The organism is Streptomyces sp. NPDC093801 (assembly GCF_040701585.1).
In the GTDB taxonomy this organism is placed as follows: Bacteria; Actinomycetota; Actinomycetes; order Streptomycetales; family Streptomycetaceae; genus Streptomyces.
This window is the reverse complement of sequence record NZ_JBFBDP010000030.1, coordinates 1-104,403: the sequence shown is the minus strand read 5'-3', so window position 1 is coordinate 104,403 and position 104,403 is coordinate 1. Positions and strand designations below refer to the sequence as shown.

Sequence of the window (104,403 nt, the reverse complement as noted above, 5' to 3'; positions counted from 1 at the left end):
CCGTTTCGACCAGCGCGTCGCGGACGTGTTCGGCGCTGCGGCCGTCGGGCAGGTGCAGGAGCATGACGTAGCGGGTGGCGCGTTCGACGAGAGTGCCGATCGCCGAGCCGCCGTCCTTGCCGATGATCAGATCGCCTTCCCAGTGACCGGGCACGGCCCGGTCTTCCGCTTCCGCGGGCCGCTCGCTGATCATGATCATCGGGTCGGTGAAGCGGGGCTGGCGGGAGTTTGCCTGGCGGTGGGGTCTGCGGCGCGCGCGGCCACTGCGCAGGGCGCCGGCCAGCTCTCGCCGTAGCTCTCCGCGTCCTTGGACGTAAAGAGCCTGGTAGACGGTCTCGTGGACCACGTGCATCTCCGGCCGGTCGGGAAAGGTTCTGCGCAGAGCCTGGCAGATCTGTTCCGGGCTCCACCGCTGGTCCAGGCCCGCTTGGACGGCCGCCCGCAACTCGGGGTTCTGGCTGATCTTGCGCGGCTTGGGGCGTGGACGGCGGGCATCGGCGCGGGCCTGGGCCGCGTGCGGCCGGTACTGCCCGTTGCCGGTGTGCCGGTTGCGGCGGACCTCACGGCTGATGGTGGAGGGGCTGCGGCCCAATTCGGCTGCGATCGCGCGGACCGTGGCTTTCTCCCGCAGCCGGTCGGCGATGTGTATGCGGTCGGCCTCAGACAGGTACCGCGAGGACACGGGAGGCGGCACCACCGTGTGTATCGGTGGTGCCGCCTTGTTCCTGCCGGACGGATTACGTCCGTTGCGCCAGCGTCTGCCGGTCTTCGGGTTGATCCCGACGATCCGGCACGCTTCCTTGTTGTTCAAGCCTTGCCGCATGAGCTGGGAGTATGCCGCCCGCTCCTGGGCCAGCTTCCTGGGTCCCTGCGGCTTCCGGTCTCCCCGGATCTCGAAGTCCATCGCACCCCTTGAAGTGGGGTGTTGCGACGACTCCTAGAACCCAAGATTCCGGGAGGGCCCTCGGCCGTCCGGGGTCAGGGCAGGACGCGGACGGGCGCGCCGTCGAGGAAGGCGAGGACGTCCTCGACCGCTTCCCCGTAGTACGTGGCGTAGTTGGCCCGGGTGACGTAGCCGAGGTGGGGCGTGGCCAGCAGGTTCGGGGCGGTGCGCAGCGGATGGCCGGCGGGCAGCGGCTCGGTGTCGAACACGTCCAGGCCGGCCCCGGCGATGCGGCCCGTGCGCAGGGCCTCCAGGAGCGCCTCCTGGTCCACGATCGCGGAGCGGGAGGTGTTGACCAGGCGGGCCGTCGGCCGCATCAGGGCCAGCTCGGCGGCGCCGATCAGGCCCCGGGTGCGCTCGCCGAGGGCGAGGTGGACGGAGACGAAGTCGCTGCCCGCGAGGAGCGCCTCCTTGGAGGGGGCCAGGGCGACCCCTTCCGCCGCGGCGCGCTCCTCGGTCAGGTTCGGGCTCCAGGCCGCCACGTCCATGCCGAAGGCGAGCCCGATCCGGGCCACCCGGGCGCCGATCCTGCCGAGGCCCAGCAGGCCGAGGCGGCTGCCGGCCAGGTCGGTGCCCACGGTCTGCTGCCAGGGCCCGCCCTCGCGCAGGGCGGTGTTCTCCGTGACGAGTCCGCGCGCGAGGCCGAGGAGCAGGGCCCAGGTGAGCTCGACGGGCGGGGTGGAGGAACTGGCCGTGCCGCACACCGTCACGCCGGCGTGGCCGGCGGCGGCGTAGTCGATGACCGAGTTGCGCATGCCGCTGGCCACCAGCAGCCGCAGGCGCGGAAGCCGCTCCAGCAGGCTCGCGGGGAAGGGGACGCGCTCGCGCAGGGTGACGAGGATGTCGTAGCCGGCCAGGCGGGCGGCCAGTTCGTCCTCGTCCGCCAGGTGGTCGGGGTAGGAGACCACCTCGACGCCCCGCGCGGTGACCGGCGACCAGTCGGCCAGGCTGGTGGCCGCCCCCTGGAAGTCGTCGAGTACCGCGCAGCGCAGGGCCGTCGTCATACGGCGTGGGCCCGGGCCACGGCGTCGATCTCGGCCAGCAGCCCGGCCTCCAGCGGGTTCGCGCCGGCGGCCGCGTTGGCGCGGACCTGCTCGGGTGAGGTGGCGCCGGCGATGACGGAGGCGCAGCCGGGCTGGGCGGAGAGCCAGCCGATGGCGAGTTCCAGGACGGTGCGTCCGTGCTTCTCCGCGAGCGCGGCCAGTGCCTCGACGGTGTCGAGGCGCTCCTCGGTGAGGTAGGCGTCGCGGCCTTCGAGGCGGGAGCCGGCCGGGACGGGGGCGCCCCGGCGGATCTTGCCGGTGAGCAGGCCGTTGGCGAGGGGGAAGTACGGGAGGACGCCGAGGCCGTAGTGGCGGGCGGCCGGGACCAGTTCGCGCTCGGCCGACCGCTCCAGCAGCGACCATTCGTTCTGCGCCGACACGAAGGGCACCGCGCCGGTCTCGCGGGCGGTGTGGGCGGCCTCGGCGAGCTGCCAGCCGCTCAGGTTGGAGTGGCCGATGTAGCGGACCTTGCCCTCGGCGACGAGCTCGGTGAGCGCGGCGAGGGTCTCCGCGATCGGGGTGGAGGGGTCGGGGCTGTGCAGCTGGAGCAGGTCGATGCGGTCGGTCTCCAGGCGGCGCAGGGACTCCTCGACGGCGCGCCGGATGTAGCCGCGGCCGCCTCGGGAGCCGGCGGCGGGCCCGTACCCCATGTCGACGCCGTCGTAGCCGAACTTGGTGGCGAGGACCACCTGGTCGCGTCGGCCCTTGAGGGCCTGGCCGAGGTGGTTCTCGGAGCCGCCCCGCCCGCCGTAGATGTCGGCGGTGTCGAGGAGGGTGATCCCGGAGTCGAGGGCGGCGTCGACGACGGCCCGGGTGGCCCGGAGGTCGAGGCGGGTACCGAAGTTGTTGCAGCCGAGGCCCACGGCGGAGACCAGGAGACCTGAACGGCCCAGGGGGAGATGGCGCATGCGGGATCTTCCTCCACACTCGTCGGGTGCATGATCGACAAGTGGCCAGTCTAGACAGGCGGGTCGGTCGGGGACACGGTCTTCGGCCCCGGCGGCGTGAACTCCGTGTGACGACGCGGGAGGGCGCCGCCGGCCCTGTGCCGGCGACGCCCTCCCGACCCGTCCGGGATCAGCCGTTGGCGGCGGCCAGCAGCACGTCCACGAGCCGCTCGGCGGCGTCGGGCCGCCCGTACGCCCGGGCCCGCTCGGCCATCTGCGCCCGCCGGCCGGCATCGGTGAGGAGCGGGCCGACCGCTTCCGCGAGGCCCTGCGCGGTGACCTCGCCGAGGAGGGCGACGGCGGCGCCCGCGTCGGCCAGGTACTGGGCGTTGTGCGCCTGCTCGTTGCCGGCCGAGGTCGCCAGCGGCACGAACACCGCGGGCTTGCCCAGCGCGGTGAGCTCGGCCAGCGTCCCCGCCCCGGACCGGGAGATCACGATGTCGGCGAGCGCGAGCACGTCCGGCAGCTCCGGCCCGACGAAGCCGGTCACGTGGTAGCGGCCGGCCAGCACCGGGTCCAGCCCGGCCGCCGCGAAGCGGAGCTCGTCGACGTTGGCGGGCCCGCACTGGTGGATCACGTTCGCGTGGCTCAGCAGCCACGGGAGCACCTCGCGCACCACGCCGTTGATCTGCTGGGCGCCCTGCGCGCCGCCGGTGACGTAGACGGTCGGCAGGCGGCGGTCGAACCCGACGAGGTTCAGCGCGTGCACGGCCTTGTCGGGGTGCCCGGAGAGCACCTCGGGGCGGACCGGGTTGCCGGTGACGACGGCGCGCTCGCGCACCTCGGCGGGGAGCAGCGGCAGGGAGGACTCGGAGGACACCGCGATGCGCGTCGCCGAGCCGGCGAGCTTGCGGTTGGCGAGCCCGAGGCGCACGGTCTGCTCGTGCAGCACGAGGGGCCGCTTGCACAGCCGCGCCGCGAGCCCGGCGGGCACGGCGACGTAGCCGCCGGTGGCCAGGACGACGTCGGGCTCGAACTCGGAGACGATCGTGCGCGCCTGCGCCACGCCGAGCGGCACCCGCGCCATGTCCTTCATGTTCGCCGCCGACAGCATCTTCAGCGGGTTCGCCGAACGGCGGATCTTGCCCGTGGCGACGGTCTTGAACGCGATCCCCTCGGCCGGCGCGACCCGCGCCTCGAGCCCGTCGGCGGTCCCGATCCACAGCACGTCGAGCGTGCCGCCGGCCGCCGCGAGTCGGCCCTGCAGGGTACGGATCGCGGTCAGGGCGGGGTAGGTGTGTCCACCGGTCCCCCCACCCGTGACGAGCAGCCGGAAGGAACGCGGAAGCGCGGAAGAAAGGTTCACCCGGCCCACCCTACTGTCCTGCCGGGAACATCTCCCTCCGGGGCCGACCCGCCCGCCCCGGCCACCGCACCGGCGCCTGCCGCCGGTACGCGTCGGGGCCGGGCCGGCCCGGGCCGCTCCAGGCGGGCCACGCCGGCGTCGAGGTCGATCCCGGTCCTGCGCGGGGCGCCGTCCTGCTCGTCGTCCCGGAGCACCAACTCGATCCGCCGCTGTTCCAGTTGGGCCCGCTTGCCGGGGTAGATCAGGGCGTGCAGCTCCTCGGTGGCGGTCGCGCCCGCGCCCCGGCCGCCCCGGTCCCGTCCCGGGGCACGGCCGGGCAGCCACCCCCGTCTCCGGGCCCGGCCGACCGTGTACTGGACGGCCGCCAGCACGAAGAGCGGTATCACCACGATCAGCACGAGGAGCGGACTCGTCAGCAGGCGCAGCACGTCCCGACAACGTCCACCGTCCCGCCCGGGTTCCCGCGTTCCCGGGCGGCCGGTGCGCGGGGCCCTCCGGTGCGGGGTCCGAGATCAGCCGGTCCGCAGGCGGCGGGCCTCGGCGACGAGCCCGGGCGGCAGGCCGGGGCCGGCACACGCGCGGTCGATCAGCAGGGTCCGGTACGAGACGTCCGGGAGGTCCGGCGCGAGCCCGATGAGGTCGCGCAGGTCATCGGGGGAGCCCGTGAGCCGGGCCCGGTAGGCGGCCGCGGCCGCGCGCAGCGTGACCTCGGCCGGCTCGTGCTCCAGCCCCTGGCCGGCGAGCCGGACGGCGCTGGTGAAGTCGCCCTGCTCGGCGCGTACGTCGGCCAGGTCGAGGTACAGCGACCAGTTCGCGGGGTCCAGGACGCGGGCGCGCTCGAACGCCGCCGCCGTCCGTTCGGGGTCGCCCAGGACGCGCCACGTCCCCGCCCGCACGACCTCGGTCATCATGACCGGCCCGGCGGCGTCCGCCCGGTCGCAGAGGGCGAGCGACGCGTCGGTCAGACCGCACGCCCTCAGGAAGATCGCCATCCTGGCCATCGCCTCGGGCCGCGGCTCGCGTGCGCAGACCGTCTCGACGGCCCGGATCCAGGGGCCGAGCGCCTCCCGCGTGCCGTCGCCGTCCAGGGCGCGGCCGTAGTCCGTGGTCCGCATGACGGCCTCGGCGAACGCCTCCGCGCCCACCGTCCCCAGGAACCGCGCGTCGCCGAACCAGGGGGCCGCGGCCCAGGCGACGTCGGGACGCGCGCCCGTGGCCGAGCCGAGCGCCGTCACCGCCCCGTCCATGTCGTCCTCGAGGAAGCGGACGTACGCGTACGCCGGCACCGTCCGCAGGGAGTCGGCGCCCCGGAGGATCCCGGCCAGGTCGGCGCGCCGTTCCTCCCACAGTTCGGCGAGGGCCGCGTACGGTTCGGGGTCCTGCGGCGCGGAGGCGATCGCGGCGCCCAGGTGGTGCACCGCCGCCCGCAGGTCGCCCCCGCAGTGCGCCAGCACGCGCGCGAGGCCGACCGCGGTGGCTGACGCCCGGTTCGATGTCATCCGGGGATCGTACGGGGTCCCCCTCCAGGCGGCCCGCAAGGGCGTCCCGCCCCGGCCCGGCCAGCGCGCTCCCGCCCCCGTCGGTGATGATTGCGGCATGCAGCCGACGCATCTCCCGACGACCGAGTCGGCCGTCCGCGCGATCCGCGCGATCGCCGAGGAGTACCGCCTGCCGTTGACCGTCACCGACGACATCGGCGCCGACCGGACCTCGCGCCGCACCGCCGCGGACCCCTTCAGCTCCCTCGACCCCGACGGGTCCCTCCCGCACGAGGCCTTCGTCGCACTCGACGGCACGCCCGCGGTCACCGTCCGCCTCTTCCCCGAGGAGGACGCGGAGATCACGGTGGACCGGGTCGAGTTCCACGACGTCCCCCGCGACGCGGTGCCCGCCTTCCTCCGCTCCGTCTACGGGGGCCTCGCCCACACCAGGGGCCGCTTCTTCCCGCCGGGCCTGTGGCTGGTCGTCCCCGTGCCCGGGGACACGACGTACAAGGAACTCGTCACCTCTCTCCATCCCACCTCCTGGCTCCTGCGCAGCGCGCGCAACGCGTAGGCGGGGGAAGGAAGGGGGTCGCCGCGTCGGACGCCCTGCCCGGTGCGCACGACCGCGGCCCGGCACGCGACCGGGACCCCGGCCTGCCCGGATGCCGTTCGGCGGCGGGGAGTTGACCCGGGGGTGCCCGTCCGGCACCCGTGACAGAATCGGCGCGTGCAGATCGGGGTGCTGGGTCCACTGGAGGTGCGCGCGCGGGACGGACGTCCGGTCGACGTGCCGGGTGCGCGGCTGCGCGGGCTGCTGGCCGCCCTCGCGCTCAGGCCGGGGCGCGTGGTCCCCAAGGCGGTGCTCGTCGACTGGATCTGGGGGCCGTACCCGCCCGCCGACGCGACCAACGCCCTCCAGCGGCTGGTGTCCCGGCTGCGGAAGGTGCTTCCCGACGGGGTGGTCGAGGGCCTGACGGACGGGTACCGGCTGGCGGTGGAACCCGACGCCGTCGACGCCGTGCGGTTCGAGCGGCTCGTCACCGCGGGGCAGGCCCGCAACGATGACCTCTCCGGGCGGGTGCGGCTGCTGCGCGAGGCCCTCGGCCTGTGGCGCGGCGCGGCCCTGCAGGACGTCGGCCTGCAGGACAGCGCCGCCTGCGACGCGGCGGTCGTACGGCTCGAGGGGCTGAGGCTGACCGCCGCGGAGGCGCGGGCCGAGGCGGACGTCGCCCTGGGGCGCGGTGCGGAGGTGGTCACGGAGCTGGCCGACCTGGTGGCCGCGCACCCGGTGCGGGAGCGGCTCGTCGCCGCCCTGATGCGCGCCCTCGTCGCGGCCGGCCGCGACAGCGAGGCGCTGCAGGCGTACCAGCGGGCGCGGGAGGCCCTGGCCGACACCCTGGGCGCCGACCCCTCCCCCGAGCTGTCCGCCGTGCACCTCGCGCTGCTGCGGGGCGAGCTGGGGCGGCGCGAGGAGGGCCCGAGGACCAATCTGCGCGCCGAGCTGACCAGTTTCGTCGGCAGGGGCGCCGACGTCGCCGCCGTCCGGGGGCTGATCGCCGAGCACCGGCTCACCACCGTGATCGGGCCGGGCGGCGCGGGGAAGACCAGGCTGGCCGCGGAGACGGCGCGCACGCTGCTCGACGACCTGCCGGACGGGGCCTGGCTGGTGGAGCTCGCCGCCGTCGGCGCGGACGGCGGCGACGTGGCGCAGGCTGCGCTCGACGGACTGGGCCTGCGGGACGCCCTGCTCGGCGGGGCCCCGAACGCGGAGCCGACGGACCGGCTCGTCGCCGCGGTCCGCGACCGCGAGGCGCTGCTCATCCTCGACAACTGCGAGCACGTCATCGAGGCGGCCGCCGTCTTCGCCCACCGGGTGCTCGGCGAGTGCCGGCGGCTGAGGATCCTGGCGACGAGCCGGGAACCGCTCGGCATCACCGGTGAGGCGCTGTGGCCGGTCGAGCCGCTGGCCCTGCCCCGGGGCGACGCCGGCCCGGCCGAGATCGAGTCCTCGCCGGCCGTCCGGCTGCTGCGGGACCGCGCCGGGGCGGTGCGCCGGGACCTCGCGGCGGGCTCCGGCACCGACGCCCGCACGCTGGCGACGATGGTGCGCGTCTGCCGGGCGCTGGACGGGATGCCGCTGGCGATCGAACTGGCCGCGGCCCGGCTGCGCACGATGTCCGTCGACCAGCTCGCCCACCGGCTGGACGACCGGTTCCGCCTGCTGACCAGCGGCAGCCGGACCGCACTGCCGCGGCACAAAACGCTGCGCGCGGTGGTCGACTGGAGCTGGGAGCTCCTCAGCGGCGCCGAGCGGACGGTGCTGGGCAGGCTCTCGGTGTTCTCCGGCGGGGCGGGCCTGGAGGCGGCCGAGCGGGTCTGCGCGGACGGCGCGGTCGCGGAGCACGAGGTGCTCGAACTGCTCACCGCCCTGACCGAGAAGTCGCTGCTGCGCGCCGAGGGCGGTGCGGCCCCGCGCTACCGCATGCTGGGCACGATCAAGGAGTACGCCGCCCACCGCCTCGCCGAGGCCGGGGAGGCCGAGCGGGCGCGGCAGGCCCACCTGGCGTACTTCACCGGGCTCACCGAGACCGCGGAGCCGCACCTTCGGCGCGCCGAGCAGTTGGAGTGGCTGGCCCTGCTCGGGGCCGAGCACGACAACATCGGCTCCGCGATGCGCGGCGCGCTCGCGGCGGGCGAGGCGGAGGCGGCGATGCGGCTCGCGGCGGCCGCCGGCTGGTACTGGTGGCTCAGCGGGCACCGGACCGAGGGGATGGAGCTGGTCACCGCGGCCGTCGGTACGCCCGGCGAGGTCGCCGACGACGTACGGGCCACGGCGTACGCGCTGGTCGTCCTGTTCGTCAGCGCCGGTCGCGGCGACGAGCACCAGGCGGCGGAGTGGATCCACGAGGCGTACCGGTCCAGCCTGCGCAGCCGGCGCCGCAACCCGCTGCTGGGCCTGGTCACCGCGCTGGAACGCATGCTGGAGGCTCCCGACGCCTTCCTGCCCGCCTTCGAACCACTGCTCGACAGCGAGGACCCCTGGGTGCGGGCGCTGGGCCGGCTGCACCTGGGCAAGATGCGGATCATGCTGGGCCAGGAGGGGCGCGACGCGGACGCGTACCTGGAGACGGCGCTGGCCGAGTTCCGGTCGCTGGGCGAGCGGTTCGGGATCTCGTTCGCGCAGACGGAGCTGGCGGAGCGGATCGCCGTGCGCGGCGGGTTCGCCGCCGCCTGCGAGCACCTGGAGCAGGCGATCGCGGTCGTCACCGAGCTCGGCGCCGTCGAGGACGTCATCCGGATGCGGTCGCGGCAGGCCCAGCTGTACTGGCTGCAGGGTGACGGGGACGCCTGCGCCGCCGCCCTCGCCGAGGCGCAGCGGTACGCGGAGGGGGTCACCTGGCCGGACGCCCTGGCCGAACTGGCCCTCGCGCGGGCGGAGCTGGCACGGTGGGGCGGGGAGGGCCGGGAGGCGCGCCGGCAGCTGGGCCTGGCGGCGTCCCTGCTGGGCGACGAGGCGCGGCAGGGGAACGTCCTCGCGGTGACGCATGACCTGCTGGGCTACCTCGCCGACGACCTCGACGAGGCCCGCGCGCACCATGCGGCGGCCTGCGCGGCGGCGGCCGGGGCGGGACACGCGCCGCTGATCGCCCAGGTGCTGGTCGGGGTCGCGGACCTGGCCCTGCGCCGGGGTGCGTACGAGCAGGCGGTACGCCTCCTGGCGGCGAGCGCGGCCGTACGGGGGCTCCAGGACCGCTCGCAGCCGGATGTGGCCCGCATCGAGCGGGCCGCGCGCCGCCACCTGGGCGACGCACGGTTCGCCGAGGCGGCCCACGAGGGCACCGGGACCGCCTGGCCCGACCTGACCGCGGCCGCGCTCGCTCCCTGAACGGTCCCGGGCGACAGCCACGACCGCGAACGCGGCCATGCCGCGGCAGCCACCCGGCCGACCACCACCGGCCGACGACAGGATGCCCCCGGGGCCGCCACAACGGACCCGGCGAACGGCCGGACCGCCGTCCCCCGCAGCGCCGCAGGAGTCCCGTGCAGCAATGTGATCAACGCCCGTCCACCCGGCAAACCACCACCGGCCGACGACAGGACGCCGCCGGGGCCGCCACAACGGACCCGGCGAACGGCCGGACCACCGTCCCCCGCAGCGCCGCAGGAGTCCGGTGCGGCGGTGTGATGGACGCCGCTCGCCGTCGTCCCGACCGGGTCGGCCTGCGGGAACCGCGGCGCTCCGTACCTCCGGGCCGAAGGCGGCCCGACGCGGCAGGCTCCGGGGGCCGTGCCGTCGTGCTCTCAGCGGCCCGAGCCGGTGCCGTCCGGGCGCGGTGATCGGGCCGGCGGGTGAACCACGGAGCCCGCCCACGTGTCGCCGCTCCCGCCCGGGGCGGGCTCTGTGAGCATCGTCCTGCCCCGCCCTTCACGGCCCTCGGCCGCTGCGGCTCCGGCGCCCGGGGCCCAGCACAGGCCGCCCGGGGCCCACCGCAGGAGGCGCCCGCGTGACCAGCCCGGCAAGCCCTCCCCGGCCCGCCACCGTGCTCGCGATGAGCCCGGGCACGCGGGCAGCCGTGCTCGGCGGCCGGGTGCTGGCCGAGCTCGTCCGGGTCGCCGATGTGGACCCCGGGCTGCTGCTCACCGACTTCGCACGGCGGGACCCGGCGCTGAGCCGGCGCCTCGCCCACGTCGAGGTGCTGTTCACCGGCTGGGGCTGTCCCGCCCTGGACGCGGACGCGCTGCGCCGGATGCCGCGGCTGCGGGCCGTCGTGCACGCCGCCGGAAGCGTCAAGCGGCACGTGACCGAGGCGTGCTGGGAACGCGGTCTGCTGGTCTCCAGCGCGGCCGCCGCGAACGCCCTGCCCGTCGCCGAGTACACGCTCGCCGCGATCCTGTTCGCCAACAAGCGGGTCCTGGAGGCCGCTCGCGCCTACCGGACCGCGCGCGGACCGATCGACCCGCTGAGCCGCTACCCCACGGCCGGCAACTACGGGCGCACCGTCGGCCTCGTCGGCGCCTCCCGGGTCGGCCGGCGGGTGCTGGAGCTGCTGCGCCCGTTCGACCTTCGGGTCCTCGTGCACGACCCTTACGCCGACCCGGCCGAACTCGCCTCCCTCGGCGGCGAGGCCAGCGGACTGGACGAACTGCTCGGCCGCAGCCACGTGGTGAGCCTGCACGCCCCCGAACTTCCCGGGACCCGCCGCCTGCTGGACGCCTCCCGGCTGGCCCTGATGCCGGACGGCGCCACCCTGATCAACACGGCCCGGGGTTCGCTCGTCGACACGGAGGCGCTGACGCGGGAGCTGGTCACCGGGCGGCTGCACGCCGTCCTCGACCACACCGAGCCCGAGGTACTGCCCGCCGGCTCCCCCCTGTACGACCTTCCGAACGTCCTGCTCACCCCCCACGTGGCGGGATCCCTGGGCGGAGAGCTGGACCGGCTGGCGGTGACGGCGGTGGAGGAGCTGGAGCGCTACGCGCGCGGTGTCGGCTTCCGCTACCCGGTGGACCGGGACCGCCTGGCCTACTCGGCCTGATCGCCATGGACCACCAGCCCTTCCAGGTGTGCGCGGCCGCGGCTGAGCCGGGCGCCGGACAGCTCGGCCGCCCCGGGGTACCAGCGTCTCTCGTACTCCCAGCACAGCCACCCGTCGGCCGGGCCCCCGGCCACCGCCCCGGCCAGCGGCAGCACGCCCGCACCCAGCGGGACCGGAGTGAGGTCGTCGGCCGAGGCCACGTCCTTGACCTGGAGGTAGCCCAGATGCGCGCCCAGCCGCCGTCTCGACTCGGCTGGCCCTTCGCCGCCGAGCCAGGTGTGCAGGACGTCCCACAGCGCGCCCACCGCCGGATGCCCGACCCCGTCGAGGACGCGGGCGGCGGCCGCTCCCGTGCGGTGCGAGTCGTGGGTCTCCAGCAGGATCCGCACCCCGTTCCGCTCCGCGCAGGGCGCTGCTTCCCCCAGGCGGCGTACGGCATTGGCGTCGGCCTGCGGCTGCGGCAGTCCGTCCCCGCCGGGGAACACCCGTACGTACGGGGCCTCGAGGTCGGAGGCGAGCCGGACCAGGGACCTCAGCTCGGCGAGGACCGGCCCGTCGGGGCCCGCCGCCGCGACCCTGGTGTAGCCCGCGACCCCGAGGACGCCGACCCCGGCCCGGGTGACGGCCCGCAGTCCGGCGACCCGGTCCCCCGGCGGGCTCTGGGGGTGCAGCGGCTCCTCCGGGTGGGCGCGCACCTCGAGGCCGTCGTAGCCGTGGCCGGCGGCCAGCTCGGCGCTCCGGGCGAGCGGGGTGCCCGGCAGGCCGAGGGTGGACAGGGCGTACCTCACGGCATCCTCCCGGCGGTCGGCGGCGGTGCGGTCGAGGCGCGCACCATGAGGGCGGTGGGCAGTGTGGTGATGCCCCCCGGGGGCAGGTCCCGGCGGCCGGTGACCAGCTCGGCGGCGAGCGCTCCCGCCTCGCGCAGCGGCACCCGGACGGTGGTGAGGGCGGGGGCGGTGTCCTGGCTGAACGGCAGGTCGTCGAAACCGGCGACCGAGACGTCCTCGGGTATGCGCAGGCCCGCCTCGCGCAGGGCGGCCGCGGCCCCTGCGGCGGCCGTGTCACTGGCTGCGGCGACCGCGGTGAAGGGCATTCCCCTGCGCAGCAGTTCGCGGGTGGCGTCATAGCCGGCGGAGCGGTCGAACCCGGCGTGGACGGTGAGTTCCGCACAGGCCCCGGGAAGCGCCGGATCGTGGCGCTGGAGGGCTTCCCGGTGTCCGGCGAGGCGCTCGCGGGTGGTGCTGCGGCCTGGCGGGCCGGCGACGTAGGCGATGCGGCGGTGGCCGAGTGTCAGGAGGTGTTCGGCGAGCCGGAACGCACCTCCCCGGTCGTCGAACACGACCGTGGCGACGGGCAGGGCGGACGGTACCGGCAGGGGCGGGCGTCCGCAGAGGACCACCCGGGCTCCGGCGGCGGCCATGCGCGCCACCCGGGCGGCGAGTGCGGCCGTGTGCTCCGGGTCCTCGGCGGCCGCACCGGTGAGGACGACGCCCCCGGCGCGCTGGCCTTCGAGCAGGGTGAGGCAGGCGGTCTCGGCGGCCGAGGCGCCCTGGGTGTTGCAGACGACGGCCAGGCGGCGCGCCCCGCCCTCCCCGGCGGGGTCGAGGGCGTGCTGCAGGGAGCCCGCGAGGATGCCGAAGTAGCCGTCGGCGATGTCGTGCACGAGGATCCCGACGAGGTCGGAGCTGGCGGCCGCGAGGGCCCGGGCGGGGGCGTTGGCGATGTAGCCGAGCTCTTCGACGGCCCGCTCCACCCGGGTCCTGGTGCCGCCGGCCACCGGATAGCCGCCGTTCAGTACGCGCGAGACCGTCGCGGGCGACACGCCCGCCCGAGCCGCGACCTCTGCAAGAGTCACCGCCATCGGGATCCCCTCCCCCTGCGGCCCGCCGCTGCCGCGGGCCCTCGTCCGATCTGGTGTGTGAACCTCATGGTGCCTGATGGAGAAAGCGCTTTCTATCACCCGAACGGGTAATTGATGGGCGCCAGTTCCGAGACCTAGCCTGATCGACAGAAAGCGCTTTCCTTCGCTTTCCGCAGACGATGCCGAGCGAACGGGAGGTGGGTCGCCATGGAACGCAGGACGATCAGGATCGCGATGAACGGCGTGACCGGGCGGATGGGGTACCGCCAGCATCTGGTCCGGTCCCTGCTCGCGCTGCGCGAGCAGGGCGGGCTGGACCTCGGCGACGGCACCGTGCTGTGGCCGGAGCCGGTGCTGGTCGGGCGCCGCGAGGCCGCCCTGCGGGCCATCGCCGAACGGCACGGGCTGGAGCACGTCGGCACCGACCTCGATGCCGTCCTGGCCGATCCGGAGGTGGAGGTCTACTTCGACGCCCAGGTGACCGGCGCCAGGGAGGCCGCCCTGCGCCGGGCGGTGGCGGCGGGGAAGCACGTGTACTGCGAGAAGCCGACCGCCCTGGGTTTCGCGTCCGCCCTGGAGCTGGCCCGGCTGGCGGCGGCGGCCGGCGTCAAGCACGGCGTGGTGCAGGACAAGCTGTTCCTGCCGGGCCTGATGAAGCTGAGACGGCTGGTCGAGGCCGGCTTCTTCGGCGAGGTCCTCTCCGTCCGGGGGGAGTTCGGCTACTGGGTCTTCGAAGGGGACCGGGATCCGGCCCAGCGCCCCTCCTGGAACTACCGGGCACAGGACGGCGGCGGCATCGTCGCCGACATGTTCCCGCACTGGGAGTACCTGCTGCACGAGCTGTTCGGCCGGGTCCGCACCGTGCAGGCCCTGACCCGGACGCACATCGGCCGCCGGTGGGACGAGGAGGGCAAACCCTACGAGGCCACGGCGGACGACGCCGCCTACGGGATCTTCGAGCTGGAGGGCGGTGCCGTGGCCCAGATCAACTCCTCCTGGGCGGTGCGGGTGCACCGCGACGAGCTGGTCGAGTTCCAGGTGGACGGGACGCACGGTTCGGCCGTGGCCGGGCTCCACCACTGCCGGATCCAGCACCGCGCGGCCACGCCGAGACCGGTGTGGGACCCGGACCTGCCGGCGGCCGGCTCCTTCCGCGCCCAGTGGCAGGAGGTACCGGACCACGGGCCGGTGGACAACGGGTTCAAGGCCCAGTGGGAGCTGTTCCTGCGCCACGTCGTACGCGACGAACCCTGGCGCTGGGACCTGCTCGCAGGGGCCCGCGGGGTGCAGCTCGCCGCACTCGGGCTGCGCTCCTGCGCGGAGGGGCGCCGGCTGCCGGTGCCGGAGGTGACGCTGTGAACGCCATCCGACTCCCGTCGGCGGACGGCGGGTTCCGCCTCCACCGGCCCTCCGCCGCGCCCCTCGGGCCGTACGCCTGTGGTCCGGCCCGCAGCCGGACCCTCTACGCCGCCGTCCATGTGGCCGCGTCCCCGCCCTCCGCGCCGGGCGGCGGGCCGGCGGTCGACTGGGAGGCCACGCTGGCCTTCCGGCACCGTCTGTGGGCGCTGGGGCTCGGTGTCGCGGAGGCCATGGACACCGCACAGCGCGGCATGGGACTGGGCTGGCCGGGCGCGGCGGAGCTGATCCGCCGTTCGGCGGCCGAGGCCCGGGCCGTGGGCGGCAGGATCGTCTGCGGCGCCGGAACCGACCAGCTGCCGCCCGGCCGGGTGCACTCGCTCGCGGCGGTCACCGCCGCGTACGAGGAACAGCTCGCGCACGTGGAGGGCTGCGGGGCGGGGGCCGTCCTGATGGCCTCCCGCGCCCTGGCCGCGGCGGCCCGGGGCCCCGAGGACTACCTGGAGGTCTACGGAACGCTGTTGCGCCGGAGTTCGCGGCCCGTGCTCCTGCACTGGCTGGGACCGGTGTTCGACCCCGAGCTCGCGGGGTACTGGGGCCACGACGGCCTCGACGGGGCCGCGGACGTCCTGGTGGCACTGGTCGGCGCACACCCGCGGAAGGTGGACGGTGTCAAGGTCTCGCTGCTGGACGCGGAACGGGAGAAGGACCTCAGACGCCGGCTCCCGGCGGGCGTTCGGTGCTACACCGGCGACGACCACCACTATCCGGAACTGATCGCCGGGGACGGGGAGCGGGCCAGCGACGCCCTGCTGGGGATCTTCGACCCGATCGCCCCGATCGCGGCGCGGGCGGCGCTCGCCCTCGACCGGGAGGACCCCGACGGGTTCCGGGCGCTGCTGGATCCGACGGTCGCGCTGTCACGGCACCTGTTCGCCCCGCCGACCCCGCTCTACAAGACGGGAGTGGTCCTGCTGGCCTGGCTGGCGGGATACCAGGAGCACTTCACGATGCTGGCCGGGCTGGAGTCGGCCCGTTCGCTCCCCCATCTGGCGCGGGCCTACGAACTGGCGGACCTGCTGGGCCTGTTCCCGGACCCGGAACTCGCCGGGGCCCGGATGCGCCGGCTCCTGTCGGACCGGGGGGTGGGGACGTGAACGGGGTGGCGGCCCCGGCCCGGTTCAGCCTGAACCAGGAGACGGTGCGGCAGTGGTCGGTGCCCGAGCTGGTGGCCGGGTGCGGGGCGGCCGGGGTGGCCTCGGTGGGGCTGTGGCGGGACCCGGTGCGCGGGTTCGGGGTGCGGGAGACGGCGCGGCTGATCGCGGCCGCCGGGCTGCGGGTCAGTTCCCTGTGCCGGGGCGGGTTCTTCACCGCCGCGGATCCGGGGGGCCGCGCGGCCGCGCTGGAGGACAACCGCCGGGCGGTGGAGGAGGCGGCCGAACTGGGTGCGGACGCCCTGGTCCTGGTCTCGGGCGGGCTGCCGCGGGGCGAGCGGGACCTGGTCGAGGCGCGGCGCCGGATCGTCGGGTTCCTGGGCGACCTGGTCCCCTGGGCCGCCGGGCACGGGGTGCGGCTGGGCATCGAGCCGCTGCATCCGATGTTCGCGGCGGACCGGTGCGTGGTCTCCACCCTGGGGCAGGCCCTGGACATCGCCGAGCAGTTCCCGGCGGAGCGGGTCGGGGTGGTGGCCGACTCCTACCACCTGTGGTGGGACGAGCGGCTGGCCGCCGATCTGGGCCGGGCCGGTGCCGGCGGGCGGATCGTGTCCGTGCAGGTGGCGGACTGGGTGACCCCGCTCCCCGAGGGCGTCCTGCTGGGCCGGGGCCAGCTCGGTGACGGGTGCGTCGATCTTCGGCGCTTCCGGGAGCTGGCCGACCGGGCCGGCTACCGGGGGGCGGTGGAGGTCGAGATCTTCCATCCGGGCCTGTGGGCGCGGGAGGGCCGCGAGGTGCTGCGGGAGGTGATCGACCGCTACCGCGAACACGTGGAATGAGCCGGCCGCAGCGGCGGCACGGCCCGCTGCGGAGGAGCTGTGGGGATCGGACCGAGGAGATGTGATGACAGGAGTGTGGAGTCGGCGCGCCTTCCTGTCCGCCGCGGGCGCGGGGGCGCTGCGGGCGGGCGCGCCGGCCGACCGGGCGGACGCCCGGGGCGTGGGCGATGTCCACGGGGCGATGCGCGAGGCCTGGCGATCACTGGTGCTGGGCACCGGGTTCTCCGAGGCGGCCGAGCCGTTCCGCTCGCGGCTCGCCGAGCTCGGGCAGGAGGCCGGCCGATGGGCCGCCGCGATGGCTCCGGCGCCGGGTGCGCTCTGGCCGGACCTGGGGTTCGCCTCGGATCCCGAGCCGATGGTGCGGAGCTTCCAGCGGCTGCGGACCATGGCGGAGGCCCATGTGCGGCCGGGCACCGGGCTCACCGGGGACGGGGCGCTGCTGGCCTCCGTGCTGGCCGGGCTGGAGGAGCTGCAGGCGCAGGTGTACCACGCGGGCCGGGAGCCGTACGGGAACTGGTGGTGCTGGCGGATCGGAGCGCCGCAGGCACTGCTGGACGTGTGCGTGCTGCTGGACGGGGAGCTGTCGCAGGCCCGCCGAGACGGCGTCTGCGCGGCGGTGGACCACTTCGTCCCGGACTCGTCGGTGGCCGTGTACGGCGGGACGAGCACGGGCGCCAACCGGGTGGACCTGTGCCGGGTGCTGGCGGTGCGCGGGGCCGTCGGCTCCGACGCGGCGAAGGTCGCCCTGGCCCGGGACGCGCTCGGGCCGGTCTTCCCGTACGTCACCGCGGGCGACGGTCTCCACCGGGACGGGTCCTTCGTCCAGCACGGCGCGGTGGCGTACACGGGGACCTACGGCGCGGTGTTCCTGGAGGGGCTGGGGCTGCTGTTCGCGCTGTTGAAGGGCACACCGTGGCAGGTCGTGGATCCCGCGCGGCAGAACGTCTTCGACGCCGTGGAGCGGGGCTGGGCGCCCTTCCTGTTCAACGGGCTGGTCATGGACGCGGTGTCCGGGCGGGCGGTCAGCCGGGGGCTGGCGGCGTCGGACGCCCGGCAGGTCCAGCAGGACGACCACTCCCGCGGCCACGCGGTGCTGGCCGCGGTCCTGCTGCTCGCCGAGGGGGCGGGCGCCGCCGAGCGGGCCCGGTGGCGCGCCCTGGTGAAGGGGTGGGCTGCGCGGTCGCGCCACAGCCCGCCCCTCGCCGACCGGACGCTGGGGCTGTCCGCGCTGGCCCGGCTGGCGGAGCTGGAGGCGGACCCGTCGGCGGCGCCGCTGCCCGAGCCGGTGGGGCACCGGCTGTTCCCCTCGATGGACCGGGCCACCCACCGCAGACCGGGCTGGGCGGCCTCGCTGTCCATGGCCTCCCGGCGCATCGCCCACTACGAGACGGGCAACGGGGAGAACCTGCGCGGCTGGCACACCGGCAGCGGGATGCTCTGCTGGTGGGGTTCCTCGTACGGCAACGACCAGTACGCGGACGCGTTCTGGCCCACCGTCGACCCGTACCGCCTGCCGGGCGTCACCGTGGCGCGGAAGGCGCTGGCGGACGGGGCGGGCGGCGCGTGGGGGGCCGCGCGGCCGGACACGGCGTGGGTAGGCGGTTCGTGCGACGGGGAGTTCGCGTCGGTGGGCCAGCACCTGCGCGGTCTGGGGAGCACTCTGGAGGCCCGCAAGTCCTGGTTCTTCCTCGACGACGCGATCGTCTGCCTGGGGGCGGGGATCCGTGCCTCGGACGGGGTCCCGGTGGAGTCGGTGGTCGACTGCCGCAACCTCGGTGCGGACGGGGCGCACGCCCTGACGGTCGGCGGGCGCGTGCAACCGTCGGACCCGGGCTGGTCGGCGGAGTTCCGGTCCCCCGGCTGGGCGCACCTGGCGGGCTCCGGCGGGTACGTCCTCCAGGGTCCGGGGCCCTTCAGGGCCTTGAGGGAGGGGCGTACCGGCCGGTGGAGCGAGGTGAACCGGGGCGGATCCACGGCCGCGCTGACCCGGCGCTACCTCACCCTCTGGTACGACCACGGCGAGGACCCGGTGGACGCGGGGTACGCGTACCAGCTGCTGCCGGGGGCGACGGCCGCGCGGACGGCGGCGCGGGCGGCGACGCCCGGGTGGCCCGCCGTCCTGGCCAACAGCGCGGCGGCCCAGGGGGTGGCCGTCGGCCCGCTCGGTTTCACCGGGGTGAACTTCTGGCGGGCCGGAGCGGCGGGCCCGCTGGCGGCGAGCGCCCCGTGCTCGGTGACGGTGCGGCGGCGGCGCGACGGCACGGCCGGGGTGTACGTCGCCGACCCGGCCCGGGCGGTCGGGGAGCTGGTCCTGGTGTGGGACCGGCCCGTCGCGGCGGTGCTGTCCGGGCCGCAGGCCCTGGTGTCGGCGCGCACGGGGGCGCGGCTGCGGCTCGTCTTCGGGGACCTCTCGGCCACGGCGGGGGTGAGCCATGAGGTGGTGGTGCGCTTGCGGTGAGCGGGGGGCTCCACGGCCGACTCCGGTACCGCCCCCGGTACCGCCCGGGCGCAGCGGGGACCCGGCCGGACCGGGGGCGGTGCGCCTTCGGCGGGGTGGTGGAGGGTGGGCGGGCAGGGGTGTCATAACGTGCCCCGCATGGATCAGGAGCACACACCCGGGGGCGCCGAGGGCGCGGGCAGGCGGCGGTTCCTCGCCATCGCGACGGGCGCGGCCACCGCCGCCGGGCTCGGCTCGGCCGCCGGCTGCGCGGGCGGCGCGAGCGGGGCCGCGCTGAAGGCGAAGGGCGCGGGCAAGGAGTCGCCGTCGGCGCCCGGGCAGGCCGGTTTCGACGTGAAGGCGGAGAACGCCCGGCCCGGCAACGCCGACTGGCACGTGGTCAAGGCCGGACCCGCCCGCGCCATCGAGGGCTTCACGGACAAGGTGAGCGTGCTGCCCGGGGAGTCGTTCGGGCTGCACGTGTCCACCACCGCCCCGCGGTTCACCGTCTCCGCGTACCGGATGGGCTGGTACGGCGGGGCGCGGGCCCGGCTGGTGTGGCGTTCCGAGGCGCTGCCCGGGGTCAGCCAGCCCGAGCACACGGTGGACGCCGGCACCCGTATGGTCCGCACCCGCTGGCCGCGCACCGCCACGGTGGACACCAAGGGCTGGCCGGAGGGGTGTTACCTGCTGCGGCTCGACGCGCAGGGCGGCGAGGGGCAGCGGTTCGTGCCGGTGACCGTCCGCTCGGCGGCCGCGGCCGGCCGGACGGTGATCGTCAACGCGGTGGCGACCTGGCAGGCGTACAACCGCTGGGGCGGTTATGGCAGCTACGACGGCCCGAACGGCGGCTACGCCTCGCGTTCGCTGTCGGTGACCTTCGACCGGCCGTACGAGTACGACGACGGGGCCGGGCTGTTCCTCGTCTACGAGGCCCCCCTGGTCGCGCTGGCCGAGCGGCTCGGGATACCCCTGGCGTACGCGACGACCACCGACGTGGCGCGCGAGCGGCGCCTGCTGGAGGGGGCGGCGGCCGTGCTGTCCCTCGGCCACGACGAGTACTGGTCGCCGGAGCAGCGCGCGCACTTCACGGCGGCCCGGGACGCGGGCAGCAACATCGCGGTACTCGGCGCGAACTGCTGCTTCCGCCGCATCCGGCTGGAGCCCTCCGAGCTGGGGCCGGACCGTACGGTGGTCTGCTACAAGTCCTCCTACGACCAGGACCCCGGCTTCAAGCGGGGGCATCCGGCGACCGTCGACTTCCGCTCCCAGCCGGGGGCGGACCCGGAGAGCTCGCTGCTCGGGGTGATCTACGACGGCTACCCGGTGGACGCCCCGTACGTGGTCGTGAACCCGGGCCACTGGCTGTTCGCGGGAACGGGCGTGAAGGCCGGGGACGGTTTCGCGCACCTGGTCGGCGTGGAGTACGACAAGGTGAACACCGGTTTCCCGACCCCGCGTCCGATCGAGATCCTGGCCCACTCCCCGGTGGTGTGCGAGGGCCGGCCGAGCCATCAGGACACGGCGTACTACACCGTGCCGAGCGGGGCGGGGGTCTTCGCGACCGGCACGATGCGCTGGGTCGAGGCCCTCGACGCGGCCGGCGACGGCCGCAGCGGCGCCAACCACGGCCTGGACGCCCGTGCCGGCGCGCTGACCACCCGGGTGACGGAGAACCTGCTGCGCGTCTTCGCAGCGGGCCCGGCAGGACGGACGCACCCGGCGCAGGACAACGTCAAGGCGGTGTACGGGGGGGCGTGAGCCGCCGGCGGCGGTCTTTCGGTGGACCGGACGCGGACGGGGTGCCTAGGATCGAGGCGACGGCATCGCGTGTCGGTCACCGACCGGGTGAGGCATGGAGGTGCCGTGAGATGCCTTGTGGAGGCATTCACCCATGTCGGTCCAGTTGAACCACACGATCGTCCACTCCCGTGACAACCGGGAGTCCGCCGAGTTCCTGGCACACATCCTCGGCCTCGAAGTCGGCCCGGAGTGGGGTCCGTTCATCCCCGTGACCACCGGGAACGGGGTGACCCTGGACTTCGCGGCCATCCCGGCCGAGTCCATCACCCCGCAGCACTACGCGTTCCTCATCTCGGAGGAGGAGTTCGACTCCGCCTTCGAGAAGATCCGGGCGGGCGGCGTCGAGTACTTCGCCGATCCGCACCGCAAGCACCCGGGCGAGATCAACCACAACGACGGCGGGCGCGGGGTCTACTTCCTGGACCCCGTCGGCCACGCCATGGAGATCATCACCCGCCCGTACGGCGGCTGATCGACGAGGACCCGGGGGCCCGCGGCGCGCCGTGCGCCGCGGGCCCCCGCACGTCCGCCGCACCCCCTCCCCCCCCATCCGCCGCACCCCCTCCCCCCATCCGCCCACCCGCCCCCGACCGCTGCGGCCCGTCCTGCGCGGAACTCTGGACAGATAGTCTGCACAGAGATAATCTATGTACAGATGAAATGGGAACGACCGAGGAGAGCGCACATGTGGACGTACGAGCACACCATCGAGACCTCCGCCGCCCCCGCAGCCGTCTGGCGCCTCTGGGCCGACGTCGAGAACTGGGGCGACTGGAACCCCGGCATCGAGAAGATCGAGATCGACGGCCCCTTCACGGCCGGCGCCCGCATCACGATGACCCCGCCCGGCGAGGACCCGGTGCCGCTGGTCGTCGCCGAGGCCGTCGAGAACGCGCTCTTCGTGGACGAGGCCCGGTTCCACGGGCTGCTCCTGCGCACGATCCACCGGATCGATCCCGCCGGGGACGGCCGGGTCCGCATCACCTACCGGATGGAGATCACCGGCCCGGGCGCCGACGAGGCCGGCCCCGAGATCGGCCCGGGCATCACAGCCGACTGGCCCGAGACCATGGCCGCACTGGCCGGGTCGGCGGCGCGCTGATGGCCCTCAGCCCCGGCGAGAGCCCCGGGTTCCTGCTCTGGCACGCCACCCTGCGCTGGCAGCGGGAGGTCTCGGCGGCGCTGACCCCGCTCGGCCTCACCCACGTGCAGTTCGTGCTGCTCGCCTGCGCGTGGTGGCTCAACGGCCAGGGCGAGCACCCCAACCAGCTCGCCCTGGCCCGCCAGGCCGGCACGGACGTGAAGATGACCTCCCAGGTGCTGCGCGCCCTGGAGCAGAAGGGGCTCGTCGCACGCGAGGTCGACCCGGCCGACACCCGCGCCAAGCGGCTGTACGTCACCGCCGCCGGGGCCGAACTGGCGCCCCGGGCCGTCGCCGCCGTCGAGGAGGCCGACGCGCGGTTCTTCCGCGCGGTGCCCCTCGACGACGCGCTGCCCCTGCTCAAGCGGCTGGCCCGGCCGGATTCCTGAGGCCCGCCGCCCAGACCCGGCGCGGCCCCGCGGGCCGGCCGGATCCGGCCCGCAGGTGCCCACGGCGGCGCCTCAGACGGCGGGGTGCTCCGGGAGGTACACGATGCTCGGAGCGAGCGTCGCCGGATGGACGGCGACATGGGCGCGGACCCCGTAGACCTCCGCGATCAGCTCCTCCGTGAGCACCTCGGCCGGCGGCCCCTGCGCCACGACCCGGCCGCCCGCCAGGACGTACAGCCGGTCGCAGAACGCCGCGGCGAGGTTGAGGTCGTGCAGGACGATCAGGCTCGTCACGGGAAGCCGCCGGACCAGCCCCAGCACCTCCAGCTGGTAGCGGATGTCGAGGTGGTTCGTGGGCTCGTCCAGGGCCAGCAGCCCGGGCTCCTGGACGAGGGCGCGGGCGACGAGGGCGCGCTGGCGCTCACCGCCCGAGAGGCCGTCGAAGCGGCGGCCGGCGAGCCCGCGGGCCCCCACGGTCTCCAGCGCCTGCGTGACGCGCAGGCGGTCGTCCGGGCCGTCCTGCTCCCAGAACCGCTTGTGCGGGCTGCGTCCCATCGACACGACCTCCCGGACCGTCAGCCCGAAGGTGCCGGCCGCGTCCTGCGGAACCACCGCCACCCGCCGGGCCCGCCCCCTCACCCCCAGCGCGGAGGCGTCGACGCCGTCGAACAGCACCCGGCCGGCGGCGGGACGCAGCGCGCCGTGGACGCAGCGCAGCAGGGTCGTCTTGCCGCTGCCGTTCGGCCCGACGACCCCGACCGTCTCCCCGGGCCGGGCGGCGAGGCCGATCCCGTGCAGCAGGGTCCGCCCCTCGGCCTCGTACCGCAGGGCCTCGACCGCGAGTTCCACCGGACGCCCCGTCATCCGGCCACCTCCTCGCCCCGGGTGGAGCTGCGCAGCATCCACACGAAGAAGGGGCCGCCCACCAGCGCGGTGACCACGCCGACGGGTATCTCCTCGGGCGCGGCCGCCGTACGGGCCAGCAGGTCGGCCAGGGTCAGGAAGACCGCGCCGGCCAGCGCGCAGACGGGCAGCAGCACCCGGTGCCCGGCGCCCACGACCATGCGGGCGGCGTGCGGGACCATCAGCCCGACGAAGCCGATCGCCCCGCTGCAGGCCACGAGCACCCCGATGACGAGGGAGGCGAGGACGAAGACGGCGGCCCGGAACCGGCCGGTGTCCAGGCCGAGGGTGCGCGCCCCCTCCTCCCCCGCGAGCAGCAGGTCCAGCGGGCGCGCCAGGGTGACGAGCAGAGCGGTCCCGGCCAGCAGTACGGCGGCCGGCAGGGCGAGTTCGCCCCAGCGGGCTCCGCCCAGCCCGCCGAGGGTCCAGAACAGCACGGAGCGGATCTGGTCGGGGTGCGCCGACAGCACGAGCACCAGGCTGGTCAGCGCGGACAGGACGTACTGCACGGCCACCCCGGCCAGGACCAGCCGCCCCGTGGTCATGGTGCCCCCGCGCCGGGCCAGGGCGTACACCGCGACGAGCGCGGCGAGGGAGCCGGCGAACGCGGCGAGGGGGAGCCCGGCGGCGGCGCCCGCCCCCGCCCCGAGCACGAGGACCAGCACGGCCCCCGCCGAGGCGCCCGAGGAGGCACCCAGCAGGAAGGGGTCCGCGAGCGCGTTGCGCACGAGGGCCTGGAGCACGGCGCCGCTGACGGCCAGCCCGGCGCCGACCACGGCCCCGAGCAGCACGCGCGGCATCCGTACGTCCCACACGATGGAGGCGAAGGCTCCCCGCCCCGCCCCGGGCCCGCCCGCCAGGATGCCGAGCACCTGCCCGGGGGCGATGCGCACGGGTCCCAGGGCCAGCCCCGCCACCACCGACCCGGCGAGCGCGGCGGCGAGGAGCGCGAGTACGGCCGCGGTGCGGCGGCGCCCGCTCACGCGGCGTCGGGGTGCAGGCCGCGGCCCAGGGCCTCGACCGCGTCGGCGACGCGGACGCCCAGGACGGCGGAGGATAGCGGGAGCACCACGAACCTGCGGTTCTTGACGGCGGGAACCTCCGCCAGCGCCGGGTCGTTCAACAGACGCTGCTTCTTGGCCTCCACGGAGGTGCCGCCGTAGTCGTAGACGAGGACGACCTCGGGCCCGCGTTCGACGACCTTCTCCCACGACACGTCGCCGAAGGTGTCCTGGAGGTCGGCGAAGACGTTCGTCCCGCCGGCGAGGGAGACGATCTCGTTGCCGATGCCGTTGCCCCCGGAGGTGAAGGCGGAGGTCTCGCCCGAGTCGTAGACGAAGACGGCCGGGCGGGGCCGGTCCTTCACCCGTGCGGTGACGGCGTCGATCCGGCGCTGCTCCTCCTCGACGAGGGCCGCGCCGCGCTCGGGCACGCCGAAGGTCCGGGCGACCTCCATGATCTCGGTCGTGAGCTGGGCGAGCCCGACACGGCCCGGGGTGCAGTACTCGATGCTGAGCCGGGAGGCGATCCCGGCCCGGGCGAGTCCCGCGCGGTCGCGGCCCTGGCCCTGGTCGAAGGCGCTGGCGTAACCGCCGTACACGAAGTCGGGGTCGGCGCCGAGGAGCACCTCCTTCGACGGGTACCGCTCGGCCAGTACCGCGATCCCGTCGTAGGCGGTGCGGTAGGCGGGGAGCACGGAGTCGTCGAGGTAGGCCGTGCCCGCCATCCGGTCCTGGAGGCCGAGGGCGAGCATGATCTCGGTGGCGTGCTGGTTCATGGTGACGGCCCGCGCGGGCGGGGCCTGGTAGGTGCTGGTGACACCGCAGTTGGTGACGGTGTACGGGAACCCCGGCGCGGCCTTCGCGCCGGAGGCGGGCTCCTGCCCGCCGGCGGGACCGCCGCACGCGGTCAGGGGGATCAGGAGCGCGAGCGCGGAGAGCGGGCGCAGGGCGGCGCGGATACGCGACATGGTGAGGCCTCTCCGGGGGATCCTCGTCCCCGGTCGAAGTGAAGAGGCGGCGCGTCAGTGTCTGACTCCCGGGACCCCGCGGGCGGGGTCGCCGGTCACAGTGGCGGGACCGTACCGGATTCGCACCGGTTTCCTGTCCTGCACCGCCCGGACAACCCGGCCAAGTCTGCCAGATGCCGCGAATGCCGCCCGAAGGGCATCGGGCGCCGCCGGTGGCGGGAGCCGCCCGTACGGAGGATCGTGGGCCGGGAGGGGAGGCGCGGAGGAGGTACGCCATGCGTCACGGCAGTCACGGCGGTCGCGGCGGTCGCGGCGGGCACCGCGCACAGGAAGGCCGTGGCGGTCACGAACGTCACGGCGGTGGCGGCGGGCCCGGCGGCCGGGCCGGGCGCGCGGGCCCGAGCGCCCGCCTCCTGCTGGCCCCCCTCGTCGCGGCCCTGCTGCTGGGCGCCGGCCCCGACGGCTCCGGCGAGACCGTCCCCCTCGACGGGGACCGCCCCGGGGAGCACCTCGACGTCACCCTCACGCGGGTCGTCGACCCCGCGGGTCCGCCGTCCGCCCCCGGGGCCGACCGGCTGGTCGCCGTCGGGCTGCGCCTGGAGAACACGGGGACGGTGCCGTACGAGGACTCGCCCGCTCCGGCCGCGCACCTGCTCGGCACCGACGGGGAGCGCTTCACCGGCCTGAGCGGTACGACGGACGCCGGCCCGGCCCTGCCCGACAGGGTCACCCTCGAACCGGGCCGGTCGGCCTCCGGCTACGTCGCCTTCCGGGTGCCGCAGGAGGCGGACCTGGCGGCGGTGCAGTTCGCCCTGGACACCGGGCTCGGCGACGACGTGGCCCAGTGGAGCCTGTCCTGAGCCCCTGCCGGAATCCGGAGCCGGCGCCGGAAGCACCACCGGAACGGGCCGGAAATTGTCCCGACGCATCTAGTGACTTAGCAGGCACACGACAGTAGAACTTGTTCCCACTCCGTCGAGAGTGAGGAACCCCTCATGAGTGACAAAGGCCTGAACAGCAATGTGGCCCACGGTGTTTCGCGACGCGGATTCATCGCTGGAACTGGTTCTCTTCTGGGGGCCATGGCCCTCGCGGTGAACACCACCGCCGCCCGCGCGAATCCCGCCACCGGATCCGCCGTCGCGAACGCCCCCCTCGTCTCCGGGACCCGTGTCCCGGCCCTCGTCATCGGCACCGGCTACGGCGGCTCCGTCGCCGCGCTCCGGCTGGCCCAGGCCGGTGTCGACGTGCACATGCTCGAGATGGGCATGGCCTGGGACACCCCGGGCACGGACGGCAAGATCTTCGCCAACACCACCAGGCCCGACTACCGCTCCTTCTGGCTGCGCACCCGAACGAAGGCCCCCCTGAGCAACTTCCTCGGCTTCCCCATCGACAAGGACGTCCCGAAGTACACGGGCATCCTCGACGCCGAGGAGATGGGCGGGATCATCGTCTACCAGGGCCGCGGCGTGGGCGGCGGCTCGCTCGTCAACGGCGGCATGGCCGTGACGCCCAAGCGGCAGAACTTCGCCGCCATCCTGCCCACGGTCGACGCCGACGAGATGTACGGCACCTACTACCCCCGCGCCAACGCCGGACTGGGAGTGGGCCTCGTCGACCCGGACTGGTTCGAGACGGTGGACTGCTACCAGTTCGCCCGCGTCGGCCGCAAGCACGCCCAGCGCTCGGGCTTCCCCTTCGTCTTCGTGCCCGACGTCTACGACTGGGACTACATGAAGCAGGAGGTGGCCGGCACCGTCCCCAAGTCGGCCGTGGACGGCGAGATCCTGTACGGCAACAACGCCGGGAAGAAGTCCCTCCAGAAGACCTACCTCGCCGCCGCCCGGGCGACCGGCCGGGTGGCCATCTCCCCCCTGCACCGGGTCACCACCGTCTCCCCCTCGGACGGTGGCGGCTACGCGGTCGCCGTGGAGGAGCTGAACACCACCGGCGACGTCGTCGCCGTCAAGACCGTCACCGCCGACCGGGTGTTCTTCGCGGCCGGCAGCGTCGGCACCAGCAAGCTGCTGGTCCGGCTGAAGGCCACCGGCGCCCTGCCGCTCCTCAACGACGAGATCGGCAAGGGCTGGGGCGACAACGGCAACGTCATGTGCGGCCGGGCGAACCACATGTGGGACCCGACCGGGAAGGTGCAGGCCTCCATCCCCTGCGGGGGCATCGACAACTGGGACGCGGGCGGCGCCTTCGCCGAGGTGGCCCCGCTGCCGACCGGCATCGAGACGTACGCCTCCTTCTACCTCTCCATCACCAAGAACCCCAACCGCGCCCAGTTCTCCTGGAACGCGGCGACGGGCAAGGTCGAGCTGAACTGGCAGACCGCCTGGAAGCAGCCGTCCATCGACATGGCGAAGACCATCTTCGACAGGATCAACGCGAAGGAGGGGACGATCTACCGCACCGACCTCTTCGGCACCAACAAGGTCTGGGGCGACCACCTCACGTACCACCCCCTGGGCGGGGCGGTACTGGGCAAGGCCACCGACAACTACGGCCGCCTGCACGGCCATCCGGGCCTGTACGTCATCGACGGGGCGCTGATCCCCGGCAACACCAGCGTCAACCCGTTCGTGACGATCACGGCCCTCGCGGAGCGGAACATAGAGAAGATCATCGCCACGGACCTGTGACGGCGGACGGCCACCGGGGCCGGCCGGGCGCACCGCGCGCCCCGGCCGGCCCCGGCACCGTTCAGCTCCCCGGCAGCGCACAGACGCTGTCGAGGCCCAGGACGTGGTTGAGCCGGCCGAAGGCGAGCCAGGAGCCGATGCTCATGCTCAGCTCCACGATCTCCACCTGGCTGTAGTGCGCGGTCATCCGCTCCCAGAACTCCTCGTCGAGGTTGTGGTGGTCCAGGGCGTAGCGCTCGGCGTACTCGGCGGCCAGCCGGGTGCGGTCGTCGAAGGCGTCGGCGGTGCGCCAGTCGGTCACCGCGTCGGCGAACCCCTCCTCGACCTTCTCCCCGTCCCGGTCCGTGCGCCAGTCGAGGCAGAAGACGCATCCGTTGATCTGCGCGATGCGCAGCCGGGCCGCCTCGAACTCGCGCAGCCCCAGGGTGGTGTGGGCGTAGACCGACAGGGAGAAGTTGGCCGCCGCCATGCCGATGCCGGGGACCAGGTCGCCCCACACGTACTCGATGGGGTGCTGTCCGTCGGGGACGTCGATCCTCATGGCCGTTTCCTTCCGAGTTTGCCGACTGCGGGGCGCAGCGGGACGTCGAGGGCGTCGTAGAGCCCGGGTTCCGCCTCCACCAGCCAGTCGATGGCGCCGACCAGCCGCCCGACGGCGGTGGCGTTGCCGCCCGCGGAGCGGTTCCCGCCCTCGTCGGTGGCCTCGACGGTGACCTCGATGCGCGGGCGGCCCTCGATGACGACCCGGTGGGCGCCGGACCCGCCGTCGGGCGGGGTGGGCCAGTCGGGGGCGCAGGAGGCGTGGATGCGGGTGACGTGTTCGATGACGATGCGGGGTTCGCCCGCGACGATGCCCTGGACCTCGAAGCGGATGGCGCCCTGGGTTCCGGCCTCGAACACCCCCATGGAAGGGGTGGTGACCGTGGTGTCGAGGGCCCGCCGTTCGGAGGTCTCGCGGATGTCGTCGAGCTCGACGCCGAGGGCGCGGGCCATCATCCGGACCTGCCCTCCCCACACCATGGTCGGGACCGAGGGCATGAGCATCATCGGCTCGTACTCCATGGGGTGGCCCATGCCGACGAGATGGCGGACGGAGTCCGGCTGGTCGTAGGTGGAGTAGTCGAAGATCTCCTGGCAGCGGATCGCGTCCACGGTGGTTCCCAGCCCGCTGAGCAGGAGCGGGAGCACGTCGTTGCCCCAGCCGGGGTCGACGCCGGAGGCGAAGAGCGAGCCGCCGCCCTCCGCTATCGCCGCGAGGACGGGTGCCCGGAACTCCGGCGGGGCGCTGCGGTGGTCGTAGAGCGGGTAGAGGGCGGGGCTGACGACGGCCGCGCCGGCGCGGACGGCCCGGGTGATGTCGGCGAGGGCGTCGTCGGGGCGGACGTCGCCGGACGCCGCGTAGACGACGGCGGCGGGGCGGGCGGCGAGCACCGCCCCGACGTCGTCGGTCGCCGGCACGCCCAGCCGGCGGTCGAGCCCGGCGAGTTCGCCCGCGTCGCGGCCGACCTTGGCGGGGTTGTGGACGATCACTGCCGTGAGTGCGAGCGCCGGGTGGGCCTCGACGGCGCGGATCGCCGCGCGGCCTACGTTGCCCGTGCCCCAGACCACCGTGGGAATCATGCGCGGAGGGTAGCGACGGGGCGCGGAGGAACCCAGGGGCGCGGAGGAGGTTTTTCGCACCGGTCCGCAGCCGGACTCCGGGCGCGGGGAAAGGATTCGGCAGGGCCGCTTCCCGCCCCGTACGCTCCCCCCGCATGAGCATGAGGAATTCGACGGTACGGGCGGTCAACCGGCTGACGGCGCGCTGGGCCGAAGCCCATGGTGGTGACGCCGGTACGGTCTTCACGGCGGCCGGGGTCTGGCCGCTGCTCGCCCCGCTCGCGGACGGGGCGGCGGGCCCGGCCCGGGCGGAGCTGGCGGAGGCCCTGGGCCTGCCGGCCGAGCGCGCGGCGGAGGCCGCCCGCGAGCTGCTGGCCGCGCTGGACGGCGTCCGGGGGCTGCGGGCGGCGACGGGCCTGTGGACCCGGGCGGACCTCCCGCTGGAGGAGGCCTGGCTGGAGCGGCTCGCGCCGGGCAGCCACGGCGTCCTGAGCGGGGACGCGGAGAGCGGCCGCAGGGCCTTGGACGCGTGGGCCGCCCGGCGGACGGACGGCCTCGTCGAGCGCATGCCGGTCACGCTGGCGGACGGGCCGAACGGAACGCGTCTGGTGCTGGCTTCCGCCCTCACCCTGAGGACGAGGTGGATCCAGCCGTTCGCGGAGTGGCACGGAGAGGCGGCCGCGGGCCCGTGGGCCGGGCGGCCCCTGAGGATGCTGCACCGCACCACGGCCCTGCTGGACCGGGCCCGGGTGGCGGAGGGTCCGGCCGGGGCGGTGACCCTGCTGGAGGTGGTCGGGGACACCGGGGTCGACGTCCACCTCGTGCTGGGCGAACCGGACGCCCGGCCCGGCGGGATCCTCACCACCGGGATCGAGGCCGTCACCCGCGCCCGGCCGGTCGCCCCCGCGAGCCTGCTCCCGGAGGGCCGGCCGGGGCCCGGACTGACCGTCGCCACCGTGCTCGCCCTGTCGCCCGAACCCCGGCTCACCGTCAGGGTGCCCGTCTTCGAGGTCCGGGGCGAACACGACCTCCTGGAGCAGGCCCGCCTGTTCGGCCTGGAGGAGGCCCGCGACACCGGCCGCGGACACTTTCCCGGGGTCAGCTCCCAGCCCCTGGCCGTCGGTTCGGCCCGGCAGTCGGCGGTGGCGCGCTTCCACGCCGAGGGCTTCGAGGCCGCCGCGGTGACGGCCGTCGCGGCGGCGGTGGGCTGCGGGGTGCCGCCCCGGGTCCGCTACCGCACCCGCCGGGCCGAGGTGGCCTTCGACCGCCCCTTCGGCTTCCTCTCCGTGCACCGCACCTCGCGGCTGGTCCTGGCGGCGGGCTGGGTCAGCGATCCGCTCGCGTACCGGGAGCCGCCGGAGAAGACCCTGGAGGAGAAGCTGCGGGAGGAGGCGGAGGACTGGGCGGAAGAGGAGTAGGCGCAGCCAGCGTGGCCGCCAGGGCGGCCGTCTCCGCGAAGGCGGGGACGCGGCCGGTGCCCCCGCGGCCCGACACCGACAGCGAGGCCGCCGCCACCCCGTGGGCCACCGCCTCCGGGAGCGGGTCCCCGAGGGCGAGCCGGGCGGTGACGGTCCCGGTGAAGCAGTCCCCGGCCCCGGTCGCGTCGACGGGGTCCGGGTTGACCGGGACGGGGTGGTGGGCCGCACGGGTCCCCTGGTCCAGCAGCAGCGGGCCGGTTCCGGCGGTGACGGCGACGGCGCGGGCGCCCAGGGCCCGGAAGCGGGCGGCCGCCGTGCGCGGGTCGCAGGTGTCGGCCAGGGCGCGGGCGTCGGCCGGGCAGGAGGTCTTGAGCAGCCCGGTCAGCGGGGCCATCGCGGCCAGCAGGGACCGGGCCTCGCCGCGCCCGGTCAGCCGGGAGCGGAAGTTGGCGTCGTACGTGACGTGCCCGCCGGCCCCGTGGACGGTCCGGGCGGCGGCGAGCACGGCCTCGCGGCTGGTCGGGGAGAGTGCGCCGGCGATGCCGCCGGTGATCAGGGCTCCGGCGCCGGCCAGCAGTCCGCGCCAGTCCTCGACGTGGGCCGGGGAGAGCGTGGATCCGGCGCTGCGGGTGCGCCAGTAGACGAACTCGCGCTCCCCCTCGGTGTCCGCGCTGAGCAGGTAGGCGCCGTTGGGGTGCGGGGCGCGGCGGACGTGGGAGACGTCGACCCCCAGTTCGGCGGCGCGGCGCAGCAGGGGGACGCTCAGCTCGTCCTCGCCGACGACGGCGAGCAGGGCGGTCCGTGCTCCGGCCGCGGCGGCGGCGGCCGCGGCGTTGAGGGCGTCGCCGGAGTAGGAGATCCGCGCGGCGGTCCCGTCGGCGGCCGTGCGCAGCGGGGTGTCGGCGTGGATCTCGACGAGCACCTCGCCGAGGACGAGGACGTCGTAGGGCCCGGCGCTCCGGGAAGCGGCCACGGCTAGGCCCTGCCTTTCGGATGAGGCCGGATCGGCCCGCGGCGTCCGGTGCCGTGCATCGCAAGGCCGAGGACGGAGTCGACGCGGTGGGGGCACCTCCCGGCGGTGGCCGGGGGACGTGGGCGACCGACGGGAACGGCGGCGAGGCGGGGTGCCGGGCGGCACGGGCGCGGCCTGATCCGAAAGACACGGCCAGGGGGTGTCCGCGAAGGAGCGCCGGCCGCCCGGAGGGCGGGCCCTGCGGCGTCATGGGGTCCCCCCTGCTCGAGCGAAGCCGAGGGCTCGGGGGAGCCTGCTCTCGGCGTGCCGGGTGGAAGACCTCGTACCGGACCTACTCGGTCTTGCGCCCGGTGCGGCGAGCGTGCGTGCCGGACACCGCGGAGCAGGCGGGACTTTGCGGACACCCCTAGCCCTCCCCGCCCGGCACGGCCCGGCCGGGGTCCGGTGTGGGGGGCCGCCGGCCGTCGGCCACGGCGGCCCGGGGCCCGTCCGGCCGCTCCCACGGCGGTGCGGAGCCCGGCGCCCGCCCGGGCGGGCCCCCGCCCGGCGCGGCCCGCTCCGGGGCCGCCAGTTCGGCGAACAGGGCCGCCAGTTCGGCCGGGTCCGTCGGCAGGCCTCCGCCGATGCCGACGGCGGTCGCGCCCGCGGCGAGCCATGCGCGGACCTCGCCGGGCGCGATGCCGCCGGTGGGGATGAGCAGGGCCCCGGGGAGGACGGCCCGCAGGGAGCGGATGAACGCCGGGCCGCCCACGTGGGCCGGGAAGACCTTCGCCGCCCCCGAGCGCCGGACGGCCGCCGCGACCTCACCGGGGGTGAAGCCCCCCTCCAGGAAGGGGGCCCCGCGGCGCGCGGCGACCTCGCGGGCCTCGGGGGCCGGGTACGGGGACACCAGGAAGCAGGCTCCCGCGTCGAGGGCCTCCTCGGCGTGGGCCGCGGTGGTGACGGTACCGACGCCGATCAGCGCCGGGCGGCCCAGCGCATCGGGGATCCCGGCCGTACGGGCCACGGCCGCGGCCCAGCCGGGGGTGGAGGTGGTGAGCTCCACGGCGCGGCAGCCGGCGGCGAGCAGGGCCCCGGTGGTCCGGACGGCCCCGTCGGCGTCCGCGCTGCGGAGCACGGGGAGCAGGCGCTGGGCGGCTATCGCGTCGTACGGACGGCAGGGCACAGGACCCACGGGAGCCTCCCGGACGTTCCCCGTGCGGAGAACTCGGCATCGTGTACGGGCACTTGTTGGTCCAGACCTTACACATCCGGAGGCCGGACGGGGGCTGAACGCGTGACGGAGGGGGACGGACGGGAAGCCGGCCCGGGACCGGACGGGCGCCACCGGATCCCGTACGGCGACCGCCCGGATCCCGTGCGGACGCCCCCGGGTGGCGCCGGAGATCCTCCTCCGGATAAAAACTTCTTCCGGATAAGTGTTATCGGAGTCCCCCTCGACGGTCTCCCAGGTGTCGGACATCATCGACCGCCGGTACGGACAGGGAAGTTCACATGAGTACACAGCACACGGCAGAGCTGGTGGCAGCGGCCCGCGCGGGCGACCCCCGCGCGCAGGACGAGCTGGTCGGTACCCACCTGCCGCTCGTCTACAACATCGTCGGCCGCGCCCTGAACGGCTCCTGCGACGTGGACGACGTGGTGCAGGACACCATGCTGCGGGCGCTCGACGGGCTGGGCGGCCTGCGTGCCGACGAGAGCTTCCGGTCGTGGCTGGTGGCGATCACCATGAACCGGATGCGGGCCCACTGGCAGGCCCGCAGCGACGTTCCGGGGGCGAGCGGCCTGGAGGCGGCCCAGGACGTGGCCGACCCCGGCGCCGACTTCGCCGACCTGACGGTCGTCAAGCTCCAGCTGTCGGGGCAGCGCCGGGAGACGGCCCGCGCCACGCGCTGGCTGGAGCCCGACGACCGGGCGCTGCTGTCGCTGTGGTGGCTGGAGTGCGCCGGTGAGCTGACCCGGGCCGACGTGGCCTCGGCGCTGGAGCTGACCCCGCAGCACACGGCGGTGCGGGTGCAGCGGATGAAGGCGCAGCTGGAATCGGCGCGGGTGGTGGAGCGCGCCCTGGAGGCGCAGCCGCCGTGCGAGCAGATCCGTTCGATGACGGGAACCTGGGACGGCCGGCCCTCCCCGCTGTGGCGCAAGCGAATAGCCCGGCACGCCCGGGAGTGCCTGCGCTGCTCCGGGCTGTGGAACGGGCTGATGCCGGCGGAGGGACTGCTGGCCGGGCTGGCGCTGGTCCCCGTCGCGGCGGGGCTGATGGCCGGCGTACGGGCCGCCGTGACGGCGAACGCCGCCCCGGTGGCCTTCGCCGAGGCGGCGACGCAGCTGAGCCCGGTGGTGTCCGGCCCCGGCCGGGCGGCCCGGCGCAAGGGCGCCGAGACCGGCCCGGGCGACGCGTCCGGCGGCCGCGGGGCGGAGCGCAAGCGGCGCCAGAACCGCCGGCGGGCGATCGGCGGTGCGGTGATCGCCGCGTGCGTGGCCGGCGGCGGCCTGGTCTACCTGACGACCACGCCCGGCCACCAGGGCGCCGAGGCGGGCGGCGCCACCCCCGCCTCGCCGCTGTCCGCGCTGTCCGCACCGGACACGGCCTCGCCGCAGGCCTCCGGCTCCCCCTCGGCCCCGCCCTCCGGCTCGCCCTCTCCCTCGGCCTCCGCTTCCGCCTCGGCCTCGCCGTCGCCGTCCACGAGCAGCTCCAAGGCGGCGGACCCGAAGCCCGAGCCGACCAAGAGCAACCCGCCGAAGCCGGCCCCGCCCGCTCCGGCGCCCGCCCCCGCGGGAGTGGTCGGGCAGGTGGTCGCCCTGGTCAACTCCGAGCGGGCGGCGGCCGGCTGCGGCCCCCTCAAGGAGGATTCGCAGCTGGACCGGGCCGCGCAGGGCCACTCCGACGACATGGCGCGGCGCGGCTTCTTCGACCACACCAACCCCGACGGGGCGGACCCGGGCGACCGGACGACGGCCGCCGGGTACCGCTGGTCCACGTACGGGGAGAACATCGCCAAGGGCCAGCAGACCGCCCAGTCCGTGATGGACTCGTGGATGAAGAGCCCGGGCCACCGGGCGAACATCCTCAACTGCTCCTTCAAGGACATCGGCGTGGGCATGCACCCGGGCGCCGGCGGCCCCTGGTGGACGCAGAACTTCGGCGCCCGCATGTAGCGGGTACCGCCCCGCATCCTCCTCATTGACTCAGAATCCGGGCAAGATAGGGGCTGGAGTCCAAAGAGCAGACCAGAGCGGGCGGGGTGAGGTGCATGCCGAGGAAGGAGCTGCGGCCCCATCAGCGCGAGGCCGTCGACGCCGTCGTGCGCGCGCTCCAGCTGCCCGCCGACGGCCGGGTGCCGGAGCGGGGGCTGCGGACCCAGGTCATCATGGCCACCGGGTCCGGGAAGTCCCTGGTCGCCGTGCGCTCCTCCGAGGAGCTGCGGGCCGGCCGGGTGCTCGTCCTCGTGCCCTCCCTCGACCTGCTCGTGCAGACCGTCGCCGCCTGGCGGGAGGGCGGACGCACCGGCCGGGCGCTGGCGGTGTGCTCGCTGCGCGGCGAGGACGTGGGGGTGCCGACCACCACCGATCCGCGGATCCTCGCCCGCTGGGGCGCCCGGCCGGTGGAGCGGGTGACGGTGTTCGCCACGTACGCCTCCCTGGGCCTGGGGACCATCGAGCGGGCCCATGTGGCGGGGCTGCCGTCCTGGGACCTGGTGGTGGTCGACGAGGCGCACCGGACCTCGGGCCGGATCGGCAAGCCCTGGGCGGTGGTGCACGACAACGCGCGGCTCCCCTCCGTCCGGCGGCTGTACATGACGGCCACGCCCCGGGTGTGGCGCGACGGCGAGGACGTCGAGGAGGAAGAGGAGCGGGGCGGCGGCCGGGAGCCCCGGGGGCGCGGCGAGCTGGTCGCGTCCATGGAGGACGACCCGGACGGGCCGTTCGGCTCGCGCTGCCACACCCTGTCCCTGTCCGAGGCCATCGACCGGGGCATCTGCGCCCCCTACCGGGTGGTGTGCGTGGACGTCAGCGACCCCGGCTTCCAGTCGGCGGTGCTGCTCGGGGCGGACGGACGCTCGGACCGGGTGCGCGGGATGCGGATCGCAGCGCTCCAGGCGGCGCTGGTGACGGCCGCGGCGGACCAGGGCTTCCGGCGGACGCTGGTGTTCCATCACCTGACCAGGGAGGCCGAGGCGTTCGCGGCGGGACTGCCGGCGGTCGCGGCCCGGCTGCGGACGGCGAGCCGGAGCCCGCAGCCGGCCTACCCGCGCACGGTGTGGGCCGACTGGCTGTGCGGGCAGCACACGGCGGCCCACCGGCGGCGGGTGCTGGACGCGTTCGCCGCGGACCGGGTCGCCGACAAGGCCTTCCTCGGCAGCGTCCGGGTGCTGGGCGAGGGCGTGGACACCAAGGAGTGCGACTCCGTCTTCTGGGCCGACGTCCGCGGTTCCATGCCGGACCTGGTGCAGGCCGTGGGCCGGGCCCTGCGGATCCGGCCGGGCGAGGGGAAGGTGGCCTCGCTGGTGGTGCCCGTGCTGCTGGGGCCCGGCGAGTCGCCGGACTCGATGCTGACCTCGCGGGCGTACGGGGACCTCGCGCGGCTCCTGGAGGCGCTGCGGGCGCACGACGCGCGGCTGGTGGAGGACCTGGCGCAGCCGCAGGCCCCCAGCGCGGCGCCGAAGGCCCGGGCGGCGGGCGCGGCGCAGGCGGGGCCCGGTGCGGGGGCGCGGGCCCTGCTGAGCTTCTCCACGCCCCGCGACCCGGCGCTGCTGGCCGCCTTCATCCGGTTGCGGGTGCTCAACCCGGAGCACACGAGGTGGCGGCGCGGGGCGGAGGCGGCCCGGATCTACGCGGCGGCGGCCGGGGACCTGAAGGTGCCGTTCGCGTACCGGGTTCCGGCGGACCGCGAGGAGTGGCCGGCGGCCCTGGCCGGGTTCCCGCTCGGCCAGTGGATCGCGGACGCGCGGCGCACGTACCGGCGGGGCGCGCTGGGCCGGGAGCGGACGCGGGAGCTGGACGAGCTCGGGATGGTGTGGAGCCATTTCGACGTGGCCTTCGAGGAGGGGCTCGTCGCGGCCCGCGCCTGGGCGGCCGAGCACGGGCACCTGCTGCCGCCGGTGGACGCCACCTGGCACGGGGTTCCGGTCGGGGTGTGGATGAAGAACAACCGGGCCGCCGCCCGCCGGGAGGGGCCGGGCGCCCTGCCGGCGGAGCGCCGGGAGGCCCTGGAGGAGATCGACCCGGCCTGGTGCCCGGCCTGGGACATCGGCTGGCAGCGGGGCTTCCGGCTGACCCGGGCCCATCTGGACGCGGGCGGCGCGATCCCCCCGGGCCCGGGTCTGGTGGTGGTCCAGGGCGAGGACCTGGGGCTGTGGGTACGGGCCCAGCGGCTGGGCTGGGAGCGGCTCGCCTGGACGCAGCGGTGGTTGCTGGAGCACGCGCTGGGGCTGGCCCCGGCCGGCGAGGGCGAGCGGCCCGCGCCGCGGCGCAGCCATGCCGACGCCTGGGCCGGGCACCTGGAGGCGGCCCGGCGGTTCCACTCCCGCGAGGGGCACCTGCGGGTGCCTCGTACGCATGTGGAGCGGGTCGGGGGGCAGGAGGTGCGGCTCGGTTCGTGGATCGCCAACCAGCGCTCCCGGGCGGCGAGGCTCGCCCCGGAGCGGGCGGCCGCGCTGACGGCCCTGGGGATGCGCTGGTCGGCCGCGGGCTGAGGGGCGCGCCGGTCAGTGGTGGAAGCCGGACCGGGGTGCGGCGGCCGGGGCCGGCGGCGGGGCGGCGCGCAGGTGCTCCACGGCCGCGCGCAGGTCGGCGACGAGCAGGGCGATCTGGTCGCGGGTCACGCCGTGCCGGATCAGGACGCGCTGGATGACGGTGTCCTCGCGGTCCGCCGGGAGCGGGTACGTGGGCACCTGCCAGCCGCGCATCCGCAGCCGGTCGGAGAGGTCGTAGAGGCTGAAGCCGGCCCCCTCCGGGTCGGCGAGGGTGTAGGAGACGGCGGGCAGTGCGCCCTGGCCGTCGTAGAGCAGGGTGAACAGGCCCGCGTCGGTGATCTGCCGGGCGAGGTACTGGGCGGTGTCGGCGCAGGCCTGCTGGACGCGGCGGTAGCCGGCCCGGCCCAGGCGCAGGAAGAGGTAGTACTGGGCGATGACCTCGCCGCCCGGGCGGGAGAAGTTGAGGGCGAAGGTGGGCATGTCGCCGCCCAGGTAGTCCACGTCGAAGACGAGGTCGGCGGGCAGCAGGTCGGCGGTGCGCCAGACGATCCAGCCGACGCCCAGGGGGGTCAGCCCGTACTTGTGGCCGGAGGTGTTGATCGAGGCGACGCGCGGCAGCCGGAAGTCCCAGACCACGTCCTGGTGGAGGAAGGGCGCGACGAAGCCGCCGCTGGCGGCGTCGACGTGGACGGGGACGTCCCAGCCCTGCTCCTCCTGGATCGCGTCGAGGGCGGCGGCGATCTCGGCGACCGGTTCGTAGTCGCAGGTGTAGGTGACGCCGAGGATGGCGACGACCCCGATGGTGTTCTCGTCCACGTGGTCGGCGAGCTGGTGGGGGCGCAGGCCGGTGGCTCCGGGTTCCAGCGGGACCTGGCGGAGCTCGACGTCGAAGTACCGGGCGAACTTCTCCCAGCAGACCTGGACCGGTCCGCAGACCAGGTTGGGGCGGTCGGCGGGCTTCCCCTCTGCCTCGCGGCGGGCCCGCCAGCGCCATTTGAGGGCGAGTCCGCCGAGCATGGCGGCCTCGCTGGAGCCGGTGGTGGAGCAGCCGGTGCCGGCGGCGCCGGGCGGGGCGTTCCAGAGGTCGGCCAGGATGTTGACGCAGCGGGCCTCGATCTCGGCGGTCTGCGGGTACTCGTCCTTGTCGATCATGTTCTTGTCGAGGCACTCGTTCATCAGCCGGTGCACGCCGTCGTCCGACCAGGTGGTGCAGAAGGTGGCCAGGTTCTGGGCGGCGTTGCCGTCGAGGAGGAGCTCGTTGTGGAGGAGCGAGTAGACCACCTCGGAGGGCGAGTGGTCGTCGGGGATCCGGTACTTGGGGAGGATCTGGCCGCTCAGGGCGGACGTGAAGACGTCCGTGTCGGCGTCCTCGGCACGCGTGTCCTTCGTCTGATGAAGAGCCATGTTCCGGACTATAGGGGATGAATCATGCCAAACCAGACTTCAGGGACCCTTGAGGACTGATCGGGAATGGCGGATTCCGGCACTGCTTCCGGCCGACTCCGGAGAGTGACGCCGTCCACATGCGTACCGTGGGACCGAAAAAATTACTGCCGGGTAAGATGTGGACCGCAGATCTTCCCGTCCGGCCCACTGGAGCCGGTCCGGACGGGAAGATCATTTAATTTGTTCTACATAGAACTTATCCACTGATGTCCGGATTCAGGCCAACTGCCCTCCGGCCACTGATAGTTCTTCGGCCATGAACAAGATCACCCGCCGGCAGGCCCTGGGCACCACCGCCGGCGCTCTCACCGTCCTCGGCATCGCAGGCGCCACCGCGCACGCCGCCGCCACCGACTCGCGTGCCGCCGCCACCCCGGCCGGCACCGTCGACGAGGTGTACATGGGCCGCCGCATCCAGATATCCCCCGCCTCCGGCGGCGGGCACCACGGCGGCCACCACGGTGGCGCCGGCACGCCCACCGTCCGGATAGACGGCCGCGAACTGCACGTCATGCAGAACGCCGACGGTACCTGGATCAGCGTGGTCAACCACTACGAGACCTTCGCGGACCCGACCTCGCTGGCCCGCGCCGCCGTGCGCGAGCTCCAGGGCTCCCAGCTGGCCCCGATGCAGATGGGCGGCATGTGATGACCATCCGCAAGAACCAGGCCGCGCTGACCGCGGAGGAGAAGCGCGCCTTCACCAACGCGCTGCTCGAACTGAAGCGCACCGGCCGCTACGACCGCTTCGTGACGACCCACAACGGGTTCATCATGAGCGACACCGACTCGGGCGACCGCGTCGGCCACCGCTCCCCCTCCTTCCTCCCCTGGCACCGCCGCTTTCTCCTCGAGTTCGAGGCGGCTCTTCAGGCGGTGGACAAGAGCGTTTCGATCCCCTACTGGGACTGGACCGCCGACCGCACCGCCCGCTCCTCGCTCTGGGCCGCCGACTTCCTCGGCGGCACCGGCCGGGCGCGCGACGGCCAGGTGATGGACGGACCGTTCGCGTACGCGACGGGCAAGTGGGAGATCGCGGTGCGCGTCGACGGCCGCTCCTACCTGCGCCGCGCGCTCGGCGAGGGCGTGGCGCAGCTGCCGACGCGCGCCGAGGTGGACGCGGTGCTCGCGATGCCGGTGTACGACATGGCGCCGTGGAACAGCTCCTCGAACGGCTTCCGCAACAACCTGGAGGGCTGGCGCGGGGCCAACCTGCACAACCGGGTGCACGTGTGGGTGGGCGGCCAGATGGCCACCGGCGTCTCCCCCAACGACCCCGTGTTCTGGATGCACCACGCCTTCGTGGACAAGCTGTGGGCCGACTGGCAGGCGAAGAACCCGAACTCGCCGTACCTGCCGGCCGCCGGCACCCCGAACGTCGTCGACCTGCGCGACACGATGCGCCCCTGGAACGACGTCACCCCGGCCGACATGCTCGACCACCGGAAGTTCTACACCTTCGACACCGAGCCCGCCTCCGCCGCCAGCCAGCGGTAGTGCAGCTCGGGGCGGCCGACCTGGCCGTACCGGGGGGAGCGGTCCGCGCGGCCGGTGTCCACCAGGTGCTCCAGGTACCGGCGGGCGGTGATCCGCGAGATCCCGGCCGCCACGGCCGCCCCCGCCGCGGTCAGCCCCTCGGGCGCCGCCCGAAGCAGCGCCGCGACCCGGTCCAGGGTCGGGGCGCTGAGCCCTTTGGGGAGCTGGGCCGAGGCCGGCGCGCGCAGGGCGGCGAGCGCCCGGTCGACGTCGTCCTGGCCGACGGCCTCGCCGGCCGCCGCGCGGAACTCGGCGTAGCGCAGCAGCCGTTCGCGCAGGGTGGGGAAGGCGAAAGGCTTCAGTACGTACTGCACGACGCCCAGGGAGACGCTCTCGCGGACCACGGCCAGGTCCCGTGCCGAGGTCACCGCGATCACGTCGGCCGGATGCCCGGCGGCCCGCAGCCCGCGCGCGAAGCGCAGCCCGTTGCCGTCGGGCAGGGTCAGGTCGAGCAGCAGCAGGTCGACCCGGGTGCGTTCCAGCACCCGGGTGGCCTCCGCGAGGGTGTGGACGGCCGCCACGGCGGTGAACCCGGGCACCCGGCCGACGTAGAGGGCGTGCGCGTCGGCGGCGACGGGGTCGTCCTCGACGACCAGGACCCGCACGGGGGCGCTCATGCGGCGCCGCCCGCGTCGGGCCGGCCGGGGAGAGGGCGCTGCGCCGCCCGGGCGGCGGTGCGGCCCGCCCCGGACGCACCGTCGGCGCGGACCCGCTCGGCGCCGCACGGAACCGGGGCGGCCCCGCCGACGGCGCCGGCCGCGTCGGCGAGGTCGGCCCCGTCGGCGAGGTCGGCCCCGTCGGCGGGGCCGGCCTCCGGGCCCGGCGGCTGCGGTGGGGCGCCGTCCGGCGCCGTACCCCGATCCGCTCCCTCCGCCGGAGACAGCGGAAGCCGGGCGGTGAACGCCGCGCCGCCCCCGGGGACGCCGCCGGCCTCCACCGAGCCGCCGTGCCGGTGGGCCGCCTGGCGGACCAGGGCCAGGCCCAGGCCGCGCCCCTCCCCCTTGCCGGACCAGCCCCGCCGGAAGACGTCCACCCCGTCCGGCAGCCCGGGCCCGTTGTCCGCGACCCTCAGCAGCAGGCCGTCGGCGTCCCGGCGCACGGTGACGGCGATCCGCCCGCCCGGGACCCCTGTGAGGGCGTCCAGGGCGTTGTCGACGAGGTTGCCGAGGACGGTGACCAGGTCCCGGGCCGGCGGCAGTCCCGGCCCGGCGGCGATGGCCCCGCTGTCCGGGGTGACGTGCAGCTCGATGCCGCGCTCGTGGGCCTGTGCGGCCTTGCCGAGCAGCAGGGCGACCAGGACCGGCTCGCCCACGGCGGTGACCACCTCGTCGGTCAGGGCCTGGGCCAGCTCCAGTTCGGCGGTCGCGAAGTCCACCGCCTCCTCGCTGCGCCCCAGTTCGATGAGGGAGACCACGGTGTGCAGCCGGTTGGCCGCCTCGTGGGCCTGGGAGCGCAGGGCCTGGGTGAAGCCGCGCTCGTGGTCCAGCTCCCCGGTGAGGACCTGGAGTTCGGTGTGGTCCCGCAGCGTGACCACGGTCCCGCGGCGGCCGCCGCCCGCCACCGGCGAGCTGTTGACCACCAGCACCCGCTCGGCGGTGAGGTGCACCTCGTCGACGCGGGGCCGGTCCGCGAGCAGGGCCCCGGTGAGCGGGGGCGGCAGTCCGAGGGCGTCCACGCCGGTCCCGGTGACCTCCCCGGACAGGCCAAGGAGTTCGCGCCCCGCGTCGTTGATCAGGGTGATCCTGCGCCGGCCGTCGAGCATCAGCAGCCCTTCCCTGACCCCGTGCAGGGCCGCCTGGTGGTAGTCGTACATCCGGCTCAGCCCGGCCGCGTCCATCCCGTGGGTGTGGCGGCGCAGCCGGGCGTTGACCACGTACGTGCCCGCCCCGCCCAGGGCCAGCGCCCCGGCCGCCACCCAGGCGAGGGCGGTCAGCTGCCGGGCGAGCCGGGCGCTGACGGCGCGGACCGTGATCCCGGCGCTGACCAGGCCGACGACCCGGCCGCCCTCGTCGGCGAGCGGGGTGACCACGCGGATGGAGGGCCCGAGGGTCCCGGTGTAGGTCTCGCTGAAGGTCTCGCCGCGCAGCGCCCGTGCGGTGTTGCCGAGGAAGCGCTCGCCGATGCGGTGCGGGTCGGGGTGGGTCCAGCGCCGCCCGTCGGGGGCCATGATCGTCACGAAGTCCACCTCCGCGTCCGCCCGGACCCGCTCCGCGTACGGCTGGAGCGCGGCCGAGGGGTCCGCCCCGGCGCGCGCGGCCTCCCGCACCGCCTCGCGTACGGACGGCGAGTCCGCGACGGCCCGGGCCACCGCCCCCGCCTGGCGCCGGGCGGCGTCCTCGGCCTGCCCGCGGGCGGTCGCATACGCGAAGACCGCACAGCCGGCGACGACGAGGGCGACCAGCAGCACCTGCATGGCGAAGAGCTGGCCGGCGAGGCTCCGGGGAGGCCGGGGGAAGCGGAACATGGCGCTCAGTGTGCACCGGCCCGTGAACTCAATGAACGCAAGGGTGACCGGGGTCACAGGGTGGGCGATGGTCTCCCGGAACGCATTCACCACCAGGAGGCGCACGTGGCCGCCAGACGCGACAGAACGCACTACCTCTACATCGCGGTGATCGCCGCGGTGCTGCTCGGCATCGTCGTCGGCTTCGCCGCGCCCGGTACCGCGGTCGGGCTGAAGCCGCTGGGCACCGGCTTCGTCAACCTGATCAAGATGATGATCTCGCCGGTGATCTTCTGCACGATCGTGCTGGGGATCGGCTCGGTCCGCAAGGCCGCCAAGGTGGGCGCCGTCGGCGGCCTGGCCCTCGGCTACTTCATGGTGATGTCCACCGTCGCCCTGGCCATCGGGCTCGTCGTCGGGAACCTGCTGGAGCCCGGCAGCGGCCTGCACCTGACGGAGGCGGCCCGCCACGCGGGCGAGGCGCAGGCCAAGGCGGGCGGGGCGCAGAGCACCCCGGAGTTCCTGCTGGGGATCATCCCGACCACGCTGGTGTCGGCCTTCACCGGCGGACAGGTGCTCCAGACGCTGCTGGTGGCGCTGTTGTGCGGCTTCGCGCTGCAGGCGATGGGCCCGGCGGGGGAGCCGGTGCTGCGCGGCATCGGGCACGTGCAGAAGCTGGTGTTCCGCGTCCTGGCCATGATCATGTGGGCGGCGCCGGTGGGCGCGTTCGGGGCCATCGCGGCGGTGGTCGGGGCGACCGGGACCGACGCCCTGAAGTCCCTGGCCGTCATCATGGTCGGCTTCTACGTCACCTGCCTGCTCTTCGTCGTCGTCGTGCTGGGCACGCTGCTGCGGCTGTGCACGGGCGTCAGCGTCTTCGCCCTGCTGCGCTACCTGGGACGGGAGTTCCTGCTGATCCTGTCGACCTCCTCCTCGGAGTCGGCGCTGCCGCGGCTGATCGCGAAGATGGAACACCTGGGCGTGTCCCGGCCGGTCACGGGGATCACCGTACCGACGGGCTACTCCTTCAACCTGGACGGCACGGCCATCTACCTGACGATGTCCTCGCTCTTCGTCGCGGAGGCCACGGGCAGGCCCCTGGCCCTGGGCGAGCAGGTCTCCCTGCTGCTCTTCATGATGGTGGCCTCGAAGGGCGCGGCCGGGGTCACCGGGGCGGGACTGGCCACCCTGGCCGGCGGGCTCCAGTCGCACCGGCCCGAACTGGTCGACGGCGTCGGCCTGATCGTGGGCATCGACCGCTTCATGAGCGAGGCGCGGGCGCTGACGAACTTCGCGGGCAACGCGGTCGCGACCGTCCTCATCGGGACGTGGACCAAGGAGTTCGACCGTGAGCGGGCAGCCGAAGTCCTCGCGGGGCGGCTGCCCTTCGACGAGTCGGTGCTCGTGGACGACGGCCACGCCCCGGCCCCGGCCGACCCCCCGACCCCCCTCCCCGGCCCCTCGGCGGGCCCCAAGGACGGTGTGCCGGTGTAGCCGGCGCACCCCCGGAAGCCGGCCGGGCAGGGCTCTCCCCCACGGTGCCCAGCCCGGCCGGCGTTCCGGCCCGGCGCCGCCCCCTCCTCGCTGCGCCGGGCCGGATCCGGACACCCTCCGCACAACCGCCGCAGCGGGTGCAAGTCCGGCGAAGGGCGTGGAACGCCCGCACCGGCGACCGACCGTCGGGTTTCGGCCAGCGAGTCTCAAGTCGAGCGCTGCAAAAGGTACTTCCCTCCGGGGCCGCGCGTCTGACATCTTGCGTCCACCACTCGTTTCGTACGGCCCGGCAGGTGCCACCAGCACCATCACCGGGTCATCGGAGGACGTTTTGATACCCCACATATCCAGTCGACCTCGACGTGCCCTGGTGGTGGCTGCCGCCCTCGGCGCCGCCCTCACCCTCGGAGCCCCCGCCGCGCTCGCCGGCACCGCTCCCGTCGGCCCCTCGGGCTCCGCCGTCGCGGTGGCCCCCAAGGCCCCCAAGGCCTCGGCCCCGGCTTCTTCCCAGAGTGCGACCTGGGTTGCCGGCACCCGTGCCTACCTCGTGATCACCGCCCCGGGCGACAGCTCGGCGGTCCGGTCGGCCGTCACCGCCAACGGCGGCACGGTCTTCTCGTACTTCGACCAGATCGGCGTCATCGTCGCCCACTCCTCCTCGGCCTCCTTCGCCGCCACGATGCGCGGCGTCAGCGGGGTCCAGCAGGTCGGCGCGACCCGTACCTCGGACGTCCCCGCCGACGCGTACAACCCGGCGCTGCCCGCCAACCCGGCGCAGGCCAGCACCCCGGCCGGCGAGCCCGCGCGGGCGGACATGACGCAGATCAAGGCGGACCAGGCCTGGGCCGTCAACCCCGGCTCCGCGTCGGTCAAGGTCGGCATCCTGGACACCGGCGTGGACGACCAGCACCAGGACCTGGCGCCGAACTTCAACGCCGCCGACTCCGTCTCCTGCGCCTACGGCAAGCCCGACACCCGCACCGGTGCCTGGCGCGACGTCGACACGCACGGCACCCACGTCGCGGGCACCATCGCCGCGGCCAAGAACGGCAAGGGCGTCGTCGGCGTGGCCCCGGGCGTGAAGATCTCCGCCGTCCGCGTCGCCGAGCCGGGCAACTCGTTCTTCTTCGCCGAGAACACCATCTGCGGGTTCGTGTGGGCCGGTGACCACGGCTTCAAGGTCACCAACAACAGCTACTACACCGACCCGTGGCAGTTCAACTGCCCGGACAACATCGACCAGGCCGCCATCATCGAGGGCGTCAAGCGCGCCCAGGAGTACGCCGAGGGCAAGGGCTCGCTCCAGATCGCCGCCGCGGGCAACGAGAACTACGACCTCGCCCACAAGACGACCGACACCGCGAGCCCCAACGACTCGACCCCGGTCACCCGCACCATCACCAACGCCTGCCTCGACATCCCGACCGAGCTCCCGGGCGTGGTCACGGTGGCCGCGAACGGCACCGGCACCACCAAGGCCTCGTTCTCCAACTTCGGCCAGGGCGTCATCGACGTCGCGGCCCCCGGCCAGGACGTCTACTCCACGCTGCCGGGCGGCAAGTACGGCACCAAGAGCGGCACCTCGATGGCGACCCCGCACGTCGTGGGCGTCGCCGCGCTGATCGCCAGCGCCAACCCCGGCATCACCCCGGCGCAGATCCGCGACAAGCTGGCCACCCAGGCCAACGACATCGCCTGCCCGGCCGACGGCCGCTGCACCGGCACCACGGCCAACAACTCCTTCTTCGGAGAGGGCCAGGTCGACGCCCTGAAGGCGGTCGGCGCCACCCCGCCCGCGGGCAAGTACTTCGAGAACACCGCGGACTTCGCCATCGCCGACAACAGCACGGTGGAGAGCCCCCTCACCGTCACCGGCGTGACCGGCAACGCCCCGGCCACCCTCAAGGTCGGCGTGAACATCGTCCACACCTACATCGGTGACCTGAAGGTCGACCTGGTCGCCCCCGACGGCACCGTCTACACGGTCCACAACCGGGCCGGCGGCAGCACGGACAACATCAACCAGACCTACACCGTCAACGCCTCCTCGGAGGTCGCGAACGGCACCTGGAAGCTGCGCGTGAACGACAACGCGGGCGGCGACACCGGCAAGATCGACTCCTGGAACCTGACCTTCTAGTCGGGACGGGAGGCGGGGCCGCCGGGGAGACCCCTCCCCGGCGGCCCCGTCGCACTACCGGGTCCGCAGGACGCAGTCCCCGCACAGCCCGCCGCCGGGCACCTTGTAGTAGAGGCAGCAGCTGCGCCGGACGAAGGCCACCCCGAGGCCCTCCTCGTGGACGAACTCCCCCGTGCCGGCCAGGGCCCCGCCGTCGGCCAGCAGGCCGGCCGCCAGTTCCACGGCCCCCTCCCCCGGCACCCGGTCGAGCAGCACCCGCAGGGCCCCGACGAGCCCGGAGGCGGCATTGCCCCGCAGGACCTTCCCCGAGACCCCGTAGGCCCGCAGCAGCGCGGCGTCCAGCACCTCCAGGTTCCCCAGCACGGTCTCCCCGAGGGCCCCGGCGGGCAGGACGGCGGCCGGCGCGGGCAGCCACAGCTGCAGCGAGCCGCCGTCGGGCAGCCGCCACCACACCCGGTCGGGGGCCAGGTCCGGTACCGAACCGCCCAGGGCCGCGCAGCCGAGCCCCAGCGACCACAGCCGCGACACGATCCCGAACTGCGCGGTCGAGGCCGCCACCCGGCCCGGCCCGGTGCCGATCCGCCCGCCCACCTCGGCGACGTACGGGCCGAGCCGCTCCCCGTAGAGCTCCGTCAGCGGACGGAAGCCCGGCCCGGGCGGCTCCTCGCCGTACGGAACGGTGAAGAAGGGGCCGACGGCCTCCAGGCTGCCCAGTACGTCGTCCAAGTCCATCCCCGCATGATCGCAGGGCCCGTTGCCGCCCCGGGCCGCCGGGAGGGGGTCAGGAGACCCCGGGCGAGGCCGCCCCGGCGGCCCGCGCCCGCCCGCCGCCGGCCTCGGCCCTGGCCCGGGCCCGGCGGGCCGCCGGGCCCATGGCGAACGAGGCCGCCAGCAGCAGGCCGCCGAGCAGCAGCCAGCCGGGGATCCCCCACATCAGGAGCAGCGCCGTCAGCAGCAGCGGGCCCAGGGTGCGGGCCACCGGGACCCCGGTGCCGAAGAAACCCTGGTACTGCCCGATCCGCTCGGCCGGGGCCAGCGAGAAACCGATCTGCCAGGAGCCGGCCGACTGCCGCATCTCGGCGTCGGCCTGGAGCGCGGCGCCCGCCACGAGCAGCGCGGCCGCCGCCCACCCCGAGGAGGGCAGCGCCGAGGCGGCGAACACCGCGCACGACAGGGCCATGACCAGCCCCGAGACCCGCAGGGCCCGCCCGGCGCTGTCCAGGTCGGTGACGGGCCCGGCCAGGCGCACCTGGAACAGCATCACGGCGAGCGTGTTCAGCACGAACAGCGCCGACACCAGCCAGCCCGGGGCCTGGGTGCGCTCGGCGATCCACAGCGGGATCGCCAGGCTCAGCAGCGGCATCCGCAGCAGCAGGACCGCGTTGAGCAGGGTGACCAGGGCGTACGGCCGGTCGCGCAGCACCGCCAGCCGCGGCTCCCCCGCCGCCCGGCCGGGTGCGCGCGCCACCAGGGGCAGTCCCCGCAGCAGGGCGGCGCAGACCAGGAAGCCCACCGCGTCCAGGGCGAACACCACGAGGTAGGCCCGCTCGGTGCCGGCTCCGAGGGCGAGCCCGCCCAGGGCCGCGCCCAGGGCCAGACCGGCGTTGAGGGTGGACTGGAGGTGCGCCAGCACCCCGGTGCGCTCCCCCGGGGCCACCAGGCCCGCCAGCAGGGCCTGGCGGGCGGCCGCGAGCCCGCACTGGGAGACGGCGTAGAGGACCACGGCGCACAGGAACGCCCCGAAGGACCGGATGAACAGGAAGGAGGCCACCGAGGCGGCGGTGGCCAGCGCCAGCAGCACCGAGGTGCCGCGGGGCCCCCGGCGGTCGGCGAGGGCCCCCAGCGGGACGCCGGCGACCGAGCCGACGGCCCAGGCGAGGGTCAGGCCGAGGCCGATCTGGGCGGGCGAGAGGCCCACCACGCGGGTGAAGTACAGGGCGGAGCACACGTAGTAGGCGCCGTCGCCGACGGAGTTGGCCAACTGGGCGGCGGCCAGGCGGCGGGGCGCTCCGGGCGCGGGCAGGAACCGTATCGTCACCGGTCCATTGGATCACCGCGGCGGCCCGCCGGGGCGGGCCGATCCGCAGTCTGTCAGGTGGGCCATTTCACCGCGGTGCCGCAGGTGCGGGGGCCCGGTCGGGCCGCTCGGCCCGGGCCGGCCCGCGGGGCACGGCCGCACGGCGCGGCGTCCGCGCCCGGGGTCGGCGGGCCGGACCGCGGCGCCGACCCGGGCGGGCGCCTCCGGCTGGCCGGTGTCCGCGCGGGGCGCCAGCATCGTGTCAATGAGCCCTTCCCCGCACGGACCCGCCCCCTCCGCGGGAGGCCGCCCGACGGTCCTCCGGCGGGGCTCCGCGCCGTCCCCGGTCTCCGGGAGCGGAGCGGACGCGGGGCCCGCGCGGGACCCGGGTGGCGCAACCCCCGCCCCCGCGCGGTCCGCCCGCCCGTGGGCGCTCCCCCGGCGGCCGCCGGTTCGACACCCGGGCCGCGGAGGCGCCCTTCCGGGCCGCCGGCGGGGGCCGCCGACGGCAGCCGTCCCTCCCCCTCTGGATCTTCCCCGCATCCTTGCAGGTCAGAGGCCTTGACAGCGGAGCGGGCCACGGTCGGCGCGGTCGTCCGCGGGGCCCCGGTCGGCCGCCCGGAAGGGCGTCGGCGAACATGGATCAAGTGCTCTCGGGCCGTCGGACCAAAGTCATCGAAAACACACTTTGCGCCATTGCCAAATAGGGGGTTCATGAGAGGACCCTGAGGGGCTACATTGAGCCACTCGCGTTCACCTGACAGCCCGTTGCCTTTCACCCGCGTTTTGCGCGGGGGGTGACGTCAGGGACGCAGACTGTGCAACCACCCCACCGCCCAGAAGGACCGAAGGCTCCGTGCCCGTACCCGTACTCCTCGCCGGCCGCTCCGTGCGGCTCGAGCCCCTCGCCCCCCACCACACCGAGGCCCTGGCCGAGGCCGGGGCCGAGGATCGTACGACTTACGCCTTCACTCCCGTGCCGCACGGGTTGCAGGCGTCCCACGAGTACATCGACCGCGCCCTTTCCGATCAGGCAGCCGGTCGATCCCTTGCGTTCGCCGTGGTCAGAGCGTCTGACGGGCGGGTCGTCGGTTCGACCCGGTTCCTGGAACTCGACTACTGGCAGGGTCCGCTCGTCTGGCCCGCCGTGCCCGGCGTGCCCTTCGGGGATCCGGCGACGGCGATCCCGGACGCCGCCGAGATCGGGAACACCTGGCTGTCCCCGGCCGCCCAGGGCACCGGCATCAACACCGAGGCCAAGCTGCTCATGCTGCGCCACGCCTTCGAGACCTGGGGCGTACGCCGCATCTCGCTGCGGGCGGACGCCCGCAACGGGCGCTCGCGGGCCGCGATGGAGCGCCTCGGCTTCACCTGCGAGGGGGTCCGCCGGGCCCATTCGCGGGGGCTGGACGGAGCGGTCCGCAGCACGGCCTTCTACTCGATCCTCGACGAGGAGTGGCCCACGGTCCGCTCGATCATCGAGCTGCGGCTGTCGGCGGCGGCGCCCCGCAGGCGCCGGCGCCGGACGCTGATCCCGGCGTAACGCTCCTGCGGGCACCCGCCCGCCCGGCCCTCCGGTCCTGCGGCGCCCCGGCGCCGCAGGACCCCCGTCGGCCCTCGTGCCCGCCCCTCCCCGGCCCCTCAGCCGAGGAAGGCCGGGGCGAGGGCCGAGGCCGTCACACGGGACGGGGCGCCGCTGCCGTCGGCCGGCACGGAGTAGAGGTCCGCGCCGAAGTCCCCGGGCAGGGAGTAGACGACGGTGCGGTCGTCGGTCCACACGACCTGGTCGTCCACGCTGCGATGCTCGGCGAGCGGGGTCTCCTGCAGGGAGGCGAGGTCGAGGGCGTAGAGCCGCCAGGGGGCATCCTCGGGCAGGCCCTCGACCCGCTTCTTGAACACCAGCCGGGTCCCGTCCGGGGAGAGGGAGGGGCACTCCAGGTTCTCGCGCAGGACGGTCACCGTGCGCTCGGCGAGGTCGCCGCGGACCAGGTGGGTGCGGCCGCCGGTGGCGAGGGTCGCGTAGAAGGTCCTCTCGTCGGCGGCGAAGGTGACCCCCCAGAAGTTGACGTCGGCGTTCCGGTAGGTCTTCCCGTCCATGAGGACGGTGAAGTCCTCCAGCGAGGCGTCGTACCTCCCGGTGCGCAGGTCGAGCAGGGAGGTGCGGGTGGAGAAGTTCGTGCCGGCGTACGAGTCGCCGCCGACGAAGACCGTCCAGGCCGCCAGGTGTCCGCCCGGCGACACCCGGGCCCGGGTGGGGATCCCGGCGAGGGGGCGGGACGCGACCTCCTTGAGGCCGGCGTCGAGGACGACCGCCCGGTAGCTCTCCTGGACGCCCCCCTTGTCGGACCGCAGGCAGATCCCGGTGCCGGCGGCCGCGAAGAAGCGCAGGCACTTCACCCCGGAGGAGGTGCGGGGGCCGTCGGGGGCCGTGGCCGGGACGGTGACGAGCTCGTCGCGGTGCGGGCCCCAGGCCATGTTCCGGAAGACCATCCGGCGGCCCCCGTCGCCCGGGGCGAGGGTGACCGCGCCGGGGGTGATCTGCGGGCCGCCGGGCCGGGCCCGGTCCTTCTCATCGGCCCGCGACCCGGCGCGGACCACGGCGATCACGCCGACGGCGGCGAGCAGGACGACGGCGCAGACCAGGATCAGGATCCGGCGCTGGAGGGTCATGTGGGGGCCTTGGGTCTTTCTCGTGTGGGGATGCGGTGGTGCGGTGCGGGCTGCGGCCGGGGGTCAGGTCCCGTTGGGCTTCAGCCGCGCGCAGCCGGCGACGGCGACGGCGAGCAGCACGGCGGCCACCGCGAGCGCCGGCCGGGCGCCCCAGACGGTCCAGGCGGCGCCGAAGCCCAGGGAGGCGGCGAACCGGGCGAGGGCCTGGCCGGTCTGGACGAGGGCGAGCCCGCCGCCCCGGTGCTCCTCGGGCACGGCCCCGGCGGCCTCCGCCATGAGCACGCCGTCGGTGGCGGCGTAGAAGGCGCCGTGCAGCACGAGGACCGCGTAGGGCAGGGCCGGGTGCTGGGCGCCGGTGAGGAGCAGGCCGTACGCGAGGAGCAGGGCGAGGTGCCCGCCGAGGAAGACCCGGCGGCGGCCGACGCGGTCGGCCAGGCGGCCCAGGGGCATCGCGAGCAGGAAGAAGGCTGCGGCGGTGCCGAGCGGCAGCAGCGCGAACCAGCGGTCGGCGATTCCGGTGGCCTTCTGCAGGAGCAGGAAGACGAAGGCGTCGCTGACGGTGCACAGCCCCAGCAGCAGCGCGCACAGGGCGGTGCGGCGCAGGTTCCGGCGGCGCAGCAGGCCGAGGGAGGCCCGCAGGGAGACCGGGGCGGCGTCGGGGGCGGGCTCGGAGCGGCGGCCGGGTACGAAGAGGACCAGGACCAGGACGCCGAGGGCGGCCACGCAGGCGCTGACGGTGAAGACGGCGTCGTAGCCGTCGGCGGCGCCGCGCAGGATCAGGAAGGCCAGCAGCGGCCCGATCAGCGCGCCGGCGGTGTCCATGGCCCGGTGCACGCCGAAGGCGCGGCCGCGGTCCTCGGGGGCGGCGGCGAGGGAGATCAGCGCGTCGCGCGGGGCGGTGCGCAGTCCCTTGCCGGTGCGGTCGAGGGCGAGGACGGCGCCGATGGCGGGGAGGGTGTGGGCGAGCAGCAGCAGCGGCTTGCACAGGGCGGAGAGGCCGTAGCCGATGCCGGCGAGCGCCTTGTGCCGGCCGAGCCGGTCGCCGAGGTGGCCGCCGGTGAGGCGGACCAGGGCGCTGACACCGTTGTAGACGCCGTCGAGGAGGCCGAAGCCGAGCGGGGTGAGCCCGAGTCCGGCGACGAGGTAGAGCGGGAGCACGGCCGTGACCATCTCGGAGGAGACGTCGGTGATCAGGCTGACCGTGCCCAGGGCGAGCACCGTGGGGGCGAGGGCGGCGCGCCGCCCCGGGCTGGTGCCCGGGGCGACGGCCTGCGTCTCGGGGGCCACGGCGGGCGCGGGGGTACCGCGACTGTCCGCGACGTACATGGTCAGGAAGCCCAGATCCCCGTGATGTCCTTGGCGGTGGCGGCGTTCCCGGCGTGGGCGGTCAGCCCGGCCAGGCCCTCCAGGGTCCGGAGCATGTCGTAGTGGTTGTAGGTGGTGGCCGAGGTGGAGCCCGGGGTCACGGGCTGGCCGTAGAGCACGGTCGGGATCTGGTTGCCGGCGAGGCGGTTGTCCTCGTCGAAGGTGACGACGAGCAGGCTGTTGTGGGTCTTGGCCCAGTCCGCGTAGGCCTTGAGGTTGTTCTTCAGCCAGGTGTCGCCGGTGCCGACGGAGCAGTCGTGCATGTCGCTGCAGAGGTTCGGGACGACGAAGGACACCTTGGGCAGGGTGGTGAAGTCCGTCGGGAACTGGGTCATCGTCTTCGCGGTGCTGGTGGGCACGTTGGAGAAGGCGAACCAGGGGTTGTGCTTGCGGGCGTACTTGCCGCTGGAGCAGGTGGTGGAGCCCTGGCTGGGGAGGGTCTCGTTGTAGCTGCCCCAGCTCTTGCCGGCGGCGATCAGCTCGGAGGCCAGGTTGGGCGCGGAGCTGAAGCCGGGGGTGTAACAGCTGTCGTCCGTGACGCCCTGGTTGGAGCCCGAGAAGAGCTGCATGTAGTTGGGCTGGCTGGGGTGGGTGATGTCGTAGGACTGGGTGAGGTTGGCACCCCCGGCCTTCAGGGAGTTGATGTACGGGGCGCTGGAGCTGCCTATGACCTGGTTGTAGGCGTGGTTCTCGAAGACCACGACGACGGTGTGGTCGGGGGCGGGCAGACCCGCGGCGTGTGCGGGCTGCGCGCTGCCGAGGCCGGCCCAGAGGGCGGCGCCGGCGGCGGTGACGCCGAAGGCGGTGGCGAGGGCGGTCCTGCGGCGAGGCCGTGAAATGGTCATGCCAAACACGGGATGTACCTCCGGGCACATGGGGGAAGTCGGGGGCGGCGGCGCGGACGCACCATACCCAGGGGCATGTGCATGGGCCAGGGACGCGCGGGGAACGGCAGGGGAACTCCGTGCGCCCTACAGGCGATGGGCAATGCCCTACCCCTCGGACCGTCAAGAAAATGAAAAATAGGGAACCCCGGGGCACTATCGTTCATCATTCGAACGGAAGCAGTCATCACCCCCGACGGGGCCAGCAACAGCCGGAGAGCCACCGCACATGTCGTACTCACCCGACGGCCAGTACCAGCCGCCGTACAGGCCGGAAGGTCAGAACCCGCCGCCGCGCCCGCCGTACGGCCAGCAGGGCCGGCCGCCGTACGCCCCCCAGGGCGGCCGGCCGCAGTCCCCGTACGGGCAGCAGCCGCCGCAGGGCGGGCAGCCCTACGGCCGCCCCCAGCAGGGGGGCCGGCCCCCGTACGGGCAGGACCAGTACGGGTACGAGGCGCCCACGCAGCAGCAGCCCCGTTTCGAGCAGCAGCAGTACGACCGCTACGAGCCTCCCTACGAGGAGGAGCCGCCGCGCCGCAAGTCCAAGGCGAAGAAGTGGATCACCGCCGGCGTCACCGTGCTGGCCCTCGCCGGCATCGGCGCGGGCGTGATGGCGTACTTCGAAATACCGCCGTTCACCGACAAGGGCGACTCCGTCTCCTTCGGGAAGCCGGCGGGCGGCGAGGGCGGCGGGGCCAAGCAGGCGCCGAACTCCAAGATGTCGATGCCCACCAACCCGACGGCCCAGTTCAAGAACGCCTCGACCCTGCCGGACGGCACCCACGTGGCGGTCACCGAGCTGGACGGCAAGAAGTCGGGCTTCAAGGGCAAGGTCTGGGTCTGGGCTCCGAAGGAGTACAACGACCCCAAGTTCGCCAAGAGCGGCTTCCCGGTCATGATCGCCCTGCCCGGCGGCGCGGGCTACCCGATCAACTACTGGATGGGCACCGACCTCAAGCTCCAGTCCAGCATCAGCAAGTGGTACTCGGAGGGCAAGAGCAAGCCCTTCATCCTGGCGATGCCGGTGCTCAATCCGCAGCCGGACGAGCCCAAGGCCATCTACTGGGACGGCTCCGACATCCCGGGCCAGCCCAAGATGGGCACCTGGCTGACCGACGACGTCCCGGACCTGATGCGGGAGAACTTCCGCACCGTCAAGTCGCGTGACGGCTGGGCCTTCATGGGCTCCTCGACGGGCGGCTTCTCCAGCCTCAAGGCGGTGCTCAAGTACCCGGAGAAGTTCAAGGCCGCGATCTGCTCCGGACCCGACATCGTCCCGGACTCCCCGCTGTGGGTCGGCCACGACAAGGAGAAGGCCGAGAACAACCCCGAGCTCCTCGCCAAGCAGCTCATCGACAAGAAGGGCGCTCCGGACGTCTACCTGGCCTTCCAGGTCGGCGACAACGAGAGCAACAAGAAGACGCTCCCGGACGTCCAGAAGTTCGTCTCCACCTATACCAAGGGACCCATCCACACCAGCCTGAGAGTGATCCCGGGCGGCCAGCACAACGCCAAGACCTACGTGCCGAACATGGGCGAAGGCCCGATCGAGTTCATCAGCAAGGTCATGGAAGGACCAGTGGAGTAACAGCCTCCGCGCGCACTGCCTCCGGCTCCGGCCCGTCGAACACCTTCGGCGGGCCGTCGCCGTTCCAGGGCGCCCAGCCGGGGTCCCCGGTGGTGGCGTAGCGGACCCAGGCACCGTGCATCTCGTCGGCCAGGGCCTGCGGCGCGTCCGGCCCGGCCAGCCAGGAGGACTCCGGCAGGCCGAGGGTGTCGAAGACGAAGCCCAGCTCCAGCGCGTGGCAGGCGCCGAGGCCGGGCAGGCCGCTGGGCCAGCGGAACTCGTAGAGGTGGCTCGGGGCCGCCCGCCGCGCCCCGGCGATCCGGCGCAGGGGGTCGCGCAGCAGCCGGTCGGTGACCAGGTGCCCGGCGAGGTCGGCCGGGGAGGCCTCCGGCAGCGCGGTGCGCAGCGCCCGTACGGCGGCCCCGTCCTTGCCGCCGCGCAGCCGGCCGTAGGCCACGGCCAGCGGGCCGAGCCGGTCCAGCAGCCGCATCCCGCCGGTCGGCGCGAGCCACAGCCGGTGCTCCTGCGCGGTCCAGCCCATCAGCAGCGGTACGTCCGAGGCCGCGGCGGCCTCCAGCGGGTCGACCGGGAGCGTGTCGGGGTCGGTGACCAGCCCGAAGGCGGGGCCGCCGAGCACCGGGGAGGAGCGGCGCATCGCCGCCTCCTGGGCGCAGAGCAGCGCGGGCAGGCCCACCGCCTCGAAGGCCCGGGCGGTGGCGGGCACCCGCAGCCGGGCGGCCATCCGGCGGACCATGGTGCGGACCTGGTCGCGCGGGAGCACCTCGGGGGCCCCGCTCTGCAGGACGGCCCGCGCGAACAGGCCCGCCGCGCGGGGGGCGGCGAGCAGGGCGCCGGTGCTGATGGCGCCGGCGGACTCGCCGAAGACCGTGACCCGGCCGGGGTCCCCGCCGAAGGCCTCGATGTTGTCCCGGACCCATTCCAGGGCCGCTATCTGGTCGAGGAGGCCGCGGTTGGCGGGTGCGTCGGGGAAGAGCCCGTAGCCGAGCACCCCGAGGCGGAAGTTGACCGAGACCAGCACGACCCCGTCGCGGGCGAAGGCCGAGCCGTCGTAGACGGGGACCGCGGAGGAACCCCGGGTGTGGGCGCCGCCGTGGATCCAGACCATCACCGGCAGCCGGGCCCCGGGGCCCGGGTCCGGGGTCCAGACGTTGAGGGTGAGGCAGTCCTCGCCGGGGATCTCCGGGTCGGACAGCAGGGCGGCGAAGACGGGCGGGTAGGGCACCTTGGGAGCGGTCGGCCCGAAGGCCCCGGCGTCGCGTACGCCGTCCCAGGCGTCCGGGGGCCGCGGGGCGGCGAAGCGGCGGGGTCCGGTGGGCGGGGCGGCGTAGGGGACGCCCCGGAACACGGCGGTGCCGTCGGCCTGCCGGAGGCCCTCCACGACCCCGTACCCGGTGCCGGCCCGGGGCCGGTCGAAGCCGCCCGCTGTGCCCATCCACGCCCTCCTCGGTCGCCCCCGGTCCGCGCCGGGCCTCGCACCGGCCCGGTTCCGCTTCCGGGCACTTCCAGCACGGTCGCACACCCGCCCGAGGGGTGACAAGGCGTGACCGGGTCCCGGGAGGGCCGGGTTGGACCGGCATGCGAGCGAACCTCATCCCCCCTGCCGCGGCGGCCCTGGCGCTGGGTGCCCTGCTCTCGGCGGCGGCCGGCGCGGCGCAGGCCGCCGGGCCCGGATTCCAGTACGTCGGCCAGGACGACCGCGTCCACGCGGTGACCTCCCCGAAGGGCTGCGTCGCGGCGGAGGGCGGCAGCGGCCGCGCGGTCACGAACCGCACCGGACTCACCGCGTCCCTGTACCGCGAACCGCACTGCAAGGGCCCTGTCGTGGCCGTTCTGCGGCCGGATGCGGTCACTCCGGTCCGGCCCTACTTCGCCTCTGTCCGTTTCTCCGCCCCCGGGTAGCCGAAGGGGCCGTGACCACTCGGCGCCCGCCGCGTTGTATGCCATGTCAAATGCCGCAGAGGATGCGGCGCCCACATCTCACGAGGAGATCTTGATGTCGCGTATCGCGAAGGCATTCGCCATCACCGCTGTCGCCGGTAGCACCGTGGCCGCCGGCGCCGGTCTGGCCGTCGCCGATGCCGGAGCGCACGGTGCGGCGGTCGGTTCCCCCGGTGTCCTGTCGGGCAATGTCGTCCAGGTTCCGGTTCACGTCCCGGTCAACGTGTGCGGCAACACCGTCAACGTGATCGCCCTGCTGAACCCGGCCTTCGGCAACACCTGCGTCAACGCCTCGGGCGGCGGCCACCACCACACCGAGGGCGGCAGCTACGGCGAGTGATCGCCTCCCGCGCCTGACCGGCTGAAGGGCCCCCGCCGTGCGGCGGGGGCCCTTTGCGTGCGGCGCGTCCCGTGCCCGGCCGCCGCTCGCCGCGGCGCGCCTCACTCGTAGCGGTAGACGCCGCCGTGGCCGAGCATCTCGCGCGGGGTGACGTCCCACGGCGGCATCGGCTCGTCGAGGGCGATCACCCGGCCGCGCTGGAGGTCGCCGAGCTCCAGCGGCGCGGCGGGCAGGTAGCCCGAGCCGGGGTGGCGCCGCTGCCAGCGGTCCCAGACGAGGTCCACGAAGGCGTGGTGCAGCCAGAACGCGGGGTCGTTGGGGGAGGTGCCGCCCGTCATGTGCCCGCCGATCCACTGGTGGACCTTGTTGTGGTTGCGCCAGCGCTCGCTCTTCGGCGCGGCCCAGCCCTCCAGCTTGTTGCGGAAACTGCCGCCCTCCGTGGTGGAGTTCCAGGGCGAGGAGTCGTAGACGGGATCGTCGATCGCCCACTGCAGTTCGGCGGCGGTCGGCAGGGAGATCGGGTTGTCCGGCCGCCCGAGGTTGCGGGTGAGGAACGGTGCCTCGCTGACCCCGACGGTGATGGTCCAGTTGCCCCGCTCGTGGGCGAAGGGGCCGGTCGTCACCTGGCGGTCGCCCTCCCGCCCGGTGCCGCCGAGGAAGTCCTCGGCCCACAGGGAGGAGACGGGGCTGGAGTCGGCGGTCCAGTCCCAGTACGGGATGGAGACCTGGGGGTCGAGCTCCCTCAGCCGCTTCTCGAACTCCAGCAGGTAGCTGCGGTGCCAGGGGAAGAACGACGGGGACATGTGCCCGACGCGCAGCTTCCGGTCCCGGTCGGGCACGAAGTAGGTGCCGTGGGTGCGCACGAACTCGTCGTAGGTGCCGTTGCGCTTGAGTTCCAGCAGCGCGGCCGTGAACCGCTTCTTCTGCGCGCTGGTGAGGTTCTTCTGGTTCTGCCGGGTGTACACCGCGGGGGTCCTCCTGGTTCCCGTGCCTCAGCCGTGGTGCGGGGCGGCCAAGGCCAGCTGGGTGGTGCCGAGTTCGTCGACGGCGGCGCGGGCCAGCTCCAGCGGGGTCTCGTAGGACTGGAAGTGGTTCATCGCGCTGAGGTAGCTGCCGTCGGCGCGGCGCATGACGTGCAGGGGCCGGCCGTCGATGTGCACCGCCGCCCGGGCCGGGTCGACGCTGATGTGCCGGCCGCGGTACGTCTCCTCGGTGAGCGGCGCCGGGCCCAGGGTCTGGCGCGGGCGGCGCGCGCGCAGGACGGGGGCCAGGGCTGCGGCCGTGCCGGCGAGGGCGGTCGCCCCGAACACCGTACGGAGGAAGGCGCGGCGGGTGCGCGGTACGGCGGCGCTGGCGTGCATGCGGGTCTCCCTCGCTCGTTGGTCCGCGTACGCGGTCTAACGCGGAGTGGCGGGGGAGGTCACCTCGGCGGGGCGGGCGGGATCGCGGAGAGCCGTGAACCGCCCGCCCCGGCCGTTACGGAGCCGGGAGTTCGGCGAAGTCGGCGACCAGGCCGAGGTGGTGGCCGGCGGTGCCGAGGGCGAGGGAGTCGGCCTTGGCGCGCTTGAGGTAGAGGTGGGCGGGGTGTTCCCAGGTCATCCCGATGCCCCCGTGGAGCTGGACGCACTCCTCGGCCGCGCGGACGGCGACCCCGGAGCAGTGGGCCTGGGCGACGGCCACCGTCAGCGGGGCGTCGGGTGCGGCCGTCGCGAGGGCGTCGGCGGCGGCCCGGGCGGCCGCGCGGGCGGACGCCACCTCCAGCCACAGCCGGGCGAGGCGGTGCTTGAGGGCCTGGAAGGAGCCGACGGGGCGGTTGAACTGGTGGCGGCCGCGCAGGTACCCGACGGTCTCGGTGAGGCACCACTCGGCCAGCCCGAGCTGCTCCGAGGCCAGCAGGCCCGCGCCGGACAGCAGGGCGCCGGCGACGGCCGCCCGTGCGGTGGCGGGGTCCGCGAGGCGGGTCCCGGCGGCGGAGTCGAGGGTGACGGTGGCCAGGGGGCGGGTCAGGTCCAGCGGGACCGCCGGGTGCAGGACGGCGCGGTCGGCGGGGACGGCGTGGAGCCCGGTGTCGGCGAGGACCAGCAGGACGTCGGCGGCCACCGCGTCGGCGACGGAGGTGACGGTGCCGCTGAGCACCCCTCCCCCGGCGTCGTGGAGCGGCGCCGGCAGGGGCGCGCCGGGGGCCAGGGTGAGCGGCAGGGCGGGTACGCAGACGAGCCGGCCGGCCGCGAGCTCCCGTACCAGCTCCGCGGCCTCGGGCCCGTCGCAGGCGCAGGCGAGCAGGATCTCGGCGGCGAGGACGGAGCTGGTCAGGTACGGGACGGGGGCCACGGCCCGGCCCAGCTCCTCCAGGACCACGGCGGCCTCGCGGTGGCCCGCGCCCGCCCCGCCCAGCTTCTCGGGGACGAGCAGTCCGGCGGCGCCGATCTCCGCGGCCAGGGTGCGCCACGGCTCCGGGGCGTGGGGGCGGCCGGTCTCCGCGCGGGCGAGGACGGCCGCGGTGTCGCAGCGGTCGGCGAGCAGGGACCGTACGGCCGCGCGGAGTTCCTCCTCGGTGTCGGAGTAGAGGAGGTCGATGGGGGCGCGGGGGGCCGGGTGGCCCGGCCGCGGCGGGCGTGCGGTCATCGGGCGAGGTCCTTCCAGGGGGTGTCCTTGTCGTCACGCGGTTCGGCGGGCAGTCCGAGCACGCGTTCGGCGACGATGTTGAGGAGGATCTCGCTGGTGCCGCCCTCGATGCTGTTGCCCTTGGCGCGCAGGTAGCGGTATCCGGCGTCGCGGCCGGTGAAGTCGACGATCTCGGGGCGGCGCATCGTCCAGTCCTCGTACAGGAGGCCCTCCTCGCCGAGGAGTTCCACCTCCAGGCCGCTGATCTCCTGGTTGAGGCGGGCGAAGGTGAGCTTCATCCCGCTGCCCTCGGGGCCGGGCTGGCCGGCCGCGAGCTGCTGGCGCAGCCGTTCGGCGGTGAGGCGGGCGACCTCGGCCTCGACCCACAGGCCGAGGAGCCGCTGGTGCAGGGCGTGGGTGCGCAGCTCGGGGCGTTCGCGCCAGGCGGCGGCGACGGGGGCGATCATGCCGCCCTCGCGCGGCAGGCGCATGCCGCCGATGGAGACGCGTTCGTTCATGAGGGTGGTGCGGGCCACGGCCCAGCCCTCGCCGACGGCGCCGAGGCGGTGGGCGTCGGGGATGCGGACGCCGGTGAGGAAGACCTCGTTGAACTCGGCCTCGCCGGTGATCTGGCGCAGCGGGCGGACCTCGACGCCCGGGGCGTGCATGTCGCACAGGAAGTAGGTGATGCCCCGGTGCTTGGGGAGCTCCGGGTCGGTGCGGGCGATGAGGATGGCCCAGCGCGCGGTGTGGGCGCTGGAGGTCCATACCTTCTGCCCGTCGACCACCCATTCCCCGGCGGCCTCGTCGAGGACGGCGCGGGTGCCGAGGGCGGCGAGGTCGGAGCCGGCCCCGGGTTCGCTGAAGAGCTGGCACCAGACCTCCTCCCCCAGCCACAGGGGGCGCAGGAAGCGGTGCTTCTGCTCCTCGGTGCCGTAGGCGAGGATCGTGGGGGCCGCCATGCCGAGGCCGATGCCGATGCGGCGGGGGTCGTTGTCGGGGGCGCCGGCGGCCTCCAGCTCGGCGTCGACGACGGCCTGGAGGGTGCGGGGCGCGCCGAGGCCGCCGAGGCCCTCGGGGTAGTGGACCCAGGCGAGGCCGGCGTCGAAGCGGGCGCGCAGGAAGTCGGCGGGGGCGGTGGCCGCGGGCGGGTGGGCGGCGAGCAGCTCGCGGGTGCGGGCGAGGAGTCCTCCGGCGGTGGCGGTCATCGCGTCCCGCCGTCCGGCAGGGACGGTACGACGACCAGCCGGCCGGTGGTGGCGCCGTCGGCGACGCGCTGGACGGCGTCGGCGGCCCCGGCGAGCGGGACGCGTTCGCTGACCAGGGGTCTGACCGCCCCTTGGGCGGCGAGGCGGGTGAGTTCGGCGTGGCAGGCGAGGACGGCGGCGGGGTCCTTGGCGGCGTACAGCCCCCAGTGGAGCCCGAGGATCGAGTAGTTCTTCACCAGGGCGTGGTTGAGGGCCGGGGTGGGCACGGTGCCGCCGGCGAAGCCGACGACGACGATGCGGCCCTCGAAGGCGACGCACTTGGCGGAGGCGGTGTAGGCGTCGCCGCCGACGGGGTCGTAGACGACGTCGGCCCCGCGTCCGCCGGTGAACTCCCTGACCCGGGCGACGAGGTCCTCGGCGGTGCGGTCGACGACGAGGTCGCAGCCGAGCTCCTCCGCGGTGCGGGCCTTGGCCTTGCCGCCGACGACCCCGATGACGGTGGCCCCGGCGGCCTTGCCGAGCTGGACGGCGGCGCTGCCGACCCCGCCGGCGGCGGCGTGCACGAGGAGGGTCTCCCCGCTGCGGATGCGGGCCCTGCGGTGCAGGCCGAACCAGCCGGTCTGGTAGCCGATGTGCAGGGCGGCGGCCTCGGCGTCGTCGAGGGGGTCGGGAGCGGGCAGCAGGGCGTGCGCGGGGGCGGTGACGTACTCGGCGAACCCGCCGTGGGGCAGGCTCGGGTTGGCGATGACGCGCCGTCCGTCCTCGGTCTCGGCGCAGACCTCGACGCCGGGGGTGAAGGGCAGCGGGGGCCGGATCTGGTACTGGCCCCGGGTGAGGAGCGCGTCGGGGAAGTTGACGTTGGCGGCGAGCACCCTGAGTCTGACCTCGCCCTCGCCGGGTACCGGTTCGGGGACCTCCTCGAGGCGCATGGCCTCGCGGGGCTCTCCGGTGGTGTGTACTCGCCATGCCTGCATCCGGGGCCTCCAGCCGCCGTCGAGGAACCACGCTCGGCGGCATACTAAGCGGTCGCTTGACACCTTGGGAACCCTCGGCGGCGGGCGCCTCCCCCGCCCGGGCCGACGCCGTCCGCGGCCGGACCTGTCCGCGGTGCGTTCACCCCGTGGTGACCGTTGTCGGTGGGGTGCGGCACCATCGGGGGCATGAAGATCCACGAATGGGAACCGTTCCTGCGCACCTGGAGCGACGAGCGCGACGCCGCCCGGCGGGCCGAGGAGCCCCCGGAGCCGCCGCTCGGCTGGCTGGGCTTCGAACCGGCCGCACCGGAGCGGATCGCCGCGCTCGAAGCCCGGCTCGGGGCCCCGCTGCCGCCCTCCTACCGGGCCTTCCTGGAGGTCACCGACGGCTGGCGGTGGGCCGGGGAGTTCGTGGAGCTGCTGGCGCCGGCGGCCGAGGTGGGGCCGGTCCGGGAGCTGACGGCCTCCCTCCACGAGGACCTCACGATGTGGGAGCGGGAGGACCTGGACGCGGACCTCGACGAGGAGGACGAGGAGGACGAGGACGAAGGGGACGAAGAGGAGGGGGACGAGGAGGAGTACGAGAGCGCCCGGTGGAACCGCGCGGTGCAGATATCCCTGACCGGGGACCAGACCTGGCTGCTCCTCGACCCCGGTGACGTGGACGCCGACGGCGAGTGGGCGGCGTACCGCTACTCCACCTGGAGCGGGTACGGACCGCAGCGCTACGACTCCTTCGCCGCACTGATGCGCGCGGAGTACCAGGGCTTCCTGAAGCTGCGCAGGCCCAAGGCTCCCTAGGGCCTGAAGTGCGGGGGCCGGCGGGTGGGCTCCCGGCCCCGGCCGATCGGCTCGCCGGGGCGGCAGAGGGCCAGGAGCGCGACCCCGTCCGGCCGGACGCGCTCCTCGCCCTGCCGTGTCGACCACGCCCACCGAACGGCCGACGACCGCACATTGACGAGCCGTCAGAGACCTGGGGACGTGATCAGCGCGGGAAGACCTCGAACGGGACCGCCGGGACACCGCCGAAGCGGGCCGCCGCCTGCTGCACGTTGCCGGTCAGGAAATTCCTGACGTACGCGTGCGGGTCCTCGTCGGTCAGTGCCGCGATGTAGGCCTTGTGCTCCAGCAGGGAGAGCACGGCGCGCTCCAGCCCGGGGCCGGCCTCGACCGCGTGCGTCGGCGTGGTGGTCCCCGACACCGCGACCCACCGCACCCCGTCCCACGGCTCCAGGCCCTGCTCGGAGATGAGTTCGGGGAAGATCCACCGGTTGCCCGCGTCCCCGGCGGCGTCCAGGACGGCCCGGCCGACGGCCTTGTGGTCGGGGCTGTTCCAGTTCCCCCCGCCTTCCGCTCCGCCCCAGGTGTCCCGGTGGTTGAGCGTGATCACCAGTTCGGGCCGGTGGCGCCGGATGGCCGCCGCGATGTCCCGGCGCAGGGCCGGGCCGTACTCGATGACGCCGTCGCGGTGGTCGAGGAACTCCACCGTCGAGACCCCGACGACGGCCGCGCTGGAGCGCTGCTCGGCCTCGCGCAGCGGGGCGCACTCGTCCGGCGCGACCCCGTCGATGCCGGCCTCGCCCCGGGTGGCGAGCACGTAGGCGACCTCGCGGCCGCCGTCCGTCCAGTGGGCGATGGCCGCCGCGCAGCCGTATTCCAGGTCGTCGGGGTGGGCGACCACCGCGAGGGCGCGCCGCCAGTCGGTGGGCATCGGCTGCAAGGGCGCCTGCTGATCAGCTTGTTCGGTCATAGGCCGCACAATAGGCGAACGGACCGTCACGGACGGGTGCTGGCGCCGCCCGGCGCGACGCGGGGCGGGCGAGATCCGTAAGAGACGGCCTAGTCGTCGAGGAGGGTCAGGAGGCGGTCCAGGACGTGGGGGCCGCTCGCGCGGACGCCGTCGTGTTCGTACTCGTTCGTCACCCAGGTGCGCAGGCCGCGGATCGCGGCGGCCGTGCGCAGGGAGTGCGCGGTGTCGACGTACATGTCGTCGTGGTAGACGGCCGCCGCGACCGGGACCTCGTTGGCGGCGAGCCGGGACGGGTCGTAGAGGGGCTGCCAGCCGGTGCGGGCGGCCAGGAGTTCGGCCGTGTCGCGCAGCGGGGCCAGGGCGGGGTCGACGGTGAAGTGCCAGGGGTGGATGGTCTCGCCGGTGAACAGGAGGGGGTCGGCGCCCTCGAGGGTCTTGGCGGCGTCGAAGCGCGGGTGGGCGGCGCGGACGCGTTCGGCGGCCCAGCCGGTGGGGGCGGCCGGGTCCTGGGCGTAGATGGCCTCGTGGAGGAGGGCGTAGAGGGGGTGGCCGGCGAAGGAGAGGTGGGAGTGGACCGCTTCGAGGAAGGCGTCCGAGAGGGCGGGTCCGGCCGGGGTGGTGAGGAAGGCGTCCTCGAGGAGGTAGTGGAGCTGGTGGCTGCCGTCGCCGGTGCCGAGGAGGAGGCCGAGGGACTGGAAGGCCTCGGTGGTGAGCCGGTAGCCGCCCGGGAGTTCGGCGGGGTGCTCGGCGAGGTGGGCGGCGATGCGGCGGGCGCGCTCCACGTCCATGGGGTAGCGGGCGTAGTGGGCGAGGTTCTTGCGCTCGACGCGGGGGTAAGCGGCCTCGTACACCTGGGTCGCGGTGGCGTCGAGGGAGGGCAGTCCGCCGGTGATCAGGGCGGCGGTGAGGCCTTCGGGGGCGGTGGAGAGGTAGTGGGTGGTGCAGAAACCGCCGAAGCTCTGCCCGAGCACGGTCCAGGGGGCGCCGCCGGTCAGGGTGCGGCGGACGGTCTCGGCGTCGCGGACGATGGAGTCGGCCCGGAAGTGGGCGAGGAGCCCGGCCTGCTGCGCCGGGGTGCCGCGCAGGGGCAGGGTCTGCCGGTTGAGCGGCGTGGAGCGGCCTGTTCCGCGCTGGTCGAGGAGGAGCACGCGGTAGTCGGCCAGGGCCCGCTCCAGCCAGGCCTGCCGCCCGGTGAAGCGCCGCGCCCCGAAGCCGGGGCCGCCCTCCAGGTAGAGCAGCCAGGGCAGCGGCGCGGGGTCCTTGCCGCTCGCCACGACCTCGCGCGCGTAGAGCTCGATGTGCTCGCCGTCGGGGCGGGCGTGGTCGAGCGGAACGCTGAAGCGGTGGTCGGTGAGGACGACACCGGGCTGGCGGTAGCTGTGGCTGCGCTGGCGGGTCACGGAAGGCCCCTGGGGTGTGGGTGCGGGCCTCCGCCGGGGCCCCGGCCGGGTCGCGGCCGGGGCGGGCGGAGGTGTGCGGTCCGGCCGAGTCTACGGAACCGCCCCCGCCGTCACCGGGTCAGAACTCGACCACCGAGCGGAGCACCTCACCGCGCTCCATACGGGCGAAGGCCTCCTCGACCCCGTCGAGCGGGATGGTCTCGGAGACGAAGGCGTCCAGGTCGAGCCGGCCCTGGAGGTAGAGGTCGATCAGGAGCGGGAAGTCGCGCTCGGGCAGGCAGTCCCCGTACCAGGAAGACTTGAGGGAACCGCCGCGGCCGAAGACGTCGAGGAGCGGGAGTTCGAGCTTCATGTCCGGCGTCGGCACGCCGACCAGCACCACCGTGCCGGCCAGGTCGCGGGCGTAGAAGGCCTGCTGGTAGGTCTCGGGGCGGCCGACGGCCTCGACGACCACGTCCGCGCCGTTCCCGCCGGTCAGCTCCTGGATCGCCTTGACCACGTCCTGCGTGCGGCCGTTGACGGTGTGGGTGGCGCCGAGTCCGCGCGCCCACTCCAGCTTCCGGTCGTCCAGGTCGACGGCGATGATCTTCGAGGCGCCGGCCAGCCGGGCCCCGGCGACCGCCGCGTTGCCCACTCCCCCGCAGCCGATGACGGCGACCGAGTCCCCGCGCCCGACGTTGCCGGTGTTCAGGGCGGCGCCGAGGCCGGCCATCACCCCGCAGCCCAGGAGGCCCGCGGCGGCGGGCGAGGCGGCCGGGTCCACCTTGGTGCACTGTCCGGCGGCGACGAGGGTCTTCTCCGCGAAGGCTCCGATGCCCAGCGCCGGGGAGAGCGGGGTGCCGTCCTCCAGGGTCATGGGCTGGGTGGCGTTGTGCGTGGCGAAGCAGTACCAGGGGCGCCCGCGCTTGCAGGCCCGGCAGGTGCCGCACACCGCGCGCCAGTTGAGGACCACGAAGTCGCCGGGGGCGACGGAGGTGACGTCCGGGCCGACGGACTCGACGACGCCGGCCGCCTCGTGGCCGAGGAGGAAGGGGAACTCGTCGTTGATGCCGCCCTCGCGGTAGTGCAGGTCGGTGTGACAGACCCCGCAGGCCTGGACCTTGACCAGGGCCTCGCCCGGCCCCGGGTCGGGCACGAGGATCGTGGTCGTCTCCACCGGTGCGCCCTTGCTCCGCGCGATGACTCCTCGTACGCGATGTGCCACGTCGTACCCCGTTCTGATCGGATCGGTCTGGATCACCGAACGTACACGGGCGGGGCGCGGTACGGGAGTTGTGTCACGCTCCGGCGCGCGGTACGGCCAGATCCGGCGGTACGCAGGCGCGGAGCGAGGCGGTGAAGGCGGCCACGGCGGGGTGGGCGCCGGCCCCGCTGCGGAAGGCGATCTTGGTGCGGCGTTCCATGTGGAGGCGGGTCAGGGCGACGCCGGAGCCCGGGGGTCCGGTCACCCCGAGCTGCGGTACGACGGCCACCCCCTGCCCGGCCGCGACCAGCGCGAGGACGGTGGCGAACTCGTCGATGCGGTGGCGGACGCGCGGGGTGAACCCGGCCGCCTGGCAGGCGCGCAGGGTCATGGCGTGGCAGAGGGTGCCGGGGGTGGCGGTGATCCAGGGCGCGTCGCGGTGGGCCCGCAGGACGGCGCCCTGGTCGGGGCCGCCGGCGGGTCCCGCGGCCGGTGCGGGCGCCGGGGCCGGAGCCGGAGCCTGAGACGGGGCCGGAGCCGGGGCCGGAGCCGGAGCCGGGGCCGGAGCCGGAGCCGGAGCCGGGGCCGGAGCCGGAGCCGGAGCCGGAGCCGGGGCCGGGGCCGGGGCGGCCAGGTACATCGCCTCCCCGTACAGCGGCCGGGTGGCCAGCCCCGGCTCCGGGGGCGCGGGGACGAAGTCGTACTCGTGGACGAGGGCGACGTCCAGGTCACCGGCCCGCAGTGCGTGCGCGACCGCCGCCGGGTCCGTCTCGTGGACCATCGGCTCCAGCGCCGGGTGGCGGCGGGCCAGGTGGACCAGGGCGGCCGGGACGAGGGCGCGGGTCGCCGTGGGGAAGGCGCCGATCCGCAGCACCCCGGCGAGGCCGCTGCGGGCCTCGGCGAGGTCGGCGTCGGCCCGTTCCAGCCGCTCCAGGACCGCCTCGGCGTGCCCGACCAGGTTCTGGGCCGCCGGGGTGAGCCGGACCCGGCGGCCGGTGCGCTCCAGCAGCGGCAGCCCCGCCTCGCGTTCGAGGACGGCGAGTTGCTGGGAGACGGCGGAGGGGCTGTAGGCGAGGGCCTCGGCCACGGCGGCGATGGTGCCACGCCGGGCGAGTTCGCGCAGGAGCCGCAGGCGGCGTACGTCGAGCATCGGCTCAGCTTACGGATCACGTAAGGAACGTGAACTGGATTCGGCGCTCGGGGCGGGTGAGGCTCTTGGACATGCGACAGGACACCGAACGACACACGGCACGGCACGCGGAGCGGCACGGCGAACGGCAGACGGGGCGGACGCCGGGCCGGACCTCGGGCCGGGGCACGGGGCCCTTCCCCGGCGGGATCCACGTCCCGCTCGTCACCCCCTTCACCCGCGGCGGGGAGGTCGCCACCGGGGCTCTGGAGGCCCTCGCGCACGAGGTGCTCGAAGCGGGCGCGGCCGGGATCGTCGCCCTGGGCACGACCGCCGAGGCGGCCGCCCTGGAGGAGGCCGAGCGGGAGCTGGTGACCGGGGTCTGCGCCCGGGTCTGCCGGGAGCGGGGCGCGTCCCTCACGGTGGGGGCGGGGGCGGGCGGGACCCGCGCGGCGGAGGCCTCGCTGGCGGAGCTGGCACGGTGTCCGGAGGCGGGGGCGGCGCTGGTGGCGGTACCGCCGTTCGTCCGGCCGGGGTCGGCGGGGGTGCTGGCCCACTTCGCACGGCTGGCCGAGGTGAGCCCGGTACCGCTGATCGTCTATCACATCCCGTACCGCACGGGGCAGCCGCTCGGCGCGGCCGCGCTGCGCGCCCTCGGCTCGCTGCCCGGGGTGGCCGGGGTGAAGTACGCGGGCGGCGGGATCGGCCAGGAGGCGGTGGCGCTGCTGGGCGATCTGCCGGAGGGGTTCGCGGTGCTGGCCGGGGACGACGTGTACCTGTCGCCGCTGCTGGCGCTCGGGGCATCGGGCGGGATCCTCGCCTCGGCGCACCTGGCGACGGAGCGGTTCGCGGAGCTGGCCGGGGCCTGGCGGGACGGCGACGCGGCGCGGGCCCGGGAGCTGGGCCACGGGCTGGCGCGGCTCTCGGCGGCGCTCTTCACGGAGCCGAACCCGGCGGTGGTCAAGGGCGTGCTCCACGCACAGGGGCGGATCCCGACGCCGGACGTACGGCTTCCGCTGCTGCCGGCGTCGGATGCGGCGGTGGCGGCCGCCCTGAAGGAGCTGGCCGCGCTCTGACCTCGCCGCGAACCCCCGCAGCCACGCCCGATTCGTCCCTATTTCTCACCAAACAGCACTCTCGCGCGAGTCGCCCCAATCGGCGGCATCGACCCGCGAATTGCCCGTATTGAGCGCGGGCCCGGAGGGCCCGGCGGGCCCGTGATGTGAACCACACCCGCCGGGCCAACATCAATTTCCCCGGAAGGGTCGATTCCCTTTTCCCGGAAAGGAAAACCGGGATTTCCGGATAAGTTTTCCAAGGTCATTTACCGGGGGGCCGGAGAGAAGTCGATCTCCGGGGGGAATTCCCGTCTTGTCCGGCCCCCCGCGCTCGCCTACGGTCACCCTCATTCCCGGTGGCCGCATGCCGAATCCGGCCGCCGCCGGGGCTCTCCCGTACCCCCACGTGAGGACACGCCCATGCCCGCATCCGGTAAGCACCGTCGGCCGAAGCAGCACAGGATCGCCCGCAGGCTGGCCTTCGCCGGCACGGGCGGAGCGGCCCTCGCCCTCCCCCTGATCAGCGTGACCACGGCCGGGGCGGCCGTCGCGCAGCCGGCCGCGGCGCCCGCCGTGAGCACCCTGGCCCGTCCCGCGGCCGCACCGGCCGCCGAACCGGCCGTGGAAAAGGCGGCGGCCCCCCTGGTCTATTCCGTGGTCGGCGGCGACACCCTCACGAAGATCGCGACGGAGCATTCCGTGGACGGCGGCTGGCAGGCCCTCTACGACGCCAACCGCGGGGTCATCGGAAAAGACCCCTCCGTCATCCGCCCCGGCCTCAAGCTGACCCTCGGCGGCGCCGCGAAGGCCGCCGCCACCCGGGCCACGGCGCTCGCCGCCAAGCCCGCCGCGGTGCCCGCCGCCGCCAAGACCTACGCGAACAACCTGGACGGCTGGATCCGGCAGTCGCTGGACATCATGGCCGAGCACGGGATCCCCGGCACCTACAACGGGATCCACCGCAACGTGATGCGGGAGTCCTCGGGCAATCCCCTCGCCATCAACAACTGGGACTCCAACGCCGCGGCCGGCATCCCCTCGAAGGGCCTGCTCCAGGTCATCGACCCGACCTTCCGGGCCTACCACGTGCCCGGCACCGCGATGGACTCGTACGACCCCGTCGCGAACATCACGGCCGCCTGCAACTACGCCGCCGCCCGCTACGGCTCCATCGACAACGTCAACGGCGCCTACTGAGCCGGAAGGTGCCCCGGGGCGATCGGCAGCCGCCGCTTGTGGTCGGTGAGCCGGTAGCGGCGGACGATCGTCTCGAAGGCCCGCGCGTCGACCGGCTTGCCCTCCAGGAAGTCGTCGATGTCGTCGTAGGTGACCCCGAGGGCGTCCTCGTCGGCCTTGCCCGGGTCGAGGGTCTCCAGGTCGGCGGTCGGGGTCTTCCACACCAGCTCGGCGGGCGCGCCCAGGGCGTCCGCGACCCCGCGCACCCGGCGCTTGGTCAGACCGGTCAGCGGGACCAGGTCCGCGGCCCCGTCGCCGAACTTGGTGAAGAAGCCGGAGACCGCCTCGGCGGCGTGGTCGGTGCCGACCACCAGGCCGTCCCGGGCGCCGGCCACCGCGTACTGGGCGATCATGCGCTGGCGGGCCTTGATGTTGCCGTGGACGAAGTCCTCGTGGTGGGCGTCGCGGAACTCCACGCCGGCGGCCCGCGCGGCCTCCAGCGCGGCGTCGCTCGCCGGCCTGACGTCCACGGTCAGGACCTCGTCGGCGCGGATGAAGGACAGGGCGAGCTGGGCGTCGTGCTCGTCGGCCTGGACGCCGTAGGGCAGCCGCATCGCGTAGAAGCGGGCCTCGTGCCCGGCCGCGCGCGCCCGCTCGACGGCGAGCTGGCACAGCCGGCCGGCGGTGGTGGAGTCGACGCCGCCGCTGATGCCGAGCACGAGGGAGCGCAGGCCCGTGGAGGTCAGCCGCTCGGCGAGGAAGGCCACCCGGCGCTCGATCTCCCGCTCGGCGTCGAAGGTCTCGGCGACCTCCAGCTCCCGGGCGATCTCCTGCTGCAGGGCGATGGACGCCGGCTCGCTCACGTCTGCTCCTCGTTCTCGGCGGTGTCCGCACTCTCGGCGGGCTTCGCGCTTCCGTTCGACGGTGTGCCGTCGCCCCCACCCTACCCAGGCGGCCCGGCCGCCCCCGCCGTGCGTCAGAGCCAGCCCTGGCGGCGGGCCGCGCGGACGGCCTCCATGCGGTTGCGGGTGCCGGTCTTGCCGATGGCCGCCGAGAGGTAGTTCCGCACGGTCGACTCCGACAGGTGCACCCGGGCCGCGATGTCGGCGACCGTGGCCCCGTCGACGGCCGCGTTCAGGACGTCGGCCTCGCGCGGGGTCAGCGGGTTGGGGCCGGCGCTGAGCGCGGCCGCCGCGAGCGAGGGGTCGACGACGGTCTCCCCCGCCAGCACCCGGCGGATCGCGGCGGCCAGTTCCTCCACCGGCCCGTCCTTGACCAGGAACCCGGCCGCCCCCGCCTCCATCGCCCGGCGCAGGTAGCCGGGGCGGCCGAAGGTGGTCAGGATCAGCACCCGGCAGCCGGGGAGCGCCGTGCGCAGGTCGGCGGCGGCGTCGAGCCCGCTGCGGCCGGGGAGTTCGATGTCGAGGAGGGCGACGTCGGGCCGGGCGTCGAGGGCGGCGGGCAGGATCTCGTCCCCGGCGGCCACCTGCGCGACGACCTCCATGTCCTCCTCGAGCCCGAGCAGCAGGGCCAGGGCGCCCCGCATCATGCCCTGGTCCTCGGCGAGGAGGACTCTGGTCGGTGTCACGGCGCGCTCCGCGTCAGGCTCGGTCATGCGGCCAGCCTAGGCGCCCGGGGGCGGTGCCCCGCCCCCGGGAGGGCGGACGTTCCCCTCGTGCCGGACGGCCCCGGCGGCGTATCCTCACCCGTCCCGGACCGGCGTGCCCGGAAGGCGAGTTGGGAGAAGGACGCGATGAGGGAGACGGTCGGCTTCGGCATGTTCGTACTCGGCTCGGTGGGCATCCTGGTCGGCGGCCGCGGCGAGCGGGGCTGGGACCGCTGGAACCGGAACCAGCGGATCGTCTGCTCCGTCTCCGGAGTGCTCGCGCTCGCCGGACTGTTCGTCATCGGGTAGCCCCCTCCTCGATGCCCGCGGCCGCTTCCACCGGCAGTTCGGCGCTGACCCGGAAGCCCCCGCCCGGTACGGGACCGCTGGTCAGCGTGCCGCCGGCGGCCGCGAGGCGCTCTCCGAGGCCGGTCAGTCCGCTGCCCGGCGGGGTGGAGCCCACGCCGCGGCCGTCGTCCGTGATCACGAGCCGGACCCGTTCCGCCGCGCCGTGCACCTCGATCTCGCAGGTGGCGGCCCCGCTGTGGCGGACCGTGTTGGTGGCGGCCTCGCGGACCACCCATCCCAGCAGGGCGGCGGCCTGCGGGGGCAGCGGGGGCCCCGACTGGCGCACCAGGGGTTCGATGCCGGCGGCGGTCAGCACGCTCCGGGCCCGGTCGAGTTCGGTGGCCAGGCTGGCTTCGCGGTAGCCGGTGACGGCTTCCCTGATCTCGGTCAGGGCCTGGCGGCCGACGGTCTCGATGTCGCGGACCTGGCCGAGGGCGGCGTCCAGGTCGCGGGGGGCGATGCGCCGGGCCGCCTCCGACTTCACGACGATCACCGACAGGGTGTGGCCGAGCAGGTCGTGCAGGTCGCGGGAGAAGCGCAGCCGCTCCTGGTCGACCGCGGCCCGGGCCAGCTCCTGCCGGGTGTCGCGCAGTTCCCGCACGGTCTCGGACAGGGCGAGGATGGCGGCGGTGACCAGACCGGACAGGAAGGTCCCGTAGACGATGCCCAGGGCGTCCCAGCCCTCGCGCAGTCCGCCGATCACACCCGCGAGGGCGCTGATGCCGAACATGACCTGACCCAGGCGGCGGCCGCGGACCACCGCTCCGGTGGCGAGGCCCAGCAGCGGGAAGAACAGCAGCCAGTTGCCGCCGTAGGCACCGGACAGGGCGCAGGTGACGGCGCCGAGTGCGAGCAGGCACCAGCGGGTGGCGGCCGCCTCCCGGGCCCGCTTGTCGAAGGCGCGGAACACCAGGGTGATGTAGAGGGAGTTGAAGACCAGCAGGCCCAGTGCCCCGATCCAGGGGTTCGGGGTCTCCCCGTGGACGACGTTGGAGATGGCGCCCATGCCCAGCAGCAGCCAGGGCAGCAGGGCGAAGGCGTTGGGCGGGCCCATGGGGCCCCTGCCGTAGTCGGGGGCCTCGCCCCGGGCCTTGCGGGCCTTCTCCGCCGCCCGCCATGCGGCCTTGCGGGCCGGCCAGTCGGCCTTCCAGTCGGCCTTCCGGTCGGCCTTCCGTTCCTTCGTGCCCCGGCACCCGTCCCGCATGTCCGTTCCCGCTTCCCGTTCCACCTGTGCGCCGTCCCGCCCGAGCGGCGGTGCGGACGTCTGCTCTGTCATGACCACCACGTTAGGGACCGGGGCGGGGACGCCTGCAGAGCCGCCCGTACGGTCCCGGCCGGTACGAATGTCACAACGCCCGGCGGCGCAGTGCGCGGACCAGGGTGCCCGCCGGGGCCGCCAGGCCGTAGCCGACGTCCTTGCGCAGGAGGCGGGCGCCGGCCCGCTCCACCGCGGTCAGCTGGTGCCCCATGAGCTCGGTCATGGCGGCGACCACCGGGCGCAGCCCGGGTGCGGTGAGGTCGAGGATGCCGTCGTCGGCGGCGTCGAGCGCCGTACGGGCGCGCCGGCACTCGGCGCGCAGGAGGGCGCGCACGGCCGGGGTGTCGCGGGCCCGTTCGAGGTCGGCGCGGGTCACGGAGTGCTCGGCGAGCCGGGCGCGCGGGATGCAGAGCCGGCCCTCGGCGAGGTCGCCGGACAGGTCGGCGAGGAAGTCGACGCGCTGTGCGGCGTCCACGAAGGTGCGCCAGCCCGCGGCCTGGGCGGCGTCGGGCCCTCCCGGGTACTGGAGTCCGGTGAAGACCAGGACGCCGGGCCAGGCGTAGGCGTCGAGGTAGGCCTGGAAGTCCTCCTCGGTGCCGAACCCGTCGAAGCCGGCCTCGGCGGTGGCCGCTCCGTCCAGGAAGCGGGTGACCCAGTGGGCGGGCAGCCCGCGGGAGCGGACGGCGTGGGCGTAGGCGCGGAGCAGCGGGTCGGGGCTGTCGCCGCTCTCCAGCGCCGCACCGGTGCGTGCGGCGAGCGCGGCGAGGCCCGCGGAGCGCTCCTGCGGGGTGCCGGTCTCGGCCACGTCGTCGACGAGGTTCATGAAGGCCAGGCCGGCCGCGAGCCAGGGCACCAGGGGCGGCGCCGCGAGCAGGCGCAGGGTGACGAAGTGCGCGGGGTCGCGGCGCAGCACCCCGCGCGCGGCCCGGGTGTAGTCGTCCCGCAGCCCGGGCGCGGATATCCCGGCCCGGGTGAGGGTGGTGCGCCAGCTCGGCATGGTGTGGGTGCTCCCTCGTACCGTTTCCCCGTACCGGGTGCTCCGGTACGGGGGAAACGATGTCAGGAGCGGTAGACCTTCTTCACGTCGCCCTGGGCGTCGGCGTACAGGTAGCCGCCCCGGCCGTACTCGTCGCTGAGGTAGGGCCGCACGGAGGTGGCGCCGCCGTCGAAGATCCAGGGCTCGACGATGACGTAGCGGGAGGTCGGCTTGGTGACGCCGAGTTCCTGCTGGGCCTTGTCGAGGAGGCCGGGCAGGGCGTCCCAGTTCACGGCGCTCATGTCGATGAGCGGCTTGGTCCCGTCGATCCTGCCGCCGGGGCCGTCGCGCTTGACCCGGCCGTCGCGGTACTCGTAGCGGTCGTAGGTCCCGGCGCCGTCGGCGGTGGGAACGGAGGCGAGCACGTACCCCTCGTAGACGGTCATCTCCACGAAGGCGGTGGTGCCGGTCTGCTGTTTGAAGGCGGCGAGCGCGGTGCGGACCCGGTCGGGGGTGAGCAGGCCGCCCTTGGCCGCGGTGGCGCCACCGCCGCCCTGCGGCGTGGACGGTGCGGCGTCCGGGGCGGCGGGCCGGCCGGCGGTGGTCGCGGTGGGGGTCCCGGCGGCGCCCGCCTTCGCGTGCGTGCCGGAGGCGTCGGACGTCCCGTCGGGCAGCATCCGGACGAGGCCGACGGCGCCGCCGGTGAGGGCCAGCACGAGCAGGGCGCCGATCAGGACGGGCCGCAGACGGCGGGCGCGGGCCGGGGTGACGGGTGCGGTGCGGTCGTACAGGGAGCCGCCGCCGGGGACGAAGGGCCGGGTGTCCGACACCGGGGGCGGGGGCGCGTACGCCGGCGGGGACCCTGCCGTGGCCGTGCCGGTTCCGGCGGCGGCGCTCGCGGCGCGGAGCAGGGCTTCCAGTGCGGGGCCGTCGGGCCGCACAGCCGGGTCCCGTACGAGCAGCCGTTCCAAGACGGGGCCCAGCGGGCCGGAGCGCACCGGCGCGGGGATCGGGTCGTCGAGGACGGCGACGACGGTGGCCAGGCTGGTGGCGCGGCGCAGCGGGTGGGTACCTTCGGCGGCCACGTACAGCATCATGCCGAGGGACCAGAGGTCGGAGGCGGCGAGGCCCTCCTCGCCCCGCGCGCGCTCGGGGGCGATGTACTCGGGCGAGCCGATCAGGACCCCGGTGGAGGTGAGGGCGGTCGCCCCGCCGAGGGCGGCGATGCCGAAGTCGGTCAGCACCGCGGCGCCGTCGGGCCGCAGCAGCACGTTGGCCGGTTTCACGTCCCGGTGCAGGACCCCTTCGGCGTGCGCGGCGCGCAGCGCCGACAGGACGTCGAGCCCGAGCCGCAGCACGTCGGCGACGGGCATGGGTCCGTCGGCCAGCCGGTCGTGCAGGGAGCCGCCCTTGACCAGCTCCATCACGATCCACGGGTGGCCGTCGGTGCCGGGCGCCGGCTCGACGATGTGGTGGATCGTCACCACGCCGGGGTGCGCGAGGCGGGCCAGGGCCCGGGCCTCGCGCACGGCCCGCTCGCGCATCTGGGCGGAGAGCCCGGGGTTGGCGGCCTCGGACGCCGGGTCCGGCGGGCGCACCTCCTTGAGGGCGACCTCGCGGTGCAGGGCGATGTCGCGGGCGCGCCACACCGTTCCCATGCCTCCGGCGCCCAGGGGTGCGATCAGTTCGAAACGGCCGTCGACAAGCCGTCTGCCGGCCTCACTCGTGTCCATGGCCGGTCATCGTAGAGGGCGCCACCGTCAGCAGCGGCGGCGGTCCGCCGTCAGGGCGCCCTGCACGGTGGTCACCGTACGGTCGTAACAGCCGCCCCCGGTTCCCGTCCCGTACAGCTGGTAGTGGGCGGTGGTGGTGCCGACCGCGTGGCGCTGGTCGCGCGGGACGTTCGCGGTGTACGAGGCGTCGCCCGTGTACCGGTCGTCGAGGCGGGTCCGCCCGGTCTGGCGGCCGCCACGCAGGGTGAGGGTGTCGGCCCGGTCGCCCAGGGAGAGGACGGTGCGCAGCCGGTCGCCGGCGCCGAGGGTGGTCGCGCCGTCCATGGTGTACGCGCGGGTCGTGCGGGTGGTGTCGGCGCCCCGGGTGACGCTCTCCTGGTCGTTCCATGAGGCGGTGAGGGCGTCGAGGTTCTCGCCGTCGGTCCAGCGGTGGGCGGAGGTGTGGGACACCGCCCGGGTGACGGTGGTGGTGACCCGGCCGTGGGAGGTGTCGAGGTGGCCGGCGACGGTGAGGCGGTGGGCGCCCTCGGTGTCGAGGCGGTGTTCGCCGCCGGGGGCGGCGGGCGTCCAGCGGGAGGTGCCGGTGGGGGCCGCCTCCTCGTGGCGGGTGAGGGCGCCGGTGACGACCTCGCGGCCCCGGTCCTGCCACAGCAGCAGGTTGGCGGGGGTGCTCCAGCCGCTCTGGCCGGCCGGGACCCCTGCGACGGCCACCTCGATCCGGTGCGGGCGGCCGTCGTTGAGGAGGGCGGCGTAGGGGGTGAGGTCGTAGACGATCGGCTGGACGTCGAAGGCGCGGGGACCGGGGGTGACGTACCAGAGGAAGGGGTTGGACCAGCCGCCCGTCCAGACGGTCGGGAAGGGCGCGGCGAGCCCGGCGAGCTGTCCGTCGACGGAGATCCGGACCTCGCGGTAGGGGCCGTCGGCGGCCTTGCAGGAGTAGGGGGCCGCGTCGGGGACGGTCATGTACCAGTACTCCTCGCAGCCGCCGCCCGAGCCGGTGGCGTAGACCTCGGCGAGGAGCCGTTCGGTGTTGCGCGGGGTGGTGACGTCCGGGGTGGTGAGCGGGAGGACCCGGTCGGGGGCGGGGGCGGGGCGGGTGCGGCCCTCGGCGGCGTAGAAGGTGAGGGTGACCTTGACGTCGATGACCCCGGTGTAGGTGTCGTCGACGACGTTGCCGATCAGCATCTCGACGGGCTGCGGGCGGGCGAGGGTGTCGCGGTAGCGGGTGACGTCCTTCTCGACGGACCACTCGATGCCCTCGGGCGAGGGTTCGGGCGTGGAGGTGCGCAGGATCTCCACCCCGCCGAGGGCGAGGTGGCCGAGGCGGTCGTACTGGCGGCCCTTGACCTTGCCGTCGAGGCGCAGCACCACCGCGGCCCAGTCGGCGCGGCCGCAGCCCTCGGGCGGGGTGTAGGCGCCCCGGTAGGGGGTGAAGTCGCGGAACTGCGCCTCGGCCAGGGTCACCCGGCAGGACCGGGTGACGGGGTGCGCGACGGGCGGGGCGGCGGTGAGGGGGTCGTGCCAGTCGGTGCCGAACTCGGCGGGCGGGGTGTCCGCGGGCCGGGCGGAGACCGGGGCGGGGGTGGCGGCCGCGGGTCCGGCGGTGGCGGCCAGGGTGCCCGCGGCGAGGGTGAGCGCGCCGAGCAGGCCCATGATCCTGTGTCGTCTCATGGGCCCGCAGTGAAGCGGCTGCCGGGCTCCGCCCGCCAGGGCCGGTGGTCCGGTCCTGGCGGGATCTCGCCCCTGCTCCGGGTGGTCGCGCCGGCGCGTCAGGCGGCGGGGAGGACCACGACGCCGTCGTCGTCCACGTACACGGTGTCGCCGGGGCGGAAGGTGACGCCGCCGATGGTGACGGGCTCGTCGACGGCGCCCGCGCCGGTCTTGCCGCTCTTGCGGGGGCAGGTGCCCAGCGCCTGGACGCCGAGGGCGAGCCCGCCGAGGGCGACGCTGTCGCGGACCGCCCCGTTGACGATCAGTCCGGCCCAGCCGGAGCGCTCCGCCGCGCCGGCGATGAGGTCGCCGACGAGGGCGGTGCGCAGCGAGCCGCCGCCGTCGACGACGAGGACGGCGCCCTCGCCGGGGGTGTGGAGGAGTTCGCGCAGCAGGGCGTTGTCCTCGTGGCAGCGGACGGTGCGCACGGGCCCGGCGAAGAGGCGGCGGCCGCCGATGGGGCGGAAGGCGGTGGTGCAGATGCCGAGGTGCTCGCCGTGCTCGTCGTAGAGGTCGGCGGTGGGGACGGGGGTGACGCTCATGTGGCTGGGGCTCCTCGCATCTCGTACGTCGCGCCGTGCGGGCCTAGCGTATGCGGGACCCCCTAATCGCGGGAGTTGCCGAAGAGGATGCGGTAGCCGATGAGCAGGACGAGGGAGCCGGCGATGGCGGCGCCCCAGGTGGCGAGGTCGAAGAAGTGGTTCTGGATCGGGCGGTCCAGGAACCGGGCGGAGAGCCAGCCGCCGATGAAGGCGCCCGCGACGCCGATGAGGGTGGTGCCGATGAAGCCGCCGGGGTCCCGGCCGGGCAGCAGGATCTTGGCGATGCCTCCGGCCAGCAGGCCCAGGACGATCCAGCCGATGATGCCCATGGTCGTTCACTCCGCTCGTTGGTCAGCGTCTCTACGGTGGGGAGGACGCAGCCGCCGGCCCGGCGGTTCTCAGCGGTGGCGGGCGCGCAGGAGCGCGGTGGCGGCGACGGCGGCCGTCACGGCACCGATCCCGGCCACGGCGAGGCCGCCCCGGGAGCGGTACGAGAAGAGCGAGAGTGCGGAGCGGGCCGAGAAGGCGGAGCCCGCGCTCAGCCAGGAGGCCGCCGAGCCGATGCTGAGCGCGGAGCCGAAGGAGGCGACGGACAGCACGCTGCCCACCGAGCCGACGGAGAGCACGGAGCCCACCGAGCCGATGGACAGCACGGAGTCCCGGGACCACAGGGAGAGGTACGAGCGGTCGGCCATGGCGGTCATGCTGTCACATGGCCGGCCGGTACGGCGCGGGTTTCGCCGGCCTGGTCGCCGGGTGCGGTCCGGGTCAGCAGCAGGACCCCCCGGCCGGCCGCGAGGGCTCCGGCGGCGGCGAACACGATGCCCAGGGTCCCGCCCTGGAGGCGTTCGCCGAGCAGGGCCATGCCGATGACGGCGGCGGCGAGGGGGTTGGCCAGGTTGACCACGGCGAGCGGGGCGCCGAGGCCGCCCCGGTAGGCCCGCTGCGAGAGCAGCATCCCGCCGACGGCGAAGACCACGACGAGCAGGGCCACGGTGACCACCCGGGCGCTGAGCAGGGAGCCGCCGCGGCCGCCCGCCACGGCGACGGTCTGGGTCAGGGCGGAGGCGACGGCGGAGGCGAGCCCGGAGGCGGTGGCGTGGCGCAGGCCCGGGCCGGGGTCCTTGCGGGCGGTGAGCAGGGCGATCACGGCCAGCGTCGCCCCGGAGACGGTGAGGGCCTCGGCGACGGTGAGGGTGTCGTCGGGGGCCGGGCCGGAGGCGGGGAGCAGCAGCAGGCCCAGTCCGGCGACGGTGGCGAGGGTGCCCCGCCACTCGGTGGCGGCGACCCGCCGGCCGGCGCCGCGTGCGCCGAGCGGGACGGCGGCCACGAGGGTGAGCGCGCCCAGGGGCTGGACCAGGGTGAGCGGGCCGTAGCGCAGGGCGGCGGCGTGCAGCAGCGCGGCTCCGGCGTTCAGCCCGGCCGACCACCACCAGGCGCCGTTGCCGACCAGGTCGCGGGCGGTGCGGGCGACGGCGCGGCGGGCGAGCCGCTCCTGGGCGACGGCGGCGGCCGCGTAGGTGACGGCGGAAGCCAGGCAGAGCGCGACGGCGAGGACGGTGGCGTTCACCGCTCGCCTCCGGCGGGTACGGGGGCGGGCGCGGCCGCTTCCCCGGGCGGCGGCACCGGGCGGCCCGCCGCCACGATGACGGCCGGGGCCGGGGCGGCCGCCGGGGCCGCTGCCTCCCGGACGGGGTCCGCCGGGCCGCGAGGGCGGGGCGGGCGGCCTACCGGGGCCGGGGTCGCAGCCAGGTCCGGGGCGGTGGCCAGGTCCGGGACGGCGACCAAGTCCGGGACGGCCGCCGGGGCCGGGGTGGTGGCCGGCGGGCGGGGGACGAGGAGGAGGGACGCGCCCAGCAGCAGGGTGGCCACGAGGGCGTCGGCCCAGTAGTGGTTCGCGGTGCCCACGACCACGAGCAGCGTGGCGAGGGGGTGCAGCAGCCACAGGACCCGCCACCGCGACCGGGTCGCGGCGATCATCCCGAGGGCCAGCATCAGCGCCCAGCCGAAGTGCAGCGAGGGCATGGCGGCGAACTGGTTGGCCATCGTGTCGGCGGCCGGGGCGGCCCGGTAGACGGTCGGCCCGTAGACCTGGCCGGTGTCGACCAGGTGCGCGGCCTCCAGCATCCGCGGCGGCGCGAGGGGGAAGGCCAGGTGCAGGGCGAGGGCCGCGCCGGTGAGGACGGCGAGCACCCGCCGGGTCCACAGGTAGTGCCCCGGGCGGCGCAGGTACAGCCAGACGAGGAACAGGACGGTCGCCGGGAAGTGCACGGCCGCGTAGTAGGTGTTCGCGGCGTGGACGGCGGCGTCCGAGTGGAGCAGCAGCCGCTGCACGGCCCCTTCACCGGGCAGGTGCAGGGCGCGCTCGGCGTCCCATACCCACCCCGCGTTGCGGTGGGCCTCCTCGGTGCGGCCCGTCGAGAGCATCCGGCCCGCCTTGTACACGGCGAACAGGCCCGCGACGAGCAACAGCTCGCGTATGAGCCGGCGCCGGGCGCCGCCCGCGGGGGCGGGTGTCCGGCCGGGTGTGGTGTGGGAGGTCATCCCCCGGTCTCACTTCTTTCGGGTGGAGCGGATTCGGTCGGACCGTTTCCGATCGACACGCCAGTGTATCGATACATTCGCGTATCGATACGATGGTGTAGCGATAAGCCGCCGGGGCCGTACACTCGGAGGCACGACCCACCGCCCGGGAGCTCGCGAGGAGAGCCGCACCCCATGACGTCCACGCCGCAGGCCGCCGCGCGCCGCTCCAAGATCAGCCCGGAGCGCGAGCAGGAGTTCTACGACGCCGTCCTGGACCAGCTGCGCGAGCACGGCTACGAGGCCCTCACCATGGAGGGCGTGGCCGCCCGGGCCTGCTGCGGCAAGTCCACGCTGTACCGGCAGTGGAAGACCAAGCCCCAGCTGGTCGCCGCCGCCCTGCGCGCGAGCCGGGCGCGGCGCGGCGAGCGGACGCTGGCCGACGTGGACACCGGGAACCTGGCGGGCGACCTGCGCGAGGCCGCCCGGATCGCGGCCGGCACCTCCGGGCGCGACACCCGGCTGACCCAGGCCCTCGGGAACGCCGTGCTCAGCGACGAGGACCTCCAGCGCGCGCTGCGCGAGGCGCTGGTCGAGCCCGAGCTCGCCGCCTTCGACGCGATCGTGGCGCGGGCCGTGGCGCGGGGCGAGATCACCGCGGACCATCCGGCCGTGGAGTTCCTCCCGGCGCAGCTGATGGGCGTCCTGCGGATCCGGCCGGTCCTGGAGGGGCGCTACGCCGACGCCGAGTACCTGGTCAGGTTCGTCGACGCGGCCCTGCTGCCCGCCCTGGGCATCGGCCCGGGCGAACGACCGGCCACCTGAACCGGTGGGCCGCCGTCCACGATGACCGGACGGCGACCCACTCGCGCTGCCTCGTGGGGACGGCGGCAGCGCGCCACCCGGACGGGTCGGCGGCCCTCCCGAGCAGGGGGACCGCCGACCCGTCCGGTACGGACCTCCCCGCGCGGACGCGTTCCGCGCCGGGCCCCTTCCGCCCGGACGCCTTCGGTGCGCGTCCCGCCTCCGCGCGACCCCGCGCCCCGCGGCCGGTCAGTCCCGGGCCGCGCCCATGACCCGGGTGTACTCCTGGGGGTCCGCCTCGAAGCCGCGGGCCCGGGCGTCCAGCGCCCAGCCGCCCGCGCCGTCCCGGACGAACTCGGCGACGGTGGCCGACGCCGCCCCGGCCAGCCCTGCGAAGTCGAGGGTGGCGAGGTCGGTGTGGCCCTCCCGGATCCGCAGCCCGGTCCCGGCGACGGAGCCGAAGACCGTACGGCCGGGCGCACCCGCAGGGCCCGGGTCCTGGATGACCACGCCGACCACGACCCGGCCCAGCTCGGGCGCCATCCGGTCCAGTTCGAGGGTCATCACCTCGTCCCAGCCGAAGCCCTGACCGTTGCGGCTGTCCCGGTCGAGGGTGACCGTGCCGTCGGGGGCGCGGCTGCCGAAGTGCACCAGGTACACCGGCTCCCCGTACGGGTCGCGGATCCCGAAGACGCCGGCGACGAGGTCCAGGTCGTGCGGGGGCGTCCCGGCCGGGCTGGGGTCCCAGCGCAGGGATATCTCCACCTTGGCCAGGCTCTTGCGTACTCCGGTCACCGGACTCCCCCTCCGCTCGGCCGCTCTGGCCGGTGCTGCCCGGCCATGCTGCCACGCGTTCGTGATCACCGGGCGAACCACCGTACACAACCGGCCAGTTCGCCGGTCAGCGGGCGGGGGCCACCCGTACGGTCTCCACCCAGGCCGGCGGCTGCGGGGCGTCCGCCCCGATCAGCGCGGCGATCACCCGGCAGGGCAGGGCCCCCTCCGGCCACGGGGTGTACCCGTCGGTCAGGACCACGACGACGTCCGGCCGGTCGGGCACGGCCAGCGCGGCGGCGATGCCCACCCGCATGTCGGTGCCGCCGCCCCCGGCCAGGGTCACCTGCTGGGCGCTGGTCACCCGGTTCACGGCCTGGACGTCGGCGTCGCAGGCCAGCACCGCGACCCGGTTCCCGCCGACGCCGACCTCCCGCAGGACTCCGGTGACCTCGCCGAGCGCGGCGGCGAGCTCCTCGTCCCCCATGGAGCCGGAGGTGTCCACGACGATCGCGACCCGGGGCAGCGGCCGGCGCAGGCTCGGCAGCACCACCCGGCCGCCCAGCGCGGGGGTGCGGCGCGAGGGGCGGCGGTAGGTGTAGTCCACGGCGCCGGCCGCCCAGGCGGCGGCCTCCCGTACCGCCCCCGTCAGGGCGCGCCGCCAGTCCACGACGGGCTCCAGCACCTCCTGCGCCCAGCGTTCCCACCCGGCGGGCAGGCTGCCGCGGCCCCGGGTGCGCCGGTGGGCGCGCATCGCCTGGGCGGTGGTCCGGCGCAGGGCCTCCGCCTCCACCGGGCCGATCCGGGCGGTGCCGGCGCCGTCGTCGCCGAGTTCCCAGGGCGCGGGCACGCCGTGCGCGCCGGAGCCGCAGTCCACGTGCTCGTGCGGGGGCGTGCGCGGGATGCCGGGCAGGTAGCCCTCGAAGAGGCCGCCCGCGGGGAGGCCGAACCGGCCCGGCTCCATTCGGCCGTCGGGCAGCCGCAGCCCGTCCGCGAGGAGGTCGTCGTTGATCTCGCAGTCCTGGGCGATGTTGATCCGCAGCGGATCGCGCTGGTCGGCGGCGGGGAGCCGGTCGGCCCGGCCGTGGTGGTCGCGCAGCAGGTGGGCGACCTCGTGGATCCAGACGCCGGCCAGCTCGGGGACGGGGGTCCGCTCCACGAACTCGGGCGAGACGTAGCAGCGCCAGTGCCGGTCGACGCCCATCGTGCGCACCCCCGTCGGCCCCGGGGAGGGGACGACGGTCAGCGCGTACAGGGCGGAGGCCAGGTAGGGCCGGGCCTCGGCCGCCGCGTAGCGGGCGGCGAGCAGCTTGGCCCGGTCCAGGGGGCGGTCCACCGGTGCGGCCCTCCGGTCAGCGGGCGCCGGGGAGGGCCCCGGCCAGCTGGAGCAGTTCCACGAAGGCGTCGATCCCGGCGGGTACGGGCCAGGACAGGTCGCGCATCGCGGCCAGGTCGGCGGCGGCCCGCGCGGCCACGTCCGGCACGCCCGCGTCGACGGCCTTGGCGAGCACCGCCCAGCCGGCCTCCCAGCGGGGCCGGGTGGGCTCGCCCTGCACGGCGGCCACGACCGCGATGAGGAAGGCCAGCTGGCGGTCTCCGCGCTGGGGCAGGGCGAAGGCGCCGGGGTCGGCCAGCACCTTCTCCGGGTCGGGCAGGTCCAGGTTCTCCAGGTACGTCAGCAGCTCCAGGCCCGCGCCGTCGCCGACGGCCCCGGTGAGCGCGGCGGACAGCGCCTCGCGGCCCGCGCCGGCCGCGTAGCCGGTGGCCAGCAGGCGCAGCGCCATCTCCCAGGTGCGCGGGGAGGGCCAGGCCCGGCCGCGGCCCTCGGCGTCGTTCGGCATGTGGTGGACCAGGCCCGGGCGGGCGGTGAGGAAGCCGGAGATCACGCCCCGGGCGCGGGCGGCCGCGCCTGCGGCCCGCGCGGGGTCGACCGCCGGAAGGGCCGTCTCGGGCCAGGTCCCGGCCATGCCGCGGGCGACCGTGCGGGCGTCGTGGGTCCAGTCGAGGTGGACGAAGCGGTTGGCGAGCGGCGGGCTGAGGTGCCAGCCGTCGGCCGCGCTGGACGGCGGGTTGGCGGCGGCGACGATCCGTACGGACGCGGGCAGTTCGAGGCTTCCGACGCGGCGTTCCAGGACCACGCGCAGCAGGGCGGCCTGGACGGCGGGCGGGGCGGAGGACAGCTCGTCGAAGAACAGCAGGCCGTGCCCGGTGCGGGCCAGGCGCACCGCCCAGTCCGGCGGGGCCATCGGCACGCCGGTGGTGGCGGGGTCGTCGCCGACGATGGGCAGGCCGGCGAAGTCCGAGGGCTCGTGGACGCTGGCGATGACGGTCTCCAGCCGGACCCCGAGGGCGTCCGCGAGCCGCTCCATGCCGGCGGACTTGCCGATGCCGGGCTCTCCCCACAGCAGGACGGGCTGGTTGGCCGTCACCGCCAGGGCCAGGGCCTCCAGCTGGGGGTTGGCCGCGGGTTCGGTACGGGTGGCGCCGAGCCGGGCGTTGAGGGCGTCGGCGGCGGCCAGCGCGGGGGCGGGCGCGGTGCTCATTCCCGCACCCCGCCGTCGCCGCCGGACGCGCCCGCGCCCACCGCGTCGCCCGCCCCGGGGGCTTCGGACCCGGGGGCGTCGGCCTCCGCGTAGCCGTCCTCTTCGTAGTCCTCGTCGTCGGAGTCGCCCCATTCGGCGCGCTCGGCCAGGAACTCGTCGTACTCCTCGAAGTTGATGCCGGGGTGGCGCTCCTCCACGAGTTCCTTGAGGAAGGTCAGGTCGGTGCGCTTGTACCGGGTCACCACCTGGCCCAGCGACAGTTCCATGTTGTCGACCACGTCGGTACGGGCCCCGGCCGCGAGGAGCGCCCTGACCAGGGACGCGGTGCCGCCGTTCTGGACGGCGCACTGGAGCGGGGTGCGCTCGGCGTCGTCCTCCTGCTCCAGGTCGAGACCGGCCTCCAGCAGCCGGGGCAGCAGCTCCTCGTGGTGTACGAAGGGCAGCAGGTGCAGCAGGCCCTGGCCGCGGCCGTTGCGCACCCGGGGGTCGAGGCCCGCGTCGAGCAGCGCGAGGACGCCGGGGGTGTCTCCGTGCTGGACGCGTTCGAACAGCTCGCGGCGCTCGGCGCGCAGGCCGCGCGGGAGGCGGCCCTCGCCGGTGGTCCACGCCTCGCGCACGGCGAAGCAGCCGGCGACGGCGCCGCCGAACGCGCGCATGGCGCGCTCGCGCTGCTGCTCCTCGGCGGTGTGCGGGACTTCGAGTGCGCCGTTGCGGGAGCCCACCTCGTGCCACTCTCCGACGCAGCGGACCCGGACGGGGCCCGGCGCGGCGGGGCCGGGCGGGCCCGCGGCCGGGCCGGCCCCGGGGAACAGGGCGTCGGCGACGAGCGGGTGCAGCTCCTGCGGGGCGGTCCGGCCGCTGCGCACGAGGTGCAGGTCGGGCAGCGGACGCCAGGCGTGGTCCGGCAGCCGGGGCACGTCGCGCACCTCGGAGGAGTCGACGAGCCGCGCCCGCAGCCCGCCGTCGGCGCCGGTGAGTTCCACCAGCAGCAGGCAGCGCCAGTGCGGGGAGAACTCGAAGCGGTCGCCCGCGCCCGCCGCGGCGAGGCGGCGGACCCCGGCGGCCAGCAGGGCCGGGTCCAGCGCTGCGCCCTTCAGCGAGGCGGCGGAGTCGCTCCAGCGGTAGGCGTTCGGCGGGGCGCTCAGGTCGAGTGCGATCCCGGCGGCGGCGAAGGCCTCGACGCTCTCCCTGCGCCACTGGAGCGCGGCGGCCCACTCCGCGCGTCCGGCGGGATCGGCGGGTCCGGGGTCGGCGGTGGGCAGCTCGTCCTCGCCCAGCGGGGTGCCGTCGGCGCGGAAGAAGGGGATGCGGTCGGCCGGGCCGACACTGGAGCGCAGCTCGGCGGTGTGCCGTGCGTCCCAGAACCAGCGGGCGCGGGTCCAGTCCTCGACGACCCAGGAGGCGTAGGAGTGGCGCCGCATCCCGGGGTCGACGGGCGCGCAGTGCAGCCGCAGCCGCTGCGGGCCGTCCACCATGGCGCGGGTGGTGACGTACAGGAGGGGTGCGTCCGGACCGGAGCCGTAACGGGCCAGCACGACGCGGCGGTTCGGGGCCAGGACCGTGCGGCCGCCCAGGACCCGGGGCAGGTGCCAGCGCAGCAGGTCGGGGGCGAAGTGGCGCAGGTCCTCCGCCACCGCTTCGGCGACGGCGGTGCCGTGCTCGGCGGCGAGCGCCGTCAGGTCGACGGTGGTCTCCGTGCCGGCGGCGGCGCAGGCGGCGCGCCAGTCCCCGGCCAGGCGGTGCGCGGTGGCCCGCTCGATCATCCAGCGGGGCACCGCGTAGCGGCGGATGCGCTGCCAGGCGGCGGCGTCCTCGTCGTGCAGGGCGCCGGGCGGCAGGTCGGCGAGGGACTGCTCGCTGGAGGCGCTCACCGGTACACGCTCCCGATGGCCCGCAGGTCGGGGTGGCCGGCCCGGGCGGGGCGCAGCCGCTCGGCGAAGGAGCGCTTGAGGCGGCGGGGGGTGCCGGGGCCGAGGCCGACGTGCTCCAGGGGGCAGTCGTCGGGGAGGGCGGCCAGCAGGCGCTTGGCGCCGCGGCCGGTGATGCCGGTGTGGCGCAGTTCCAGGCGGCGCAGCGCGCTGCCGGGCAGGGCGTCGGCCAGGGCGTACGCGCCCTCGTCTCCGGTGGCGTTGCCGGTGGAGCCGAGGCTGCGCTCGGACATGACCCGGCCGAGGTCCAGGGATTCGATGCCGCCGAGGGCCGCGGCCAGGGCGCGGGCCCCGGGCACGCCGATGCCGTTGCCGCCGAGGCCCAGGCGCACCGGGCGGTCGGGGCCGGCTTCGGCGGCGGCGGCCGCCAGGATCGCGGCGCCCTCGTCGCCGAGGTGGTTGGCGGGGACGTACAGCTCGCGGACGCCGGCCTCGCGGATGAGGGCGGCGAGCAGCGGGGCCGCTTCGGCGGTGAGGCCGTTGCCGCCGAGGTAGATGCGTTCGAGCGGGGTCTCGCGGGTGCGCAGGGCGTCCAGCAGGAGGCGTACGCCGTCGGCCTCGATGCCGGTGTTGACCAGGTCGAGGGTGCGCAGGGCGGTGTTGCGGCGCAGCAGGGCGGCCAGGGTCCGGGCGCCGTCCTCCTGGACGGGGTTCCGCTTGAGCCAGAGGGCACGGACGGTGGTGTCCTCGGCGAGGGCGCCGGCGAGGGCCAGGACGCCGTCGGGGCCGATGCGGTTGCAGCCGAGGTAGAGGGTGTGCAGGCCGTGCTCCGGGCCGGCCGCGGTGAGGGCGGCGGCGAGGGTGCGGGCGCCCCCGTCGGCGATGGAGTTGGTGCCGAGCAGCAGGTGCACGGCGTGCGGGGAGGCGGTGGCGGCGGGCAGCAGGCGGGCGGCGCCGGCCGGGCCGAGGCCCTGCTTGCACAGGTCGACGCGGCCGTCGGCGCGCAGGGTGCCGAGGGGGAAGGTCTCGTCGGCCTCGACGGGGCGGTCCTGCGCGAGGCGGGCCAGCAGCGGGTCCAGGCCCGCCGGGTCGGCGAGCGGCAGGTCCGGGTGCTCGATCGCGGGGCACCGTACGGGCGTCGGCCGTGTCATCACCACTCCACCGGTTCCTTCGCCGGCTTCCGGCGACCGAGCAACTTCGGATACGACCGCCCTGACGGCACGGCGGCGCGCGCCGCGCCGTCAGGGCGGGAAGAAGACGCAAGACCGGTCGGATTCGAACCGACGTCCTCCAGCTCGATGCTTGGGCGCGACGACCTCTGCGCTACGGCCTTGCTGCGGTGATCATAGCGGCTGCGTGGCCGAAAATCGATCACCAGTCTGAATATCCTCGGCGGGCGCCGGCGGCTACCAGTCCCCGTCCTGCACCGGGTCACCCGGGCGCGGGGCGCTCCCGAGGTGCTTGACCTGGCCGGGCGCGGGGGGCGTCCAGGGCGCGTGGTCCTCACCCAGCCAGTCGCCCACGGGCTTGACCTCCGCCAGGGGGCCGGCGGCCGGCAGATCGGTTCCGTTTTCGTCGTAGTAGTCGTACCAGGGCAGTCCGGCCTGCGTGTAGGCGGCCCGGTCGACGGGCGAGGGCGGGGCGTCCTCACCGGTGATGCGGCGCCACTCCGGCGGGGTCACGAGGTGGACGAAGACCCGCGCGGCCGGCGCGTCCGCCCAGGCCGAGAGCGGGCGCTCGTCCCGGTAGACCTCCTGGCGCATCGACCCGCCGACCCCGAGCCCCATCGCCGGGGCCGGGGGCCGCCGGGCGGCGGGCGGGGCGGGCGCGGCGCCCGGGGCGGGCATCCCCATCGGCATCTGCGGCGGCGCGCCGGCCGCCGGCATCGGCGGCGCAGCCCCGTAGCCCGCGAAACCGGCCGGGGCCCCGCCGAGCCGGGGCCGCCCGGAACGCCGGCGCTGCCCGTCGCGCCACGCGGCCAGGCTGCCCGGCTCCAGCGGGAACGCCTGGAGCTGGACCCCGCCCGTGGTCTCCTCGCCGGTCACCTGGCCCTCGACCGTGGCGCCGAGGCCGAGCGGCACGGCGACGAACTGGCGCACCGTCCCGTCCCCGGAGTTGATCCCGTCGAGCCAGGGCTGGCGGGGCAGCACGACGTAGTTCTGCGGGTCGCGCGCCAGACGGCCCGTCCACGGCCGACCGGAGACGGCGCACACCTTGCCGACCCCGACCTGGAGGGCGGCCGGCTCCGTCGAACCGCCGAAGGCCAGCCACATCGCCTCGCGCAGGTACACCGGCAGCATCACGCCGCCCTTGGCCCGCCACTGCGCGGGGACGGTGTCCGGGTAGTCCTCGACCCGGCGCAGCGGGAACTCCCCCAGCCCCGGCGGGAGGGCGTGCGTCCCCGACTCGGGAAGGCGCAATGTCCGGATGAACCTGATACGCGCCCCGTCGCCCAGCAACAGAGTGTTCCCCTCGATCCGCGCGGCCCCGATCGTCCCGCCCGTCGTCATGCACCAGCCCCCTTCTTCCGTCGCGGAGCGCAGCCACCGCAGGATCTCCGGCGGAACCGGATCGTTATCCTCAAGTTTTCCTCAGATCTAGTGACGCTGCGCCCGCCGCCTTCCTAGCTTCCTCATACACGTGCCCTCGCGCCCCCGCGGTTCCGCACGTCCCCCCACGTTTCCCGCGACAGTCCCCCCGCGGATCCGCGTTCCCGAGGAAAGAGCAGCACATGAAGGTTCCCAAGGCCGGTGCGGTCGCCGCAGTGATCGCCCTCGCCGCCACCGCTTCCGGCTGTGGTGGCGAAGCCCCGAAGGAGCCCCTCTCCGTCGGCATCAAGTTCGACCAGCCCGGTATCGGCATGCGCGAGCCCGACGGCACGTTCACCGGCTTCGACGTCGACGTCGCCACCTACGTCGCCAAGGAGCTCGGGTACAAGCCGAACGAGATCGAGTTCAAGGAGGTCTACAGCAACGACCGCGAGCTGCTGATCCAGTACAACGAGGTCAAGTTCGTCGCGGCCAGCTACACGATCAACGACAAGCGCCGCGAGAAGGTCGACTTCGCCGGCCCCTACTTCGTCGCCCACCAGGACCTGCTGGTCCGCGCCGACGACACCACGATCACCAAGGCCGAGGACCTCAACACCAAGCGGCTGTGCTCCGTGACCGGCTCCACCTCCGCCGAGAACGTGCGCAAGAACCTGGCCCCGAAGGCGAGCGTGCTGGAGCTCGGCGGGTACTCGGAGTGCCTGGTCGCCCTCCAGGACAACCTGGTCGACGCCATGACCACCGACAACTCCATCCTCGCCGGGTACGCGGCCCGCAAGGGCAACGAGGGCAAGTTCAAGCTGGTCGGGCTGAACCTGAGCAACGAGAACTACGGCATCGGCATCAAGAAGGGCGACAGCGCCCTCCAGAAGAAGATCAACGCGGCGCTGAGCAAGATGGTCTCGGACGGCTCCTGGGAGGCGGCCGTGAAGAAGAACTTCGGCCAGGCCAACTACAAGTACGAGCCGGCCCCGCGGGTCACCACGGGCAGCTGACACCGCAGGACACGAGGGGCCCCGCCGGATCCGGCGGGGCCCCTCGCGCCTGCCCGTGCGCCTACGCCAGCGGCGCCTTGGCGCGCAGCACCGTCAGGAACTCCCGCATCCAGGCGGAGTGGTCCGGCCAGGCGCGGGCGGACACCAGGGTTCCGTCGACCACGGCCTCGGAGTCCTGGAACTCGGCCCCGGCCGCCCGCATGTCGGGCTCCAGCGCCGGATAGGCGGTGACCCGGCGCCCGCCGAGGGAGCCGCTCGCGGCGGTGATCAGCGGGCCGTGGCAGATCTGGGCGATGGGCTTGTCGGCCCCGGCGAAGGCGGCCAGGATCCGGCGCACCTCGGGGTCGTTGCGCAGGTACTCCGGAGCCCGCCCGCCCGGGACGACCACCGCGGCGTACTCCTCGGGGACCACCTCGGAGAAGGCGATGTCGGCGGGCCAGGTGTAGCCGGGCTTCTCCGTGTAGGTGTCGAAGCCCTCCTCGAAATCGTGTACGACGAACCGCAGCTTCTTGCGGGAGGGGGCGGCGATGTGGACCTCGTACCCCTCCTCCTGGAGGCGCTGGTAGGGGTAGAGGACCTCCAGGGACTCCGCCGCGTCGCCGGTCACGATGAGGATCTTCACTGCCATGGGCTGCTCCAGGGAGTGCGGTCGACGGCCCGTGGGGGCCGTCCGGGCACCGCCTACCGTGCCCAGGCCCGCCCGGCGGCAAACACCCTCCGAGACCTCGCCCGACACATGGTTTTAACCTGTTGGATACATGACAATGTGAGCCTCGCTTCGCCACCCGACACCCCGCCAACTGCCAGGGCGGGGACGGTGCTTGTGGAGAGGTATCCCCCACGTCATGAGAATCTCCCGTACGGCCCCCTGGGCCGCCGGCCTCGCAGCCGCCGCGCTGTTCCTCATACCGGCCACCGCCACGGCCGGCCCGCAGCGGACGGCGGCGGCTCCCCGCGCCGCGGCCTCCGCCACGAGCGTCGACGACTACTACGCGCCCGCCGCGGGCAAGACCGGCGCCGCGCTGAAGACGGCGCTGCACGACATCATCAAGAACCAGTCCACGGTGACGTACGACGGCGTGTGGAACGCGCTGAAGGTCACCGACCAGGACCCCGCCAACCCGAACAACGTCATCCTGGTGTACTCGGGGCGCTCCCAGTCCAAGAACTCCAACGGCGGCGGGGTCAACGACTGGAACCGCGAGCACGTCTGGGCCAAGAGCCACGGCGACTTCGGCACCGCGACCGGCCCGGGCACCGACCTGCACCACCTGCGCCCCGAGGACGTCACGGTCAACAGCACGCGCGGCAACAAGGACTTCGACATGGGCGGCAGCCCGGTCGCCGAGGCCCCCGGCAGCTACACCGACGCCGACTCCTTCGAGCCGCGGGACGCGGTCAAGGGCGACGTCGCGCGCATGCTGCTCTACATGGCCGTGCGCTACGAGGGCGGCGACGGCTTCCCGGACCTGGAGATGAACGACAAGGTCAACAACGGCACCGCCCCGCTCTTCGGCCGGCTCAGCCTGCTCAAGCAGTGGAACCAGATGGACCCGCCGGACGCCTTCGAGAAGCGGCGCAACCAGGTCATCTTCGACACCTACCAGCACAACCGCAACCCGTTCATCGACCACCCGGAGTGGGTCAACTCGATCTGGTAGCGGCTCCGTTGGACTATTTGACGTAGATCTCGTCGAGGGTGTCGACGACCCCTTTCGCGTCCAGGTGGTAGCGGAAGGGGAGCCCCTTGTCCGGGTGGGTCTCCAGCCAGGAGGTCAGCTCGTGGGTGGAGACGGGCTTGCCCGTCACCGTCGAGGGGAGGATCGGCGCCGTCGCGGTGATCTTGGCGGTCTCCGAGACCGGGTAGGAGGTCTCCTCGCCCACCGGCTCGAAGCGCCCGGGGCAGCCGTACCGGCCGTGCCGGACGATGAGGCCGCTCACGCCGCCCTCGGGCGTGTAGCGGTACACGGCGATCGTGTCGGGCGCGATCGGCATTTCGTGGTCGGCGCCGCAGGGCGTCCCGGAGGGCGGGGCCGGAGCGGGGGGTGGCTTCGCCGCCGGGGTGGTGCTCACCGAGGGCGCGGGCGCCGCGCCCGGCTTCGAGGGCGCCGGCGCGGCAGCCGTGGCGCCTGTGGAAGGTGCGGCCGGCGCGGCCGCGGTGGGCCCGGCCCCCGGCGCGGCCGGGTCGTCACCGTTCTGACAGGCGCTCAGCACCAGCATCCCGCACACCGCGAGGACGGCCACGGCCGCCTGCCCCCGTACCGCTCCCATGGCCTTCCCCCTCTGCGCGTTCCGGCGTCGCGCCAGAACGTAGCCCCCGGGATCCGGACGGGGCGACGGCCGGACGCACTTCGTCACCGTGCCGGGATCGGCTTGTTGCGGAGTGCTGACCTCCGGCCCTGCCGGGCGGACGCCGGTGACCGCCCGGCGCTCGCGGTCAGGGCCCCAGGCGGCCCGCGAGGGCCTGGAACTCGGGCCAGGAGGCCTGCGGCGGACGGGGGTCCCAGAGCTTCTGGGAGAGGGCGGCCAGCGGCATCCGGATGCCGGCGGCCACCTGGGCCGGGGTCTGGGAGGCGGCCAGGTCGCACCAGACGGCGAGGCGGGCGCCGAGGATCTGCGCGTCGTACGCGGCGGGGACGGCCGTGGTGCCGCGCAGGACGAGCGGCGTCCACTGCTCGTAGATCCGCTTGCCGGTGGGATAGGTGAACTGGTTGGGCTCGCCGAGGACGTAGTAGAGGTACTCGTCGTTGAGGTTGACCACCTTGCGGCCCGTGCTCAGGTACTCCGCCGGCGGCCGGGCTCCGTACTCCTTGCCGGTCCAGTACTCGGCCTGGATGTCCGGGGCCGCGCGGGCGACGCCTCCCGCGAAGATCCCGTCGTTCCACGCCTTGAGCGCCTTGCCGGAGGGGCGGACCACCGCCGCCCGGTCGTTGAGCCAGCCCGTCGCCAGGTCCTGCACCCGGGCCGTGGCCCCGTAGCGGGCGCGCGCGGCGCGTGCGAGCTGCGGGAAGGAGGCCTCCGGGTCCTTGACGACCAGTGCCTGGTACTCGTCGGCGCCCAGGTGCCAGGCGCCGGCCGGGAACAGCGGCAGGTACTCGCGCAGCAGGTCGTCCACGAGCCGGGCCGACGCCGGGTCGGATATGTCCACCGCGCCCTTGACGGCCCGGCCCGACGCGTCGCGCAGCTGCAGTTCCGGGTGGGCGCGCAGCACCGCGCCGAGGTGGCCGGGCGAGTCGATCTCCGGGACGACCGCGATGTGCAGCCGTGCGGCGAGCGCCGTGATCCGCCGGACGTCGGCCTTGGTGAGGTGCGGGGTGGAGACGATCTCGGGGTGGGTGTCCGACGCGATCCGGAAGGCCTGGTCGTCGGAGAAGTGCAGGCCGAGCTGGTTGAGCTTGAGATCGGCCATCTCGCGCAGCCGGTCCTCGATCCACTCGGGGGCGAAGTTCTTGCGGGCGATGTCGAGGTTGAGCCCCCGCTGCGGTTTGGCCGGGGCGTCCTGCACCGTGCCCTCGGGGGCCGCCCCGGCCCCGCGTATCTCCTGCTTGAGGGTGCGGGTGCCGTAGAAGACGCCCGCCTCGTCGGGTCCGGTGATGGTGACCCGGCCGTCCCGGACGGTGAGGGTGTACGACTCGGGCGCCCCCTTCGCCCCGAGGGCCAGCCGGACGTCGCCGGGCCGGGCCTGGTCGGACTCGGCGTACCCGAGGTGCAGCTCGCCGGCCAGCAGTCGGGCCTCGTCGGAGAGCGCCGCGCTGTCGGCGGGGGCCACGAGGACCCGGCCGGCGGGCGCGGGCTTCCAGCCGGGACCCCGGGCGGGTGTGTGCTCGCGGACGGCCGGGACGGTGCGCGGGGCGCTGGAGAGCGGGTACGAGGAGGCCGGCGGCGGGGTCGGGGTGGCGGGGGCGGGCGGAGGACTCCCCGGCGGGGCGGTGGCGCCGGGGGCGGCGCCCGTGTCCTCGGCTCCCGCGGAGCACGCCGGAACGGCGAAGGAGACCAGGGCGGCGGCCGCTGCCGTCGCGATGGTCCGTCCCGTGCCGTGCCTTCTCTTCGTCCGTCTCATGATGCACCGGTCCCCCGTACCAAGCTGGCACGGGGGACCGGTGCGCGCGACCCGGGGCGGAAGGGGGGTGCCCCGGGCCGGGCGGGCTCAGGCGCCGGAGTCGGCGCGGCCGAGGGCCTCCAGGGCGGCCTCGCCGAAGCCGTGGTCCTGCTCGGGGGCGCCGCCGCCGACGCCGACGGCTCCGACGAGGTGGCCGTCGCGGTGGACCGGGAGGCCGCCGGCGATGAACAGCAGCGGGCGGTCGAGGGCGGTGGGCAGCGAGTGGAAGGGGGCGCCGGGCAGGACGGCCTCGGTGAGGGCGGCGGTGGGGGCGTTCAGCTGGAGGGCGGTGTAGGCCTTGCGGGTGCTGGTCTCGCCGGAGATCAGGACGGCCCGGTCGTCGCGGCGGAAGGCCAGCGGGTGTCCGCCCGCGTCCAGGACGGTGACGCTGACCGCGACCCCGGCCGCCCCGGCGGCGCTACGGGCGGCGGTGACGAGCAGTTCGGCGTCCTCGGTGGTCAGCGGGGAGACGGCGGTACGGGTGGCGCGGGACATGCGGTGCTCCTGTGCGGGGTGGATCGGTGGGGGATCAGTGGTGGACGGGGGCGGGGGCGGCGGGCGTCCCCGCCGCGACGACCCGGCTCCCTCCCGCGGCGCGGCGGGAGGTACGGCGCTCCAGCGCGCCGGAGACGAGGGCCAGGACCAGGGCGGAGGCGGCGAGGGCGGCGCCGACCCAGTTCGGGGCGGTCCAGCCGAGGCCGGCGCTGATGACCAGGCCGCCGAGCCAGGCGGCGAGGGCGTTGCCCAGGTTGAAGGCGCCGATGTTGACGGCGGAGGCCAGCGTGGGGGCGCCCGCGGCCTGGTCGAGGACCCGCTTCTGCAGCGGCGGCACGGTCGCGAAGCCGAGGGCGCCGATGAGGGCGACGGTGACGGCGGCGCCCGCCTTGCTGTGGGCGGTGAGGGCGAAGGCGGCGAGGACGAGGGCCAGCGCGCCCAGGGACACGTACAGCATCGGCATCAGCGCCCGGTCGGCGAAGCGGCCCCCGACGAGGTTGCCGGCGACCATGCCCAGGCCGAAGAGGACCAGCAGCCAGGTCACGGAGGTGTCGGCGAAGCCGGCGACGTGCGTGAGCATCGGGCTGATGTAGGTGATCGCCGCGAAGACACCGCCGAAGCCGAGGACGGTCATGGCCATCGCGAGCAGCACCTGGACGTTGCGGAAGGCGGCCAGTTCGTGGCGGATCCGTACGCCCTCGGGGCGGGGCAGCTCGGGGACCAGCCGGGCGATGCCCAGCAGGCCGACGACGCCGAGCGCGGCGACGATCAGGAAGGTGACGCGCCAGCCGAGGTGCTGGCCGACGAGGGTGCCGAGCGGAACGCCGACCACGTTGGCCACGGTCAGGCCGGTGAACATCATGGCGATGGCGCCGGCCTTGCGCTCGGGGGCGACGAGCCCGGCCGCGACGACCGCGCCGATCCCGAAGAAGGCGCCGTGGGCGAGGGAGGCGACGACCCGTCCGGCCAGCATCACCCCGAAGGCCGGGGCGAGCGCCGAGAGCACGTTGCCGGCGACGAACAGTCCCATGAGCAGCATCAGCATCCGCTTGCGGGGGACGCGGGTGCCGAGGACGGTCATCACGGGGGCGCCGAGGACGACGCCGAGGGCGTAGCCGGTGACCAGGAGGCCTGCGGTCGGGATCGAGACGCCGTATCCGGCGGCGACCTCGGGCAGCAGGCCCATGATCACGAACTCGGTGGTGCCGATCCCGAAGGCCCCGATGGCGAGGGCGAGGAGCGCGAGAGGCATGAGCGTGCGGCCCTTCAGGTGGGGGGAGGTGGGGCGGACCGGCAGGTTGTTGCGGTCGCCGTTTGCGCTCGTCCACATTAATTGCACACGCGGATATTTGCAAACGCGGGCTATTGTGCACGGGGCCTATCCTTGGGTTCATGACGGCTGCGGACAGTTCCCCCACCCCCCTCGCCCAGGGCTGGTGCGCCCTCTCCCTCCTCCACGGCCGGATCGAGGCCCACCTGGAGCGGGCCCTGCAGGCGGGCCACGGGCTGAGCGTGCGCGAGTACTCCCTGCTGGACGTGCTCAGCCGCCAGCACGACGGGCCGGGCGGGCACCTGCGGATGAACCAGGTGGCGGAGTCGGTGGTGCTCAGCCAGAGCGCGACGACCCGGCTGGTCAGCAGGCTGGAGGACCGGGGACTGCTGAACCGCTACCTCTGCGACACGGACCGGCGCGGCATCTACACGGATGTCAGCAGGGCGGGCCTCGACCTGCTGGCCGAGGCCCGCCCCACCAACGCGGCCGCCCTGCGCGAGGCCCTCGACGAGGCCGCCGCCCGCCCGGAACTGGCCCCGCTGGTGGCGGCGGTCGAGAACCTGCGCGGGTAGCCCCCCGGCCGGAGGGCGGGGGGGGTTACGCGGGGCCCGGGGCCTGGCTCCTGGGGGACGAGGGCATCACGGTGATCGGCGGCTGCCCGGCGCCCGAGCTCGAGGACGGCGCGGCCGAGCCCTGCACCGGGCCGTGCGTCGGCGGAGGTGCGGGCGTCGTGCGCGGCGGGCGCGCCGAAGGGGCCGACGGCGTCGGGGTGGGGCGGGGGCTCGCCTCCCCCGTGGGCGGCTGCGACGGCACCGGCGACGGCGTCGCGCTCGACGGCCCGCCCGGGGTCGGGGTCGGGGCCGGGGTGAGCTCCGGCGGCGCGGCGGGCGGAACCGGGCGGGCCGGGACCTCGTCCGGGCCGAGCACCAGATAGCCGGCCAGGGCCGCCGCCGCCAGGCCGGACAGGCCGGCCAGGCCCCAGGCCGTACGGCGCAGCCGGACCCGGGGCGCCTTGAGGTGCGGGCCCGGCGGGTCGGCCGGGCGCAGCGAGCGCACGGTGACCTCCTCGGCCCGGGCCGCCATGGCCTGCCGCAGCCGGCGCTCCACGGGGCGTTCGCCGGTCATACCCGTCCCTCCAGAATCCGTTCCAGCGCGACCAGGGCGCGGCTGGCGTTCGACTTCACCGAGCCCCGGCTGATGCCCAGGGTCTCGGCGATCTCCGCCTCGCTGAGGTCGGCCCAGTACCGGAGCACCAGCACCTGTCGGCGGCGCGGGGTCAGGCGGCCCAGCGCCGCCAGGACCTCGCGGTGCGCCTCGTCCAGGACGACGGACGCCTCGGCGGAGGGCACGTCGGCCGTGGCCGGCGGCACCCACGCGCGGGCCGTGCGGCGGCGGCGCAGCACGGAGCGGGCGGTGTTCACGACGGAGGTGCGCAGGTAGCCCAGCGCGTTGTCCACCTCCGTGATCCGCTCCCCGTGCCGCCGGTAGAGGGCGGTGAAGGCGTCCTGGACCACGTCCTCGGCGGTGCCCAGGTCGTCGACGAGGAGCACCGCGAGACGGACCATGGACAGCCGGTGGGCGTGGTAGAGCTCGCTGACGGTCGGCGCGGGGTCGCCGGCGTCCCGGCCGGCCGTGCCGTAGGTGTACGGGTAGGGGTGCGCGCCGGGTCCGGCCGGCGGGGCGGGGCTTTCACGTCGGGTGAGCCACCACCACAAGCCCCGCCACGCCCGGAAGGAGCCGGGCGCGGCGGGGCCGGCGGACGGTGCGAGTGCGAGCACGTGTTTCCTCAGTTGCCGGCGCGGCGCCGCACGGTGAAGAGGGCGCCCGCGCCGACGGCGATGAGCCCGGCCGCTCCGGCGCCGAGGGCGATGGTGGTCGCCGAGGAGCCAGTATGCGCGAGCTCGGAGCCCTCGCCGGAACCGGGCGCCCCCGAGGGGACGGCGGACGGACGGGCGCTGCCGGGCTGCGAGACGGACGGGGTGGGCGTGGCGCCCGGCGGCAGCGAGGGCACGGCGGAGGGCATGCCGCTGCCGCCGCCCGGGTGGGTCGGGACGGGGCTCGGCTTGCCGCCGGGCTGCGCGGGCACGGCGGTGGGCTGGCCGTTGGCCGGCTGCGAGGGAACCGGGTGCGGCGCCGCCGAGGTGCTGGGCGGCGCCGGAGTGGCGGAAGCCCCCTGCGCGGCGAAGGCCGGCCCGCCGAGGGCGACGACCGCCCCGGTGGCGGCAGCGACGGCGGCCGCCCGGCGGGCGGACAGGGGAACGCGCTTCAGGTTCTTCACGGTGCATCTCCACGGTCGGGTCCAGGGCTCGGAACTTCGCCCTTCACCCCCGCACGACGCGCGGGTCCGCGATCGGTTGCCGCGGTTCCCGAAATATTTTCCGCGGGATCCGCCGAGGGGTGCGGCGGCGGCCGCGGGAGGCCTCCGCGCCCGTCTCCGCCCGACCGCCTGCCGTCCCTCCGCTCCCCGGCCCGGCGTCAGGTGCCGCCGGCCGCCGGGGGACGTGTGCCCGGGCGGATTCAGCGCATCCGGCCCCGGGTGCACGTGCGCAGGGCCCGGCCCAGCAGGGCCACGCCCTCCTCGATCTCGGCGGCCGCGCCGGCCGCGTAGCCGAGGACCAGGCCCGGCGGGCCGGGGCGCAGGCGGTGCCAGGACAGCGGGTGCGCCTTGACCCCGAGGGCCAGTGCGGCGGTGGCCAGCGCCGTGTCGGGGAAGGCCGCGCCGTCGAAGGTGACCATCAGGTGCAGGCCCGCCGCCGCGCCGTGCACGCGGGCGCCGGGGAGGTGCCGGGCGACCGCGGCGAGCATCGCGTCCCTGCGGCGGCGGTGGCGCCGGCGCACGAAGCGCAGGTGGCGCTCCAGTTCGCCCGAGTCCATCAGCCGCGCGAGCACCAGCTGGGCGAGGACCGGGTTGCCGAGGTCGGCGTACCGCTTGGCGTCGACGACCTCGTCGCGCATCCGGGGCGGGACCAGCAGCCAGCCCAGCCGCAGGGCGGGCGCGAGCAGCTTGGAGACGCTGCCGGCGTAGCAGACCGACTCCGGGGCCAGGGCCCGCAGGGCGGGGACGGGCGCGCGGTCGTAGCGGTGCTCGGCGTCGTAGTCGTCCTCCAGGACCAGTCCCCCGGCCGCGGCCCAGGCCAGCAGCCGCCGGCGGCGCTCCCCGTCGAGCACGACCCCGGTCGGGAACTGGTGGGCGGGGGTCAGCAGGACCGCCCCGGCGCCGCTCGCCCGCAGCGCGGCCACGTCGAGCCCCGCCCCGTCCACCGGGACGCCCACGGTCTCCAGTCCGCCGTGTTCCAGCTGCTGCCGGGCGCCGAGCGAGCCGGGGTCCTCGACCGCCACCCGCTGGACGCCGGCCCCGCGCAGGACCGCCGCGAGCAGTCCCAGGGCCTGGGCGACCCCGGCCACCACGACGACCTCGCCGGGATCCGCGCGGATCCCCCGGTTGCGGGCCAGCCACCCGGCGACGGCCTCCCGCAGGGCGGGTGCGCCCTGCGGGTCCCCGTAGCCGAAGTCGGCGGCGGTGAGGCCGGCGAGCACCCGGCGCTCGGCCTGGAGCCAGGCGGTGCGCGGGAAGGCCGTGAGGTCGGGCACGCCGGGCGAGAGGTCGATCCGGCACGGGACGGCGCGCAGGGCGTCGACGGGCCCGCCGCGGGACGCGGCGGGCCGGGCCGCCCCGGCGGGCGGCGGGGGCGGCGGGGCCGCGACGACCACGGTGCCGCCGCGGCCGCGGCCCGCCACCTGCCCGGTCTCGGCGAGCCGCTGGTAGGCCTCCGTCACCAGACCGCGCGAGACGTTCAGTTCGGCGGCCAGGACCCGGGTGGCGGGCAGTCGGCTGCCGACGGGCAGGGTGCCGTCCGCGATGGCGGCGCGCAGCCGGCCGGCGAGCCACTCGGTGCGGCCGCCCTCGGGCGCCCGGCCGATGTCGAGCTGGAGGAAGTCGGAGCCGGTGGCGGAGGAGCCGGTGGTCGAGGAGCCGGTGGTCGAGGAGCCGGTGGTCGAGGAGCCGGTCGCGGTGCAGGGGGCCGTGGCGGACCCGGTCGTGCAGGAGCCGGTTGTGGACCTGTCGTCGGGGGCTTCTTTGGACCTGCTCACCGGGCCATTGTGCCTCCAGGCTGGTCCGTATGAGCACTTCCCCCTCCCTCCCCGCCGTTTCCGTGCGCGACCTGGCCCCCGGGGTCGTCGGCATGGCGCTGGTCGGCAGCAGCGTCACCGTCTCGCGGTCCCTGTCCGCGGCCCCGCTGTTCACCGCCCAGGCGGTGCGCTACGCGGCCGCCGCGCTGCTCCTCGTCCTCCTGGCCCGGGCCGCCCGGGTCCCGCTGCCGCGCCCGCGGGGGCGGGAGTGGCTGTGGCTGGCCGGGGTGGCGGTGACCGGTCTGGTGCTGTTCAACGTGGCCGTCGTCCGGGGGGTGGCGCATGCCGAGCCCGCCGTGATCGCCGTCGCCGTGGCCTCCGTGCCGGTCGTGCTCGGGGTGATCGGCCCCCTGCTGGAGCGGCGCCGGCCCAGCCGGCGGGTGCTGCTGGCGGCGCCGGTGGTGGTGGCGGGGGCGGTGCTGGTCCAGGGGACCGGGCGCACCGACGCCGCGGGGGTGGGCTGGGCCGCACTGGCGCTGGCCTGCGAGGCGGGGTTCACGCTGCTGGCGGTGCCGGTGCTGGGACGGCTCGGGGCGTGGGGGGTGTCCGTGCACGCGGTGTGGATGGGGGCGGCGGTGCTGGCCGGGCTGGCGGTGTCCACGGAGCCGGCGTCCGCCCTGACGGAGCTCGGGGCGGCGCAGTGGGCGGCGGTGGGCTACCTGGCGGTGCTGGTGACGGCGGTCGCCTTCCTGCTCTGGTACCGCACGGTGGCGGCCGTGGGCTCCGGGCGGGCGGGACTGCTGACGGGGGTCGCCCCCGTCGCGGCGGCCGGCGCGGGCGCCCTGTCGGGCGGCGGCGTGCCGGGGCCGGCGGTGTGGCTGGGCCTGGCGGTGGTGGTCGCCGGCCTGGGGGCGGGCCTGCGCGGCGGGGGCTCAGGACAGGGGGCGCCGCGCGTAGCAGAAGAGGTGCTCCTCCGGGTCGGCGAGACCGCCGGCGGGGTGGAACGGCACGGTCTCGTGGTGCAGCACCTCCAGCCCCGCCGCCTCGATCCGGCGCCGGTACTCCTCGGCGGAGAGGCTGCTGACGGTGACCCGGTGGCCCATGAACTCGATGTCGAGGGCGTCGATGTCGCCCGGGACGGTGGCGACGACGAGGTAGCCGCCGGGCGCCGTCCAGGAGGCCATCCGCTCCAGTGAGGCCGCGATCTGCGACTGGTCCATCATCAGCAGCGGGAAGAAGGCGCAGACCGCGTCGAAGCCGTCGGGTCCGGGCGGCGTGTAGGTGCGGACGTCGGCGCGTTCGAAGCGGGCCCCGGGGACCCGGGTGCGGGCGAGGGCGACCATCTCTGCGGAGACGTCGATCCCGGTCACGGCGCAGCCCGCGCGGACCAGGGTCTCGGCCGTGGGGCGGCCGGTGCCGCTGCCGACGTCGAGGACGCGGGCGCCGCGGGGCAGCCGCCCGGTGAGCCAGTCCAGGGCCCGCCGCTGGGCCGGGATGCCGCCGAACGCCTCCTCGTAGCGCTCCGCGAGCGCGTCGAACACCTCTGCGGCGGTCTTGCCTCCGGTCATCGTGCGCTCCTGCCTCTCGTCGTCGTCCTCGTCCCCGGTGCCCCGGGGGTCTGTGCGCAGGATGCCCGCCGCGGGGGCCGCCCGTCCCCGGGAACGCCCGAAAAGGCCTCAGCCGCTGACCGCCTCCCGGACCGCGGCCAGGAACTCGGGGGTCCCCGGGTGCGTGGGGTGGTGCGGGTAGGACAGGTAGACGGTGGCCGGCGGGGCGTCGCAGACCGGGACGAAGCGGACGCCGGGGTGGCCGTGGCTCTCGGCGGTGCCCGCCGTCGCCACGCCGAAGGCGCCGCCGGTGGCGATCAGGTTCAGCCACTCGTCGACGTTGCCGACCTCGACCGTCCGGGCCGGGCGGCGGTGCGGCGGCCACAGGTCCGGCGAGGCGGTGCCGGCCTCGAGCCAGACGGCCAGCGGCAGCACCGGGCCGGAGGTCAGCTCGGCGAGCAGGACCCCGTCCCGGTCGGCGAGCGGGTGGTCGTCGGGCAGGGCGGCGACCCGGTCCTCCGTGTAGAGCGCCTCGCTGCGGATCCGCGGGTCGTCGGGGCGGATGCGCAGGACGGCGACGTCGGCGTCCCCGGTGGCGAGGCCCGCGGTGCCGTTGTCGCGCCGGACCACGTCGAGCGGGGTGCCGGGGTGCGTACGGCGCCAGGTGCGCATCAGCGGTACGGTCTGCCGCCCGAGCACCGCGCAGGTGTAGCCGAGCCGCAGCGGGCGGGACACCGCCCGGGTGTCCGCGAGGGCGGCGTCCAGGTGGGAGAGGATCGCCCGGCCGTGTCCGAGCAGGGTGGCGCCGGCCGCGGTGAGGGCCAGGTGCCGGGAGGAGCGGTCCACCAGCCGGACGCCGACACGGCTCTCCAGCTGGGCCAGGGTCCGCGAGAGGGCGGGCTGCGTCATGTGCAGGCGGGCCGCGGCGGCGGTGATCGTGCCCGCTTCGGCCACCGCGTCGAGCGCCTTGAGGTGCCGCAGTTCCACGTCGTCCATGCCCGTGGAGCATAGTCGCTGCCCAGACGGCATTTCCGGACGGGCTGCGCGGTGCCTAGCGTCGGGAGTGCCCGGGGGAGGTTCCCCCGGGCACGACCCTCGGAGGTTGGGATGAGGATTCTGCTGGTCGGCGCGGGTGGCACGCTGGGGACCGCCGTCCGCAAGGCGCTCGCGGCGCGCGGGCACGAGGTGGTCGGCGTGGGCCGCTCGGGCGGCGACCTGGTGGCCGACGTCACGGACCCGGAGCAGGTGGCCCGCCTCTACGCGCAGGCGGGGCCGCTGGACGCGGTCGCGGTGACCGCGGGGGACGCCGTGTTCCGGCCGCTGTCCGAGCTGACCCCGGACGACTTCGCGGCGACGTTGCGGGGCAAGGCGCTGAGCCAGATCGAGCTGGTCCGCCAGGGCGCCGGGCACGTGGCCCCGACCGGTTCGTTCACGCTGATCAGCGGCATCCTGGCGGAGCAGCCGATCCTGGCCGGCGCGGCCGCCTCGGCGGCGAACGGCGCGGTGGAGGCCTTCGTGCGCGCCGCGGCGATCGAGCTGCCGCCGCAGCGGATCAACGTCGTGAGCCCGACGGTGGTCGAGGAGTCCCTGCCGGCCTACGGCCCCTTCTTCGCCGGCATGGAGGCCGTGCCCGCGGCCCGCGCGGCGACGGCCTACGTGCGGTCGGTCGAGGGGGCGCAGACGGGCCAGGTCTACCGGATCCACTGACGGGCCCGGGCCCGCGGGCACGGCGCCGCCGCGTCCCGGACCCGCCGGTCAGCCGCCGGCGGGGACCAGGACGACGGCCGTGCCGTACGCGCACACCTCGGTCCCGACGTCCGAGGCGTCCGTGACGTCGAAGCGCATCATCAGCACCGCGTTGGCGCCGCGGGCCTTGGCCTGTTCGATGAGCCGGTCCATGGCCTGGTTGCGGGTCTCCACGAGCGTCTTGGTGAGGCCCTTGAGCTCGCCGCCGATCATGGACTTCAGTCCGGCGCCGATCTGGCTGCCGAGGTGCCGGGAGCGCACGGTGAGCCCGAACACCTCCCCGATGACCTGCTCGACCCGGTAGCCGGGCACGTCGTTGGTCGTGACGACCAGGACGCCGGTCTGCTGGGCGCCGGGGCCGCCGCCGTAGTCTTCGATACCCATGCGCCCCACTCTGGCTCCGGGCGCTGCGGCCCGCATCTTCGCGGACCCCTGGAACACATTGGGCATATCGGGCTAAACGGCGGCGCGTCGCCGGGAGCCCCCACGGCCGCCGTCGTCATAGTCGTCCCTGGCGGCCGCCGGGCCGCCGCGCCTCGCCGCACAGCGCGGCGAGCGGGAGTCTTCCCAGAGGAGCCGCTCATGCTCAAGCCCACCAGGACCATCCTCGCCCTGGCCGCCGGAAGCCTGGTGCTCGGCCTGGTCGGCGGGGGCGCCGCCGTCGCGGACCAGGGTCCGGCGGCCCACGGCGGAGCCCGTCACGACGGCGCCCGGGACGGGAGGGACGACGACTCCTCCTACGACGAGGACGGCGGCTACCACAAGCACCGCTACTCCCTGGGCAAGGTCGTCTCGCGCGGGCCGCTGAGCGTGCGCAGCAAGCCGACCACCCACTCGCACCTCCAGTACAAGGTGTACCCGGGCGAGACGCTCGCCCTGAAGTGCAAGACGCGCGGTGAGAACGTCGCCGGCAACGACCTCTGGTACCTCATCGACCCCGGCGACGACAAGCGCGACGACTGGGAGGACGACGGCGACGGCGAGGGGCGCAAGAAGGCCCGCGCCCGCATGGCCCGCGACGGCTACGAGCACGACTGGGTCTCGGCCCGCTACGTCAAGGACCTCAAGCCCGTCCGGTGGTGCCGCGACTGACCGCGACCGGCCACGACCGTCCCGGCCGCCGTGCGCGCCCCGCCTCCGCGGGGGCGCGC

Annotated in this window: 96 protein-coding genes, 1 tRNA gene, 1 pseudogene and 1 riboswitch; of the genes and pseudogenes, 35 read left to right on the top strand and 63 right to left on the bottom strand. The window is 75.2% G+C overall.

The features are described from left to right. From AB0469_RS30625 to AB0469_RS30600, 6 genes are all read right to left on the bottom strand, one after another. Positions 1 to 904, bottom strand: a 904-nt coding sequence (locus AB0469_RS30625) for an IS30 family transposase (protein WP_366454700.1), incomplete at its 3' end; no start/stop codon positions are given. Between the two features lie 74 nt (positions 905 to 978). Continuing rightward, positions 979 to 1,947, bottom strand: coding sequence for a D-2-hydroxyacid dehydrogenase family protein (locus AB0469_RS30620; RefSeq protein ID WP_366454699.1), 969 nt, complete (start codon positions 1,945 to 1,947; stop codon positions 979 to 981). Beyond that, complete coding sequence (locus tag AB0469_RS30615) at positions 1,944 to 2,894, bottom strand: aldo/keto reductase (protein ID WP_366454698.1); 951 nt, start codon at positions 2,892 to 2,894, stop codon at positions 1,944 to 1,946. The genes AB0469_RS30620 and AB0469_RS30615 overlap by 4 nt, the downstream gene beginning before the upstream one ends. A 169-nt stretch (positions 2,895 to 3,063) precedes the next feature. Further along, positions 3,064 to 4,239, bottom strand: a complete 1,176-nt coding sequence (locus tag AB0469_RS30610) for a UDP-N-acetylglucosamine--N-acetylmuramyl-(pentapeptide) pyrophosphoryl-undecaprenol N-acetylglucosamine transferase (protein WP_366454697.1) — start codon at positions 4,237 to 4,239, stop codon at positions 3,064 to 3,066. Then, positions 4,236 to 4,667, bottom strand: a complete 432-nt coding sequence (locus AB0469_RS30605) for a DUF6191 domain-containing protein (RefSeq protein ID WP_366454696.1) — start codon at positions 4,665 to 4,667, stop codon at positions 4,236 to 4,238. The genes AB0469_RS30610 and AB0469_RS30605 overlap by 4 nt, the downstream gene beginning before the upstream one ends. An 84-nt stretch (positions 4,668 to 4,751) precedes the next feature. Continuing rightward, on the bottom strand, positions 4,752 to 5,738 hold the full coding sequence (locus AB0469_RS30600) for a hypothetical protein (RefSeq protein WP_366454695.1): 987 nt from the start codon (positions 5,736 to 5,738) through the stop codon (positions 4,752 to 4,754). A 97-nt stretch (positions 5,739 to 5,835) separates the two neighbouring features. On the opposite strand from AB0469_RS30600, the gene AB0469_RS30595 reads away from it, so the two are divergent. From AB0469_RS30595 to AB0469_RS30585, 3 genes are all read left to right on the top strand, one after another. After that, positions 5,836 to 6,294: a hypothetical protein gene (locus AB0469_RS30595; protein ID WP_366454694.1), complete on the top strand. Its 459-nt coding sequence runs from the start codon at positions 5,836 to 5,838 to the stop codon at positions 6,292 to 6,294. Positions 6,295 to 6,450: 156 nt separating this feature from the next. Continuing rightward, positions 6,451 to 9,609 (top strand): BTAD domain-containing putative transcriptional regulator, encoded by a 3,159-nt coding sequence (locus AB0469_RS30590; RefSeq protein ID WP_366454693.1) that lies wholly within the window; start codon positions 6,451 to 6,453, stop codon positions 9,607 to 9,609. A 664-nt stretch (positions 9,610 to 10,273) separates the two neighbouring features. Then, positions 10,274 to 11,260: a hydroxyacid dehydrogenase gene (locus AB0469_RS30585; RefSeq protein WP_366454705.1), complete on the top strand. Its 987-nt coding sequence runs from the start codon at positions 10,274 to 10,276 to the stop codon at positions 11,258 to 11,260. Here the strand turns inward: AB0469_RS30585 and AB0469_RS30580 are convergent. Continuing rightward, positions 11,248 to 12,048, bottom strand: a complete 801-nt coding sequence (locus AB0469_RS30580; protein WP_366454692.1) for a sugar phosphate isomerase/epimerase family protein — start codon at positions 12,046 to 12,048, stop codon at positions 11,248 to 11,250. The genes AB0469_RS30585 and AB0469_RS30580 overlap by 13 nt on opposite strands. Next, positions 12,045 to 13,121 (bottom strand): LacI family DNA-binding transcriptional regulator, encoded by a 1,077-nt coding sequence (locus tag AB0469_RS30575; protein WP_366454691.1) that lies wholly within the window; start codon positions 13,119 to 13,121, stop codon positions 12,045 to 12,047. Before AB0469_RS30575 ends, AB0469_RS30580 begins: the two co-directional genes overlap by 4 nt. A gap of 207 nt (positions 13,122 to 13,328) precedes the next feature. Here AB0469_RS30575 and AB0469_RS30570 point away from each other — a divergent pair, with 207 nt between their 5' ends. The 8 genes from AB0469_RS30570 to AB0469_RS30535 all read left to right on the top strand — a co-directional run bounded on the left by AB0469_RS30570 (position 13,329) and on the right by AB0469_RS30535 (position 22,240). Beyond that, complete coding sequence (locus AB0469_RS30570) at positions 13,329 to 14,480, top strand: Gfo/Idh/MocA family oxidoreductase (RefSeq protein WP_366454690.1); 1,152 nt, start codon at positions 13,329 to 13,331, stop codon at positions 14,478 to 14,480. Continuing rightward, positions 14,477 to 15,634: a dihydrodipicolinate synthase family protein gene (locus tag AB0469_RS30565; RefSeq protein ID WP_366454689.1), complete on the top strand. Its 1,158-nt coding sequence runs from the start codon at positions 14,477 to 14,479 to the stop codon at positions 15,632 to 15,634. Before AB0469_RS30570 ends, AB0469_RS30565 begins: the two co-directional genes overlap by 4 nt. 5 nt (positions 15,635 to 15,639) lie before the next feature. Then, complete coding sequence (locus AB0469_RS30560; RefSeq protein WP_366454704.1) at positions 15,640 to 16,470, top strand: sugar phosphate isomerase/epimerase family protein; 831 nt, start codon at positions 15,640 to 15,642, stop codon at positions 16,468 to 16,470. 64 nt (positions 16,471 to 16,534) lie between these two features. Continuing rightward, entirely contained in the window at positions 16,535 to 18,928 is a 2,394-nt protein-coding gene (locus AB0469_RS30555; RefSeq protein WP_366454688.1) for a polysaccharide lyase 8 family protein, read from the top strand. A gap of 138 nt (positions 18,929 to 19,066) precedes the next feature. After that, positions 19,067 to 20,668 (top strand): N,N-dimethylformamidase beta subunit family domain-containing protein, encoded by a 1,602-nt coding sequence (locus AB0469_RS30550; RefSeq protein ID WP_366454687.1) that lies wholly within the window; start codon positions 19,067 to 19,069, stop codon positions 20,666 to 20,668. A gap of 133 nt (positions 20,669 to 20,801) precedes the next feature. Further along, entirely contained in the window at positions 20,802 to 21,182 is a 381-nt protein-coding gene (locus AB0469_RS30545) for a VOC family protein (RefSeq protein WP_366454686.1), read from the top strand. Between the two features lie 213 nt (positions 21,183 to 21,395). After that, entirely contained in the window at positions 21,396 to 21,812 is a 417-nt protein-coding gene (locus AB0469_RS30540) for an SRPBCC family protein (protein ID WP_366454685.1), read from the top strand. Further along, positions 21,812 to 22,240: a MarR family winged helix-turn-helix transcriptional regulator gene (locus AB0469_RS30535; protein WP_366454684.1), complete on the top strand. Its 429-nt coding sequence runs from the start codon at positions 21,812 to 21,814 to the stop codon at positions 22,238 to 22,240. The genes AB0469_RS30540 and AB0469_RS30535 overlap by 1 nt, the downstream gene beginning before the upstream one ends. Positions 22,241 to 22,312: 72 nt before the next feature. On the opposite strand, the gene AB0469_RS30530 is transcribed toward AB0469_RS30535, so the two are convergent. From AB0469_RS30530 to AB0469_RS30520, 3 genes are read right to left on the bottom strand one after another with little or no spacing between them, the layout of a single operon-like run. After that, entirely contained in the window at positions 22,313 to 23,104 is a 792-nt protein-coding gene (locus AB0469_RS30530) for an ABC transporter ATP-binding protein (RefSeq protein WP_366454683.1), read from the bottom strand. After that, positions 23,101 to 24,126 carry an iron ABC transporter permease gene (locus AB0469_RS30525; protein WP_366454682.1) on the bottom strand — a complete coding sequence of 342 codons (1,026 nt, stop codon included), beginning with the start codon at positions 24,124 to 24,126 and terminating at the stop codon, positions 23,101 to 23,103. Before AB0469_RS30525 ends, AB0469_RS30530 begins: the two co-directional genes overlap by 4 nt. After that, entirely contained in the window at positions 24,123 to 25,112 is a 990-nt protein-coding gene (locus AB0469_RS30520; RefSeq protein ID WP_366454681.1) for an ABC transporter substrate-binding protein, read from the bottom strand. The genes AB0469_RS30525 and AB0469_RS30520 overlap by 4 nt, the downstream gene beginning before the upstream one ends. A 35-nt stretch (positions 25,113 to 25,147) precedes the next feature. Continuing rightward, a riboswitch (cobalamin riboswitch) is annotated at positions 25,148 to 25,286 on the bottom strand. Positions 25,287 to 25,387: 101 nt separating this feature from the next. Between AB0469_RS30520 and AB0469_RS30515 the strand changes: the two genes are divergently transcribed. Together AB0469_RS30515 and AB0469_RS30510 are read left to right on the top strand one after the other, a co-directional pair. Further along, positions 25,388 to 25,972, top strand: coding sequence for a hypothetical protein (locus AB0469_RS30515; protein WP_366454680.1), 585 nt, complete (start codon positions 25,388 to 25,390; stop codon positions 25,970 to 25,972). 135 nt (positions 25,973 to 26,107) lie between these two features. After that, positions 26,108 to 27,763: a GMC oxidoreductase gene (locus AB0469_RS30510; RefSeq protein WP_366454679.1), complete on the top strand. Its 1,656-nt coding sequence runs from the start codon at positions 26,108 to 26,110 to the stop codon at positions 27,761 to 27,763. 61 nt (positions 27,764 to 27,824) lie between these two features. Here AB0469_RS30510 and AB0469_RS30505 read toward each other — a convergent pair whose 3' ends face one another. Together AB0469_RS30505 and AB0469_RS30500 are read right to left on the bottom strand one after the other, a co-directional pair. Continuing rightward, the gene (locus tag AB0469_RS30505; protein WP_366454678.1) at positions 27,825 to 28,304 is read right to left on the bottom strand and encodes a carboxymuconolactone decarboxylase family protein; all 480 of its coding nucleotides are present in this window, start codon (positions 28,302 to 28,304) and stop codon (positions 27,825 to 27,827) included. Further along, positions 28,301 to 29,383 (bottom strand): dihydrodipicolinate reductase, encoded by a 1,083-nt coding sequence (locus AB0469_RS30500; protein WP_366454677.1) that lies wholly within the window; start codon positions 29,381 to 29,383, stop codon positions 28,301 to 28,303. Before AB0469_RS30500 ends, AB0469_RS30505 begins: the two co-directional genes overlap by 4 nt. Positions 29,384 to 29,517: 134 nt before the next feature. Here AB0469_RS30500 and AB0469_RS30495 point away from each other — a divergent pair, with 134 nt between their 5' ends. Then, positions 29,518 to 30,780 (top strand): serpin family protein, encoded by a 1,263-nt coding sequence (locus AB0469_RS30495; RefSeq protein WP_366454676.1) that lies wholly within the window; start codon positions 29,518 to 29,520, stop codon positions 30,778 to 30,780. On the opposite strand, the gene AB0469_RS30490 is transcribed toward AB0469_RS30495, so the two are convergent. Both AB0469_RS30490 and AB0469_RS30485 read right to left on the bottom strand, forming a co-directional pair. Continuing rightward, on the bottom strand, positions 30,689 to 31,753 hold the full coding sequence (locus AB0469_RS30490) for a PfkB family carbohydrate kinase (protein WP_366454675.1): 1,065 nt from the start codon (positions 31,751 to 31,753) through the stop codon (positions 30,689 to 30,691). The genes AB0469_RS30495 and AB0469_RS30490 overlap by 92 nt on opposite strands. A gap of 406 nt (positions 31,754 to 32,159) precedes the next feature. Beyond that, positions 32,160 to 32,927: a bifunctional 4-hydroxy-2-oxoglutarate aldolase/2-dehydro-3-deoxy-phosphogluconate aldolase gene (locus AB0469_RS30485; RefSeq protein ID WP_366454674.1), complete on the bottom strand. Its 768-nt coding sequence runs from the start codon at positions 32,925 to 32,927 to the stop codon at positions 32,160 to 32,162. A 320-nt stretch (positions 32,928 to 33,247) separates the two neighbouring features. On the opposite strand from AB0469_RS30485, the gene AB0469_RS30480 reads away from it, so the two are divergent. Further along, positions 33,248 to 34,912 carry a sigma-70 family RNA polymerase sigma factor gene (locus AB0469_RS30480; protein ID WP_366454673.1) on the top strand — a complete coding sequence of 555 codons (1,665 nt, stop codon included), beginning with the start codon at positions 33,248 to 33,250 and terminating at the stop codon, positions 34,910 to 34,912. A 95-nt stretch (positions 34,913 to 35,007) separates the two neighbouring features. Beyond that, complete coding sequence (locus AB0469_RS30475) at positions 35,008 to 37,449, top strand: Helicase associated domain protein (RefSeq protein ID WP_366454672.1); 2,442 nt, start codon at positions 35,008 to 35,010, stop codon at positions 37,447 to 37,449. Positions 37,450 to 37,461: 12 nt separating this feature from the next. Here the strand turns inward: AB0469_RS30475 and AB0469_RS30470 are convergent, their stop codons facing one another. Beyond that, a complete protein-coding gene (locus AB0469_RS30470) occupies positions 37,462 to 38,853 on the bottom strand; it encodes a glutamate decarboxylase (RefSeq protein WP_366454671.1) in 1,392 nt (463 codons plus the stop codon). Positions 38,854 to 39,151: 298 nt separating this feature from the next. Between AB0469_RS30470 and AB0469_RS30465 the strand changes: the two genes are divergently transcribed. Both AB0469_RS30465 and AB0469_RS30460 read left to right on the top strand, forming a co-directional pair. Then, positions 39,152 to 39,544, top strand: coding sequence for a tyrosinase family oxidase copper chaperone (locus AB0469_RS30465; protein ID WP_366454670.1), 393 nt, complete (start codon positions 39,152 to 39,154; stop codon positions 39,542 to 39,544). Beyond that, positions 39,544 to 40,392 (top strand): tyrosinase family protein, encoded by an 849-nt coding sequence (locus tag AB0469_RS30460; protein WP_366454669.1) that lies wholly within the window; start codon positions 39,544 to 39,546, stop codon positions 40,390 to 40,392. Before AB0469_RS30465 ends, AB0469_RS30460 begins: the two co-directional genes overlap by 1 nt. Here AB0469_RS30460 and AB0469_RS30455 read toward each other — a convergent pair. Beyond that, positions 40,347 to 41,048: a response regulator gene (locus AB0469_RS30455; RefSeq protein WP_366454668.1), complete on the bottom strand. Its 702-nt coding sequence runs from the start codon at positions 41,046 to 41,048 to the stop codon at positions 40,347 to 40,349. The genes AB0469_RS30460 and AB0469_RS30455 overlap by 46 nt on opposite strands. Next, entirely contained in the window at positions 41,045 to 42,844 is a 1,800-nt protein-coding gene (locus AB0469_RS30450) for a sensor histidine kinase (RefSeq protein ID WP_366454703.1), read from the bottom strand. The genes AB0469_RS30455 and AB0469_RS30450 overlap by 4 nt, the downstream gene beginning before the upstream one ends. Positions 42,845 to 43,000: 156 nt before the next feature. Here AB0469_RS30450 and AB0469_RS30445 point away from each other — a divergent pair, with 156 nt between their 5' ends. Continuing rightward, the gene (locus AB0469_RS30445; protein WP_366454667.1) at positions 43,001 to 44,368 is read left to right on the top strand and encodes a cation:dicarboxylase symporter family transporter; all 1,368 of its coding nucleotides are present in this window, start codon (positions 43,001 to 43,003) and stop codon (positions 44,366 to 44,368) included. A gap of 370 nt (positions 44,369 to 44,738) precedes the next feature. After that, complete coding sequence (locus AB0469_RS30440) at positions 44,739 to 46,508, top strand: S8 family serine peptidase (RefSeq protein ID WP_366454666.1); 1,770 nt, start codon at positions 44,739 to 44,741, stop codon at positions 46,506 to 46,508. Positions 46,509 to 46,562: 54 nt separating this feature from the next. Here AB0469_RS30440 and AB0469_RS30435 read toward each other — a convergent pair whose 3' ends face one another. Beyond that, positions 46,563 to 47,240, bottom strand: a complete 678-nt coding sequence (locus AB0469_RS30435) for a (2Fe-2S)-binding protein (protein WP_366454665.1) — start codon at positions 47,238 to 47,240, stop codon at positions 46,563 to 46,565. A 49-nt stretch (positions 47,241 to 47,289) separates the two neighbouring features. Further along, positions 47,290 to 48,546, bottom strand: a complete 1,257-nt coding sequence (locus tag AB0469_RS30430) for an MFS transporter (RefSeq protein ID WP_366454664.1) — start codon at positions 48,544 to 48,546, stop codon at positions 47,290 to 47,292. An 835-nt stretch (positions 48,547 to 49,381) separates the two neighbouring features. On the opposite strand from AB0469_RS30430, the gene AB0469_RS30425 reads away from it, so the two are divergent. Beyond that, complete coding sequence (locus AB0469_RS30425) at positions 49,382 to 50,068, top strand: GNAT family protein (protein WP_042814368.1); 687 nt, start codon at positions 49,382 to 49,384, stop codon at positions 50,066 to 50,068. A gap of 98 nt (positions 50,069 to 50,166) precedes the next feature. Here the strand turns inward: AB0469_RS30425 and AB0469_RS30420 are convergent, their stop codons facing one another. The 3 genes from AB0469_RS30420 to AB0469_RS30410 all read right to left on the bottom strand — a co-directional run bounded on the left by AB0469_RS30420 (position 50,167) and on the right by AB0469_RS30410 (position 53,405). Continuing rightward, the gene (locus AB0469_RS30420; protein ID WP_366454663.1) at positions 50,167 to 51,195 is read right to left on the bottom strand and encodes a hypothetical protein; all 1,029 of its coding nucleotides are present in this window, start codon (positions 51,193 to 51,195) and stop codon (positions 50,167 to 50,169) included. Between the two features lie 63 nt (positions 51,196 to 51,258). Further along, on the bottom strand, positions 51,259 to 52,521 hold the full coding sequence (locus tag AB0469_RS30415) for an MFS transporter (protein WP_366454662.1): 1,263 nt from the start codon (positions 52,519 to 52,521) through the stop codon (positions 51,259 to 51,261). A 2-nt stretch (positions 52,522 to 52,523) separates the two neighbouring features. Further along, entirely contained in the window at positions 52,524 to 53,405 is an 882-nt protein-coding gene (locus tag AB0469_RS30410; RefSeq protein WP_366454661.1) for an alkaline phosphatase family protein, read from the bottom strand. Positions 53,406 to 53,673: 268 nt separating this feature from the next. Here AB0469_RS30410 and AB0469_RS30405 point away from each other — a divergent pair, with 268 nt between their 5' ends. Then, positions 53,674 to 55,032 (top strand): alpha/beta hydrolase-fold protein, encoded by a 1,359-nt coding sequence (locus tag AB0469_RS30405; RefSeq protein WP_366454660.1) that lies wholly within the window; start codon positions 53,674 to 53,676, stop codon positions 55,030 to 55,032. Here the strand turns inward: AB0469_RS30405 and AB0469_RS30400 are convergent. After that, on the bottom strand, positions 55,010 to 56,464 hold the full coding sequence (locus tag AB0469_RS30400; RefSeq protein ID WP_366454659.1) for a carboxylesterase family protein: 1,455 nt from the start codon (positions 56,462 to 56,464) through the stop codon (positions 55,010 to 55,012). The two genes, AB0469_RS30405 and AB0469_RS30400, sit on opposite strands and share 23 nt — an antisense overlap. A gap of 143 nt (positions 56,465 to 56,607) precedes the next feature. Here AB0469_RS30400 and AB0469_RS30395 point away from each other — a divergent pair, with 143 nt between their 5' ends. Continuing rightward, the gene (locus AB0469_RS30395) at positions 56,608 to 56,931 is read left to right on the top strand and encodes a hypothetical protein (protein WP_366454658.1); all 324 of its coding nucleotides are present in this window, start codon (positions 56,608 to 56,610) and stop codon (positions 56,929 to 56,931) included. A gap of 94 nt (positions 56,932 to 57,025) precedes the next feature. Beyond that, the gene (locus AB0469_RS30390) at positions 57,026 to 57,310 is read left to right on the top strand and encodes a chaplin (protein ID WP_042809228.1); all 285 of its coding nucleotides are present in this window, start codon (positions 57,026 to 57,028) and stop codon (positions 57,308 to 57,310) included. 101 nt (positions 57,311 to 57,411) lie between these two features. Here the strand turns inward: AB0469_RS30390 and AB0469_RS30385 are convergent, their stop codons facing one another. From AB0469_RS30385 to AB0469_RS30365, 5 genes are all read right to left on the bottom strand, one after another. After that, a complete protein-coding gene (locus AB0469_RS30385; protein WP_366454657.1) occupies positions 57,412 to 58,275 on the bottom strand; it encodes a tyrosinase family protein in 864 nt (287 codons plus the stop codon). Between the two features lie 27 nt (positions 58,276 to 58,302). Beyond that, positions 58,303 to 58,671: a tyrosinase family oxidase copper chaperone gene (locus AB0469_RS30380; protein WP_366454656.1), complete on the bottom strand. Its 369-nt coding sequence runs from the start codon at positions 58,669 to 58,671 to the stop codon at positions 58,303 to 58,305. A 115-nt stretch (positions 58,672 to 58,786) separates the two neighbouring features. After that, entirely contained in the window at positions 58,787 to 59,935 is a 1,149-nt protein-coding gene (locus AB0469_RS30375) for an acyl-CoA dehydrogenase family protein (RefSeq protein ID WP_366454655.1), read from the bottom strand. Then, a complete protein-coding gene (locus tag AB0469_RS30370) occupies positions 59,932 to 61,122 on the bottom strand; it encodes an acyl-CoA dehydrogenase family protein (protein ID WP_366454654.1) in 1,191 nt (396 codons plus the stop codon). Before AB0469_RS30370 ends, AB0469_RS30375 begins: the two co-directional genes overlap by 4 nt. Continuing rightward, on the bottom strand, positions 61,119 to 62,096 hold the full coding sequence (locus tag AB0469_RS30365) for an NADPH:quinone oxidoreductase family protein (protein ID WP_366454653.1): 978 nt from the start codon (positions 62,094 to 62,096) through the stop codon (positions 61,119 to 61,121). Before AB0469_RS30365 ends, AB0469_RS30370 begins: the two co-directional genes overlap by 4 nt. Positions 62,097 to 62,282: 186 nt before the next feature. Between AB0469_RS30365 and AB0469_RS30360 the strand changes: the two genes are divergently transcribed. Then, positions 62,283 to 62,897 (top strand): SMI1/KNR4 family protein, encoded by a 615-nt coding sequence (locus AB0469_RS30360; protein WP_366454652.1) that lies wholly within the window; start codon positions 62,283 to 62,285, stop codon positions 62,895 to 62,897. A 184-nt stretch (positions 62,898 to 63,081) separates the two neighbouring features. Here the strand turns inward: AB0469_RS30360 and AB0469_RS30355 are convergent, their stop codons facing one another. The 4 genes from AB0469_RS30355 to AB0469_RS30340 form a co-directional block, all read right to left on the bottom strand. Continuing rightward, complete coding sequence (locus AB0469_RS30355; protein WP_366454651.1) at positions 63,082 to 63,846, bottom strand: PIG-L family deacetylase; 765 nt, start codon at positions 63,844 to 63,846, stop codon at positions 63,082 to 63,084. Between the two features lie 89 nt (positions 63,847 to 63,935). Further along, positions 63,936 to 65,246 (bottom strand): alpha/beta fold hydrolase, encoded by a 1,311-nt coding sequence (locus tag AB0469_RS30350; protein WP_366454650.1) that lies wholly within the window; start codon positions 65,244 to 65,246, stop codon positions 63,936 to 63,938. Between the two features lie 118 nt (positions 65,247 to 65,364). Next, a complete protein-coding gene (locus tag AB0469_RS30345; RefSeq protein ID WP_366454649.1) occupies positions 65,365 to 66,450 on the bottom strand; it encodes an S-(hydroxymethyl)mycothiol dehydrogenase in 1,086 nt (361 codons plus the stop codon). A 73-nt stretch (positions 66,451 to 66,523) separates the two neighbouring features. Further along, complete coding sequence (locus AB0469_RS30340) at positions 66,524 to 67,579, bottom strand: LysR substrate-binding domain-containing protein (protein ID WP_366454648.1); 1,056 nt, start codon at positions 67,577 to 67,579, stop codon at positions 66,524 to 66,526. A 71-nt stretch (positions 67,580 to 67,650) separates the two neighbouring features. Here AB0469_RS30340 and AB0469_RS30335 point away from each other — a divergent pair, with 71 nt between their 5' ends. Together AB0469_RS30335 and AB0469_RS30330 are read left to right on the top strand one after the other, a co-directional pair. Next, on the top strand, positions 67,651 to 68,634 hold the full coding sequence (locus AB0469_RS30335) for a dihydrodipicolinate synthase family protein (protein ID WP_366454647.1): 984 nt from the start codon (positions 67,651 to 67,653) through the stop codon (positions 68,632 to 68,634). A gap of 402 nt (positions 68,635 to 69,036) precedes the next feature. Next, positions 69,037 to 69,813, top strand: a complete 777-nt coding sequence (locus AB0469_RS30330) for a LysM peptidoglycan-binding domain-containing protein (protein ID WP_366454646.1) — start codon at positions 69,037 to 69,039, stop codon at positions 69,811 to 69,813. Here AB0469_RS30330 and nadE read toward each other — a convergent pair. Continuing rightward, entirely contained in the window at positions 69,807 to 70,655 is an 849-nt protein-coding gene (gene nadE, locus AB0469_RS30325; protein ID WP_366454645.1) for an ammonia-dependent NAD(+) synthetase, read from the bottom strand. The two genes, AB0469_RS30330 and nadE, sit on opposite strands and share 7 nt — an antisense overlap. A gap of 113 nt (positions 70,656 to 70,768) precedes the next feature. Further along, entirely contained in the window at positions 70,769 to 71,407 is a 639-nt protein-coding gene (locus tag AB0469_RS30320) for a response regulator transcription factor (RefSeq protein WP_366454644.1), read from the bottom strand. Between the two features lie 138 nt (positions 71,408 to 71,545). Here AB0469_RS30320 and AB0469_RS30315 point away from each other — a divergent pair, with 138 nt between their 5' ends. After that, complete coding sequence (locus tag AB0469_RS30315; RefSeq protein WP_366454643.1) at positions 71,546 to 71,707, top strand: hypothetical protein; 162 nt, start codon at positions 71,546 to 71,548, stop codon at positions 71,705 to 71,707. Here the strand turns inward: AB0469_RS30315 and AB0469_RS30310 are convergent. The 9 genes from AB0469_RS30310 to AB0469_RS30270 form a co-directional block, all read right to left on the bottom strand. Beyond that, positions 71,697 to 72,950, bottom strand: a complete 1,254-nt coding sequence (locus AB0469_RS30310; RefSeq protein ID WP_366454702.1) for a sensor histidine kinase — start codon at positions 72,948 to 72,950, stop codon at positions 71,697 to 71,699. The two genes, AB0469_RS30315 and AB0469_RS30310, sit on opposite strands and share 11 nt — an antisense overlap. A gap of 142 nt (positions 72,951 to 73,092) precedes the next feature. Further along, positions 73,093 to 74,001 carry a squalene/phytoene synthase family protein gene (locus AB0469_RS30305; protein WP_366454642.1) on the bottom strand — a complete coding sequence of 303 codons (909 nt, stop codon included), beginning with the start codon at positions 73,999 to 74,001 and terminating at the stop codon, positions 73,093 to 73,095. Between the two features lie 62 nt (positions 74,002 to 74,063). After that, positions 74,064 to 75,713 carry a serine/threonine-protein kinase gene (locus tag AB0469_RS30300; protein ID WP_366454641.1) on the bottom strand — a complete coding sequence of 550 codons (1,650 nt, stop codon included), beginning with the start codon at positions 75,711 to 75,713 and terminating at the stop codon, positions 74,064 to 74,066. Between the two features lie 27 nt (positions 75,714 to 75,740). After that, complete coding sequence (locus tag AB0469_RS30295; RefSeq protein ID WP_366454640.1) at positions 75,741 to 77,384, bottom strand: peptide-N4-asparagine amidase; 1,644 nt, start codon at positions 77,382 to 77,384, stop codon at positions 75,741 to 75,743. Positions 77,385 to 77,482: 98 nt separating this feature from the next. Further along, a complete protein-coding gene (gene rraA / locus AB0469_RS30290; RefSeq protein WP_366454639.1) occupies positions 77,483 to 77,965 on the bottom strand; it encodes a ribonuclease E activity regulator RraA in 483 nt (160 codons plus the stop codon). A gap of 62 nt (positions 77,966 to 78,027) precedes the next feature. Continuing rightward, entirely contained in the window at positions 78,028 to 78,294 is a 267-nt protein-coding gene (locus AB0469_RS30285; protein WP_042810319.1) for a GlsB/YeaQ/YmgE family stress response membrane protein, read from the bottom strand. 69 nt (positions 78,295 to 78,363) lie between these two features. Next, positions 78,364 to 78,660 (bottom strand): hypothetical protein, encoded by a 297-nt coding sequence (locus tag AB0469_RS30280; protein ID WP_366454638.1) that lies wholly within the window; start codon positions 78,658 to 78,660, stop codon positions 78,364 to 78,366. Positions 78,661 to 78,665: 5 nt separating this feature from the next. After that, on the bottom strand, positions 78,666 to 79,535 hold the full coding sequence (locus tag AB0469_RS30275) for a hypothetical protein (RefSeq protein ID WP_366454637.1): 870 nt from the start codon (positions 79,533 to 79,535) through the stop codon (positions 78,666 to 78,668). Next, complete coding sequence (locus AB0469_RS30270) at positions 79,532 to 80,509, bottom strand: phosphatase PAP2 family protein (protein ID WP_366454636.1); 978 nt, start codon at positions 80,507 to 80,509, stop codon at positions 79,532 to 79,534. Before AB0469_RS30270 ends, AB0469_RS30275 begins: the two co-directional genes overlap by 4 nt. Positions 80,510 to 80,683: 174 nt before the next feature. Here AB0469_RS30270 and AB0469_RS30265 point away from each other — a divergent pair, with 174 nt between their 5' ends. Beyond that, positions 80,684 to 81,313, top strand: coding sequence for a TetR/AcrR family transcriptional regulator (locus AB0469_RS30265; RefSeq protein WP_366454635.1), 630 nt, complete (start codon positions 80,684 to 80,686; stop codon positions 81,311 to 81,313). A 228-nt stretch (positions 81,314 to 81,541) separates the two neighbouring features. Here AB0469_RS30265 and AB0469_RS30260 read toward each other — a convergent pair whose 3' ends face one another. The 7 genes from AB0469_RS30260 to AB0469_RS30230 all read right to left on the bottom strand — a co-directional run bounded on the left by AB0469_RS30260 (position 81,542) and on the right by AB0469_RS30230 (position 88,987). After that, complete coding sequence (locus AB0469_RS30260; protein WP_366454634.1) at positions 81,542 to 82,087, bottom strand: TerD family protein; 546 nt, start codon at positions 82,085 to 82,087, stop codon at positions 81,542 to 81,544. 106 nt (positions 82,088 to 82,193) lie between these two features. Further along, entirely contained in the window at positions 82,194 to 83,402 is a 1,209-nt protein-coding gene (locus AB0469_RS30255; RefSeq protein WP_366454633.1) for a VWA-like domain-containing protein, read from the bottom strand. Positions 83,403 to 83,418: 16 nt separating this feature from the next. Next, on the bottom strand, positions 83,419 to 84,609 hold the full coding sequence (locus AB0469_RS30250) for an AAA family ATPase (protein ID WP_366454632.1): 1,191 nt from the start codon (positions 84,607 to 84,609) through the stop codon (positions 83,419 to 83,421). Continuing rightward, positions 84,606 to 86,480 (bottom strand): ankyrin repeat domain-containing protein, encoded by a 1,875-nt coding sequence (locus AB0469_RS30245; RefSeq protein WP_366454631.1) that lies wholly within the window; start codon positions 86,478 to 86,480, stop codon positions 84,606 to 84,608. The genes AB0469_RS30250 and AB0469_RS30245 overlap by 4 nt, the downstream gene beginning before the upstream one ends. After that, positions 86,477 to 87,628 (bottom strand): gala protein, encoded by a 1,152-nt coding sequence (locus tag AB0469_RS30240; RefSeq protein ID WP_366454630.1) that lies wholly within the window; start codon positions 87,626 to 87,628, stop codon positions 86,477 to 86,479. The genes AB0469_RS30245 and AB0469_RS30240 overlap by 4 nt, the downstream gene beginning before the upstream one ends. A gap of 109 nt (positions 87,629 to 87,737) precedes the next feature. Then, a tRNA-Arg gene (locus tag AB0469_RS30235) sits at positions 87,738 to 87,810 on the bottom strand. A 73-nt stretch (positions 87,811 to 87,883) separates the two neighbouring features. Next, on the bottom strand, positions 87,884 to 88,987 hold the full coding sequence (locus AB0469_RS30230) for a hypothetical protein (RefSeq protein ID WP_366454629.1): 1,104 nt from the start codon (positions 88,985 to 88,987) through the stop codon (positions 87,884 to 87,886). A gap of 221 nt (positions 88,988 to 89,208) precedes the next feature. Here AB0469_RS30230 and AB0469_RS30225 point away from each other — a divergent pair, with 221 nt between their 5' ends. Further along, complete coding sequence (locus tag AB0469_RS30225; protein ID WP_366454628.1) at positions 89,209 to 90,021, top strand: glutamate ABC transporter substrate-binding protein; 813 nt, start codon at positions 89,209 to 89,211, stop codon at positions 90,019 to 90,021. A 61-nt stretch (positions 90,022 to 90,082) separates the two neighbouring features. On the opposite strand, the gene AB0469_RS30220 is transcribed toward AB0469_RS30225, so the two are convergent. Further along, positions 90,083 to 90,649, bottom strand: coding sequence for a DJ-1/PfpI family protein (locus tag AB0469_RS30220; protein WP_042814680.1), 567 nt, complete (start codon positions 90,647 to 90,649; stop codon positions 90,083 to 90,085). A 217-nt stretch (positions 90,650 to 90,866) separates the two neighbouring features. On the opposite strand from AB0469_RS30220, the gene AB0469_RS30215 reads away from it, so the two are divergent. Then, a complete protein-coding gene (locus AB0469_RS30215) occupies positions 90,867 to 91,682 on the top strand; it encodes an endonuclease (protein WP_366454627.1) in 816 nt (271 codons plus the stop codon). 13 nt (positions 91,683 to 91,695) lie between these two features. Here the strand turns inward: AB0469_RS30215 and AB0469_RS30210 are convergent, their stop codons facing one another. The 4 genes from AB0469_RS30210 to AB0469_RS30195 all read right to left on the bottom strand — a co-directional run bounded on the left by AB0469_RS30210 (position 91,696) and on the right by AB0469_RS30195 (position 95,867). After that, on the bottom strand, positions 91,696 to 92,292 hold the full coding sequence (locus AB0469_RS30210) for a hypothetical protein (protein WP_366454626.1): 597 nt from the start codon (positions 92,290 to 92,292) through the stop codon (positions 91,696 to 91,698). Between the two features lie 166 nt (positions 92,293 to 92,458). Further along, entirely contained in the window at positions 92,459 to 94,081 is a 1,623-nt protein-coding gene (locus tag AB0469_RS30205) for a glycoside hydrolase family 20 protein (RefSeq protein ID WP_366454625.1), read from the bottom strand. 87 nt (positions 94,082 to 94,168) lie between these two features. Next, positions 94,169 to 94,615 carry a heme-binding protein gene (locus AB0469_RS30200; RefSeq protein WP_366454624.1) on the bottom strand — a complete coding sequence of 149 codons (447 nt, stop codon included), beginning with the start codon at positions 94,613 to 94,615 and terminating at the stop codon, positions 94,169 to 94,171. A 34-nt stretch (positions 94,616 to 94,649) separates the two neighbouring features. Next, positions 94,650 to 95,867 (bottom strand): MFS transporter, encoded by a 1,218-nt coding sequence (locus tag AB0469_RS30195; protein WP_366454701.1) that lies wholly within the window; start codon positions 95,865 to 95,867, stop codon positions 94,650 to 94,652. 140 nt (positions 95,868 to 96,007) lie between these two features. Here AB0469_RS30195 and AB0469_RS30190 point away from each other — a divergent pair, with 140 nt between their 5' ends. After that, on the top strand, positions 96,008 to 96,460 hold the full coding sequence (locus AB0469_RS30190; RefSeq protein WP_366454623.1) for a MarR family transcriptional regulator: 453 nt from the start codon (positions 96,008 to 96,010) through the stop codon (positions 96,458 to 96,460). 25 nt (positions 96,461 to 96,485) lie between these two features. Here the strand turns inward: AB0469_RS30190 and AB0469_RS30185 are convergent, their stop codons facing one another. From AB0469_RS30185 to AB0469_RS30170, 4 genes are all read right to left on the bottom strand, one after another. Further along, on the bottom strand, positions 96,486 to 97,013 hold the full coding sequence (locus AB0469_RS30185; RefSeq protein ID WP_366454622.1) for a hypothetical protein: 528 nt from the start codon (positions 97,011 to 97,013) through the stop codon (positions 96,486 to 96,488). Further along, positions 97,010 to 97,666 carry a SigE family RNA polymerase sigma factor gene (locus tag AB0469_RS30180; protein ID WP_366454621.1) on the bottom strand — a complete coding sequence of 219 codons (657 nt, stop codon included), beginning with the start codon at positions 97,664 to 97,666 and terminating at the stop codon, positions 97,010 to 97,012. The genes AB0469_RS30185 and AB0469_RS30180 overlap by 4 nt, the downstream gene beginning before the upstream one ends. 8 nt (positions 97,667 to 97,674) lie before the next feature. Beyond that, the gene (locus AB0469_RS30175) at positions 97,675 to 98,166 is read right to left on the bottom strand and encodes an LAETG motif-containing sortase-dependent surface protein (RefSeq protein WP_366454620.1); all 492 of its coding nucleotides are present in this window, start codon (positions 98,164 to 98,166) and stop codon (positions 97,675 to 97,677) included. Positions 98,167 to 98,405: 239 nt separating this feature from the next. Then, a complete protein-coding gene (locus AB0469_RS30170; protein WP_366454619.1) occupies positions 98,406 to 99,980 on the bottom strand; it encodes a PLP-dependent aminotransferase family protein in 1,575 nt (524 codons plus the stop codon). Positions 99,981 to 100,009: 29 nt separating this feature from the next. Between AB0469_RS30170 and AB0469_RS30165 the strand changes: the two are divergent. Next, a pseudogene (locus AB0469_RS30165) lies at positions 100,010 to 100,855 on the top strand (EamA family transporter); the annotation flags it as partial. 36 nt (positions 100,856 to 100,891) lie between these two features. Here AB0469_RS30165 and AB0469_RS30160 read toward each other — a convergent pair. Both AB0469_RS30160 and AB0469_RS30155 read right to left on the bottom strand, forming a co-directional pair. Then, positions 100,892 to 101,527 (bottom strand): class I SAM-dependent methyltransferase, encoded by a 636-nt coding sequence (locus tag AB0469_RS30160; protein ID WP_366454618.1) that lies wholly within the window; start codon positions 101,525 to 101,527, stop codon positions 100,892 to 100,894. Between the two features lie 108 nt (positions 101,528 to 101,635). Continuing rightward, positions 101,636 to 102,502, bottom strand: coding sequence for a LysR family transcriptional regulator (locus tag AB0469_RS30155; RefSeq protein WP_366454617.1), 867 nt, complete (start codon positions 102,500 to 102,502; stop codon positions 101,636 to 101,638). Positions 102,503 to 102,613: 111 nt separating this feature from the next. Between AB0469_RS30155 and AB0469_RS30150 the strand changes: the two genes are divergently transcribed. Then, positions 102,614 to 103,213, top strand: coding sequence for a short chain dehydrogenase (locus tag AB0469_RS30150; protein WP_366454616.1), 600 nt, complete (start codon positions 102,614 to 102,616; stop codon positions 103,211 to 103,213). Positions 103,214 to 103,261: 48 nt separating this feature from the next. Here the strand turns inward: AB0469_RS30150 and AB0469_RS30145 are convergent, their stop codons facing one another. Next, positions 103,262 to 103,636 carry a YbjQ family protein gene (locus AB0469_RS30145; RefSeq protein ID WP_366454615.1) on the bottom strand — a complete coding sequence of 125 codons (375 nt, stop codon included), beginning with the start codon at positions 103,634 to 103,636 and terminating at the stop codon, positions 103,262 to 103,264. A gap of 198 nt (positions 103,637 to 103,834) precedes the next feature. Between AB0469_RS30145 and AB0469_RS30140 the strand changes: the two genes are divergently transcribed. Next, positions 103,835 to 104,344 (top strand): hypothetical protein, encoded by a 510-nt coding sequence (locus AB0469_RS30140; RefSeq protein ID WP_366454614.1) that lies wholly within the window; start codon positions 103,835 to 103,837, stop codon positions 104,342 to 104,344. The last annotated feature ends 59 nt before the right edge of the window (positions 104,345 to 104,403 follow it).

Excerpts from the sequence above, each read along its gene's own strand:
- AB0469_RS30215 (WP_366454627.1), top strand. The coding sequence starts at position 90,867 with ATGAGAATCTCCCGTACGGCCCCCTGGGCCGCCGGCCTCGCAGCCGCC.
- AB0469_RS30505 (WP_366454678.1), bottom strand. The coding sequence starts at position 28,304 with ATGAGGATCGACGTCCCCGACGGACAGCACCCCATCGAGTACGTGTGG.
- AB0469_RS30360 (WP_366454652.1), top strand. The coding sequence starts at position 62,283 with ATGAAGATCCACGAATGGGAACCGTTCCTGCGCACCTGGAGCGACGAG.
- AB0469_RS30220 (WP_042814680.1), bottom strand. The coding sequence starts at position 90,649 with ATGGCAGTGAAGATCCTCATCGTGACCGGCGACGCGGCGGAGTCCCTG.
- AB0469_RS30515 (WP_366454680.1), top strand. The coding sequence starts at position 25,388 with ATGCGTCACGGCAGTCACGGCGGTCGCGGCGGTCGCGGCGGGCACCGC.
- AB0469_RS30475 (WP_366454672.1), top strand. The coding sequence starts at position 35,008 with ATGCCGAGGAAGGAGCTGCGGCCCCATCAGCGCGAGGCCGTCGACGCC.
- AB0469_RS30250 (WP_366454632.1), bottom strand. The coding sequence starts at position 84,609 with ATGAGCACCGCGCCCGCCCCCGCGCTGGCCGCCGCCGACGCCCTCAAC.
- AB0469_RS30510 (WP_366454679.1), top strand. The coding sequence starts at position 26,108 with ATGAGTGACAAAGGCCTGAACAGCAATGTGGCCCACGGTGTTTCGCGA.
- AB0469_RS30465 (WP_366454670.1), top strand. The coding sequence starts at position 39,152 with ATGAACAAGATCACCCGCCGGCAGGCCCTGGGCACCACCGCCGGCGCT.
- AB0469_RS30395 (WP_366454658.1), top strand. The coding sequence starts at position 56,608 with ATGCGAGCGAACCTCATCCCCCCTGCCGCGGCGGCCCTGGCGCTGGGT.
- AB0469_RS30195 (WP_366454701.1), bottom strand. The coding sequence starts at position 95,867 with ATGCCTCTCGCGCTCCTCGCCCTCGCCATCGGGGCCTTCGGGATCGGC.
- AB0469_RS30310 (WP_366454702.1), bottom strand. The coding sequence starts at position 72,950 with ATGCGGGACGGGTGCCGGGGCACGAAGGAACGGAAGGCCGACCGGAAG.
- AB0469_RS30570 (WP_366454690.1), top strand. The coding sequence starts at position 13,329 with ATGGAACGCAGGACGATCAGGATCGCGATGAACGGCGTGACCGGGCGG.
- rraA (WP_366454639.1), bottom strand. The coding sequence starts at position 77,965 with ATGAGCGTCACCCCCGTCCCCACCGCCGACCTCTACGACGAGCACGGC.
- AB0469_RS30380 (WP_366454656.1), bottom strand. The coding sequence starts at position 58,671 with ATGCACGCCAGCGCCGCCGTACCGCGCACCCGCCGCGCCTTCCTCCGT.
- AB0469_RS30500 (WP_366454677.1), bottom strand. The coding sequence starts at position 29,383 with ATGATTCCCACGGTGGTCTGGGGCACGGGCAACGTAGGCCGCGCGGCG.
- AB0469_RS30420 (WP_366454663.1), bottom strand. The coding sequence starts at position 51,195 with ATGACCCTCCAGCGCCGGATCCTGATCCTGGTCTGCGCCGTCGTCCTG.
- AB0469_RS30300 (WP_366454641.1), bottom strand. The coding sequence starts at position 75,713 with ATGGACACGAGTGAGGCCGGCAGACGGCTTGTCGACGGCCGTTTCGAA.
- AB0469_RS30545 (WP_366454686.1), top strand. The coding sequence starts at position 20,802 with ATGTCGGTCCAGTTGAACCACACGATCGTCCACTCCCGTGACAACCGG.
- AB0469_RS30435 (WP_366454665.1), bottom strand. The coding sequence starts at position 47,240 with ATGGACTTGGACGACGTACTGGGCAGCCTGGAGGCCGTCGGCCCCTTC.
- AB0469_RS30365 (WP_366454653.1), bottom strand. The coding sequence starts at position 62,096 with ATGCAGGCATGGCGAGTACACACCACCGGAGAGCCCCGCGAGGCCATG.
- AB0469_RS30185 (WP_366454622.1), bottom strand. The coding sequence starts at position 97,013 with ATGACCGGCGAACGCCCCGTGGAGCGCCGGCTGCGGCAGGCCATGGCG.
- AB0469_RS30555 (WP_366454688.1), top strand. The coding sequence starts at position 16,535 with ATGACAGGAGTGTGGAGTCGGCGCGCCTTCCTGTCCGCCGCGGGCGCG.
- AB0469_RS30150 (WP_366454616.1), top strand. The coding sequence starts at position 102,614 with ATGAGGATTCTGCTGGTCGGCGCGGGTGGCACGCTGGGGACCGCCGTC.
- AB0469_RS30405 (WP_366454660.1), top strand. The coding sequence starts at position 53,674 with ATGTCGTACTCACCCGACGGCCAGTACCAGCCGCCGTACAGGCCGGAA.
- AB0469_RS30315 (WP_366454643.1), top strand. The coding sequence starts at position 71,546 with ATGAGGGAGACGGTCGGCTTCGGCATGTTCGTACTCGGCTCGGTGGGC.
- AB0469_RS30335 (WP_366454647.1), top strand. The coding sequence starts at position 67,651 with ATGCGACAGGACACCGAACGACACACGGCACGGCACGCGGAGCGGCAC.
- AB0469_RS30140 (WP_366454614.1), top strand. The coding sequence starts at position 103,835 with ATGCTCAAGCCCACCAGGACCATCCTCGCCCTGGCCGCCGGAAGCCTG.
- AB0469_RS30495 (WP_366454676.1), top strand. The coding sequence starts at position 29,518 with ATGAGCATGAGGAATTCGACGGTACGGGCGGTCAACCGGCTGACGGCG.
- AB0469_RS30155 (WP_366454617.1), bottom strand. The coding sequence starts at position 102,502 with ATGGACGACGTGGAACTGCGGCACCTCAAGGCGCTCGACGCGGTGGCC.
- AB0469_RS30295 (WP_366454640.1), bottom strand. The coding sequence starts at position 77,384 with ATGAGACGACACAGGATCATGGGCCTGCTCGGCGCGCTCACCCTCGCC.
- AB0469_RS30520 (WP_366454681.1), bottom strand. The coding sequence starts at position 25,112 with ATGTCGCGTATCCGCGCCGCCCTGCGCCCGCTCTCCGCGCTCGCGCTC.
- AB0469_RS30160 (WP_366454618.1), bottom strand. The coding sequence starts at position 101,527 with ATGACCGGAGGCAAGACCGCCGCAGAGGTGTTCGACGCGCTCGCGGAG.
- AB0469_RS30530 (WP_366454683.1), bottom strand. The coding sequence starts at position 23,104 with ATGACGGGGCGTCCGGTGGAACTCGCGGTCGAGGCCCTGCGGTACGAG.
- AB0469_RS30410 (WP_366454661.1), bottom strand. The coding sequence starts at position 53,405 with ATGACCATTTCACGGCCTCGCCGCAGGACCGCCCTCGCCACCGCCTTC.
- AB0469_RS30305 (WP_366454642.1), bottom strand. The coding sequence starts at position 74,001 with ATGCCGAGCTGGCGCACCACCCTCACCCGGGCCGGGATATCCGCGCCC.
- AB0469_RS30470 (WP_366454671.1), bottom strand. The coding sequence starts at position 38,853 with ATGGCTCTTCATCAGACGAAGGACACGCGTGCCGAGGACGCCGACACG.
- AB0469_RS30480 (WP_366454673.1), top strand. The coding sequence starts at position 33,248 with ATGAGTACACAGCACACGGCAGAGCTGGTGGCAGCGGCCCGCGCGGGC.
- AB0469_RS30270 (WP_366454636.1), bottom strand. The coding sequence starts at position 80,509 with ATGACCTCCCACACCACACCCGGCCGGACACCCGCCCCCGCGGGCGGC.
- AB0469_RS30550 (WP_366454687.1), top strand. The coding sequence starts at position 19,067 with ATGGATCAGGAGCACACACCCGGGGGCGCCGAGGGCGCGGGCAGGCGG.
- AB0469_RS30400 (WP_366454659.1), bottom strand. The coding sequence starts at position 56,464 with ATGGGCACAGCGGGCGGCTTCGACCGGCCCCGGGCCGGCACCGGGTAC.
- AB0469_RS30585 (WP_366454705.1), top strand. The coding sequence starts at position 10,274 with ATGAGCCCGGGCACGCGGGCAGCCGTGCTCGGCGGCCGGGTGCTGGCC.
- AB0469_RS30355 (WP_366454651.1), bottom strand. The coding sequence starts at position 63,846 with ATGACCGAACAAGCTGATCAGCAGGCGCCCTTGCAGCCGATGCCCACC.
- AB0469_RS30200 (WP_366454624.1), bottom strand. The coding sequence starts at position 94,615 with ATGTCCCGCGCCACCCGTACCGCCGTCTCCCCGCTGACCACCGAGGAC.
- AB0469_RS30230 (WP_366454629.1), bottom strand. The coding sequence starts at position 88,987 with ATGACGACGGGCGGGACGATCGGGGCCGCGCGGATCGAGGGGAACACT.
- AB0469_RS30595 (WP_366454694.1), top strand. The coding sequence starts at position 5,836 with ATGCAGCCGACGCATCTCCCGACGACCGAGTCGGCCGTCCGCGCGATC.
- AB0469_RS30460 (WP_366454669.1), top strand. The coding sequence starts at position 39,544 with ATGACCATCCGCAAGAACCAGGCCGCGCTGACCGCGGAGGAGAAGCGC.
- AB0469_RS30210 (WP_366454626.1), bottom strand. The coding sequence starts at position 92,292 with ATGGGAGCGGTACGGGGGCAGGCGGCCGTGGCCGTCCTCGCGGTGTGC.
- AB0469_RS30190 (WP_366454623.1), top strand. The coding sequence starts at position 96,008 with ATGACGGCTGCGGACAGTTCCCCCACCCCCCTCGCCCAGGGCTGGTGC.
- AB0469_RS30415 (WP_366454662.1), bottom strand. The coding sequence starts at position 52,521 with ATGTACGTCGCGGACAGTCGCGGTACCCCCGCGCCCGCCGTGGCCCCC.
- AB0469_RS30370 (WP_366454654.1), bottom strand. The coding sequence starts at position 61,122 with ATGACCGCCACCGCCGGAGGACTCCTCGCCCGCACCCGCGAGCTGCTC.
- AB0469_RS30225 (WP_366454628.1), top strand. The coding sequence starts at position 89,209 with ATGAAGGTTCCCAAGGCCGGTGCGGTCGCCGCAGTGATCGCCCTCGCC.
- AB0469_RS30450 (WP_366454703.1), bottom strand. The coding sequence starts at position 42,844 with ATGCAGGTGCTGCTGGTCGCCCTCGTCGTCGCCGGCTGTGCGGTCTTC.
- AB0469_RS30280 (WP_366454638.1), bottom strand. The coding sequence starts at position 78,660 with ATGGCCGACCGCTCGTACCTCTCCCTGTGGTCCCGGGACTCCGTGCTG.
- AB0469_RS30330 (WP_366454646.1), top strand. The coding sequence starts at position 69,037 with ATGCCCGCATCCGGTAAGCACCGTCGGCCGAAGCAGCACAGGATCGCC.
- AB0469_RS30615 (WP_366454698.1), bottom strand. The coding sequence starts at position 2,894 with ATGCGCCATCTCCCCCTGGGCCGTTCAGGTCTCCTGGTCTCCGCCGTG.
- AB0469_RS30575 (WP_366454691.1), bottom strand. The coding sequence starts at position 13,121 with ATGGCGGTGACTCTTGCAGAGGTCGCGGCTCGGGCGGGCGTGTCGCCC.
- AB0469_RS30620 (WP_366454699.1), bottom strand. The coding sequence starts at position 1,947 with ATGACGACGGCCCTGCGCTGCGCGGTACTCGACGACTTCCAGGGGGCG.
- AB0469_RS30285 (WP_042810319.1), bottom strand. The coding sequence starts at position 78,294 with ATGGGCATCATCGGCTGGATCGTCCTGGGCCTGCTGGCCGGAGGCATC.
- AB0469_RS30240 (WP_366454630.1), bottom strand. The coding sequence starts at position 87,628 with ATGACACGGCCGACGCCCGTACGGTGCCCCGCGATCGAGCACCCGGAC.
- AB0469_RS30265 (WP_366454635.1), top strand. The coding sequence starts at position 80,684 with ATGACGTCCACGCCGCAGGCCGCCGCGCGCCGCTCCAAGATCAGCCCG.
- AB0469_RS30145 (WP_366454615.1), bottom strand. The coding sequence starts at position 103,636 with ATGGGTATCGAAGACTACGGCGGCGGCCCCGGCGCCCAGCAGACCGGC.
- AB0469_RS30540 (WP_366454685.1), top strand. The coding sequence starts at position 21,396 with ATGTGGACGTACGAGCACACCATCGAGACCTCCGCCGCCCCCGCAGCC.
- AB0469_RS30600 (WP_366454695.1), bottom strand. The coding sequence starts at position 5,738 with ATGACATCGAACCGGGCGTCAGCCACCGCGGTCGGCCTCGCGCGCGTG.
- AB0469_RS30340 (WP_366454648.1), bottom strand. The coding sequence starts at position 67,579 with ATGCTCGACGTACGCCGCCTGCGGCTCCTGCGCGAACTCGCCCGGCGT.
- AB0469_RS30390 (WP_042809228.1), top strand. The coding sequence starts at position 57,026 with ATGTCGCGTATCGCGAAGGCATTCGCCATCACCGCTGTCGCCGGTAGC.
- AB0469_RS30320 (WP_366454644.1), bottom strand. The coding sequence starts at position 71,407 with ATGACCGAGCCTGACGCGGAGCGCGCCGTGACACCGACCAGAGTCCTC.
- AB0469_RS30535 (WP_366454684.1), top strand. The coding sequence starts at position 21,812 with ATGGCCCTCAGCCCCGGCGAGAGCCCCGGGTTCCTGCTCTGGCACGCC.
- AB0469_RS30375 (WP_366454655.1), bottom strand. The coding sequence starts at position 59,935 with ATGACCGCACGCCCGCCGCGGCCGGGCCACCCGGCCCCCCGCGCCCCC.
- AB0469_RS30455 (WP_366454668.1), bottom strand. The coding sequence starts at position 41,048 with ATGAGCGCCCCCGTGCGGGTCCTGGTCGTCGAGGACGACCCCGTCGCC.
- AB0469_RS30205 (WP_366454625.1), bottom strand. The coding sequence starts at position 94,081 with ATGAGACGGACGAAGAGAAGGCACGGCACGGGACGGACCATCGCGACG.